The organism is Methylocella sp. (assembly GCA_037200525.1).
GTDB lineage: Bacteria > Pseudomonadota > Alphaproteobacteria > Rhizobiales > Beijerinckiaceae > Methylocapsa.
In genome coordinates this window covers 3,953,829-4,067,869 of record JBBCGG010000001.1, presented here as the reverse complement: position 1 = coordinate 4,067,869, position 114,041 = coordinate 3,953,829, and the positions used below count along the sequence as shown (strand labels likewise).

At 59.9% G+C, this 114,041-nt stretch carries 103 protein-coding genes, 1 tRNA gene and 6 pseudogenes (2 of these 110 cut by a window edge); 44 read left to right on the top strand and 66 right to left on the bottom strand.

Annotated features, from left to right (window positions below):
- Window positions 1-1,367, top strand: partial view of a saccharopine dehydrogenase C-terminal domain-containing protein gene (locus WDN46_19945; GenBank protein MEJ0095589.1) — the 3' portion only. The gene continues 67 nt to the left of window position 1, outside the view; the window shows 1,367 of its 1,434 coding nt (coding positions 68-1,434); its start codon lies off the left edge, out of view; its stop codon occupies window positions 1,365-1,367.
- An 83-nt stretch (window positions 1,368-1,450) separates the two neighbouring features.
- Here the strand turns inward: WDN46_19945 and WDN46_19940 are convergent, their stop codons facing one another.
- From WDN46_19940 to WDN46_19885, 12 genes are all read right to left on the bottom strand, one after another.
- Window positions 1,451-4,954, bottom strand: coding sequence for an indolepyruvate ferredoxin oxidoreductase family protein (locus WDN46_19940; protein ID MEJ0095588.1), 3,504 nt, complete (start codon window positions 4,952-4,954; stop codon window positions 1,451-1,453).
- 211 nt (window positions 4,955-5,165) lie between these two features.
- Window positions 5,166-6,296, bottom strand: a complete 1,131-nt coding sequence (gene pqqE, locus WDN46_19935) for a pyrroloquinoline quinone biosynthesis protein PqqE (GenBank protein ID MEJ0095587.1) — start codon at window positions 6,294-6,296, stop codon at window positions 5,166-5,168.
- A complete protein-coding gene (gene pqqD, locus WDN46_19930; GenBank protein ID MEJ0095586.1) occupies window positions 6,293-6,577 on the bottom strand; it encodes a pyrroloquinoline quinone biosynthesis peptide chaperone PqqD in 285 nt (94 codons plus the stop codon). The genes pqqE and pqqD overlap by 4 nt, the downstream gene beginning before the upstream one ends.
- A complete protein-coding gene (gene pqqC, locus WDN46_19925; protein MEJ0095585.1) occupies window positions 6,574-7,341 on the bottom strand; it encodes a pyrroloquinoline-quinone synthase PqqC in 768 nt (255 codons plus the stop codon). Before pqqC ends, pqqD begins: the two co-directional genes overlap by 4 nt.
- Complete coding sequence (pqqB, locus tag WDN46_19920) at window positions 7,338-8,237, bottom strand: pyrroloquinoline quinone biosynthesis protein PqqB (protein MEJ0095584.1); 900 nt, start codon at window positions 8,235-8,237, stop codon at window positions 7,338-7,340. Before pqqB ends, pqqC begins: the two co-directional genes overlap by 4 nt.
- Window positions 8,238-8,580: 343 nt before the next feature.
- The gene (gene leuD, locus WDN46_19915) at window positions 8,581-9,186 is read right to left on the bottom strand and encodes a 3-isopropylmalate dehydratase small subunit (protein MEJ0095583.1); all 606 of its coding nucleotides are present in this window, start codon (window positions 9,184-9,186) and stop codon (window positions 8,581-8,583) included.
- A gap of 271 nt (window positions 9,187-9,457) precedes the next feature.
- Window positions 9,458-9,736, bottom strand: a complete 279-nt coding sequence (locus tag WDN46_19910; protein MEJ0095582.1) for a hypothetical protein — start codon at window positions 9,734-9,736, stop codon at window positions 9,458-9,460.
- 204 nt (window positions 9,737-9,940) lie between these two features.
- Window positions 9,941-10,621 carry a S24 family peptidase gene (locus tag WDN46_19905; protein ID MEJ0095581.1) on the bottom strand — a complete coding sequence of 227 codons (681 nt, stop codon included), beginning with the start codon at window positions 10,619-10,621 and terminating at the stop codon, window positions 9,941-9,943.
- Window positions 10,622-10,729: 108 nt separating this feature from the next.
- The gene (locus WDN46_19900; GenBank protein ID MEJ0095580.1) at window positions 10,730-11,149 is read right to left on the bottom strand and encodes a metallopeptidase family protein; all 420 of its coding nucleotides are present in this window, start codon (window positions 11,147-11,149) and stop codon (window positions 10,730-10,732) included.
- Between the two features lie 27 nt (window positions 11,150-11,176).
- Entirely contained in the window at window positions 11,177-11,776 is a 600-nt protein-coding gene (locus WDN46_19895; protein ID MEJ0095579.1) for a Smr/MutS family protein, read from the bottom strand.
- Window positions 11,773-12,840, bottom strand: coding sequence for an MltA domain-containing protein (locus WDN46_19890; protein MEJ0095578.1), 1,068 nt, complete (start codon window positions 12,838-12,840; stop codon window positions 11,773-11,775). The genes WDN46_19895 and WDN46_19890 overlap by 4 nt, the downstream gene beginning before the upstream one ends.
- Window positions 12,841-12,855: 15 nt before the next feature.
- A complete protein-coding gene (locus WDN46_19885; GenBank protein MEJ0095577.1) occupies window positions 12,856-13,578 on the bottom strand; it encodes a Tim44/TimA family putative adaptor protein in 723 nt (240 codons plus the stop codon).
- Window positions 13,579-13,719: 141 nt separating this feature from the next.
- Between WDN46_19885 and WDN46_19880 the strand changes: the two genes are divergently transcribed.
- Complete coding sequence (locus tag WDN46_19880; protein ID MEJ0095576.1) at window positions 13,720-14,208, top strand: FxsA family protein; 489 nt, start codon at window positions 13,720-13,722, stop codon at window positions 14,206-14,208.
- A gap of 38 nt (window positions 14,209-14,246) precedes the next feature.
- Here WDN46_19880 and WDN46_19875 read toward each other — a convergent pair whose 3' ends face one another.
- From WDN46_19875 to WDN46_19855, 5 genes are all read right to left on the bottom strand, one after another.
- The gene (locus WDN46_19875; protein MEJ0095575.1) at window positions 14,247-15,014 is read right to left on the bottom strand and encodes a TetR/AcrR family transcriptional regulator; all 768 of its coding nucleotides are present in this window, start codon (window positions 15,012-15,014) and stop codon (window positions 14,247-14,249) included.
- 86 nt (window positions 15,015-15,100) lie between these two features.
- Window positions 15,101-15,526: a hypothetical protein gene (locus tag WDN46_19870; GenBank protein MEJ0095574.1), complete on the bottom strand. Its 426-nt coding sequence runs from the start codon at window positions 15,524-15,526 to the stop codon at window positions 15,101-15,103.
- A gap of 50 nt (window positions 15,527-15,576) precedes the next feature.
- On the bottom strand, window positions 15,577-16,401 hold the full coding sequence (gene proC, locus WDN46_19865; GenBank protein ID MEJ0095573.1) for a pyrroline-5-carboxylate reductase: 825 nt from the start codon (window positions 16,399-16,401) through the stop codon (window positions 15,577-15,579).
- A 1-nt stretch (window position 16,402) separates the two neighbouring features.
- Window positions 16,403-16,903, bottom strand: coding sequence for a YbjN domain-containing protein (locus WDN46_19860; GenBank protein MEJ0095572.1), 501 nt, complete (start codon window positions 16,901-16,903; stop codon window positions 16,403-16,405).
- 287 nt (window positions 16,904-17,190) lie between these two features.
- On the bottom strand, window positions 17,191-17,463 hold the full coding sequence (locus tag WDN46_19855) for an accessory factor UbiK family protein (protein MEJ0095571.1): 273 nt from the start codon (window positions 17,461-17,463) through the stop codon (window positions 17,191-17,193).
- A 238-nt stretch (window positions 17,464-17,701) separates the two neighbouring features.
- On the opposite strand from WDN46_19855, the gene lgt reads away from it, so the two are divergent.
- From lgt to WDN46_19840, 3 genes are read left to right on the top strand one after another with little or no spacing between them, the layout of a single operon-like run.
- Window positions 17,702-18,520 carry a prolipoprotein diacylglyceryl transferase gene (gene lgt, locus WDN46_19850; protein ID MEJ0095570.1) on the top strand — a complete coding sequence of 273 codons (819 nt, stop codon included), beginning with the start codon at window positions 17,702-17,704 and terminating at the stop codon, window positions 18,518-18,520.
- Window positions 18,517-19,608 carry an SAM-dependent methyltransferase gene (locus WDN46_19845; GenBank protein MEJ0095569.1) on the top strand — a complete coding sequence of 364 codons (1,092 nt, stop codon included), beginning with the start codon at window positions 18,517-18,519 and terminating at the stop codon, window positions 19,606-19,608. Before lgt ends, WDN46_19845 begins: the two co-directional genes overlap by 4 nt.
- A complete protein-coding gene (locus WDN46_19840; GenBank protein MEJ0095568.1) occupies window positions 19,605-20,381 on the top strand; it encodes a polyphenol oxidase family protein in 777 nt (258 codons plus the stop codon). The genes WDN46_19845 and WDN46_19840 overlap by 4 nt, the downstream gene beginning before the upstream one ends.
- On the opposite strand, the gene truA is transcribed toward WDN46_19840, so the two are convergent.
- The 3 genes from truA to def form a co-directional block, all read right to left on the bottom strand.
- Window positions 20,378-21,121 carry a tRNA pseudouridine(38-40) synthase TruA gene (gene truA, locus WDN46_19835; GenBank protein ID MEJ0095567.1) on the bottom strand — a complete coding sequence of 248 codons (744 nt, stop codon included), beginning with the start codon at window positions 21,119-21,121 and terminating at the stop codon, window positions 20,378-20,380. The two genes, WDN46_19840 and truA, sit on opposite strands and share 4 nt — an antisense overlap.
- Window positions 21,108-22,067, bottom strand: coding sequence for a methionyl-tRNA formyltransferase (gene fmt / locus WDN46_19830; GenBank protein MEJ0095566.1), 960 nt, complete (start codon window positions 22,065-22,067; stop codon window positions 21,108-21,110). The genes truA and fmt overlap by 14 nt, the downstream gene beginning before the upstream one ends.
- A gap of 98 nt (window positions 22,068-22,165) precedes the next feature.
- A complete protein-coding gene (def, locus tag WDN46_19825) occupies window positions 22,166-22,732 on the bottom strand; it encodes a peptide deformylase (GenBank protein MEJ0095565.1) in 567 nt (188 codons plus the stop codon).
- Window positions 22,733-22,895: 163 nt separating this feature from the next.
- Here def and WDN46_19820 point away from each other — a divergent pair, with 163 nt between their 5' ends.
- Entirely contained in the window at window positions 22,896-23,297 is a 402-nt protein-coding gene (locus WDN46_19820; GenBank protein MEJ0095564.1) for a hypothetical protein, read from the top strand.
- A 25-nt stretch (window positions 23,298-23,322) separates the two neighbouring features.
- Here the strand turns inward: WDN46_19820 and WDN46_19815 are convergent, their stop codons facing one another.
- Together WDN46_19815 and WDN46_19810 are read right to left on the bottom strand one after the other, a co-directional pair.
- Window positions 23,323-24,243, bottom strand: a complete 921-nt coding sequence (locus WDN46_19815; protein MEJ0095563.1) for an NlpC/P60 family protein — start codon at window positions 24,241-24,243, stop codon at window positions 23,323-23,325.
- Entirely contained in the window at window positions 24,233-24,859 is a 627-nt protein-coding gene (locus WDN46_19810; protein ID MEJ0095562.1) for a helix-turn-helix domain-containing protein, read from the bottom strand. The genes WDN46_19815 and WDN46_19810 overlap by 11 nt, the downstream gene beginning before the upstream one ends.
- Before the next feature lie 113 nt (window positions 24,860-24,972).
- Between WDN46_19810 and WDN46_19805 the strand changes: the two genes are divergently transcribed.
- Together WDN46_19805 and WDN46_19800 are read left to right on the top strand one after the other, a co-directional pair.
- Complete coding sequence (locus WDN46_19805) at window positions 24,973-25,545, top strand: hydrolase (protein ID MEJ0095561.1); 573 nt, start codon at window positions 24,973-24,975, stop codon at window positions 25,543-25,545.
- 22 nt (window positions 25,546-25,567) lie between these two features.
- Window positions 25,568-26,671: an AbrB family transcriptional regulator gene (locus tag WDN46_19800; GenBank protein ID MEJ0095560.1), complete on the top strand. Its 1,104-nt coding sequence runs from the start codon at window positions 25,568-25,570 to the stop codon at window positions 26,669-26,671.
- A gap of 230 nt (window positions 26,672-26,901) precedes the next feature.
- Here WDN46_19800 and WDN46_19795 read toward each other — a convergent pair whose 3' ends face one another.
- Complete coding sequence (locus tag WDN46_19795) at window positions 26,902-27,105, bottom strand: hypothetical protein (GenBank protein ID MEJ0095559.1); 204 nt, start codon at window positions 27,103-27,105, stop codon at window positions 26,902-26,904.
- A 35-nt stretch (window positions 27,106-27,140) separates the two neighbouring features.
- Window positions 27,141-30,797, bottom strand: coding sequence for a vitamin B12-dependent ribonucleotide reductase (locus WDN46_19790; GenBank protein MEJ0095558.1), 3,657 nt, complete (start codon window positions 30,795-30,797; stop codon window positions 27,141-27,143).
- 308 nt (window positions 30,798-31,105) lie between these two features.
- Here WDN46_19790 and WDN46_19785 point away from each other — a divergent pair, with 308 nt between their 5' ends.
- From WDN46_19785 to WDN46_19760, 6 genes are all read left to right on the top strand, one after another.
- Window positions 31,106-31,507, top strand: coding sequence for an NADH:ubiquinone oxidoreductase subunit NDUFA12 (locus tag WDN46_19785; protein MEJ0095557.1), 402 nt, complete (start codon window positions 31,106-31,108; stop codon window positions 31,505-31,507).
- A gap of 124 nt (window positions 31,508-31,631) precedes the next feature.
- Window positions 31,632-32,402 carry a DUF2155 domain-containing protein gene (locus WDN46_19780; protein MEJ0095556.1) on the top strand — a complete coding sequence of 257 codons (771 nt, stop codon included), beginning with the start codon at window positions 31,632-31,634 and terminating at the stop codon, window positions 32,400-32,402.
- Window positions 32,403-32,673: 271 nt separating this feature from the next.
- Window positions 32,674-34,215 carry a Do family serine endopeptidase gene (locus WDN46_19775; protein MEJ0095555.1) on the top strand — a complete coding sequence of 514 codons (1,542 nt, stop codon included), beginning with the start codon at window positions 32,674-32,676 and terminating at the stop codon, window positions 34,213-34,215.
- Between the two features lie 129 nt (window positions 34,216-34,344).
- Window positions 34,345-35,028, top strand: a complete 684-nt coding sequence (locus WDN46_19770; GenBank protein ID MEJ0095554.1) for a response regulator transcription factor — start codon at window positions 34,345-34,347, stop codon at window positions 35,026-35,028.
- Window positions 35,012-36,499, top strand: a complete 1,488-nt coding sequence (locus WDN46_19765; GenBank protein ID MEJ0095553.1) for an ATP-binding protein — start codon at window positions 35,012-35,014, stop codon at window positions 36,497-36,499. Before WDN46_19770 ends, WDN46_19765 begins: the two co-directional genes overlap by 17 nt.
- Complete coding sequence (locus WDN46_19760) at window positions 36,477-39,437, top strand: bifunctional [glutamine synthetase] adenylyltransferase/[glutamine synthetase]-adenylyl-L-tyrosine phosphorylase (protein MEJ0095552.1); 2,961 nt, start codon at window positions 36,477-36,479, stop codon at window positions 39,435-39,437. Before WDN46_19765 ends, WDN46_19760 begins: the two co-directional genes overlap by 23 nt.
- On the opposite strand, the gene WDN46_19755 is transcribed toward WDN46_19760, so the two are convergent.
- The 3 genes and pseudogenes from WDN46_19755 to pepN all read right to left on the bottom strand — a co-directional run bounded on the left by WDN46_19755 (window position 39,423) and on the right by pepN (window position 45,308).
- On the bottom strand, window positions 39,423-41,657 hold the full coding sequence (locus WDN46_19755) for an ATP-binding protein (protein ID MEJ0095551.1): 2,235 nt from the start codon (window positions 41,655-41,657) through the stop codon (window positions 39,423-39,425). The genes WDN46_19760 and WDN46_19755 overlap by 15 nt on opposite strands.
- A 293-nt stretch (window positions 41,658-41,950) precedes the next feature.
- Window positions 41,951-42,624, bottom strand: a pseudogene (locus tag WDN46_19750) (O-methyltransferase).
- 29 nt (window positions 42,625-42,653) lie between these two features.
- Window positions 42,654-45,308, bottom strand: a complete 2,655-nt coding sequence (gene pepN, locus WDN46_19745) for an aminopeptidase N (protein ID MEJ0095550.1) — start codon at window positions 45,306-45,308, stop codon at window positions 42,654-42,656.
- Between the two features lie 1,063 nt (window positions 45,309-46,371).
- Between pepN and WDN46_19740 the strand changes: the two genes are divergently transcribed.
- Together WDN46_19740 and WDN46_19735 are read left to right on the top strand one after the other, a co-directional pair.
- A complete protein-coding gene (locus WDN46_19740) occupies window positions 46,372-46,923 on the top strand; it encodes an SRPBCC family protein (GenBank protein MEJ0095549.1) in 552 nt (183 codons plus the stop codon).
- Window positions 46,924-46,931: 8 nt separating this feature from the next.
- Window positions 46,932-47,882: a cytochrome D1 domain-containing protein gene (locus WDN46_19735; protein MEJ0095548.1), complete on the top strand. Its 951-nt coding sequence runs from the start codon at window positions 46,932-46,934 to the stop codon at window positions 47,880-47,882.
- 29 nt (window positions 47,883-47,911) lie between these two features.
- Here WDN46_19735 and WDN46_19730 read toward each other — a convergent pair whose 3' ends face one another.
- On the bottom strand, window positions 47,912-49,216 hold the full coding sequence (locus WDN46_19730; protein MEJ0095547.1) for an MFS transporter: 1,305 nt from the start codon (window positions 49,214-49,216) through the stop codon (window positions 47,912-47,914).
- A 2-nt stretch (window positions 49,217-49,218) separates the two neighbouring features.
- Complete coding sequence (locus WDN46_19725) at window positions 49,219-50,598, bottom strand: cation diffusion facilitator family transporter (GenBank protein MEJ0095546.1); 1,380 nt, start codon at window positions 50,596-50,598, stop codon at window positions 49,219-49,221.
- 172 nt (window positions 50,599-50,770) lie between these two features.
- On the opposite strand from WDN46_19725, the gene WDN46_19720 reads away from it, so the two are divergent.
- Together WDN46_19720 and otsB are read left to right on the top strand one after the other, a co-directional pair.
- Window positions 50,771-51,211 carry a VOC family protein gene (locus tag WDN46_19720; GenBank protein MEJ0095545.1) on the top strand — a complete coding sequence of 147 codons (441 nt, stop codon included), beginning with the start codon at window positions 50,771-50,773 and terminating at the stop codon, window positions 51,209-51,211.
- A gap of 2 nt (window positions 51,212-51,213) precedes the next feature.
- On the top strand, window positions 51,214-51,963 hold the full coding sequence (gene otsB / locus WDN46_19715) for a trehalose-phosphatase (GenBank protein MEJ0095544.1): 750 nt from the start codon (window positions 51,214-51,216) through the stop codon (window positions 51,961-51,963).
- Here otsB and WDN46_19710 read toward each other — a convergent pair.
- Window positions 51,960-53,933 (bottom strand): elongation factor G, encoded by a 1,974-nt coding sequence (locus tag WDN46_19710; GenBank protein ID MEJ0095543.1) that lies wholly within the window; start codon window positions 53,931-53,933, stop codon window positions 51,960-51,962. The two genes, otsB and WDN46_19710, sit on opposite strands and share 4 nt — an antisense overlap.
- A gap of 137 nt (window positions 53,934-54,070) precedes the next feature.
- A complete protein-coding gene (scpA, locus tag WDN46_19705; protein MEJ0095542.1) occupies window positions 54,071-56,224 on the bottom strand; it encodes a methylmalonyl-CoA mutase in 2,154 nt (717 codons plus the stop codon).
- 210 nt (window positions 56,225-56,434) lie between these two features.
- Between scpA and WDN46_19700 the strand changes: the two genes are divergently transcribed.
- Window positions 56,435-56,701: a hypothetical protein gene (locus WDN46_19700; protein ID MEJ0095541.1), complete on the top strand. Its 267-nt coding sequence runs from the start codon at window positions 56,435-56,437 to the stop codon at window positions 56,699-56,701.
- A gap of 430 nt (window positions 56,702-57,131) precedes the next feature.
- On the opposite strand, the gene WDN46_19695 is transcribed toward WDN46_19700, so the two are convergent.
- The 5 genes and pseudogenes from WDN46_19695 to WDN46_19675 form a co-directional block, all read right to left on the bottom strand.
- The gene (locus WDN46_19695; GenBank protein ID MEJ0095540.1) at window positions 57,132-57,665 is read right to left on the bottom strand and encodes an SOS response-associated peptidase; all 534 of its coding nucleotides are present in this window, start codon (window positions 57,663-57,665) and stop codon (window positions 57,132-57,134) included.
- Window positions 57,662-58,285, bottom strand: a complete 624-nt coding sequence (locus WDN46_19690) for an IS5 family transposase (protein MEJ0095539.1) — start codon at window positions 58,283-58,285, stop codon at window positions 57,662-57,664. Before WDN46_19690 ends, WDN46_19695 begins: the two co-directional genes overlap by 4 nt.
- Window positions 58,252-58,389, bottom strand: a pseudogene (locus tag WDN46_19685) (transposase). The gene WDN46_19690 and the pseudogene WDN46_19685 overlap by 34 nt, the downstream one beginning before the upstream one ends.
- 78 nt (window positions 58,390-58,467) lie before the next feature.
- A complete protein-coding gene (locus WDN46_19680) occupies window positions 58,468-58,749 on the bottom strand; it encodes an SOS response-associated peptidase family protein (GenBank protein MEJ0095538.1) in 282 nt (93 codons plus the stop codon).
- A gap of 442 nt (window positions 58,750-59,191) precedes the next feature.
- A complete protein-coding gene (locus WDN46_19675; GenBank protein ID MEJ0095537.1) occupies window positions 59,192-60,427 on the bottom strand; it encodes a polysaccharide biosynthesis/export family protein in 1,236 nt (411 codons plus the stop codon).
- A 459-nt stretch (window positions 60,428-60,886) separates the two neighbouring features.
- Here WDN46_19675 and WDN46_19670 point away from each other — a divergent pair.
- Window positions 60,887-61,653, top strand: a pseudogene (locus tag WDN46_19670) (IS5 family transposase).
- 62 nt (window positions 61,654-61,715) lie between these two features.
- Here the strand turns inward: WDN46_19670 and WDN46_19665 are convergent.
- The gene (locus WDN46_19665; protein MEJ0095536.1) at window positions 61,716-62,306 is read right to left on the bottom strand and encodes a TetR/AcrR family transcriptional regulator; all 591 of its coding nucleotides are present in this window, start codon (window positions 62,304-62,306) and stop codon (window positions 61,716-61,718) included.
- A gap of 433 nt (window positions 62,307-62,739) precedes the next feature.
- The gene (locus WDN46_19660; GenBank protein ID MEJ0095535.1) at window positions 62,740-62,865 is read right to left on the bottom strand and encodes a hypothetical protein; all 126 of its coding nucleotides are present in this window, start codon (window positions 62,863-62,865) and stop codon (window positions 62,740-62,742) included.
- On the opposite strand from WDN46_19660, the pseudogene WDN46_19655 reads away from it, so the two are divergent.
- The 4 genes and pseudogenes from WDN46_19655 (at window position 62,839) to WDN46_19640 (ending at window position 65,385) form a co-directional block, all read left to right on the top strand.
- Window positions 62,839-63,174: pseudogene (locus WDN46_19655) on the top strand (autoinducer binding domain-containing protein). The gene WDN46_19660 and the pseudogene WDN46_19655 overlap by 27 nt on opposite strands.
- Before the next feature lie 18 nt (window positions 63,175-63,192).
- On the top strand, window positions 63,193-63,471 hold the full coding sequence (locus tag WDN46_19650) for a helix-turn-helix transcriptional regulator (protein ID MEJ0095534.1): 279 nt from the start codon (window positions 63,193-63,195) through the stop codon (window positions 63,469-63,471).
- A gap of 251 nt (window positions 63,472-63,722) precedes the next feature.
- Entirely contained in the window at window positions 63,723-64,457 is a 735-nt protein-coding gene (locus WDN46_19645) for an autoinducer binding domain-containing protein (GenBank protein ID MEJ0095533.1), read from the top strand.
- Between the two features lie 307 nt (window positions 64,458-64,764).
- Window positions 64,765-65,385: an acyl-homoserine-lactone synthase gene (locus WDN46_19640; GenBank protein MEJ0095532.1), complete on the top strand. Its 621-nt coding sequence runs from the start codon at window positions 64,765-64,767 to the stop codon at window positions 65,383-65,385.
- 439 nt (window positions 65,386-65,824) lie between these two features.
- Here WDN46_19640 and ppk2 read toward each other — a convergent pair whose 3' ends face one another.
- On the bottom strand, window positions 65,825-66,640 hold the full coding sequence (ppk2, locus tag WDN46_19635) for a polyphosphate kinase 2 (GenBank protein ID MEJ0095531.1): 816 nt from the start codon (window positions 66,638-66,640) through the stop codon (window positions 65,825-65,827).
- A 9-nt stretch (window positions 66,641-66,649) separates the two neighbouring features.
- Window positions 66,650-67,126, bottom strand: coding sequence for a hypothetical protein (locus tag WDN46_19630; GenBank protein ID MEJ0095530.1), 477 nt, complete (start codon window positions 67,124-67,126; stop codon window positions 66,650-66,652).
- Between the two features lie 665 nt (window positions 67,127-67,791).
- Between WDN46_19630 and WDN46_19625 the strand changes: the two genes are divergently transcribed.
- A complete protein-coding gene (locus WDN46_19625) occupies window positions 67,792-68,868 on the top strand; it encodes a site-specific integrase (protein MEJ0095529.1) in 1,077 nt (358 codons plus the stop codon).
- Entirely contained in the window at window positions 68,828-69,277 is a 450-nt protein-coding gene (locus WDN46_19620; protein ID MEJ0095528.1) for a hypothetical protein, read from the top strand. The genes WDN46_19625 and WDN46_19620 overlap by 41 nt, the downstream gene beginning before the upstream one ends.
- A gap of 970 nt (window positions 69,278-70,247) precedes the next feature.
- On the opposite strand, the gene WDN46_19615 is transcribed toward WDN46_19620, so the two are convergent.
- A complete protein-coding gene (locus WDN46_19615; GenBank protein ID MEJ0095527.1) occupies window positions 70,248-70,577 on the bottom strand; it encodes a hypothetical protein in 330 nt (109 codons plus the stop codon).
- A 336-nt stretch (window positions 70,578-70,913) separates the two neighbouring features.
- Complete coding sequence (locus WDN46_19610; GenBank protein MEJ0095526.1) at window positions 70,914-71,630, bottom strand: Pr6Pr family membrane protein; 717 nt, start codon at window positions 71,628-71,630, stop codon at window positions 70,914-70,916.
- A 584-nt stretch (window positions 71,631-72,214) separates the two neighbouring features.
- On the opposite strand from WDN46_19610, the gene WDN46_19605 reads away from it, so the two are divergent.
- A protein-coding gene (locus WDN46_19605; GenBank protein MEJ0095525.1) for an IS3 family transposase occupies window positions 72,215-73,383 on the top strand; the annotation gives its coding sequence in 2 pieces (ribosomal slippage) (window positions 72,215-72,479 and window positions 72,479-73,383; 1,170 coding nt in all).
- A 404-nt stretch (window positions 73,384-73,787) separates the two neighbouring features.
- On the opposite strand, the gene WDN46_19600 is transcribed toward WDN46_19605, so the two are convergent.
- Together WDN46_19600 and WDN46_19595 are read right to left on the bottom strand one after the other, a co-directional pair.
- A complete protein-coding gene (locus WDN46_19600) occupies window positions 73,788-74,159 on the bottom strand; it encodes a hypothetical protein (GenBank protein MEJ0095524.1) in 372 nt (123 codons plus the stop codon).
- Between the two features lie 2 nt (window positions 74,160-74,161).
- The gene (locus WDN46_19595; protein MEJ0095523.1) at window positions 74,162-74,683 is read right to left on the bottom strand and encodes a hypothetical protein; all 522 of its coding nucleotides are present in this window, start codon (window positions 74,681-74,683) and stop codon (window positions 74,162-74,164) included.
- A 46-nt stretch (window positions 74,684-74,729) separates the two neighbouring features.
- Here WDN46_19595 and WDN46_19590 point away from each other — a divergent pair, with 46 nt between their 5' ends.
- Window positions 74,730-74,918 (top strand): hypothetical protein, encoded by a 189-nt coding sequence (locus tag WDN46_19590; GenBank protein ID MEJ0095522.1) that lies wholly within the window; start codon window positions 74,730-74,732, stop codon window positions 74,916-74,918.
- A gap of 113 nt (window positions 74,919-75,031) precedes the next feature.
- On the opposite strand, the gene WDN46_19585 is transcribed toward WDN46_19590, so the two are convergent.
- The 16 genes and pseudogenes from WDN46_19585 to WDN46_19510 form a co-directional block, all read right to left on the bottom strand.
- Window positions 75,032-76,642, bottom strand: coding sequence for a carboxylesterase family protein (locus WDN46_19585; protein MEJ0095521.1), 1,611 nt, complete (start codon window positions 76,640-76,642; stop codon window positions 75,032-75,034).
- A 1,440-nt stretch (window positions 76,643-78,082) separates the two neighbouring features.
- A complete protein-coding gene (locus tag WDN46_19580; protein ID MEJ0095520.1) occupies window positions 78,083-78,706 on the bottom strand; it encodes an IS5 family transposase in 624 nt (207 codons plus the stop codon).
- Window positions 78,673-78,810 (bottom strand): annotated as a pseudogene (locus WDN46_19575) (transposase). The gene WDN46_19580 and the pseudogene WDN46_19575 overlap by 34 nt, the downstream one beginning before the upstream one ends.
- A 496-nt stretch (window positions 78,811-79,306) precedes the next feature.
- Window positions 79,307-80,020, bottom strand: coding sequence for a hypothetical protein (locus WDN46_19570; GenBank protein ID MEJ0095519.1), 714 nt, complete (start codon window positions 80,018-80,020; stop codon window positions 79,307-79,309).
- 40 nt (window positions 80,021-80,060) lie between these two features.
- Window positions 80,061-80,555, bottom strand: a complete 495-nt coding sequence (locus WDN46_19565; protein ID MEJ0095518.1) for a hypothetical protein — start codon at window positions 80,553-80,555, stop codon at window positions 80,061-80,063.
- Complete coding sequence (locus WDN46_19560) at window positions 80,552-81,253, bottom strand: hypothetical protein (protein MEJ0095517.1); 702 nt, start codon at window positions 81,251-81,253, stop codon at window positions 80,552-80,554. Before WDN46_19560 ends, WDN46_19565 begins: the two co-directional genes overlap by 4 nt.
- Window positions 81,254-81,575: 322 nt before the next feature.
- On the bottom strand, window positions 81,576-81,908 hold the full coding sequence (locus WDN46_19555) for a hypothetical protein (protein ID MEJ0095516.1): 333 nt from the start codon (window positions 81,906-81,908) through the stop codon (window positions 81,576-81,578).
- Window positions 81,909-82,179: 271 nt separating this feature from the next.
- Window positions 82,180-82,545, bottom strand: a complete 366-nt coding sequence (locus WDN46_19550; protein ID MEJ0095515.1) for a hypothetical protein — start codon at window positions 82,543-82,545, stop codon at window positions 82,180-82,182.
- Between the two features lie 346 nt (window positions 82,546-82,891).
- Window positions 82,892-83,563, bottom strand: coding sequence for a recombinase family protein (locus tag WDN46_19545; GenBank protein ID MEJ0095514.1), 672 nt, complete (start codon window positions 83,561-83,563; stop codon window positions 82,892-82,894).
- A gap of 724 nt (window positions 83,564-84,287) precedes the next feature.
- Window positions 84,288-84,626, bottom strand: a complete 339-nt coding sequence (locus tag WDN46_19540) for a hypothetical protein (GenBank protein ID MEJ0095513.1) — start codon at window positions 84,624-84,626, stop codon at window positions 84,288-84,290.
- The gene (locus tag WDN46_19535; protein MEJ0095512.1) at window positions 84,623-85,156 is read right to left on the bottom strand and encodes an HGGxSTG domain-containing protein; all 534 of its coding nucleotides are present in this window, start codon (window positions 85,154-85,156) and stop codon (window positions 84,623-84,625) included. The genes WDN46_19540 and WDN46_19535 overlap by 4 nt, the downstream gene beginning before the upstream one ends.
- Window positions 85,157-85,542: 386 nt before the next feature.
- The gene (locus WDN46_19530) at window positions 85,543-88,407 is read right to left on the bottom strand and encodes a primase-helicase family protein (protein ID MEJ0095511.1); all 2,865 of its coding nucleotides are present in this window, start codon (window positions 88,405-88,407) and stop codon (window positions 85,543-85,545) included.
- Between the two features lie 196 nt (window positions 88,408-88,603).
- Window positions 88,604-89,014, bottom strand: a complete 411-nt coding sequence (locus WDN46_19525) for a hypothetical protein (protein MEJ0095510.1) — start codon at window positions 89,012-89,014, stop codon at window positions 88,604-88,606.
- 49 nt (window positions 89,015-89,063) lie between these two features.
- Window positions 89,064-89,282 (bottom strand): helix-turn-helix domain-containing protein, encoded by a 219-nt coding sequence (locus WDN46_19520; protein MEJ0095509.1) that lies wholly within the window; start codon window positions 89,280-89,282, stop codon window positions 89,064-89,066.
- A gap of 139 nt (window positions 89,283-89,421) precedes the next feature.
- Window positions 89,422-89,766, bottom strand: a complete 345-nt coding sequence (locus WDN46_19515) for a hypothetical protein (GenBank protein MEJ0095508.1) — start codon at window positions 89,764-89,766, stop codon at window positions 89,422-89,424.
- Window positions 89,767-90,011: 245 nt separating this feature from the next.
- A tRNA-Glu gene (locus tag WDN46_19510) sits at window positions 90,012-90,087 on the bottom strand.
- 216 nt (window positions 90,088-90,303) lie between these two features.
- Here WDN46_19510 and WDN46_19505 point away from each other — a divergent pair.
- Window positions 90,304-91,614 carry a cytochrome P450 gene (locus WDN46_19505; protein MEJ0095507.1) on the top strand — a complete coding sequence of 437 codons (1,311 nt, stop codon included), beginning with the start codon at window positions 90,304-90,306 and terminating at the stop codon, window positions 91,612-91,614.
- Between the two features lie 28 nt (window positions 91,615-91,642).
- Here the strand turns inward: WDN46_19505 and thpR are convergent, their stop codons facing one another.
- Window positions 91,643-92,179: an RNA 2',3'-cyclic phosphodiesterase gene (gene thpR, locus WDN46_19500; GenBank protein ID MEJ0095506.1), complete on the bottom strand. Its 537-nt coding sequence runs from the start codon at window positions 92,177-92,179 to the stop codon at window positions 91,643-91,645.
- A 116-nt stretch (window positions 92,180-92,295) separates the two neighbouring features.
- Window positions 92,296-93,042: an arylesterase gene (locus WDN46_19495; GenBank protein MEJ0095505.1), complete on the bottom strand. Its 747-nt coding sequence runs from the start codon at window positions 93,040-93,042 to the stop codon at window positions 92,296-92,298.
- 2 nt (window positions 93,043-93,044) lie between these two features.
- On the opposite strand from WDN46_19495, the gene WDN46_19490 reads away from it, so the two are divergent.
- The 6 genes and pseudogenes from WDN46_19490 (at window position 93,045) to WDN46_19465 (ending at window position 98,669) form a co-directional block, all read left to right on the top strand.
- Window positions 93,045-93,740, top strand: a complete 696-nt coding sequence (locus tag WDN46_19490; GenBank protein MEJ0095504.1) for an ABC transporter ATP-binding protein — start codon at window positions 93,045-93,047, stop codon at window positions 93,738-93,740.
- A 125-nt stretch (window positions 93,741-93,865) separates the two neighbouring features.
- Window positions 93,866-94,289, top strand: a pseudogene (locus WDN46_19485) (YeeE/YedE thiosulfate transporter family protein).
- Entirely contained in the window at window positions 94,286-94,750 is a 465-nt protein-coding gene (locus WDN46_19480; protein MEJ0095503.1) for a YeeE/YedE family protein, read from the top strand. Before WDN46_19485 ends, WDN46_19480 begins: the two are co-directional and overlap by 4 nt.
- Window positions 94,751-94,762: 12 nt before the next feature.
- Window positions 94,763-95,095, top strand: a complete 333-nt coding sequence (locus WDN46_19475) for a cupin domain-containing protein (protein MEJ0095502.1) — start codon at window positions 94,763-94,765, stop codon at window positions 95,093-95,095.
- A 40-nt stretch (window positions 95,096-95,135) separates the two neighbouring features.
- Window positions 95,136-97,748, top strand: a complete 2,613-nt coding sequence (locus tag WDN46_19470) for an FtsX-like permease family protein (protein ID MEJ0095501.1) — start codon at window positions 95,136-95,138, stop codon at window positions 97,746-97,748.
- A 135-nt stretch (window positions 97,749-97,883) separates the two neighbouring features.
- Entirely contained in the window at window positions 97,884-98,669 is a 786-nt protein-coding gene (locus WDN46_19465) for a Bax inhibitor-1/YccA family protein (GenBank protein ID MEJ0095500.1), read from the top strand.
- 75 nt (window positions 98,670-98,744) lie between these two features.
- Here the strand turns inward: WDN46_19465 and WDN46_19460 are convergent, their stop codons facing one another.
- Window positions 98,745-99,041: a DUF2794 domain-containing protein gene (locus tag WDN46_19460; GenBank protein ID MEJ0095499.1), complete on the bottom strand. Its 297-nt coding sequence runs from the start codon at window positions 99,039-99,041 to the stop codon at window positions 98,745-98,747.
- 369 nt (window positions 99,042-99,410) lie between these two features.
- Here WDN46_19460 and htpG point away from each other — a divergent pair, with 369 nt between their 5' ends.
- From htpG to msrB, 6 genes are all read left to right on the top strand, one after another.
- Window positions 99,411-101,354, top strand: coding sequence for a molecular chaperone HtpG (gene htpG / locus WDN46_19455; GenBank protein ID MEJ0095498.1), 1,944 nt, complete (start codon window positions 99,411-99,413; stop codon window positions 101,352-101,354).
- Window positions 101,326-102,240: a peptide chain release factor N(5)-glutamine methyltransferase gene (gene prmC, locus WDN46_19450; protein ID MEJ0095497.1), complete on the top strand. Its 915-nt coding sequence runs from the start codon at window positions 101,326-101,328 to the stop codon at window positions 102,238-102,240. Before htpG ends, prmC begins: the two co-directional genes overlap by 29 nt.
- 436 nt (window positions 102,241-102,676) lie before the next feature.
- Window positions 102,677-103,690: a DUF4167 domain-containing protein gene (locus WDN46_19445; GenBank protein ID MEJ0095496.1), complete on the top strand. Its 1,014-nt coding sequence runs from the start codon at window positions 102,677-102,679 to the stop codon at window positions 103,688-103,690.
- A 722-nt stretch (window positions 103,691-104,412) separates the two neighbouring features.
- Window positions 104,413-107,007, top strand: coding sequence for an ATP-dependent chaperone ClpB (gene clpB, locus WDN46_19440; protein ID MEJ0095495.1), 2,595 nt, complete (start codon window positions 104,413-104,415; stop codon window positions 107,005-107,007).
- Window positions 107,008-107,245: 238 nt separating this feature from the next.
- Window positions 107,246-109,711 (top strand): DNA topoisomerase (ATP-hydrolyzing) subunit B, encoded by a 2,466-nt coding sequence (gyrB, locus tag WDN46_19435; protein ID MEJ0095494.1) that lies wholly within the window; start codon window positions 107,246-107,248, stop codon window positions 109,709-109,711.
- A 32-nt stretch (window positions 109,712-109,743) separates the two neighbouring features.
- The gene (gene msrB, locus WDN46_19430; protein ID MEJ0095493.1) at window positions 109,744-110,148 is read left to right on the top strand and encodes a peptide-methionine (R)-S-oxide reductase MsrB; all 405 of its coding nucleotides are present in this window, start codon (window positions 109,744-109,746) and stop codon (window positions 110,146-110,148) included.
- 163 nt (window positions 110,149-110,311) lie between these two features.
- Here the strand turns inward: msrB and WDN46_19425 are convergent, their stop codons facing one another.
- On the bottom strand, window positions 110,312-110,527 hold the full coding sequence (locus tag WDN46_19425; GenBank protein ID MEJ0095492.1) for a hypothetical protein: 216 nt from the start codon (window positions 110,525-110,527) through the stop codon (window positions 110,312-110,314).
- 235 nt (window positions 110,528-110,762) lie between these two features.
- Between WDN46_19425 and WDN46_19420 the strand changes: the two genes are divergently transcribed.
- Complete coding sequence (locus tag WDN46_19420; protein ID MEJ0095491.1) at window positions 110,763-111,461, top strand: dienelactone hydrolase family protein; 699 nt, start codon at window positions 110,763-110,765, stop codon at window positions 111,459-111,461.
- Here the strand turns inward: WDN46_19420 and WDN46_19415 are convergent.
- Window positions 111,421-112,200: a methyltransferase domain-containing protein gene (locus tag WDN46_19415; GenBank protein MEJ0095490.1), complete on the bottom strand. Its 780-nt coding sequence runs from the start codon at window positions 112,198-112,200 to the stop codon at window positions 111,421-111,423. The genes WDN46_19420 and WDN46_19415 overlap by 41 nt on opposite strands.
- 161 nt (window positions 112,201-112,361) lie before the next feature.
- On the opposite strand from WDN46_19415, the gene gloB reads away from it, so the two are divergent.
- On the top strand, window positions 112,362-113,132 hold the full coding sequence (gene gloB, locus WDN46_19410; protein MEJ0095489.1) for a hydroxyacylglutathione hydrolase: 771 nt from the start codon (window positions 112,362-112,364) through the stop codon (window positions 113,130-113,132).
- Between the two features lie 36 nt (window positions 113,133-113,168).
- Window positions 113,169-113,555 carry a cupin domain-containing protein gene (locus WDN46_19405; protein ID MEJ0095488.1) on the top strand — a complete coding sequence of 129 codons (387 nt, stop codon included), beginning with the start codon at window positions 113,169-113,171 and terminating at the stop codon, window positions 113,553-113,555.
- A gap of 89 nt (window positions 113,556-113,644) precedes the next feature.
- Here WDN46_19405 and phaR read toward each other — a convergent pair whose 3' ends face one another.
- Window positions 113,645-114,041: the 3' portion of a polyhydroxyalkanoate synthesis repressor PhaR gene (phaR, locus tag WDN46_19400; protein MEJ0095487.1), read on the bottom strand. 191 nt of this gene lie beyond the right edge of the window; only the last 397 of its 588 coding nucleotides appear in the window; its start codon lies beyond the right edge, outside the window — the gene reads right to left on this strand; its stop codon occupies window positions 113,645-113,647.

The following is a 114,041-nucleotide window of genomic DNA, read 5'->3' as shown; positions in this document are numbered from 1 at the left end:
GGCGCGGGATATTGCCGCTCATCGAGCGCCACTTCACGTTCGATAAATCACGCGTCACCGTCATCGATCCTGACGACAAAAATCGCCGCCTTCTCGACGAGCGCGGCATCACCTTCATCCAAAAACCCGTCACGCGGGAGAATTTTGTCGACTTTCTGACGCCTTTACTCACGGAAGGCGAAGGCCAGGCGTTTGTCGTCAATTTGTCTGTCGACGTGTCGTCCGTCGCAATCATGGGCCTCTGCCATGAACTCGGCGCGCTTTACATCGACACTGTCGCTGAACCTTGGCTGGGGTTTTACACCGACGCTCGGCTGAGCATATCCCAACGCTCAAACTATGCGCTGCGCGAGGCCGTGCTCGACCTCCGCCGCGCCGTTGGGCCCGGGCCGACGGCAATTTCATGCTGCGGGGCTAACCCAGGCATGGTGTCCTGGTTCGTCAAACAGGCGCTGCTGAACGTCGCCACCGATTGCGGCATAGATCCGGGCGCGCCGTCGTCGCGGGCCGATTGGGGACGACTCGCGCAAAAGGTCGGAGTCAAAGGCATCCATATCGCGGAACGCGATAGTCAGCGCGCTCGCTCGCCGAAGCCGGCAGGCGTTTTCGTCAATACATGGTCTGTCGAGGGGTTCATTTCAGAAGGCTTGCAGCCCGCCGAACTCGGTTGGGGAACGCATGAAAAGCAATTGCCGCCAGAAGGCAAACGGCATCCGTTCGGACCCGATTGCGCGATCTATCTGATGCGGGCTGGCGCCGGCACGCGCGTGCGCACGTGGACTCCGTCGGGGCGGGCGCAGCACGCCTGGCTGGTCACCCATAATGAAGCGATCTCGATCGCCGATTATTTCACCGTGCGCGAGTCCGGGGAGGTCGTCTATCGGCCGACCTGCCATTACGCCTACCGCCCAGCCGATGACGCAATCCTCTCGCTCGACGAAATGGCGGGCGCGCAATGGCAAGAGCAGAAGGCTTGGCACATCCTTGGCGAGGAGGACATTCTCGACGGCATGGATGAGCTCGGCGTGCTGCTCTATGGCCACGCCAAGAACGCCTATTGGTACGGCTCGCAACTCTCCATCGAAGAGACGCGGCGGCTCGCGCCTTACCAGAACGCGACGGGGATGCAGGTGACGTCCGCCGTCGTCGCCGCCATGGTCTGGGCGCTGGAAAATCCGACAGCCGGCATCGTCGACGCCGACGAAATCGATTTCCGCCGATGCCTCGAGCTGCAGCGTCCCTATCTTGGGCCGCTCATTGGACAATATACGGGTTGGACGCCGCTAAAAGGCCGCGGCATTCTGTTCCCTGAGGATATCGATGTGGAAAGCCCGTGGCAGTTCAAGAATGTGATCGTAAGGTCCTAGGCGGCGGCGAGCGATCTTGCCTGTCAATGGACTGATTCCATTGACAGGCGGAGACGCCCTCTGAGGAATTCTGCTTCGTCCGCCTATTCCGCTGCGAGCTTTATCGGCCGCCCATCGTGCCGGAACTGCTCAAGCAACGCTTGTTCTTCCGCCTTCGCCGCCTCAAGGCTCCGCAGCTTTACATGGCCAAAGCCGCGGATTTTCTCCGGGATCGCCGCAAGCGCTACAGCCAGCGCATGATTGCCGGGCGACAAATTGTCCAGAATCTCGCCCAGCAAAGCCTCATAATCCGTGATGAGTTTGCGCTCGAGACGCCGCTCCTTCGCATAGCCAAAAACATCAAGCGGAGTGCCGCGTAAAAACCTCAGCCGCGCGAGCGCCTTGAAGACCGGCATCACCCATGGGCCAAAGCTCGTCTTGATCGCTTCGCCTTTGGCGTTCTTGCGGCCAAGAAGGGGCGGGGCGAGATGAAACTCGAATTTGAGATCGCCTTCGAACGCGGCCGCGATCTGTTTCGCGAAGGATCCATCCGTATAGAGCCGAGCGACCTCATACTCATCCTTGATCGCCATCAGCTTGAATAGAGCCCGCGCAACCGCGTGAATGAGCTCATCGGCTCCAGGCGTCCTCGCCTTCTCGATCTCGCCGGTGCGCCGGATGAGGCTGAGATAGCGGCGCGCATAGGCGGCGTTCTGGTAATCGGTCAAAAAGGCGGTGCGCCTTGCAATCGCCTCGTCGAGCGTCCGCGCTTGCTTTGGCGCTATGGCGTCGGGGCGCAACGACTGGATAACGGCAGAAACGGCGGCGGGGTTGGCGGCGGCGCGGCGGCCCCATAAAAACGCCAGCTTATTCATCGCGACCGCTTCGCCGTTGAGTTCTATCGCCCGCAAGAGCGACGCCTCCCCAAGGGGCACGAAGCCTTGCTGCCAGGCATGGCCGAGCATAAACATATTGGCCGCAATCGAGTTGCCGAGCAGGGCTGTCGCCGTAGCCGTCGCGTCGACGAAGCGAAGACCATCGCCAGCCGCGCGCGATATCGCGCGTTTGATCCGCTCATCGGGCAATGTGAAATCAGCGTCGCGGGTGAACTCGCCGGGATAGATTTCAGCAATGTTCACGAGGACGCCGGTCTCGCCTTTGCGGATCGCCGCAAGAACTTGCTGCGAGCCTGAGACGACGAGATCGCAACCAAGAACCAGATCGGCCTCGCCGGCGGCGACGCGAATCGCATGAATGTCTTCGGGCTTTGCCGCGAGCTTGACGTGGCTGAAGACCGCGCCGCCTTTTTGCGCAAGGCCCGCCATATCGATCGATCCGCAGCCCTTGCCTTCGATATGCGCCGCCATGCCGAGAATGGCGCCGATGGTCACGACTCCTGTGCCGCCGACGCCAGTGATCAGAACGCCATATGGCCGCGCGCCGAGCTTGGCGATCTGCGGCTGCGGAGGAGCCGGGAAATCAAACGCAATCTGCGCCGCGGCTTTTTTCGGCTTGGCTCCGTGCACGGTCACGAAGGAGGGACAAAATCCGTCGACGCAGGAAAAATCCTTGTTGCAGCTCGATTGGTCGATCACCCGCTTGCGGCCGAATTCCGTGTCGAGCGGCTGGATTGAAACGCAATTGGACGCGACGCCGCAATCGCCGCAGCCTTCGCAAATCAATTCATTGATGATGACGCGCTTGTCCGGATCAGGGAAATCGCCGCGCTTGCGCCGGCGGCGCTTTTCGGCGGCGCAGGTCTGATCATAGATCAGCGCAGTGACCCCAGGCACGGCGGCGAGCTCGCGCTGAACTTCCTCGAGTTCATGACGGTCATGAATGGCTATGCCCGCAGGCCATTGCAGCTCGGGCGAATATTTGTTCGGCTCGTCGGTCACGACTACGACGCGGCTGACATTCTCGGCGGCGACCTGACGCGCGATCCGATCGACGGACAGGCCGCCTTCGAGCCGTTGGCCGCCGGTCATGGCGATCGCGTCGTTGAACAAGATCTTGTAGGTGATATCGACGCCCGCCGTGACGGCGAACCGCAAGGCCAGGACGCCGGAATGATTGTAAGTGCCATCGCCTAGATTCTGGAAAATATGCGGGCGCTTCGAGAAAGGCGCCTCGCCGACCCAATTGGCGCCCTCGCCGCCCATCTGGGTGAAGCCCTCGGTGGCGCGATCCATCGACTGCGCCATGTAGTGGCAGCCGATGCCCGCATTGGCGCGCATGCCGTCCGGCACTTTTGTCGAGGAATTGTGCGGACAGCCGGAGCAGAAATAAGGAGAACGGACGGCAAGCGTCTCGCCGCCGCTGAGCATGGCTTGAGCCCGTTCCAGCCTTTGCACGCGGCGCTCGAGCCTGTCGCTGTGATTAAAGCGCAGCAGGCGCCGCCCGATCGCTATCGCGATGTCATTGGCGTCGAGAGCGCCGGTGACGGGGAACAGCCAGCGGCCGGATTCATCCTTTTTTCCGATGCAGACCGGCTGATTCGGCGAACCATACAGCTCTTCCCGCACCTGCGTTTCGATGAGCGATCGCTTTTCCTCGACGACGATGATGAGATCGAGCCCTTGCGCGAAGTCCCGCAAGCCGACCGGCTCGATCGGCCAGACGCAACCGATCTTGAGCAGCCGCAGACCCAGCGCATTGGCCTCCACCTCGTCGAGTTCAAGGTCCTCCATCGCCTGCCGCACGTCGAGATAGGATTTTCCCGCCGCGATCACGCCGATTTTGGCGTTTGGGCCGCCGGAGGTGATGACCCTATTCAGGCGATTGGCGCGCAACCAGGCGAGCATGGCGTCGCGCTTGAAATTATGCAGGCGCTTTTCCTGCTCGAGGATTTTGTCGCTTCGGCGAATGTTGAGGCCGCCTGGCGGCATCGCGAAATCCGTCGGCGTCACAGGACGCACGCGATCCAGCGAACCGTCGATCGAGCCGGTCGATTCGACCGTATCCTTGAGGCATTTGAGGCCGACCCATGCGCCGGTAAAGCGGCTCATCGCATAGCCGTAAAGTCCGTAATCGATGATTTCCTGCACGCCCGCCGGCGAGAGAATCGGCATCATTACGTCGACGAATGTAAATTCGGATTGATGCGCGGTGGTCGACGATTCGGCGGTGTGGTCATCGCCCATCAACGCCAACACGCCGCCATATTGCGACGAGCCCGCCAGATTCACGTGGCGGAAAACATCGCCGCTGCGGTCAACGCCCGGACCCTTGCCGTACCAAAGCGCGAAAACGCCGTCGAATTGGCCCTCGCCGCGCATTTCGGCCTGTTGCGCCCCCCACACCGCGGTGGCGGCCAGATCCTCATTGAGGCCAGGCTGGAACAGAATGTCATTCTGCTGAAAAACAGTCTCGGCGCGAATGAAATTATGATCGAGGCCGCCGAGCGGCGAACCTGGGTAGCCTGAGATAAATCCAGCAGTTTTAAGCCCGGCGCGCCGGTCGAGCTCCTTTTGCATGAGCAAAAGACGAACAACAGCCTGCGGCCCCGAGACGAAGATCCGCTGTTTGGTCAGGTCATATTTGTCGGCGAGGGACGTGGATTTAAGGTCCTCGACGAGGTCGAGCGGGCTTTTCACCGCGTTCGCCATCGCTTGTGTCTCCTGCCGGACGCGAACCCAGCCGTAAAAACCTGGATTGGCCAGCGTAAGCCTGGAAGGCGCTGTTGCATCGATTCTAGAGCATGATTCCGAAAAGGCGGAGCGTTTTCAGATCAAATCATGTGTTCAAACATTACGCTCTAGCGGGTTTTCCCCCGCGGATGCAACTTCCCCGCCGCCGGACCTTTGCGCCGCGGCAAATCTATTGCGCCGGCTCCGGCGTTTTGACAGCCCGGTACACATAGGCCGATTCAACGTTCGCTTCTTCTTCCTTGGCGTGGCGCCCACCCGCCGCGATTTCAGACACAAGGTGATGATTAGGCGACAAATGGCAAACCGGGTCGGTCGCCCGGGCGTCGCCGGTAAGGGCCAAGGCCTGGCAACGGCAGCCGCCGAAGTCGATTTCTTTGCGCGGGCAGGAACGGCAGGGCTCCTGCATCCAGTCCGTACCGCGGAAGGCGTTAAACGCCGGCGAGCGGAACCAGATATCCTCGATTGAATGATCGCGCACATTCCAGAATTCCAGTTCCGGAATGGTTTCCGCCGCATGGCAGGGGAGGGCCTTGCCCGAGGGCGTGATATTCAAAGTGCGTTTGGCCCAGCCGCCCATGCAGGCTTTGGGGTAACGGGCATGATAATCGGGGATCACATGGTCGATCACGATGACGCCGGCATAGGTGTTGCGCAGCGCCTCGACCTCAGCGATCGCAGCCGCGGCTTGCGCCTCCGTGGGCATCAGGGCGGCGCGATTGACGAGGCCCCAGCCATAATATTGCGTGTGCGCGATTTCGACGCGCCGAGCGCCGAGCATGACGGCAAGTTCGACCATTTTGCCGGCGCGCGCGACATTGGCGCGGTGAATGACGGCGTTGACGGTGAGCGGCAGGCCGGCCGCCGTGATCCATGCCGCGACCGATTGCTTGCGCGCAAAAGCCCCTTGATAGCCGGCGATGCGATCTGCGGATATCGCCTCGGAATCTTGGATCGACAGCTGGGCATGGTCGAGCCCGGCGGCGGCCAAGGCCTTGACGCGATCCTCGTTCAGGCCGATGCCCGAGGTAATCAGATTGGTGTAAAGGCCGATCGCCGCGCAATGGGCGACGATTTCGACGAGATCGCGCCGCGCCGCCGGTTCGCCGCCGGACAAATGCGCGTGCAGAACGCCGAGCGCCGCAGCCTCCGAAAAAACCTTTTTCCACGTCGCGGTGTCGAGCTCGTCCGAGCGCGCCTCGAGCTCCAGCGGATTTGAGCAATAGGGGCAGCCCAGCGGACAGCGGTGCGTCAACTCGGCGAGTAGGCCGACGGGGGTGGGAGTCTTGACCGGTGCGTTCATAGATCCACCATGCGTTTGGCGGCAAGATCCGCGAGCAGCGCGCGCACATCCGTATCGATCCTGGCGCGGTCAGCCGAGTAAGTCGCCGCCAGATCATCAACGATGGCCTCGATCGTCGCGACTCCGTCGCAGCGTTGCAGGATGGCGACAGCTATGGGATCGACCTTCACCACCCGTTCGGGCGCGAGCAACAACCATTCGCCGCGCGTATCGTCATGTTTCAGTCGGACGCCGCGGGGCAAGCGCGGCGCGGCGCCAACCAGCTGCCCGGACTGGCTCATGCTGCAACTCCATGAGCCTTCGCCACGGTCCCCGGAGCCCAGGCGCCGGGCGGGAGGGCTTTGTCGACATAGGCGCTCCACAGCGCATCGAGCTGCGCCCAAAGCACGGAGCATTTGAATTCGAGGGCCTTGATGACGAGATCCTGCTCGGCGCGGGTCTCCGCATGATTTTTCACATAGTCGAGGGCGAAATCGGCGTCGCGCTTGGCCTGTGGCGGCCGCGCGGAAAAATAAGCAAGCGTGTCTTTGCTGACGAAATCATAATGCGCCAGCATGCCTGACACGCGCTCGCTGATGATGCCGGGGGAAAACAACTCGGTCAGCGAAGACGCGATCGCCTCGGTAAGTGTGCGGGTCCGGCAGAATTCGATGTAGGCTTCGACCGCGAACCGCGTGCCGGGAAGAATGCCCTCCGTCGAAATCACATAATCGCGTGAGAATCCGAGGCTATCGGTCAGCTTGAGCCAGCGCTCGATGCCGCCGTCGCCTTCGCGCAGGCCATCATGATCCTCAATGCGCTTACGCCATTGCCGACGATCTTCGGCGTTGGCGATGCGGGTCAACACCGTCGCATCTTTGATCGGAATCATCGCCTGATAATAATAGCGATTGAGCGCCCAGGCCTGCACTTCTTCGTAGGTGCAGGCTCCGCTATGCAGACGGTGATGAAAGCGATGCAAATTATGGTAGCGCTCGGCTCCGACTTGGCGCAACTTCGCCTCGAGTTCATCGCTGGTGAGTTTTTGCGCTGAAAGCCCGCTCATAACACTACCTCCATGCCATCATAAGCGACGTCCCACCCGGCCTTTTCGACGCTTGCGCGTTCTTTGGAATCCTCAATCAAAACCGGATTTGTATTGTTGATATGGACATAGATTTTTTTGGCGATTCCGCTAGAGGCGAAACGCGCCAGAGACCCGTTTTCACCGCTCATCGCGACATGACCCATGCGGAATGCCGTTTTCGACGACAGACCGAGCGCGACCATCTCATCATCCGTGAAGGTCGTGCCATCGAAGAATAAGAGATTCGCGTCGCGCAAACGTTTTAAAACGCGCTCATTTATTTCGGCGCAGCCGGGAATATAGAAGAAGGCCTTGGCCCCGTCGCTGATTTCAAGACCGACCGTAGTCTCGCTTTCGGCGCCGACATCGACCTTGTCGCCCTCGAGATAAAGCGGGATTTTGCCGGGAACGGCGAATGCGGTGACTTTCAACCCGATGCCGACATCGATAGTAGATTCAAGCTCAACCGGCGCTGTGCGCACGAGCGTTTTATTCAGGACGCCAAATACGCTCGATCCGTTAACTTCGGCCAAAGTCGTATGGCTGCCGAAAAGCGTAAATCCCTGCTGCTCGCGCAAAATTAGAAGGCCAGCCAGATGATCTATGTCGCCGTTGGTCACAAATACAGCGGAGATCGGAGACTGTCGGCTCGCTCCGCGGGGATGGAGCGCAGGAGAAGAGATAATTTGTTGCCGAAGATCGGGCGATGCATTCAAAAGCAGCCAGCGCTCGCCATCGGCGCTCACTGCTAAACTTGATTGGCTACGCTGCCTGACGCGCTTATCCCCACTCCAAGCTAGCTGGCAAACGGGACAGTTACAGTTCCATTGCGGGAACCCACCGCCCGCCGCCGAGCCAAGAACGAGTATGCGCAAGGCGCGAGCCAATCAACGGTTTAGAGAAGCCTTAGCTTCAGATCTCAGCGGAAGCGTAGCTGGTGACTTCCATGCCGACGCAAACTTCGGTGATGACGGGGGTTGTCCAAGCCATATTAATCTCCTTAAAGCGGCGATGAGCCGGGCTGATGTTTCCTACCTTAGAACAGGTCGTAGCCCGTCCGGTATCTCATATAACATCGCGCATATCGTTTCGCCATCAATTTTTTTGCGGCATCTCTGCGAGAAATGTGAGTAAGCAATTGATTTGCAACGAGTAAAGGAGGGCTGCGAATGCATAATGTTAGATTCGATGGAAACCATAGTCGTTCCCGATTGAACGTTACAGCCAGGGACGTTGAGCGGCTGCGCGTTCTTCGTAGGTTGCGATCTGTCCATCTTTTTCAATGGTCAAGCCGATGTCGTCGAGTCCGTTCATAAGGCAGTGTTTGCGAAACGCATCGATCTCGAATTTGATGAGCCCGCCGTCAGGTCCGCGAATTTCCTGCTGCTCCAGATTAATAGACAGAGTGGCGTTCGCGCCGCGATCAGCGTCGTCCATGAGTTTGGCGAGATCTTCGGGAGACACGACGATTGGCAGAATTCCGTTCTTGAAGCAGTTATTGTAGAAAATATCAGCAAAGCTCGTCGAAATGACGCAACGGATCCCGAAATCGAGCAATGCCCACGGCGCATGCTCACGCGACGAGCCGCAGCCGAAATTATCTTCTGCGACGAGAATCTGAGCTTTGCGGTAGGCGTGTTTGTTCAACACGAAATCGGGATTCTCCGAACCGTCCTCAAGATAACGCATTTCCGCGAACAGCCCGCTGCCGAGGCCCGTGCGCTTGATTGTCTTCAGATATTGCTTCGGGATGATCATGTCGGTGTCGACATTGGTGATTTTCAATGGTGCGGCGACGCCGGTCAGCGAAGAGAATTTTTCCATGATCGATCCCAATTGCGTAAAAATGGACGCCTTCGTCTCAAACTCATCCTCATATGGGATTGAACCAGCATAGCGGCGAGTTCGGGCTTTGAGGCGTTCTGCGTGGCGGCCCTTCTCCTTGGAGACGGGCCTTATGGACCGGTGAAGGGAGCCGCCGTCGGTTGTTGGGAAGGTTACTAGCAACGCGCCGATCTGGAAGCAAATCCGTTGCTGCTGGAGCCAAGCGATTGCGTTGTGCGGCTTGCTCCAGTTGCCAGAGGCGCAGGCGCAATCAAGCATAGACGGATGCAGCTTCCCGGCGAACCAATTCCAGGAGTTCCGTCAGGCGTGAAAGCTGCGCAGATTCCGCCAGGGTAGAAAGCTCGCATGTCATTGTCGCGATATAGTCAGCGGACGACTTAGCGAGCGCGGCAAGTTCTGCGGACATTTCCGCCACATATTCAGCAGTCTCGGATGCGCTCGCTCCAATGCTGTTATTTTTGGCATTGAAATCATCCGCAACGCTTTTCGCAAAGCTGGCTGCTTTTCGGTTTGTACGCTCTTTAGCCATCGCGCTCATCCTGTTTCCACAAAGTAACGGTCATCGAACACTGCGGGCGTTCGCGCTGGGTCTTGCGGTTGCGAACGCACGCTGCCGATGACGTACTGTACATAATGCACAGAATGTTGCAACACGAAATGTACAGAATCATAAAAAATTACGTTGGGTGCAATTTGGCGGCGCCCGAGCGGATTCTGATGTCCGCCGCGGGCCTTAACGGAAGCGATCACTCGTCGTTCCCAGCGGCTTTTTCCGAGGCGCCCGCTCCAGCAAATTCCATTCGCCCGCGCGTATATTGCCGAACACTTTGCATGCCCACTCGATCTGAATGTTCAAGATTGGGCTGGCGTTATGGCTCACGAGGTCGAAACGATCCTTGGCGACCCGGCGGATCGTCTTTAGATAGCGCCGTCCATCGGTCAGCCGCACTGCGGCTTCCCATCCGTCCGCTTCGCTTCGCGTTTGCGCGACCTTCCAGCAGATGACGATATCGCCCGGATCATAGCGCGGCCACATGCTATCGCCGACAATTTCGAACGCCACGGCCCCATCGGGGACGGCGTAGGGGATTTCAATTTCCGCGAACCCTTCCGGGGGCTCCTGCTCAAAATCCGCGTCGATCACTGCGCCGGCGCCGATGCGGCCGACAAGGCGAACGATATTTTTGGGTACTGGCCGCGCTTCGGCCTCGCCCTCGCCAGTGAGAAGCCACGCGGCGCTCGTTTCGAACGCGGCGGCGTAGCGCTCGGCGATTGCAAGCCGCAAGCCGCGCTCGCCATTCTCATGGCTGCGATAGGTATTCTCATTCCATGCGAAAGCGCGCGCCGCGTCGGTCGCATTTTCAAAACCAGCCTTCTGCCGGGCGGTCTGCAATCGTTCGTGGGGCTGTTCCATCAGGCAATTCTAACAAAACGTGTTGTACGTTTCTACCCTGATGTTGTGAGTTTCTACTTTATCAATGCGCATTCGCCCTCTGCGCCATTGATTAGGCCCCGCCCCGACTCACCTTGCGCGTTCTTCGATCGCCGCCATATCGTCGTCGGATAGTCCAAAATGGTGCCCGATCTCATGCACGAGAACGTGGGTGACGATGTCGCCGAGCGCATTGTCCTCATCGGCCCAGAAATCCAGGATGGGACGCCGGTAAAGCCAGACCATATTGGGAAATTGCCCTGTCGCCATTGAGGCTTCGCCGTGCGCGAGACCGCGGCCGCGAAAGAGGCCAAGCAGTTCGAATTCGCTCTCGCAATTCATCTCCTTCAGCGTCGCATCGTCGGGAAAATCTTCAACGCGGATGATGACGCCCTCGCAAAGCTGGCGGAAATCTTCCGGCAGTCCGGCGAAAGCCGAATTGGCCATCCGATCGAAATCGCCGAGCGATGGCGCGATGACGTTGGTCCAGTCGAAGGGCGGGGAGGTCATGATGAAACCCTTAGGTCGAGTGCTTCTCTATCCGTGAGTGGCCCGATCGCGTCGTTTGATCCGCACATAAAGCGCCCCAGCGCCGCCGTGCGATCGCGAAGCCTCCTCGAAGCCGAGCACGATGGAATGATATTCGGGGCCGCGCAGCCATTGCGGCACCTGCCGCCGCAAAACGCCGGCAGTCCCACCCTCCGAGAGGCTTTGGCCGCCCTTGCCGGTGACGACGAGGGCGACCTTAGCGCCGTCGCGCTGCGCCGACGCCAGAAATTGACGCAGGGCCGCAAAGGCTTCCTGCCGCCGCATTCCATGCAAGTCGATCACGGCGTCAGGCGCGGCGCGCCCGCGCGACAGCCTTTGCCGCAGCCTGCGCTCCAATGGCGCGAGGGGAGGAGCTTTTGGCCGTTCCACGAGAGCCGGTTTTTGCGGCGGGGGTTTTTCCGGTTGAGCAGCCGTCTTAGGCTCGGGCTGCTTGATCGGAACCGGAGTTTCCTTTGGCGTCGGTATCTGCGGCACAGTGCTGGACGGGCGCGCCGCAATGGTTTTAGTGACCGTGAGCCAGAGCTCAATCTCCTCCGCGCTCAGGCGGCGGAGACGTCCCCTGCCGAAAGCCGGGATGCTTTCCCTCACGGATCCAGCCCTTCTTCGCGGGGTAGAAAAACAATGAAATCGCCTCTGTGCCGAACGACGCCAGCGCGCGCGCCGGCGTCGTCGCCCGAGCCAAAGAAGATATCGGCGCGCGCTGCTCCGACAATAGCAGAGCCGGTATCCTGCGCAATCATCAGGCGGCGCAAGGGCGTCGGACTTTTGCTGCGCCAGGGCAGCGCGGCGTCGATCCAAACCGGCGTCCCATAGGCGTAAAGAGCGCGGTCGATGGCGATCGATCGCAAAGGCGTGAGGCTGAGGCCGGCGCCGCCGACTGGCCCCGCCTCTGGTTCGAGCGAAGCGTCGAGCGCGAAGAAAACATAGGACTTGTTGCGTTGCATCAGCGCCGCTCCGGCCTCGCCGGGCTTCTGGCCGTGCGAGCGAACCCAATGTTTGAGCGTTGCGAGCGACATTTCGGCGGCGTCGATTTCTCCGCTTTCGATCAAAATGCGCCCGATTGACGTATAGCTCTGGCCATTGCGTCCGGAGTAGACGAGACGCAAAAGCCGGCCGTCAGCAAGGCGCACCCGGGCGGAGCCTTGCACCTGAATAAGGAAAACCTCGACTGGATCGCGCAGCCAGACGATCGGCGCCGCCTGGGACTCGATCGCTCCGGCTTCTATCGCGGCGCGGTCGGGATAGGGAGTGCGTGACGTCAGATCTTTTGGGCGCGAGAGAATGGGCGCGATGAAGTCGGCAGTTCGCGTCAGCGATCCCTCGACGATCGGCTCGTAATAGCCGGTGAAGAAGCCCTCGCTCTCGCCGGCCGGGGTGCAGATTGTCCGAAAAGGTCGAAAATGCGTCTCGAAAAAACGCCGCGCCTCCGCGCGCGAGAGGTTTCGCGCCAAAGCGCTGCGGCAAATCGCCTTGAAGGCGGCTGATGGCGCAATCGCCTGGCGCAGCGGCGAGCGGTCTGCGAGGATGGGAGCGCAAGAGCGCTGAAAAACCGCGAAGGCCTCGGCATGATCATCTTCCGCAAAGCCTGCCAGCTCTCCGAACGACAATTTCGCCAAAGGCCGCGGCGTTGCCTCGATCGATGCTTCAGTCATCACCCGGACTTGCGATCAATGCCCCGGACCGGTCGAGACGACCTTCCAATTTGGATCGCGCGATGCGGTGTCTCGCGCAAAGGTCCAGGTGTCGTTGATTTCGATCACCTTGTCGGCGCTGCCGTCGATGACCGCTCCGTCTCTGTCGCGCGTCGCGCTAATCAGTTGGGCGGAGAAACGCAGAGTGATCTCGGCGATGCGGCCGCGTAATTCGGCGTCGGCGACCGAGGCGTTGTCGATGGCGACAAAGGTGGTCTCGACCTTTTCGCCGCGCTTTTCACGCTCAGCGAGCGCCGCTGCGAAGCTATCGAAAACATCCTTGGCCAGGAGGTTTTGCAACACCTGCCGATCTCCGTCGGCGAAGCTGGTTACGATAATTTCATAAGCCGATTTGGCCCCGGTGAGGAAAGGTTGAATGGCGAAGGACGAATCAGCCGCCGCAATGGCGTCGAGTCCTGCCGAAGCTTTGGAGCCCGGCTCAGCATAGGGCTTCCATCGCTCAGATGGGCTCACTCCGCTGCTCGGCGCGGCATTTGCGGCCGTCGCCGCGCCGGGCATGGGTATGACATTGTTGTCCGGTTCTCCGAGGCGCGGCCGGGCGTCGCCGCCCGCCACAAACGGGTTTCTCGGCGGCTTTTCCGCGCCGGTGCGCGTGCCAAGAATGGCGCGCAGCTTCCAGACCACAAAAGCGGCCAGAAGCGCGAAAATAATGGTCGTCAAATCAAAAGAATCTTGCATCGCTGTCTTGATGCCTCGGTTTCGGCGACGACATGTTGCGCCGCGCCTCCATGCTTATCATATATTTGTATCTGGGGAGAGAATCGGCTGGAGTCCAGAATGGATAACAGCCTCTTGCTTCCGCTCCTTCGAAGGTCACGCATGCGTCTGCCCGCTCGGCTTCCGCTTTTTATCGCCCTCTGGTTCGTCTCGGAATTCGTTGCCTTTGCCTTGGTCGTTCATGCGATCGGCTTTGGCGGCGCCGTGCTGCTTTCTCTTCTAACCAGCTTCGCCGGCGCGGCTATGTTGCGGCGTCTTGGGCTTTCCACCGCCATGCGCCTGCGTCGGGCTCTGGCTAGCCGCTCGCATGAGGAGGCAGGGTTGTCGCGAGAGGCGGCGGTCGACGGCGCGCTTTTCGGGATTGGGGCGATCTTGTTGATTCTGCCTGGTTTCGTCTCTGATTTTGTTGGCCTCGCCCTTGCCGCGCCTTCGATCAGGTTTTGGGTCGGCGATAGGCTCCAGATCGGCAAGACCAGCCGTGGGCGGAAGGGCGGCCGCGCTGGACCGACCTTGGTTGAGCTCGATCCACGCGAGTGGTCGCGGCTGGATCACCCAGGCTCAAGGCCGGGGCCGACCAATTTTGGTCCCTGAGGGCGCATTAGCGGGTTTGCCTCCCTCGCGATAAGGGATCAGCTTCGCGCCGAAGAGTCCGTCTCTTCCGCGGCGTCGCTGTGCCGACCGCGATCTTTGTCAGTATTATCGCGACGCCGCTCGAACAGAGAGCGCGCCAGCGAAAACAAAGGCGAAGCCAGTCTGTTGAAATCCTCCGCTCGTGCGACAAATCGTCCGCCGCGCGTCAATTCGCGATCGAGCGCCGCCATGGTCGAGGACAGCCCCGCATCGTCATCGCGGAACCAGACCGGGAGAATTCGCGCCCAGGCCAAAGCCAAGCCCTGGAGCTTCACGACCCCGACCGCGCCCTCCGACTCAATGCCCGCCGCCTCAAGCATGAAACGCATCGAGTTGACGGTGAGTTGGTTGATCGCGGCGGCGGCGAGCGGATCGCGGAGCGTCCAGTCTGCGATGCTTTCGACGCCAAGCTTATAAGGCGCCAGCGCATCGAGCCGCCGCATCAGCACGTCAAATAAGCGCTCTTTGGCCGGTTCGCCGACGAGATCGTCGCCCACCGCGTCAAGAACTTTCTTGTCGATATTTCGGAAGAAGCTGGCGAGAACGGCGCCTTTTGAGGGAAAGAGGTCCCGAAAGGTCGAGAGCGAGACATTGGCTCTCGTCGCTACGTCGGAAATTGTGATGTCGTCCCAATTGCGTTCGCCCGCCAGCTCGAGCAACGCCTCGACGATCGCGTTTTTGGGATCTTTCGGTTTTGAGGCGAAATCTGTGGCGTCGGGTTTATGTCCGGCCGCGGCCTTATCGATGCCTTCGTGTTTTTGAACCATCGTCGCCTCCCAGCGGTGTTGGTCTTTACTGTAATCAGTGTGAGAGGCGATACCAAGGACCGACCGCTCCGAATTTCGCAAGCAAACTATTCGGAGGACAGCGCCTTGTGAACCTCGTTGCAGGATTGATTGACGGGAACCCATCTGCCGCTTCGCAGATTCAATCGGCAGCCGCCGCTATTCGTCGAAATCAGGCTTGCGATAAAAGCGGGAGCCAGCAAGACGGAGCCATAATTATTCGGAAATGAGACGAGTCCATTCTGCTCGAGATGCTTGGTGATGGCCGAACATTTTTGGAAGGCTTTGATTTCTACTCCATCCGTCAGCAATACGCTGCAACGCGTCGGACTGGCGTCCAGAAACACTTGGATGTCGGATAGCCTCGCATAGTTGAAAGCTCCCGCGGCGTTTGACGGCAGAGCGAGAAACGCATCCTCCGCGCGCAGGCGCGTCGGCGTCAATCCGAGGGCGAGGACCGCGGCGGTCAAACCAACCAAACCGGAAGCGCGCATGACGCCATCCTTGGCTTCTTCGCTTTGGGACGCAATCCGGCAGCGCATGTTTATCCCGATAGCGCCTCCGCGCGGCGTCGCGCGGCTTGGGCGGCGCGTTCGATCAGCGGCGCGAGGCCGTCCCGGGCCATCAGCACCTCGAGGGCGGCGGCGGTAGTGCCACCCCGCGAGGTTACGCTTTCGCGCAGTTCCGAAGGCGCATTGTCGCCGCTTTTGAACAGGAGCTCCCCGGTGCCCTCTACCGTGGCGCGCGCCAGTCTTGCGGCGACATCGGCGGGAAGCCCCAACGCAGCTCCAGCCTCCGCCAAACATTCGGTCAGATAAAAAACATAGGCTGGACCGGAGCCGGAGATCGCCGTCACTGCGTCGATCAGCCGCTCGTCCGCCAGCCATTCGAATCGGCCGGTCGCCGCGAACAGCGTCTCGGCCATGGCGCGCTGCGCCAGCGTCACCGCCTCGTTGGCGACAAGTCCGGCCATGCCGCGACCAACCGCTGCGGGAAGATTAGGCATCGCCCGAATGATCGCTCCCGCGCGCGGCAGGCGGCCGGCGATATTGGCTATGGTTTTGCCGGCAAGTATGGAGATCGCCAGGGTTTGCGGGCCAGCCAGCGACGCGAGAGTTGTCGCCTCGTCGAGCATCTGCGGTTTGATGGCGAGAACCAGAACCTGCGGCGGCTGCGCTGGCGCGTTCAGCGCAAAGCCTTTCTCGGCCGCAAGCCTCACGATGTTTTGAGCGGGTTGCGGATCGATGACGCAGATACGGCGTGGGTCAAAATCCCGATCGAGCCAAGCCTGTAACATCGCCCCGCCCATTTTGCCCGCCCCGGCGAGGACCAGGGAGGCGGGGAAGCGATCTTCGTTTGGCCCGCTCACGCTATGCTTCGCCTTTGGTCTCGAGCATGATCGTCTCGATCGCCTCGCGGCCGCTCTTGCCGGCCCAGACCACGAATTGAAACGCCTGATAGTAACGCTCGCAAGCGCGGACCGCGCTGGTCAAGACGGTTTGGCATTGCTGGCCGTTGAGCTCCGCGCCGCCCGAAAGGACGATCGAATGGCGAAACATAATCACCCCGTCGTTCGGCCAGATATCGAAATGCCCCAACCATAATTGTTCGTTGATGAGGGAGATCAGCGCAATGACCTCGGCTTTTCGCGCGGAAGGCGCCTTTAGATCGAAGGCGCAGGCGACATGCAGCGCCTCAAGATCTTCGAGCCAAGTGAAAGCAATATTGTAGTCCGTCCAACTGCCGGCGACGGCGATCGAGATCTCATCTTCCTCGTCGCGGTCGAACGGCCATTGGTTGTGCGCGGCCAGCCTCTCTATGAGGTCAACAGGATGCTCCGCGCGAAGAGCTTCGAATTGCAAAAGCGACATCCCAGGGCCCTTCGGATAATGCGGACTCGAAACGTTTCCATTTCAAGGCGCGCGACAGCGTAACGCGGCGATGCGTATTCCAAACATCGATCGACTCGCGCCGCGCTTCAGGCGCCGACTCAAAATGCCGTTCGATCTCCGAATCCGAAGGAATCACAACGTGGCATCCCTATGCAACTGGCTGCAGCTAGGTTGTCCCCTGCCTTGCAAGCTTCTCGACAGCGCGCGAGCAGTTTCGCAAAAGAAACATTCACGCTGTTGAGCAGGGGTTTGTTGAAACCGAGCGCTTATTCGCGCTCGCGGGCGGTCTTGCTCTTTTTCGCGAGTTCGGCTTCTAAAGCCGCCAATCGCTCGCTCAATCTTTCGTTTTCTTCGCGGGCCTTTGCGGCCATTTGCTTGACGGCTTCGAACTCGTCGCGGGTCACGACGTCCATCGTCGCGAGCAGACGTTCGAGCTGGCTCTTCATCGCCGTCTCGGCTTCGCGGCGAACTCCTTGCGCCATCTCCGACGCGTCGGTCATGAGCCGCGTGAAATCTTCGAAAACTTTGTTCTGCGCCATGTCTTGCCTCCAAAATTGCGCGCCCCTAACGTGACGAGCGCCTGAAACGAGAGCGGCCATGCTCCCTATGTGGTTGTTTTAATGCAGGATCTCGTTGGAAAAGCCGACACCTCCCACGCCCGCTCTAACATAGTTTACCGAGCCTGACATGGGTTCGTTACCGATTTGGCGCAATATCGCCGGGTGACTTGACGCGGCTGCGCTCTCGTCGCATCACGCCGCAATGCTGGGAGCTTAGATGCTGAGCCTTATTGCCTATCCAAGCATCGATCCGGTTTTGATCGCGATCGGTCCTTTTCCGATCCGCTGGTATGCGCTTGCGTATATCGCTGGGCTCGTGCTCGGCTGGGCTTATGCGCAATTTCTCGTCCGGCGTCCTGCTCTGTGGGGCTCTGGACCACGGCCTGACGCCACATGCATCGACGATCTTCTCGTTTATGCCGCGATTGGCGTCATCCTCGGCGGGCGGCTTGGTTATGTGCTGTTCTACAATCCGGCGTTTTATCTCGCCCATCCGCTGCAGATCCCGGCGGTGTGGGAGGGCGGGATGTCGTTTCACGGCGGCTTCGCGGGAACGGCGATCGCCGTCTATATTCTCGCCAAGCGTCGGGGCATTCCGGTGCTTCGCCTCGGAGACGTTGTTTGCGCCGCGGTTCCGATCGGGATTTTTCTTGGCCGCATCGCTAATTTCATCAAGCCGGAGCTCTGGGGCCGGACGAGCGATGTCGCCTGGGCGATGGTCTTTCCTGGCGCGGGGCCGCTGCCGCGCCATCCAAGCCAGCTCTATGAGGCGGGCCTTGAGGGCCTTGTTCTATTCCTGATTCTTTTTGTCGCAGTGCGTCTTGGCGCGCTGCGGCGTCCTGGCCTCGTCACCGGCATTTTTGGCCTTGGCTATGGGACGGCGCGAATCATTTGCGAGTTCTTCCGTGAACCTGATCCGCAACTTGGCTTTCTGTTCGGAGGAGCGACCATGGGAATGCTGCTCTCGCTGCCCTTGATCGCAGCCGGCGTCTTTTTCATTCTGCGCGCGATGCGCCGTCCGCTGGCGCTCGCATGACCGCGCTTGAATCCATCATTCGCGAGATGATCCTCGAGAATGGGCCGATGAGTCTCGAAACCTATATGACGCTGGCGCTGAGTCATCCGGTGTACGGCTACTATCGGTCGAAAGCGCCGCTTGGCGCGCAGGGCGATTTCATCACCGCGCCGGAAATCAGCCAGATGTTCGGCGAACTGATTGGTCTTTGGTGCGTCGAGGTTTGGCGCCTGATGGGTGAGCCAAAAACCTTCCATCTCGTCGAATTAGGACCCGGTCGGGGCAGCCTGATGGCGGATGCGCTGAGGGCCGCCAGAGTCGCGCCGCATTTCCTGAACGCGGTGGAGCTGCACCTTGTCGAGATCAGCGCGCCGCTGCGGGAAACTCAGCGCCAGGCGCTTGCCGGGTCTGGGATAGAGCCGCATTGGTGCGAGACCATCGCTGAAGTTCCTCCGGGCGCAGCTATTTTTATCGCCAACGAGTTCTTCGACGCTTTGCCTGTGCGCCATTATGTGCGCAACTCCGTCGGCTGGCGCGAAAGGCTGGTTGGGCTCGATGAGGCGGGCCGCCTCACCTTTGGTCTCGCGGCTGAACATGAAGAGAGCATCGCGGCGAAGGGCGAGCCGCAGGATATTCTCGAGGTCGATGTCGGCGCCTCGCGCATAATGACGCGGCTCGCTGCGCGCATCGTTTCGCAAAGCGGCGCTCTCCTCGCATTTGACTACGGCTATGCGGAGCCCGCGCGCGGCGAAACCTTGCAGGCGGTGAGGCGCCATCAATTCGTCGATCCGCTACAGGATCCGGGCGAGGCGGATCTGACCGCTCATGTCAATTTCACCAGCCTCGCGCGCGCGGCGAGGGCGGTCGGCGCCAATGTCCATGGCCCCCTTAAGCAAGGACAGTTTCTGTCCCGCCTTGGCATTTTCGATCGCGCGGCGATCTTGCAGCGCGGCGCTGACCCGCGGCAAAGCGCCGAAATCGATGCGGCGGCGCAGCGCCTTGCGGGCGGGTTCGACAGACCGACCGACATGGCGCAGCTATTTAAGGTTTTGGTCGTTACGCCGCGAGAATTTGATGCGCCGCCCGGCTTTGAGGAGGAGCCGGCGTGAGCGAGGATTCAGCGACCGCGATTTCCGCGCCTCTGCTTGATGCGCCCGGCGTGTCGCATGGGTTTTTCACGCGGCAGGGCGGCGTCTCGACCGGGGTTTATGCGACGCTCAACGGCGGCGTCGGGTCGAAGGACGATCCGCAAGCCGTTGCGGAGAATCGACGCAGGATGGCGGCGCATTTGCGCATCGACCCGGCGCAATTGCTTGTGCCCTATCAGATTCATTCGGCCGGCGCCGTCATCGCGACGGGGCCTTTCGTCGAGCGCCCGCGTTGCGACGCGCTGGTCAGCGCAACCCCCGGCGTCGCCCTCGCCGTCACCGGCGCCGATTGCGGCATGATTCTTTTCGCCGACCCGAAGGCGCGAGTCATAGGCGCGGCGCACGCTGGATGGAAGGGCGCATTGACCGGCGTGCTCGAGGCGACGCTCGCCGCAATGGAAACGTTGGGCGCCGACAGAGCGTCGACGCTCGCGGCGCTCGGCCCGACGATCTCGCAGCAAAGCTACGAAGTTGGTCCTGAGTTTTTTGAGCGCTTCGTCGCGGCCTCGAAAACTTACGCCAAATTCTTCGCGCCTTCGCCGAGAGATGGCCATTTCATGTTCGATCTGCCGGGCTTCATCGGTCTGCGCTTGCGCCAAGCCCGGGTCGGCGGCTTCACGGACCTCGGCCTCGACACTTACGGAGATCCAGAGCGGTTCTTTTCCTATCGCCGATCGGTGCATAAAAAAGAGCCTGACTATGGTCGCCAGATTTCCGCGATCGCGCTCGTCTAATCGTCGTAATCGACCTGCATAAAATAGAGCCCATCCGGCGGAGCCACCATGCCGCAGCGGCGTCTGTCGCGCGCCTCAAATGCGGCCACCATGTCTTGGACGCTCCATCTGCCCGAACCGACATGCTCCAGCGAGCCGACCATTGACCGCACTTGCGAGTGCAGAAACGAGCGGGCGGCGGCGCGGATATGAATTTGTTCGCCGCTCCGCGTTATGTCGAGTTGATCGAGGGTGCGGAGCGGGCTCTCCGCCTGGCACTCCGAGTCGCGAAAAGTCGAGAAATCATGTCTGCCAAGAAGCTTTTGCGCCGCCTCCTGCATGGCCCCCGCATCAAGGTCCCGTTTGACCAGCCAGCTCAGGCCCCTCTCAAAAGTCAAAGGCGCGCGGCGGTTGACGATTTTGTAGAGATAGTGTCGTCGCACCGCCGAGAAGCGCGCGTCGAAGGCCTCGCTGACCTGTTCCGCCGCCAAAATAGCGACAGGCTGCGGCCGCAAATAGGAGTTCAATGCGTCGCGCAACACATCCCCGCGCCATTCTTTCGTGAGATCGGCATGAGCGACCTGGCCCTTGGCGTGGACGCCGGCGTCGGTCCGTCCGGCGCCGCGGATTCTTATGTCCTCGCCGCAAAAGGCCGCGATCGCGGTCTCGATCACTTCCTGCACGGCGATGCCGTTCGTCTGCCTTTGCCAGCCGACATAGGGCGCGCCGTCATATTCAATGAGCAGCTTATAACGCGGCATCGGATTTTTCGGGCGATCCGAGCAAGGTTCCGGCAGGCAAAGCCGCGCCGCGCAAGAAATCCTCGGCCTTCATGGGAGCCTTGCCGGAGCGCTGAAGCTCGGTAATCTGGACAGCACTTTCGCCGCAAGCGATGGTCAGCGCATCGTCAATAACGCGGCCCGGATCGCCAACTGCGTCTACGACGACGTGAGCACGCAGAATTTTGATGCGCTCACGGCCTTTGCCGAGATCGGCCTCGAAGAAAGCGCCCGGAAAAGGCGCGAGTCCGCGGATCAAATTATGCGTCTCGATCGCCGATTTCGTCCAGTCGATCCGCGCCTCGGCCTTGTCGATCTTACGCGCATAAATGACGCCCTCCTCCCCTTGCGGGGTGAAGGACAGGCTGCCGCGCTCCAGCGCCGCCAGCGCGCGCAACATCAGATCGGCTCCGATCCGCGCCAGCCGATCATGAATCTCGCCGGCATTGGCCTCCGGTCCGATTTCTATCCGTTCGGCCAATGCGACGGGGCCGGTATCAAGACCTTCCTCCATGCGCATGATCATTACGCCGGTATGAGCGTCGCCGGCCATGATCGCGCGCTGGATGGGGGCCGCGCCGCGCCAGCGCGGCAGAAGGGAGGCGTGCAGATTGAGGCAGCCGCGGGCGGGAATAGCCAGAATCTCCTTTGGCAGGATCAGACCATAGGCGACGACCACCACGACCTCGGGCTCAAAGCTGCGCAATGCGGCGGCGGCCTGCTCGGATCGCAGCGTCGCCGGCGTCAAAACCTCGATGTTGAAGCGCTGCGCCGCCGCATGAACGGGGGAGGGGCTCAATTCGAGCCCGCGCCGGCCTCCCGGTTTTGGCGCGCGCGTATAGACCGCAACCACCTCGTGACCCTGGGCGATGATTTCAGTCAGCGTCGGAACGGAAAACTCCGGCGTTCCCATAAAAACGATGCGCAAATGTCTGGCCCGGCGTGTTGTGGAGTGGATGCTGTTTGGAGGCCGTTCCCGAACCAAGCGCTCTTCTCAGCGCGAGGCTGCGTCGAGGCTGCGTCTTATCAGATTCCGCTGTTGGCTGCGGCGCCGGCGTTGCCTTTGCGCTCCGCGTCGTCGAGCTTGGCCGCCTTGCTGAACTTCTTGATGATCCGCGCCCGTTTCAGCCGAGAAATATGATCGATGAACAACACGCCATCCAAATGGTCAATTTCATGTTGCAGGCAGGTCGCCAGAATGTCGCCGGCCTCGATTTCCTGACGGCGGCCTTCGCGGTCGAGGTAGCCGACCTTTACGCGCGCCGGCCGCTCAACCTCCTCATAATATTCGGGGATCGACAGGCAGCCCTCCTCATAGACCGAGAGCTCCTCGGAAGCCCACAGAATCTCCGGATTGGCGAAGCACATCGGCTCGGCCGCAACTGAATCGTCCTGGCGCTTGGCGACATCAAGTACGATCACCCGCTTGTCGACGCCGATTTGCGGTGCCGCAAGACCGATGCCGGGCGCGTCATACATGGTCTCAAGCATGTCATCCATCAGCGCGCGAACGCTGTCGTCGACAGCGAGAACAGGCTTGGCGACAATACGCAGGCGAGGATCGGGCAGGATAATGATGGGGCGCAGAGACATGAATCAGAAATAATGCGAGGCCGGGCGAAAATCAATTTCGGTTTTGAGCGGGAACGGCGGCCAAATACAGGCCATGCGGCTGTCTTTTCCGAAAATGCCTCTTAAAGAGCGGGGAAAATGAGCGCAATATAAAGAGATTCCCAAGTCGATGGGGGTAACAAACATGAAAATTGTTCTATCGCTCGCCCTTGCGTCCGCCTGCCTAGCTACCGCTTCTTTCGTGACAAGCCAGCAGGCGAAATGTCAGACAGGCGGCATTATCTCGATCAGGGATGTATTCCGCCTGAATTATGATGGCTCGCTTGAGCTGTTCAATGAAACGACGCCAGAATCCGCGGCCGCCTCTTTTGCAGCGCCGCTGTCGGCGGAGGATAGCGAGATATGTGAGTCGCTATCCTACACAATGGTCATTGCGCCCTCCCTTGAGAAGGGTTCCTCAATCGACCCCTGGCAAGTCGCGATTACCCCGCGAGGAGCCGTGGAGGTTAAAGGCTTGAATAACGTTCCTCCGGAGGAGTGGCGCTTCTTTAATGCTTTAGCTGAGCGGACCAAATGCCTTGACTGACCCGCTGCGCAGCAGCGGCAGAGGTTCATAACCGCCTGATCGATGTAATCGCCGCGCTGGTGTTGGCGAGTATTCTGTCGCTCGCCAAAGCCAAAGGTTCGCTCGCGACCAGCATGTGATGCGCATTGGCGTGCAGCAATGTCGCCTCGTCGCGCATGACGCCGACATGGCCGCGCCAGAAGACGAGATCGCCACGCCGGAGGCCGCTCAGATCCCCGCGCAAGGGAACCGGCGCGCCGAGCGCCATTTCCTGCAGATCGGTGTCGCGCGGGGATTTGACCCCTGCAGCGTCGAGGGAAATCTGGACGAGGCCCGAGCAATCGACGCCAAGACTCGACTTGCCGCCCCACAGATATGGCGCGTGCAATAGCCGTTCGGCGACGGCGACAAAATCAGTCTCCGGCTCACCTAAAGCGGCGAGATGATCGGCGAAGACAAAACCTCCGTCGGCGAGGCGGACAAAGGCCTCGCTTGCGGCGGCGACGCTGACCACGGCCCCGAGCGGCAAAGCGTCGACGACCGGCAGCTTCATGTTCGGCCCCGGATAAATGAAGCTCCGATTGGTTCTGACTCGGTGGGTCGGCGGGGAGCCAACTTCGCCTAGCGCGGTGATCGGGAGATAGCCGACATAGCCGTCGCGCTCCAGCTGAATCCAGCCCCAGCCTTCGTTATCTTCATAGAGAATCGCCGTCTCGCCGAACAACGCCTGCGTATCGATCGAGGCGTCATAGGCAGGTTCGGGGCGCAGATCGACGAGGCCAACGCGAATTGCGACGCGCCGGCCTTCGACATAATCGGCAGCCTCGACTTGGCCGCGCAAATGCGCGGCGGCAAGATCCGGCCGGGCGGGGGTCAGGCGACGATCGAGTTTGGTCATTTCCGAGGGGCGCTGCCAGAGTTGTTGGTTTGAACGATAGTCGATGGCCGGAGCCGCGTCAGCGGGCATCCGCACTAAGCCGTTGCGTTAGATAGAAGCGCGTCATGTCGCGCAACTCCGTCAGAGCGCTCCGTCTCAAATCAGGATCTTTCTCGGCGGCCAGCGCGGCGGCGGCTTTCATCGTCTGCAAAAGGATCGCGCTCATGCCGAGGATTCTGTCTGCTCGCAGCTGCGAATCGCGGGCGCTCAGGATGCGGGCGATTCCCTGTCGCGTCATGGCGCGGAATTCTTCGCGCTGGGGGGATGCGTCTCCTCGCCGATCGAGCAGGGCGACAGCCGCGGCTCTTTCCATCGTATGTTCGATCGTCAGGTCGAGCAGCGCATCCGCCAGCGCGGCGGCCGTAAGCTTTCGCGCCCGCTCCTCGATTCCTTGCAGGGCGGTGTCCATGATCTCGCGGTAATGCGCGAGCACGGCGTCCGCCAATGCTTCCTTGTTCGGAAAGAACTGATAGAGCGACCCGATCGCCGTCTCGCCGCGCGCCGCAATCTCGGTCATCGTCGCGGCGTCATAGCCTTTTTCGGCGAATATCTCGGCTCCCGCCCGCATCAGCGCGGCGACCCGCAATTTTCCCCGGAGCCGCTGCGGTTCGCGGGCGGCAAGAGAAGTTGACTTTTGCGAGGTCATCCTCGTATATCCTATTCGTGAGGCTATCCTCATATAGTAGCGGGCGAAGGGATGATCCACCCCTAAGACGCCGCTTCAAGGCTGCGCCTCGCTTTCTTCAAAAGGCAATAGCAATGACCGATCTTGATCCGCGCACAACCGCTCTTGTTCTCATTGACCTCCAGAAAGGCATTGTCGACATGCCGTTTGAGCCCCGATCCGGCGCGCAGATTCTACAAACTTCCATCGGTCTCGCGCAGCGATTCCGCGCCGCCGGTGCGCCTGTCGTGCTGGTCAATGTCGCGTGGTCCGCCGATTTCGGGGATGCGCTCCGCCAGCCTGTCGACCAGCCGACGCCGCGTCCGACAAATGGGCTGCCGGCGGGCTGGAGCGATCTGGCGGATGGGCTCCCGGAGCCAACCGACATCCGCGTAACGAAGCGGCAATGGGGCGCCTTCTATGGAACCGATCTTGAGCTCCAGCTCCGCCGCCGCGGCGTAAAGACCATCGTCCTTGGCGGCGTCGCCACCAATTTCGGCGTCGAATCGACCGCACGCCAAGCCTGGGAGCATGGATATAATCTCGTGATCGCGGAGGATGCGACGGCGAGCCGTTCTTCCGCGATGCATGATTTCGCCATCACCGCGATCCTGCCGCGAATCGCGATTTTGGCTCAGTCGGCGGATATCGCCTTCGCCAAAAGCTGACCCAAACCGGAGCGCGACGCATTTGCCAGACCTTTCCGGCTTCTCTTTCCCCTCGCGGCTGTCTCCCATCGCGCGTTGGGCTTTGCTGATCGTCGGATCTCTGCTCTTGGCCGCTTTGCTCAGGATGGCGGGCCTGCCGGCGGCGCTGCTGCTTGGCCCGATGATCGCCGCCATTCTGCTCGCCGTCGCCGGCGGGATCGTTCGCATTCCTCGTCCGGCCTATTTCGCCTCTCAGGCGATCATCGGCTGCCTCGTCGCCCGCGCCATCACCCCGGCGATTCTCGTCTCCTTCGCCAAGGATTGGCCGCTCTTTCTTGGCGTCGTGTTCGCTGTGATCGTCGCGAGCAATCTGCTCGGCGCGTTGATGAGCCGGTTGCGCGTGTTGCCGGGCACGACCGCGATCTGGGGAGCCTCGCCGGGGGCCGCAAGCGCGATGGTGCTGATGGCCGAGGCCTATGGCGCCGACGCCCGGTTGGTCGCCTTCATGCAATATCTGCGCGTGGTGTTTGTTGCGGCGGCCGCCTCCCTCGTCGCGCGTTTTTGGGTGCACGCGTCCGGCGCTCCAATGCCTGCGGCCGACTGGTTTGCGCCGATCGAATGGCCCTCCTTCGCCATGACTCTGGCGTTAGCCGGAATTGGCGCGTTTGTCGGTCACCGGTTGCGAATCCCTGCGGGGCCGCTACTCGCGCCGATGGTCGTGGGCGCCGCGCTCCATGCGACAGGGCTGCTGACGATCGAGCTGCCGCAATGGCTGCTCGGCGCGAGCTACGCGGTGGTTGGCTGGCACATTGGCCTTGGCTTCACGCTGCCCATCTTGCGCCATGCGTTGCGCGCCCTGCCGCAAGTCGTGGCGTCGATTCTCGCCTTGATCGCAGTTGGCGGCGGCCTTGCGTGGCTGCTGACGGAATTCGCCGGCATTGATCCGCTGACGGCCTATCTCGCCACCAGCCCAGGCGGGATGGACTCTGTTGCGATCATCGCGGCCTCGAGCAAGGTCGACGTTTCTTTCGTCATCGCGCTGCAGACGGTGCGCTTCGTGTTCGTGCTCATCCTAGGGCCGCCGCTGGCGCGGTTGCTGGCAGACCGGTCGAGTGGGCGCGCGCTGGAGAAAGAGGCGACGCGTTGAGGCCCAGGCTATTGACGCCCAATCGCCCGCGCCTGCGCAAAATCACAATGATCGCATGGCGGCAGAAAAGCGTCTCTGGGTTTTGAACTCAAGCACCGAAGACCGCCTGCGGCGGCGCGCTTAGGCGCATCCTTGACTTCAAAATCCAAAGGCGCAGGGGTCGGCAGTGCGATGAATGAGAAGAAGCGGCCGGGGTTCGGCCGTTTCTTCTCCTGTCAAATCTCTTTATCTCAATGCTTTGGACTAAGAAGATCATGAAGGGAGTCAGCCCCTTCATTTTTTAAGACAGTGCCCAGTTTGGCGTCCGACCTATATCCCTTAGCGAAGTCAGGACCGTATTCTTCGCGAAGCGTCCGAACAAGCGTGTTGCTATTCTTGCGCCGGATCTCTCCTGTTTGGTCGCGATGCCGATTGTCTAACCCTGGCTGTTTCATGCAAAATCCTCCTAGGTATTAACCGTCGCGCGTCGTTAGCTACACCCCGTCGTAGCCCCGCAGGTGTCGCACTTGAGGCACGTCCCATTGCGCACCAGCGTAAAATTTCCGCATTCGCTGCAGGCTTCGCCCGTATAGCCTTTCATCCGCGCTTGGGTGCGCTTTTCGGCTATGGCGGCGCCTTCCGCTGGCGTCGCCCAGCTGAGCTGGCCGAGTTGCGCCTCCACGTCTTGCGCGAGATTTTCCTTCAGCGCGGTCGCGCCCTTGGTGCCACCTTGCACCAGCATCAGCTTGTCGCTTTTCGAGCGCACGAAGCCGCTCGACACGAATTTTGCCGTTGACGCGGGCATCGGGCCTTGCTGCTGGCGTCCCTGCGTCTCGCCTTTGCCCAAGGCGTCAGGACCGAAGTCGGTTGGATCGATGTGCGCGAGATCGTTGCGGCCGAGATAGGAGATCGCCAACTCGCGGAAGATGTAATCGAGGATCGAGGTCGCGTTCTTGATCGCGTCATTGCCCTGCACGAATCCCGCAGGCTCAAAGCGCGTGAAGGTGAAGGCGTCGACATATTCCTCGAGCGGCACGCCATATTGCAGCCCGACCGAAATCGCGATGGCGAAATTATTCATCAACGAGCGGAAGGCGGCGCCTTCCTTGTGCATGTCGATGAAGATTTCGCCGAGGCGGCCGTCGACATATTCGCCCGTGCGCAAATAGACCTTGTGGCCACCGACCACCGCCTTCTGGGTATAGCCCTTGCGTCGGTCAGGCAGGCGCTCGCGCTCCCGGAGGCGCTCGATCCGCTCGACGACGCGCTCGACGATTTTTTCGGCGACGGCGCTTGCGCGCGCGGGCGCATTGGAGGCGATGAGAACTTCGACGGCTTCATCCGCCTCGTCGTCATCGTCCTCGATCAATTGGCTGTTCAAAGGCTGCGACAATTTCGAGCCGTCGCGATAGAGCGCATTGGCTTTGAGCCCGAGCCGCCAGGAGAGCATATAGGCCTCCTTGCAATCCTCGACCTTCGCGTCATTGGCCATGTTGATCGTCTTCGAGATCGCGCCCGAAATGAACGGCTGCGCCGCCGCCAGCATTCTGATGTGGCTCTCGACCGACAAATAGCGCTTGCCGGTGCGCCCGCACGGGCTCGCGCAATCGAACACGGCATAATGTTCGAGTTTGAGATGCGGCGCGCCTTCGACGGTCATGGCCCCGCAGACATAGACGTTGGCGGCGTCGATTTCCGCGCGGGAGAAGCCAAGATGCGTCAAAAGATCAAAGTTCTGGTCTTCGAGTTTTTCCGCCGGAATTTTCAAATTGGCGGCGAGAAACTCGGCTCCGAGAGTCCATTTGTTGAAGACGAATTTGATGTCGAAGGCGCCGGCCAAAGTCGCCTCCAGCTCCGCGAGCTTGGCTTCCGTGAAGCCTTTGGCGGCGAGGCTCGCGTGGTTGATCGCAGGCGCGTCCCGCAGCGAGGCGTGGCCGACGGCATAGGCGACGATCTCGTCGATTTGCGGCTCTGGATAGCCGAGCGCGCGAAGACCTTCAGGGACGGCGCGGTTGATGATCTTGAAATAGCCGCCGCCGGCGAGCTTCTTGAATTTGACGAGAGCGAAATCAGGCTCGATGCCTGTGGTGTCGCAATCCATCACCAGTCCGATCGTGCCGGTCGGCGCGACGACGCTGACTTGCGCATTGCGATAGCCATGCTGTTCGCCGAGCGCGACGGCGCGCGCCCAGGCGGCGCGGGAATGATCGCCGAGCGCTTTCACGGGCAGCGCCGCATGATCAAGCGGAACGGGAGCGATCGACAGGGCCTCATAGCCGAAGGCCTCGCCATCGGCCGCGCGCTTGTGATTGCGCATCACGCGCAACATAGCGTCGGCGTTGTCGGCATAGCCCGCGAACGCTCCGAGTTCGCCGGCCATTTCGGCGGAAGTCGCATAGGAGACGCCGGTCAGGATCGCGGAGAACGCGCCGCAGATGGCGCGGCCTTGCTCGCTGTCGTAAGCGATGCCGGACGACATCAAGAGGCCGCCGATATTGGCGTAGCCAAGACCCAAGGTGCGATATCTGTAGGAATTCTCGGCGATCTCTTTTGAGGGAAATTGCGCCATCATTACCGAGATCTCGAGCACGATGGTCCACAGCCGGACGGCATGTTCGTAAGCCTCGATGTCGAGGTCGCCCGTTCCGGGATCGCGGAACTGCAGCAGGTTCAGCGAGGCGAGGTTACACGCCGTATCGTCGAGGAACATATATTCGGAGCAGGGGTTCGACGCGACGATCGGGCCTGCGGCCGGGCAGGTGTGCCAATCATTGATCGTCGTGTGATATTGCAAGCCCGGATCGGCCGAAGCCCAGGCCGCATGGCCGATCTTATCCCACAATGCGCGGGCCTTGATGGTCTTATGCACTTTGCCGTCGAGCCGGCGAATCAGGCTCCAATCGGCGTCCTCCTCGACCGCGCGCAGAAAAGCATCGGTGACGCGGACGGAATTGTTGGAGTTTTGGCCGGAAACGGTGAGATAGGCTTCCTTGTCCCAATCGGTGGTGAAGGTCTCGAAGTCGATGTCGGTCTGACCCTGCCGGGCCATCTGGATCGTCTTCTTGATGCTGGCGTCCGGCACGAAAGCGCGGCGGGCGAGCTTGATCTCCTTTTTCAGCGCCGGATTCTTTTCCGGGTTGAAGCAATCATCGCCGGGGCCTTCGCAATTGACGCAGGCGCGGAGAATCGCCTTCAGCGCTTTTTTCATGACCTTGGAGCCGGTGACGAGAGCCGCGACCTTGTGCTCCTCCTTCACCTTCCATTCGATGTAATCCTCGACATCGGGATGATCGGCGTCGACGACGACCATCTTCGCCGCGCGCCGGGTGGTGCCGCCGGATTTGATCGCGCCGGCGGCGCGGTCGCCGATTTTCAGGAATGACATCAGGCCCGATGATTTGCCGCCGCCCGAAAGCTTCTCGTTCTCGCCGCGGAGCTTCGAGAAATTCGAGCCGGTGCCGGAGCCATATTTGAATAGGCGCGCCTCGCGCACCCAAAGGTCCATGATGCCGCCCTCGTTGACGAGGTCGTCGGCGACGGACTGAATGAAACAGGCATGCGGCTGCGGATGCTCATAAGCCGACAGCGATTTGACGAGTTCTTCCGTCTCCGGATCGACGTAATAGTGACCCTGGCTCGGCCCGTCGATGCCATAGGCCCAATGCAGGCCGGTGTTGAACCATTGCGGCGAATTGGGCGCGGCGATCTGCTTTGCCAGCATGAACCTCAATTCGTCGAAAAAGGCTTGCGCGTCGGTCTCGGAATCAAAATAACCGCCTTTCCAGCCCCAATAGGTCCATGTCCCGGCGAGCCGGTCGAACACCTGCTTGGAGGAGATCTCGGAAATATAGCGTTCGGCCTTGGGCAGGCTTGCGAGGGCCGCCTCGTCGGGGGCGGAGCGCCACAGGAAAGAGGGGACCGCATTTTCCTCGATGCGCTTCAACTGGGCTGGCACGCCGGCCTTGCGGAAATATTTTTGCGCCAGAACGTCGGCGGCGACTTGGCTCCAGGCGGTCGGCACTTCGACGCCTTCAAGGGCGAACACGACCGACCCGTCGGGGTTGCGAATCTCGCTTTTGGTCAAGCGGAATTCGATCTCCGCATAGGGGGATTGGCCCTCTTTAGTGTAGCGCCGCGCAATATGCATTTTCGTGCCCCCGAGAACTCGTTTCACACTATATATAGCGTTTGATCGATTAAGATGCCGTAAATGTCGTACATCTTTTCCAATCCCACAACGAAGAAATTGACCCTTTCCCCGCTAATTCGGGCTTGTGGAGAACTTTCATTTGCGTCATCCGAATCGGCGCGCCTCGGTAAGGCGAATCGCCGCCGGGCGAGGAATCCGCGGATCGCGCCCATCGCCGCGGATCGTCAGGCTGGACAGCGCGCCCGGCGCCAGCCATAAAGACGCCTGCTTGTGACAAGATCAGCAAAGCTCAAGGCTTCCAGCCGATGAAACTGCTCTCCATGATTTTTACCTGGTGGAACGGCCAGACGCTCAACACCTGGGTTCACACTTTGTTGCACGGCAAACTCGTCGGCAAAGACGAGTTCGGCAACACCTACTACCGCACGGCGAAGGTTGATCCCGCGCTAGGCTTTGAGCGGCGCTGGGTAATCTACGCAGGCGTGAGCGAGGGGTCGATGACGCCGCCCGGCTGGTATGGCTGGCTGCACCACACCGTAGATATTCCGCCGACTGAGGAAAACTATACCCGGCGGCCATGGCAATTGCCGCATCTGCCCAATTTGACGGGCACGCCGGAAGCTTGGCGGCCGCCGGGCTCCACTTTGCGCGCCAATGCGCGGCCGAGGGCGACCGGCGATTACGACGCCTGGACGCCGGAAGGCTGAAAGTTTGGTTTTGGCCATAAACCGTTCCTTAAGACCTTCTAGGCTCCGGCAGCCGGGATCGACGGCTTGGCGCATCGCCAGCGAGTCGCGCGCGGCCTTGGCTAGGGGGCTGGGCGTTGCCTCCATGATCGCGAATTTGGCCTTGATTCCGCTGCGGCGCTTCTCGTTTCCGCGGCGGTTGTCCGCGCGCTCGATTCTCTCCGCCGGCGTCCTCGTTTGTTCGAGCCTCGCCGCCCTGCAAAGCGCCCATGCCGACAAGATCAAGCATCCGATCGCGGTGTTTTCCGGACTGGACAAAATCACCGGGCGAATCATCTCGTTCGAAGTGGCGATGGACGAGACCGTTCAGTTCGGGACGCTGCAAATCACCGAGCGGGCTTGTTATACCCGCCCGGCCACCGAGGCCCCGCAGACGACGACCTTCGTCGAGGTCGACGAGGTCGATGCGCAGAATGATTACAAGCGGATTTTTTCCGGCTGGATGTTCGCCTCGAGTCCAGGTCTGCATGCAATCGAGCATCCGGTTTATGATATCTGGCTGACCGATTGCAAAGGCGGCGGCGAGACAATCGCAAATCCCGATGTGACCGCGACCGAGCCCACCCCTCCGCCGCCGGAAAACGCCAAGCCTTTGCCGGCTAAGCCTCCGTCGAAGCCGCGCCGCGTGCAACCGCAGGCTCCGCAGCCGCCGTCCGATGATTTTGGCGAGGAGCCCTCGCCGCAAAATAACGCGCCGATTGAGGTCGGGCCGCCCCCAGGCTTCAACGGGCCGAGAACGCGCGGGCCCGCCGCTGACCCATCAGATCCCGTTCCTCCCGGCCTCGTTCCAGATGGACGCCGCGCGCCATCGCAGCGTTACGCCCCCGCTTCTCCGCCAGCGGACGGCGGATTCTAGCCAGAGAATCCGAAGCCGCCTTCAGCCCGCGATCCGCTGACGGGCAGCTAGCGCTGCGATCCCTGCAACATTGCATGGAAGCTCGCGGCGCCCGTCTCGCCGTCCCCCGCGTTTGCGCTCGGGCAGATGAGCGAGACCTCAGCGCGAACCTTACCTAAAATTCATGCCGCCGACATCGCGAGGTAAGCTCGGCTCCCCCATGTTCATAATCACCTGCTCGGTTCAACCGCCGCAGCCAAACAAGAAATTTTCGCAATGGAGAATTCAATCAATGGCGATTTCCTTGCTTCCCCGACCTGAACAGACAGGGGTTCCGCAACCCGCGCCTCGGCGGCATATTCGTGCAGCGCTGCTCGGAGCCGTAGCGACCGTCGCCTTGACCGGCGCGCTTGCCAATAGTTTCATTTCGCCGCAACCGGCGATAGCACAGTCCTCGCAGGCTCCGGCTGTATCGCCGGTGTCATTTGCTGATGTCGTCGATCATGTGCGCGACGCAGTGGTCTCGGTCAAGGTGAAGATCACCGAGACGGCCGACGCAGGCGATAGCGATGAAGAGGAAGGCCCGCATTTCGCTCCGGGCGATCCGCTCGAGCGCTTTTTCAAGCGGTTCGGCGAACAGGGCGGCGCGCAGCAGTTCGGTCATCAAGGCAAGCCGCACTCATCCCAGGCGCAGGGTTCGGGGTTCATCATTTCCTCTGATGGCTATGTCGTGACCAATAATCACGTCGTCGAGAACGCAACCGACGTCGCCTTGACCACGGATGAAGGCAAAACGCTGCATGCGACTGTCGTCGGCACCGACAAGAAGACCGACCTCGCTCTGCTGAAAATCAAAGAGTCCGGCTCCTATCCGCACGTCAATTTCTCCAACGCCGTTCCTCGCGTCGGCGATTGGGTCATCGCCGTCGGCAATCCCTTCGGCTTGGGCGGAACGGTGACGGCTGGCATTGTCTCGGCGCGCGGCCGCGACATCGGCGCCGGCCCTTACGACGACTTCCTACAGATCGACGCGCCGGTTAACCGCGGCAACTCGGGCGGCCCGACCTTCAATACGCAGGGCGATGTCGTCGGCGTCAACACCGCGATCTTCTCGCCGTCCGGCGGCAGCGTTGGCATCGGCTTCGCCATTCCGTCGGAAACGGCGCAGACGATCATCGCCACGCTCAAGGATAAGGGCGCAGTGGCGCGCGGCTGGATCGGCGTTCAGATTCAGCCTGTGACCGACGAAATTGCCGACAGCCTCGGCCTGAAATCGAACAAGGGCGCTCTCGTCGCAGAAGCTCAGCCGAATTCTCCCGCGCTGGCTGCCGGCATCAAATCCGGCGATGTGATCCTTGGCGTTGACGGCGAGCGGATCGACGGACCGCGCGACCTCGCCAAAAAGGTTGCGGCGCTCGGACCGGGCAAGAAAGCCGATCTGATGTATTGGCATGATGGGTCGGAGAAAACCGTCTCCGTGAAGCTTGGCTCGTTGCCGGATGACAAGCAGGCCTCGCTCAAGCCGAACGCCGCCACGGCGAATGCCGCGCTGACCGGTCTTGGCCTGAAACTCGCCCCCGCATCCTCAGTTCAGGGCGCAGGCAGCGAAGGCGTGGTGGTCTCCGATATCGACCCGGACGGCGTAGCCGCTCAGAAGGGTCTGCGCGTCGGCGACGTCATCCTTGAGGCTGGCGGACACTCTGTCAGCTCACCTGCGGACATCTCGTCCGTGCTGACCGACGCCAAGAAGGATGGCCGCAAGGCCGTGCTGCTTCGCGTCAAAGGCAGCGAAGGCACGCGCTTCGTCGCTATCGCCCCGAATCCAGCTTCCTAAGCCTCGACCGAAGAGGCTTGCGAGCCGCCGCCAGGTAGCCCCCCGCCGCGGCGCCGGCTCCAGGATACGACAGGCCGGGAGGAGACTCCCGGCCTGCTGCTTTTCCGGGGAATCGGTATTATGTCATTCATGCGCATTCTTATTGTCGAAGATGATTCGGAAGCGGCCAATTACATGGCCAAGGCATTTCGCGAGGCCGGACACGTCGCTGACCACGTCGGCGACGGGCTTGAGGGGTACGCTCGAGCGCGCGAGGAAGGCTACGACGTCCTCGTCATCGATCGCATGTTGCCGAAGTTGGACGGGCTTTCGCTCATCGGCGGCCTTCGCGCGCAGAAAATCGAGACCCCGGCGCTGATTCTCTCGGCGCTTGGGCAGGTTGATGACCGCGTTAAAGGCCTGCGCGCTGGAGGCGACGACTATCTCGCCAAACCTTACGCATTTTCTGAGCTTCTCGCCCGCGTCGAGGTTCTTGCAAGGCGCAAGCGGCCGGGGACCGGCGAGGAAACATTCTATCGCATCAATGGCCTCGAGCTAGACCGTCTGGCCCATAAGCTCACCCGCGACGGCAAGGAAATCCAGTTGCAGCCGCGCGAATTCCGCCTGCTGGAATATTTGATGAAACATGCGGGGCAGGTGGTGACGCGAACCATGCTCCTTGAAAACGTCTGGGACTACCACTTCGATCCGCAAACCAATGTCATCGACGTTCACATTTCGCGGCTACGCAGCAAGATCGACAAAGGCTTCGATCCGCCGCTTCTGCAGACCATAAGGGGCGCGGGATACATGATCCGTGACGGCTCTCGCTAAGCTTTTCCGCACGACAGTTTTCAAGGTATCGCTCGCCTATTTGGTGATTTCGGCGATCGGCGCGGGCATGGTTCTCAGCAGCGTCGGCGACAATGTGAAAATGCTGATCGACCAGCAGATCGGGCAGACGGTCGACGCCGACATCGCCGGACTATCCGAACAATATTCGCAAGGCGGCATCCGCCATCTTGTCCAGAGCATCAAAAACCGCGCTCAACGGCCGGGCGCCGATCTCTATCTTCTCACCACTCCCGCGGGCGAGCCGATCGCCGGCAATATCGCCAATTTGCCGGAAGGCGTCCTGAATCATCCGGGCCTTGTCGAGACCACATATCAGCCTGCAGGCGACGCGGCTGCGAAAGACCGCCGGGCGTTAGCTCGCATTTTCGCCTTGCCGGGCGGCTTTCGCCTTGTCGTCGGACACGATCTTGAGGAAGGCGAAAGCTTGCGCCAGATTCTCGGCGGCGCCCTGCTCAAGTCGCTGTTCTGGCTTGTGGTAATCGGAACCCTCGGCGGACTCTGGGTCGCGCAGCGCGTGCTGAAGCGGGTCGACGCCATTAACGCCAACGCCCGCACGATCGTCGCCGGCGATCTGTCCGGCCGCTTGCCCCTGGCCGGAACCGGCGACGAACTCGACCGTCTCGTGCAAAACCTCAACGCCATGCTGGAGCGCATCTCCGAACTCATGGCGGGACTGAAGCAGGTTTCCGACAATATAGCGCATGATCTCAAGACGCCGCTGACGCGCCTTCGCGGCCGCGCGGAGCAGGCGCTGCAATTCGCCAAGACGCCGGAGGAATATCGCTGCGCGCTCGAAAAAGTCATCGAGGAATCCGACCGGCTGATCCAGATTTTCGACGCCCTCCTCAACATTGCAAGAGCGGAGGCTGGGGCAGGCCGCGAGGGCATGACCGATTTCGACGCCGGCTCGGTCACGCGCGACGTTGGAGAACTCTACGAGCCGGCGGCGGAGGAGCGCGGGTTTAGTCTCAACATCAATGTCGAGCCTGACCTGATCATTCATGGCAGCCGCGAGCTTGTCGGTCAGGCGCTCTCCAATCTCGTCGACAACGCTTTGAAATATGGCGGCGAGGCGGACGAGCAGAAGCCGCAGCCTGCCACGGGCGACTCTAAGATTTGGGGAAAAAGCGTGGATTTATCGGCGCGGCGGTGCGGACCCGCGATCGAGATCATGGTCGCCGATCATGGTCCGGGGATTCCCGTCGAAGATCGCGCGCGTGTGCTCGACCGGTTCGTGCGGCTTGAAAACTCGCGCTCGCGTCCCGGCTCCGGTCTTGGCCTATCGCTTGCCGCGGCGGTGGCGCATTTGCATAATGGCGACTTGCGGATTGAGGATAATGCGCCCGGCCTTCGCGTCGTCCTTAAACTCCCGGCGACGCCCCTGTCCCGCGAGATGGCGCAAATCGATGCGGCGCAACCGGTGGCGCATGAAAAAGAGAGAGCCGATTAACGAGCTCGGCGGAGCAAACCTGCCGCTTTACCGGCGTCTCCGCGATGCGCCTCGCCTCGCCGACGCTCATCGAGCGGAATCGCGCCTCGCTGATTTTCTCGGATCGCCGGACGCTTTGGGCCTGAAGGAGCTTGTTGAGGAGCCCGGCGTAGAACCTCTCCTCGCGGCTCTCGCCGATCATTCGCCATTCCTCTGGCGCCTCGCCGCCGCCGATCCGGCTCGCCTCGCGCTATGTCTCGCCAGCCCTCCGCAGGCGCGGCTCGATGATTGCCTCGCAACTTTGGACGCGACCTGCGATCAGTCGGTGGATGAGGCCGTCATCATGCGCGCGCTGCGGTTGGCGCGACAGGAGACCGCTTTGCTCATAGCGCTCGCCGATCTTGGCGGCGTTTTCGATGTTGTCGAAACAACCGCAGCCCTGTCGCGCGCCGCCGATGGCTTTATCCGCGCAGCCATGCGTTTCCTGCTGCGCGAGGCTCAGCGCGCCGGGAGGCTGAAGCTTGCAGATCTCGAAAAGCCCGAGACAGACTCTGGCGTCGTCATTCTCGCGCTCGGCAAACTCGGAGCCTTCGAGCTCAATTATTCGAGCGATGTCGATCTCGCTGTGTTCTTTGATCCGGATAGCGCCGCGATTACAGGCGTCATGGACCCCGCTACCTTATTTGTCCGTCTGACCCAACGTCTGGTGAAGCTGCTGCAGGAACGCACGGGCGACGGCTATGTCCTGCGCGTCGATTTGCGATTGCGGCCCGATCCAGGTTCAACGGCTGTCGCGGTCGCGCTTCCCGCCGCCTATGCCTATTACGAGATTCTGGGGCAGAACTGGGAGCGAGCCGCCTACATCAAAGCGCGTCCCGTCGCGGGCGATCGCGCGCTTGGCGTCGTGTTTCTGGAAACTCTCACGCCCTTCATCTGGCGCAAATATTTCGATTACGCCGCCATCGCCGACATTCATGCGATGAAGCGCCAGATCCATGCCGTGCGCGGACATGCCGAGATTACGGTCGCCGGCCACGACGTCAAACTCGGTCGCGGTGGCATCCGCGAGATCGAGTTCTTCGTACAGACCCAGCAATTGATCTTTGGCGGCAAAAGGCCAAACCTCCGCGGCTCCCGCACTCTAGATATGCTGGACGAACTCGGCCGCGACGGATGGGTGACTGAGCAGGCGGTGAAGGATCTTGGCGCCGCTTATGTGTTCTTGCGCGAGATCGAGCACCGGTTGCAGATGATCGCGGACGAGCAGACGCAACGCTTGCCGCAAGACCCCGAAGCGCTGCAGCGTTTCTCCCGCTTTTGCGGCTTTGCCCGGCAAAAAGATTTTGAGGCTGAACTCATCGCTCACATGAGCCGCGTATCGCATCACTACGCGCGGCTGTTCGAGCATTCGCCCGCGCTCGACGCCGCCACGGGAAGTCTCGTTTTCACCGGCGTCGGCGACGATCCCGAAACGCTGGAGACGTTGTCTCGGCTCGGTTTCAAGCAGGCCTCGGTCGCCGCGGAGACGATCCGCGGCTGGCATTTCGGGCGCCGACCGGCGGTGCGCACCGCGCACGCGCGCGAAGTCCTGACTGAATTGGTGCCCGGCCTGCTTCAGGCTTTCGCCAGCTCCGGCGATCCCGACACGGCGCTGGCGGGATTCGATAGGGCATTGGCTCGCATGCCGGGAGCGGTCGAGCTCTTCTCTCTGCTGAAATCCAATCCTCAGATGTGCGAGCTGTTCGCCGATATTTTGGGCGGCGCCCCCCGGCTTGCGCGCATGGTGATCACGCATCCGCATCTTCTCGACGCGACGATTGACCCGCGCATTCTCAAGACTGCGGTAGATGAGGCGGGATTTAAGGAACGCGCCGACCGGATTTTACAAAAATCAACGGGAACCGAGGAGTTCCTCGACGCGATACGCGATTTCGCCAAGGAAGAGCTTTTTCCGATTGGCTTGAAGCTCTTGTCGGGAACGATCCGTCCGGCCGAGGCGGCGCACGCCTATTCCGCGCTGGCGTCGAGCATCGTCGAGGCGGCGCTCGCCTTCGTCGAGCGCGTCTTTGCTGAAGAGCATGGGCGCGTCCCCGGCGGTCGCTGCATCGTCCTTGCGCTTGGCAAGCTCGGCTCGCGCGAAATGACGGCGGCCTCCGATCTCGATCTGATCCTCATTTATAGCTTTGATCGCGAACATCCCGACTCTGACGGCCCGCGCTCCCTTCACGCCGTGCAATATTACACGCGCATCGCACAGCGCCTCGTCTCGGCCTTGACGGTCGCTACAAAGCGCGGGTCGCTGTATGACGTTGATCTGCGGCTGCGTCCATCCGGAGGCAAAGGCCCGGTCGCAACGCAGCTCGATAGCTTCATCGATTATCAAAATAATGAGGCCGAGACCTGGGAGCATCTGGCCTTGACGCGGGCGCGGGTCATCGCCGGCGACGCGGAGCTTGCCGCGCGGACCAGCCAAGCCATCCGCACCCTGTTGATGCGCAAGCGCCCCAATAAAGCCCTGTCGCGCGCAGTCTGCGAAATGCGCGATCTTATCGCCAACGTCAAAGGGGACAAGGACCCTTGGGATCTGAAGCTTGCGGCGGGGGGGCTGATATGCATCGAGTTCCTGGCGCAATATCTTCTGCTGCGTCGCGCCCATGCGCATCCCGCGCTGATCAGCGTTTCGACATTCACGGTCATCGAGACCGCCGCCGAGCTCGGCCTGATCGCCGCCGACGATGCGCGCGTGCTTTTGGACGCGCATCGCCTGATGACCGATGTGACGCAGATGCTGCGCCTAACCTTGGACCCTGGCGGCAATCCGCGCGAGGCCAGCGAGGCCGTCCAGCGACGCCTCGCCAATGCTGCGGAATTGCCGAGCGTCAGCGCGCTGGAAAGCGATCTCAACGAAATGCGCCAAAAGGTGCGCGCGATTTTCCGTCGTGTTCTAACCCCGGACTGAGGCGCGCAATTTTTGCGGCGGCGGCGAGGCCCGGCGCGGCGCGGCCGTCGCCAGCAAAAGCTTCTGTCGCGGCGCATCGCGCGATTGCGGCAGATGTACAAGGACGATCGTTCCGGTCCCGACGGTCGAGCGGATGCGCATCGAGCCGCCATGAAGATCGACCAGCGATCGCGCGATCGCGAGACCTAGCCCCGAGCCTTTCATGCCATTGTCGAGCGCTCCGTCCAATTGTTCGAACGGCCGACCGAGCCGCGCGAGCGGCTCCGAAGCGATGCCCATTCCGGTATCTTCGACATAGACGTTGAGAGCGCCCTGCACGATGCGCGTGCGCACGCTGACGCGTCCCTGCTCCGGCGTAAATTTGACTGCGTTGCGAAGCAGAATCGTGAGGATTTTCTGCAAAGCGTCGCGATCGCCATGGATCCGCTTGCCGGGCAGGGCTTCGGCGACGAGAGTGATTTCCTTCTTTCTGGCGATGGTCTCGATCGCCGCGACCGCGCCGCTGACCGCGGAGTCGATTTCGAAGTCGCTCTTTTGCAGCCGCACCCGGCCGGCTTCGAGACGCGACATGTCGAGAACATCGGAAATCACGCCAAGCAGATATTCGCCGCTCTGTTTAATGTCGCTGGAGTAATCGACATATTTTTTCGATCCGAGCGGGCCGAAGGTCTCCTGCTGCATCACCTCGGAGAAGCCTATGATGGCGTTGAGCGGCGTGCGCAACTCGTGGCTCATATTGGCGAGGAATTCGGACTTCGCCCGGTTCGCCGTCTCGGCCTCGGCCTTTTGCTCGAGATATCTTTCGGCGAGGTCGGCAAGTTGCTGCGCTTGCAATTCAAGAGTCTGGCGCGATTTGCGCAGGTCCGCCACGGTCGCCATCAGGCGACGCTCGCTGTCCATCAATTGTTCTTCATGACGCTTCAAGGTGGTGATGTCGGTGCCAACTGAAACATAGCCGCCGTCCTTGGTGCGCCGTTCGTTGATCTGCAGCCAGCGTCCATCGGCGAGGCGCGCCTCATAAGTGCGCGCTCCGGCCTGCGGGCGCTCGCCAAGCGTCGTTTGCGCTTGTATCAGCGGCGGAGTTCCTTTCTCCATCACCTGCACATAGGGCGTTCCCGCGCTGACCGCTTCGCTCGTCAGATTGTGGAATTTCTGGAACTTGGAATTGCACATGACGAGCTGGTTGTCGGCGTCCCAAAGAACAAAGGCCTCCGACACGGATTCGATTGCGTCACGCAGGCGCATGTCGGCGGTCGCGGTGCGCTCGGCGAGCGCCTTCTGTTCGGTGATGTCGACGGCGATGCCGACGAGATGAGGCGCAACGCCGGGCCGATCCCGCACAAGCTCGGCGCGCGCTCGCAACCAGATCCACTCGCCTTTGACATTCTGCATGCGGAAAGCGTGATCGACGGAATCGGCCTTTGAAGCCGTTAGCATTTCGGCGATCGCCGCGAGGTCGCCATCTTGCGGATGAACCAGCGCATTGATGTCGCCGAAGGAAAGGAATTGCCCCATCGGCGACATGCCGAGGATTTCATACATGGAATCCGACCAGTAGATTCTTCCGCGCGCGAGATCCCAGTCCCAAAGTCCGCATCGCCCTCGGCTCAATGCCGTGTCGATGCGATCGCGAACCCGCTTGCAAATGCGGTCCGCATCGCGCGCGCGGGAGGCCTGCCAAAAATAGGCGAGCGCTAGCGCAACCAGAACGAGGATTGTGCAGATGCTAAGGACAGCGGTGCGAAACGCAGTGGCGCGCCATTCGGCCAGAACCGAGGCCATCGGATAGATAAGGGCGATCTGGCCGAGGGGAGGGGCCAGAGTGCGCACTGTCGCCAGAGCGTCCGTGCCGTCCGCGAGGTTAATGCGCAGGACGCCGGCTTTTTCGGCGAAAATCGTCAGAGGTTGGGCGGATCCAAGATAGTCGGCAAGAGCGCCGCTGGCGCCGAGGGCGGCTGGAGCCGTCGCGATGATATCGCCAGCAAGATTAGTCGCCAGCGCCTGCTGTCCGCGAGCCAAGGCGCGAGAGGGGACAGCCAAAGCCAGAGCTGCGTCGAGATCGCGCGACGCAGCTTGTTTCAAAGCGGCTGGGAGATCGTCGGCGACTACCGCCGCGACGAGCTCAAGGTCGGACAGTGCGTCAGAGAGCGCATGATCATAGGAGTCGCGCGCCATGACCGTAATCATCGCAATTAGCGCGCTAATAAACAACGCAACCATTGCGGGAACGCCGCGTCGCACCCAAACTTCAAATCGTGATAGGCCAAGAGACGCGGAGTGCGCTGTCGTAGAGTCAAGCGCCGGCGTTCCGGCAAATATACGCGCTGCGTCTGCACGTGCAGAAGCATGCGCCGCGTTTGCACGCGCCATAGGGGCCCCCTCGAAACCGACCGGAGTGATGTGCCGCACCTCTCCGAGTCGCGAATCATGAGACTCCGACTTCGCGTTTTTGTCCAGAAAATTAATTAAAAATGTATGTAAATTTTGGCGCCAAACGAAGCGGTGCGGCGACGCTACTCGTCGGCGGTGACGAGAACGATTGCAAAGCCATCATAGCCTTTGACGCCGACGGTTTGGATTGCCGTAGCGCTGACGCGAGGCTCGGCGGCTACCAGTTCGTTGAATCGCCGCACGCCCTGGACATCGGGATCAGCGCTATCGGGGTCGATGACGGCGCCCTTCCGCACGACATTGTCGACGATGATCAGGCTGCCGCGTCGCGACAGTTTTAGGGCGGAGGCGAAATAGGCGGGGATGCTTTTTTTGTCGGCGTCGATGAAGATGAGGTCGAAGGTCCGCGTTCCTCTACCTCAAGTTGTGGCAGCGTATTCTGCGCTCTGCCAAGTCGCAGTTCGATTTTGTCAGCGAGGCCAGCGCGCAGAAAATTGGAGCGAGCGACTTCGGCGTGCTTAGGATCGGCCTCCAAGGTGATCAGTCGGCCGTCGGGGGGAAGCGCGCGGGCCAGCCAGATGGTGCTGTAGCCGCCGAGAGTTCCAATTTCGAGGATGTTTCGCGCGCCTTGGATGCGCGCCAGAAGTTGCAGCAATTTGCCCTGGTTGGGCGCTACATTGATCGTCGGCAGGCCCGCCGCGGCGCTGGCCTCCAACGCCGCGTCGAGCGCGGCGTCGCTTGGCGCAAGCATGTCGGCGAAATAGCTATCGACCTTTGTCCAGAGCTGTTCGGTCATCAATTTTCCTTTGGCTTATCGGAATAACTTCAGCCGATCGAGCGCTCGACGATGTCTTTCACATCGGGAGAAAGACCCTCTTGCGCAGCGACGCGGCGCAACGCGGCTTGCGCACGCTCGCGGCGTTTGGCTTCAAGCGAACGCCAGCTCTTGAACGCTGCGAGAAGCCGCGCCGCGACCTGCGGATTCTTTCGATCGAGCTCGACGACAATGTCTGCGATGAAATCATAGCCGCCGCCATCGCTTGCATTGAACTGCGTCTGATTTCCGGCGGCGAAGGCGCCAATAAGCGAGCGCACGCGGTTTGGATTTCCGAACGAAAAAGCGTCATGCATCATCAATCCCTTGATCCGGCCAAGCGTTTCGGATTCGGGAATAGTAGCCTGCAGCGCGAACCATTTGTCGATAACCAGCGGCTCGCCTTCATGGGCGCTATAGAACGCTTCAAGGGCGCTTTCGCGTGCGACGCCCGGAGTTTGCGCCAGCGCGCTCAGCGCGGCGATTTCGTCCGTCATCGTATCGGCGCTTTCGAACTGCCGCCTGGCGAGAATTGCTCCCTCCACTGGATCGCCAGCGCAAAGGAGATCGAGCGCGACATTGCGCAAAGCGCGCCGTCCAGCCGCAGCCGCATCGGGTGAATAGGGCCCATTCTCCGCCAATCGCGCATAAGACGCGAGCAAAGCCTCTTTGAGGCTTTGACCGATGGAGCGCCGCAGAGACTCGCGCGCAATGTGGATCGCATCGGGATCGACATTCTCGCCGATCTCGCGCGCGATGTCGGCTTCGCTTGGCAGGGCGATCATCTGCGCTGCGAAGGCGGGATCGGCGCTGTCCTTGATGACGATGGCAAGCGCGTCGATAAAGCCGCGATCGCGGTATGGCTCGCCGCCCGCTCGGATGGCCTCGACCGAACGAAGCAGCAGGCGCGTGGCGTATGTCTGCGCCGCCTGCCAGCGGTTGAAAGAATCGCTGTCATGCGCGATGAGCGTGATGAGATCGGCTTCGCTCGCCGCATATTCCAGCCGCACGGGCGCCGAAAAACCTCGAAGCAAAGACGGCACCGGGCGGCTTGGCACATCGTGGAAGATGATCTTCCGGCGCGGCGTTGCGAGCTCGAACACGCCGCGGGAAATTTCGCTGGGGGTGGCGCCGTCCTTATCGGAAACGCGCAACGTCAAATCGCCTCCGTTGGCTAGCAGGCCGAGCGCGACCGGAATGACGAAAGGTTCCTTGCGATCCTGTCCAGGCGTCGGCTTGGAGGATTGCGTCAATTCGAGCGTGAAGGTGCGAGCAGCGGCGTCATAGTCGGCGGTGACTTTGACGAGCGGCGTCCCCGATTGATTATACCAGCGCGAGAATTGCGTCAGATCCCGCCGCGCGGTCTCAGCGAAGGAGGCGATGAAATCCTCGATCGTCGCTGCGGTCCCATCATATCTGTCAAAATAAAGATCCATGCCGTTGGCGAAGGCCTCATCGCCGATCAGCACTTTCAACATGCGGATGATTTCGGCGCCCTTCTCGTAGATCGTCGCCGTGTAGAAATTATTGATCTCGTGATAGACGTCGGGCCGCACATTATGCGCGAGCGGGCCGGCGTCCTCAGGAAATTGCGCCGCCCGCAATGCGCGCACATCGCCGATGCGATGCACCGCGCGAGAGCGCATATCCGATGAAAACTCATGATCGCGGAAGACCGTCAGGCCTTCCTTCAGGCAAAGCTGGAACCAGTCGCGGCAGGTGATCCGGTTGCCGGTCCAATTGTGGAAATATTCATGTGCGATCACAGCTTCGATATGGGCGTAATCGGCATCGGTCGCGGTCGCCGGCGAGGCCAGGACATATTTGTCGTTAAAGATATTGAGCCCCTTGTTCTCCATTGCGCCCATGTTGAAATCGGAGACGGCGACGATGTTGAAAACGTCGAGATCATATTCGCGTCCGAATGCGGTCTCGTCCCAGGCCATCGAGCGCTTCAACGCGTCCATTGCATAGGCGGCTTGAGCCTCCTTGCCATGTTCGACGTGAATGCCGAGCGCGACCCTGCGTCCGGATTGCGTGATAAATTCATCGTGAATGGAGCCGAGGTCGCCGCCGACGAGCGCAAAGAGATAGGAGGGTTTTGGAAACGGATCATGCCAGACCGCGAAATGGCGCCGGCCGCCTTCAAGTTCGCCTTCGTCGATTTTATTGCCGTTGGATAGCAGAAGAGGCGCTTCGGATCGGTCCGCTTCAATTCTCACCGTATAGACGCTGAGCACGTCGGGCCGGTCGAGAAAATAGGTGATGCGGCGAAATCCTTCCGGTTCGCATTGCGTGCAATAGGCCGAGCCCGAACGGAACAGCCCCATGAGGCGGGTATTTGCCGAGGGATCGATTTCGGTCTCGATTTCCAGCGTGAAGGGGACTTGCGGTGGCGCAGCCAGCGTCAGGTGGTTTGCCGTCACGAGCCCTGACGCGGGATCGAGAGTCTCGCCGTCCAGCGTAATTTTTTTGGCGACGAGGCCGTCGCCGTCGAGAATGAGCGGCGCTCCCAGGCATCCTCGCGGGCTTGGGCGAATGCCGAGGCGCGCTATCACTCGAGTCGCGGTGGCATGGAGCTTCACCTCGAGATCGACCTTATCGATCAGATAATCCGGCGTCCGGTAGTCTCTCAGGCGAACGGGTTCGGCATTGTCGGTGCGCATCAAAACCTCAATCACGGGCGGCTGGGGCGAAGGCTCGCAGGGAGCGTTAAGCCGATCATATGGCGTTGGTCGGCGAGGCGTCAAAGTTGGCGCGAGAAGCTGGGCCTCCAGGGTTCGGTCTGAGGCTTGAACCCGAGCGTCAGGACGAGCGATGCCCATAGCCATAGAGCGAAAACAGCTCCACTTGGGCCGGCAAAAAAAGCGCCAGCAGGGGGGCGTGACGCTCGGCAGATTACACCCGCAACAAATTTTCGCTTCGCTGACATCGCCAGGTAACACGCCCGCTCCAAAAGTCACTTTTGGCCGGGGGTGTCCTGTTTCTCCCTCGGTCAAAAAGCGCGGGACCCCATGCCCGCGGGAGCCGGACCGTTTCGCCACCCCCTTATAATACCCCCAGGTTGATTAAGGCCCAACGATCGTGATCTGGTAGTGCAAACTGCCCCCGCCGCGTTTTCACTAGCCGGCGGGGGTTCTTGTTGAGGCGGCTCCGTTCTCAAACTGGCCGGCGGCGCAGGGTTAATGGCGGAGCGACGCCATCGGCGCGGATTGAGCTGCGCCATTCGCCGCGCTTCGTCGCCACACTCCTCCGCATGCTCGCCCGATGTCTTGTGCCTTTAGCGGTCTGGGACGGCTTTTGCTCTACAGGCTTCGACTCCCGCTGAGAAATCAGAGAACGCCATTCCTGAGCCTTTTCTCGCGCTTGTGCTGACGTCACCGTAGCAGACGAGCCAAATCAACCCTCGCGTTGACGACTGTCGAGCTTGAACATAAAAGTCCATGCCGTCCTTGCCGACGACGGCGAGATAGAAGTTTCCGCCATTCGCGCGCCGTCCCGGTTTGGTCAGCCGAGGGGGCCGTTAATCGTTTTGATTGCGTCGCCATTGCGTTCCTCATTCCTCGCAGAAGACGCTGGCTTTGCAAAGAATAAGAACCGACAACGGCGCATGTAATCGAGATATGCGCATGGAATCAAAGGCTAAAATGACTGCGGGCGCAAGTTAAGGGATAACTGATCCTATAAGATTAGGGTGTCGGGAAAAAAGTCAAAAGGAAAGTCAAGGTTATGGCTGCAAGCGTTTTTAGATCTATTCTGATCGGAGCCGCCCTGGTTCCAGCTCTAGCCGGCGCCGCATGGGCGCACGGGCCGACTCGCCAGAAAACAACCCAAACGGTCGAGATCAATGCGCCGCCCGCGAAGGTTTGGGCCATTATTGGCAATTTCCAAGATGTGAGCTGGCACCCTGGCGTCAAGGCCACGACAGGCGAAGGCGGCAATATGCCGGACGTTGCAAAGCGACATCTGGATCTCGGCGGCGGCGCGAGCGTCGACGAGGAGCTGACCAAATATGACGCCAATAAATTCACCTACTCCTATTACATGCCGAAAGTCGACGTGAAGGTTCTGCCGGTCAATAATTATTCTTCCACCATCGACGTATTGCCGGGCCCCGACGGCAAGACGAGCACGGTTGAATGGCGCGGCGCCTTCTATCGCGGCTATCCCAATAATGATCCGCCGCCGGAGCTTAGCGACGAAGCCGCCGTCAAAGCTGTCGACGCCCTCTACAGAAGCGGTCTTGACGCTTTGAAGAAGAAGATTGAGGCGACAAACTAGCGTTTTCGATGGGAAAACACGCAAGCGTCTTCGCCGCGTTGGGATTGGCGCTTTGCTGCGTCCCGGCGCTGGCGGACGAGGCCTTCATTACCGAGCAGAGCGGCGATGGCGTCAGCGTGCTCGACCTGGCGACGCAAAAGATCGCGGCGCATATTCCGGTCGGCGGCAAGCCGGCCGGAATCGCCATGGCGCGCGATGGTCGCACCGCCTTCGTCACCAGCACCGAGGGCAAATTCGTCTCCGTGATTGATGCTGTTTCGCGGAAAATTTCGGCGAAGATCATGATGCCCGACACGCCGCTCGGAATCGCCGTCGATCCGGCGGCGCGGTTTCTCTATGTCGCCGGTTTTTATCTGCCGCGGCTCTATAAAATCGATGTCGCGGCGGGCGCAATCGTCGCCGATCTTACGGTCGGCGCATCTCCCTCCGGCGTCGCCGTCACGCCGGACGGCGCCTTGATCGTGACGGCCGATCGCGACGCCGATCAAATCTCGATCATCGATGCGGCGAGTTTTTCGGTGCGGGCGACAGTCAAGGTGGGCGAGCATCCTTTCGGCGTCACCATCGACCCCGATGGCCGGCTGGTCTATGCGGCGAATGTCGATAGCAATGACGTGTCGGTGGTCGATCTTCAAACGCAAAAGCTGATCGGGACCGTGCTGGTTGGCAAGCGGCCCTATGTCGTCGCATTGGCCAATGGGCGCGGCTTCGCCACCGACCAATATGGGGGAGCCGTTTCGGTCTTCGATCTCGCGACGCTAAAGCCTTTGCAGCGAATCTCGGTCGGCGAATATCCCGAGGGGATCGAGGCCAGCGGCGATGGAAAGACGATTTATGTCGTCAACTGGTTTTCAAACGACGTCTGGGCGATCGCCGCCGATACGCTTGATGTGACGGCTAAAATGCCGGTTGGCGATGGCCCTCGCGCGTTCGGGACATTTTTGCGCAAGACGCCTTAGGAGCAGCGGCGCGGATCAAAGCCGAACCGTCAGTTCCGCGACACGAACCTTCGCACGTAATAAGATGCGCCTAAGGTTAAGACGCCGAGCGCCGCGAGCAGAACGGGTTCGGTCAGGCCGACGCTTTTGCTTTGCAGCGTCGCCGTCACGATCACGCCGAGAACGATAAAAATCGAATTCAGTATATTGACGCCGCCAATCACCCTGGCTCGCCATTCCTTGGCGGCGTCGGCTTGAATCGCCGTGAATAATGGCACCACGAACAGTCCGCCGGCGCAGGCGAGGCCGACAACGTCAAAGGCGATGCGGATGCCGATGGCCGAGCTGAAAAAGGCGCCGAGAGCAACCTCCGCGCGCGCCGTCGGAAGGCTCCATGTCGAAACGCCGAGGTCGATCAGAAACGCCGCCATGCCGATGCCGGCGAGCGGAACCGGGCGCAGCAGGATGCGGCCTTTGGCGATCACCGCCGCCGCGAGCGAGCCAATCCCGATGCCAAGGGCGAAGAGCGCGCTGATTGCGGTCTCGACCGCGATCCCGCCGCCCGTCTTGTTGCGTATGATAACAGGCGTGAGCGAAAGCGCCACCGCTCCGGTCATCCAGAACCAGGACACCGCAAGGCTACGGCTCCAAAGCTGGCGGTCGCGCTTGATCTCAAGCAGCAACGCGCGCGTCGAGGCGAAGATATTTGGGTTGAGGCGCAAGTTTGGGGCCGCGCGCGTTGTCGGGGGAATGAACAGGCTCGCGGCCCAGCAGGCGAGGGCGATCAGCATCAACTGAAGCACGGTCCCTTCGGGCGCGCGGCCCATCGCAGACAGGCCTCCCGCGATCAATCCCAGCAGAATGGCGACGAAGGTCGCCGCCTCGACCAAGGCATTGCCGGCAATGAGTTCTTCGCTTTTGAGGAGATCGGGCAGGATGCCGTATTTCAATGGGCCAAAGAGCGCGCCGATCACGCCAAGCCCGAACAGCGCCGCATAGAGCAGGGGCAGCGAAGCCTGCCAGAGCCCGATCGCAGCTACGACCTGGACAAGGATTTCGGAAAATTTCAGCGCCCTGGCGAGGCGTCCTTTGTCCTGCGCATCCGCCATCTCGCCCCCCAATCCCGAGAGCAGCAGAGACGGCGCCATGAAGATTCCGACAGCGAGCGTGATGAGCGCGCCAGCCTCGCTTTCGCCGAGCCGGAACAGGATCAGCATAGCCAGCATGTTGCGCACAAAATTATCGTTGAACACAGAAAAGAACTGGCACCAGAACAAAGGCGCGAAGCGCTTGCTGCGCAGCAAGCCGGCGAGCATAGGAAGGGCCGCGCCAGCGGCGGCGGGCGGGCGGCTCACGATCATCCGCGCAGAGGCTCCGCGTGACCGACGATGCGAATAATGTTGCTGAAATCGGCGCGCATCTTGCGCTCCAGCGCATCGACGTGCTCATGCACTTGGTCGACGCTGAGCGCAGGATCAACGCGGCAATGATAGTTGACGACAAGACCAGCGGGCGTTTGGCGCACCCTCACATTGTGGATGTCGTAGAGGGCGCCGGCGTCGTACATCCTCTTCGCCAAAGCGGCTGTTATGTCCGCGCGCGTCGTCGGATCGACGTCCTGACCGAGCAATTGGCGCGGCTCCAGCGGCTCGATATGGCTTTCGACCTCAATATCGGGGCCAAGCTCCTGGCCGATCTCGGCCTCGAGCCCGGTGACGATCTCATGGGCTTGGGCGTGCGGCATGCGGCCGTCGAGTTCGACATCGAAGCTAACCGATGTCCGCCCGTCGATGTCCTGCATGGTGACGTGATGAACCGGCACATGGCGCTTGGCCGCGATCAACAAAATCCGTTCAAGAATGGTTTCGTTATCGAGCGCCACCGGCCGCGTTGAGATCGTGACGTTGACCTCGGGATGCTGCGCTGCAATCGCCGTCGCCACATTGCGCTTGATCACGGCGACCTTTTCGAGCGGTAAGGTTCGGGCGACCGTGATCGCGAGATCGCCCATGACCTCGGCCCCCGCCGGCCGCAGCCGCAAGGCCTCGACCTTGATGACGCCTGGAGCCGATTGCGCAATGGGCAAGATTTTTTCGGTGAGGCCTTTGGGCGCAGCGTCCATCAATGTGTCGATCGTGCGCCGCCCGATCTGATAGCCCGCAATCGCGATAAAGGCTGCGACTCCAACGGCGGCGGCGACATCGCCTTGCGGATAGCCGTAATGCGCTGCGATGAGACCGGCGATGGCCAGCAAGGAGCTTACGATGTCGCTGGAAAAATGCATGGCGTCGGCCGCGAGAGCCTCGCTTTGCGTTTGCTTGGCGATTCGCTTGAGCGTGCGCCAGCGGAAGAGATCGACGATGATGGAGATGAACAGAATAGCGAAGATGAGGTAATTTGCTTCGACGTGAACATTATGGCTGGCGAGGCGCCTGACCGCCTCGACGAGGATGAACGCGGCGAGCGCGAACAGAAATCCCGTTTCGATCAACGCCGCCAGAGTTTCGACTTTGGCGTGGCCGTATTGATGCTCTTCGTCCGCCGGTTTATTCGCGATCCGGATCGCGAAATAGGTAAGAGCCGTCGTCGCGACATCGGCGAGGTTGTGGCCGGCCTCGGACAGCACCGCCAGCGACCCGGAACTCAAGCCGGCGACCAGTTTGGCGATGGTCATGGCGGAGCTGACCGCGATCGAGCCGAGGGCCGCCCTTTCCTTGCGCTGCTGATGGTCGTTCATCGCCTCGTCCCGTTTCGCCGCCGCATTTTTCCGCTCAATTATCTGTGAAGCGTGAACTTGCCGCGCCAGAGGTTCGTGGGGCGGGACGCGCATCTTTTGTGCTATATCGATGCCCCATCCAGATCCAGCCGCAAATCATGTCGCGGCGCGAACCCGATCAAGGGAGTCCAACATGGAATTTCTGCATACGATGGTCCGTATCGCGGACCTCGACAAATCACTTGAATTCTACACCAAGAAACTGGGCCTTGTTGAGGTGCGGCGCGTTGAAAACGAAGCCGGTCGCTTTACCCTGATCTTTCTCGCCGCCCCCGGAGACGTCGCTCGCGCCAAAGACTCCAAATCGCCGCTCGTCGAATTGACCTATAATTGGGACAGCGAGGCCTATGGCAGCGGCCGCAATTTCGGCCATCTGGCTTACGCCGTCGATGATATTTATGCGACCTGCGACAGCTTGATGAAGGCGGGCGTCACCATCAACCGGCCCCCGCGCGACGGCTATATGGCATTCATTCGCTCGCCCGACAACATCTCGATCGAGCTGCTGCAAAAAGGCGAACCCAAGCAAAAGCAGGAACCCTGGGCCTCCATGCCCAACACAGGGGTATGGTAGGTTTGGCTACTCCTCCCTATGCGATGCCGGCCGGCGGATTGGCAAGGCTGGCGCCGCCCTCGACCTCCGCCTATTTCCTCGACGTCGACGGCACGCTGCTTGAGATCAGGCCACAGCCCGGCGACGTTGTCAGCGACGAGTTTTTGCGCGCGCTGTTGACGAAGGTCCGCGCCGCCGCCGATGGCGCGCTGGCTCTCGTCAGCGGCCGCAAAATCGACGATCTCGACCGTATTTTCGCGCCGATTGTTTTGCCGGCGGCGGGCTTGCACGGGGCCGAGATTCGATTTGCGGATGGCTCGCGCATCGCGGCCGAAGACGGCGTCATGGATGCCGCGCGGCCAAAATTACGCGAATTTGCGGCAGCCCACCCTGGCCTCATATTGGAGGACAAGGGCGCCACGCTGGCGCTGCATTTCCGGCAGAGGCCGGAGCTGGAGGCAAAGGTTTTGGCGGCGCTGCAACCTTTTGCGGAAAATCCCGACCTTGCGGTTCAGCCGGGGAAGATGGTCGCGGAGCTGAAGCAGGTCGCGCACACCAAGGCGACCGCCATCGCCGCCTTGCTGGCGAGCCCGCCATTCATCGGACGCAGGCCCGTTTTCATCGGCGACGATCTGACTGACGAAGGCGGGTTCGCATTCGTCAATGAGCGGGGCGGCATCTCGGCGCGGATCGGAGCGCCGCAGGCTGCGACGGAGGCGCGCTTTTGGCTGAGCGATCCTGCGCAATTGCGCAAGGAGCTTGAAGAGCTTTAGCGAGCCGCTCGACCGTCGGGCTTGATATGCGTCTCCGCCAAATGATCGAACCGGCGGCGATAGCTGCCAAGCCCCATTGTCTCCGAACGCAGCTCGATGATGAAGTCATGCAGTTCCGCCGCAGGCGTTAGCGCCTCGATGTCGTCCCATTCGAGGCCGCCCGGCTGCGCCATATAGCCGAGAATCTGGCCGCGGCGTCCGCTGAGCAGACGTTGCGCCGCGGCGGTGAAGGCATTGGGCACGCTCACCGTCACGTGGTCGATCGGCTCAAGCAGAATCGGCTCGGCCTTCGCGAGAGCCTCGGTGATGGCCATTCGGGTTGCGCTTTTGAACGCCATATCCGAACTGTCGACGGCGTGGAACGTGCCGTCGACGAGCGTCACCCCGACATCAACGACCGGATAGCCAAACGGGCCTTTTTGCATCGCCTCCTCGGCGGCTTCGCTCACGGCCGGAATATATTGCCTTGGCACCGCGCCGCCGACAATCTTGTCGACGAAGAGAAAGCCCTCGCCCCGGCCGCGCGGCTCGATCTCAAGTTTGACGTCGGCGAACTGGCCGTGCCCTCCCGTTTGGCGCTTTAGCCGGGAATGCTGGGAGATCGGCCGCTTGATCGTCTCCTTATAGGGGATCTTGGGCGGACGCACCGTAACCGATATATTGTAGATCGCGGCAAGGCGTTCGAGCGCCACATTGAGATGAATCTCGCCTTGGCCCTTCAGCAGCGTATCGCCGGTTTCGAGATCATGCTCGACGGATAGCGAGGGGTCATCCTCGACAAGCTTGTGCAATGCGGAGGAGAGCTTGACGTCGTCTTTCCGCTCTTTTGTCGCTATGGCCAGCGCATAGACCGGCGCCGGCGGTTCCGGGAAGACCAGGGTTTCAGTTGCGCGGCCAGCGCACAGCGTCCGTCCCGTCGCCACTCCGTCAAGCCGACCCAAGGCGACCAGCTCCCCCGCATCGGCTTGTTGGGCTCTGATGGTCTCAAGGCCGACAAAGCGCTGGATGCCGCTGACGCGGACGCCGTCCAAAGTTGCGCCGTCGGTCAAGACGCCGCGCCAGATGCGGCCAAAGGAGAGCTTGCCGGCTTGAACGGTCTTGAACAGTTGAACCAGCGGCTGGTCGCCTGTCGCAACGCCGCGCCGATCAGCGGTCACATGGCAGCAAGGCGCATCATGCCGCAAAGCTTTCCAGAGGCGCAAAACGCCATCCCCCCGGCTCGCCGCGCCGAGCAGAACTTCGACGATCGCCCCTTTTGCCTGATCCTTGCGCAATTCCTGGTAGATCTCATCCGACGTCAGCGCCACATCCTCGAGGATTTTCTCCATGAAGGCGTCGTCCTGGTCCGCGAGCACCTCGGTCAGTCCGGTCAGAGCCTCCTGCTCGGATTCGCGCATATTTGACGGCAGCTCGATCCGCTCAGCGCTTTCCGTCGCGCCGTAGCGGTAGGCGCGCTCGCTTACGACATCGACGCAGCCAATGACGGCGTCGCCTTCGCGGATAGGAATCTGTCGCGCCAGAAGCGGCAATTTTGAATGAGGCTGAAGCGCTGCGACGATGTCGCGGACGGATCCGTCGAAGGTGTCGATCTTGTTGACGAAGATGAGATGCGGAATCTCGTAGTTTTCGAGCGATTTCATCAACAGCGGCAAACTGGAGATGCGATCGCCGGAAGGCTCGCAAACGACGACGGCGAGATCGACCGCCATCAGCGCGCTAATGGTCTCAAACGCAAATTCGACCGATCCGGGACAATCTAGAATCGACCAGCGATCGCCGAGGAATGTGCAATGACCAAGCCGCAACTCGGTGGTGCGGCCGCGAGCGCGAACATCGCCTGGCCGCCTCACCGGCGAGCCAGCGACAGCCATCAGCGCATCGAACAAAGTCGACTTGCCGCTTCCATAGGGGCCGATAAGAGCAATTGAGCGGGGTCCCGCCGCGGAGCCTTGTGGAGAAGGTCCTGTCATGCTGGCGCTCCTTCATCCATTGTCGGCGGGCCGTCGCGCAACTGATGGAGATAGAACTAGCGGGCATTTTGAGACGATCCCGCCATTTGTCAATTTGCAGAGGGGCGGGCGGCTGACGCCCGCTAGCCCTGCTGGCGTCAAGTTCCCGCCAGTTGCCTTTGGCGGTAGCCAAGATGTCCGTTCAACACATCGAGCAGCCGCGCGGCGGCTGCCGGGATCGCCGTTCCAGTCGGAAATATAGCCTCGGCTCCGGCGTCAAATAGCGCCGAAAAATCTTGCGGCGGGATCACGCCGCCAACAACGATCAGGATGTCGCCGCGTCCCTCGCGCTCTAGCGCTGCGCGCAGTTGCGGCGTCAGCGCCAAATGCCCCGCGGCGAGCGAAGACAGGCCGATCGCGTGAACATTCAGCCTCACGGCCTGACGAGCGACCTCTTCCGGCGTCGCGAACAGAGGCCCGATATCGACGTCGAAGCCCAAGTCTGCGAGCGCCGAGGCGATGACCTTTTGGCCGCGGTCATGGCCGTCCTGGCCGATTTTCGCGACGAGAATATGCGGGCTGCGGCCTTCATTCTCCGTGAATGCCGCAACCAGGTTTTTCACCTCTGCAATCGCCGGCGCGTCCTTGCCGGCCTCGCGCGCATAGACGCCCGAGGCGAGCGCGCTCTTTGCGCTGTGGCGGCCAAAAGCCTTTTCGAGCGCGAAAGAGATTTCGCCAACGCTCGCTCGCGTCCTCGCGGCCTCCACCGCAAGCTCCAGAAGATTGGCGCCCGTCTTTGCGCCTTCCGTCAGAGCATCAAGTTTTTCTGCGAGTTTCGCGCCATCGCGCCCGGCTCTTAGACGTTCGAGCTTCTCGATCTGGCGCGCGCGCACTTCGCTGGTTATGACTTGCAGGATGTTGATGTCATCCTCACGCTCCAGCCTGTAGCGATTGACCCCGATCACCGCTTGCGCGCCGCTGTCGATCCGCGCCTGCGTCCGCGCGGCGGCTTCTTCAATGCGCAATTTGGGAATGCCTGCCTCGATCGCCTTCACCATGCCGCCGATCGCCTCGACCTCGGCGATATGAGCCATGGCCTTGGTTGCGAGATCTGCGGTGAGGCGCTCGACATAATAGGAGCCGCCCCAAGGGTCGATGATCCGCGTCGTTCCGCTTTCCTGCTGCAGAAAGAGCTGAGTGTTGCGGGCGATGCGGGCCGAAAAATCGGTCGGCAGCGCCAGCGCTTCGTCCAGCGCGTTAGTGTGCAGCGATTGCGCATGCCCTTGCGTCGCCGCCATCGCTTCGATCTGAGTGCGGACGATATTGTTGAAGGCGTCTTGTGCGGTCAGCGACCAGCCGGAGGTCTGCGCATGGGTGCGCAACGCGAGGGATTTTTCATTGGCTGGATTGAAGCTTTTGACGAGTTGCGCCCAGAGCAGGCGCGCGGCGCGGAATTTTGCGATCTCCATGAAGAAATTCATCGAGACGCCGAAGAAAAATGAGAGGCGGGGCGCAAATTCATCGATGCCAAGGCCAGCTTTCAGCCCCGCCCGGATATAATCGACGCCGTCCGCCAGCGTATAAGCGAGCTCAAGATCGGCGGAAGCTCCCGCCTCCTGCATGTGATAGCCGGAAATCGAGATCGAATTGAACTTTGGCATGTGTTTCGCTGTATAGGCGAAAATATCCGATGTAATGCGCAGCGATGGCTCTGGCGGATAGATATAGGTGTTGCGCACCATGAACTCTTTGAGAATATCGTTCTGAATTGTGCCGGTGAGCTTGGAGCAGGGGACGCCCTGTTCTTCAGCGGCGACTATAAACAACGCGAGAATTGGCAGAACCGCGCCGTTCATCGTCATCGAGACTGACATTTTGTCGAGGGGAATGCCCGCAAAAAGCGTGCGCATATCGAGAATCGAATCGATTGCGACTCCCGCCATGCCAACGTCGGCGGCGACGCGCGGATGATCGGAATCATAGCCGCGATGGGTAGGCAGATCGAAGGCGACGGAGAGGCCCATTTGTCCGGCGGCGAGATTGCGTCGATAGAAGGCGTTGGTCTCTTCTGGCGTCGAAAAGCCTGCATATTGGCGGATGGTCCAGGGCTGTTCGACATACATCGTCGGGTAGGGGCCGCGCAGATAGGGCGGCAAGCCGGGGAACGTATCCAGCCAATTCAGCCCCTCAAGGTCTTCGGCGCTGTAGACCGGCTTGACCGCGGCGGTCAGCCAATTTTTCCCGGCAACCGTCGTAGGTTCGGGCGCCGCCGGGCCGAAGGCGAGTTCGGAAAAATCGGGGATGCGGCTCAAAGGCTCCTCCCGACGACAAGCGAGGCAGCGACCGAGCGAACTATAGGATGCAATTTTTCAACTCGCCACCGTTCCCGTCATAGCCATCAGAAAATGTCTTCGCGACCGCAAAAATTCCGCCCGAAAAGATTTGGCATCGCTTGTTTTTCTTGTCGAAGGCGCGGCATGTTAAGCAGGAGATTGGATACTGGAGCGGTGGGATTCATGCTCATGAAGAGATTGCGCCTCTTGGCGTTGGGTGCGGCGGTGGCGGTCGGGGGCCACGCTGCAAGTGGCGAACCGTTGTTTTCCTCGACGCCATCGTTAATCCAAAGCGGCAGTCGCGACGCGCCCACGGCGCAGGAAGCTGGCAAGGCCACGGCGCCGGTTCTCGGACGCTATGGCTCCGAAACAATTTCACGCCAGGTCATAGATGAGCAGCACGCGACAACAATTTGCGGCGCTCTGCGAAACGTCAGCGGCGTGACGTGCAGATAGGTTTGACGGCTCACAAAGGGGTCACTGCCATCCGACTCGATTGATCGAGAAAATGAATGTCGGGGAACGCCTCCGCCAGGAAGGCCGCTGACAATTCCCAGTTCGTCCCCAGGTCATGGCCCAAAATGGGCTGCGTCGTAGGTCCGGTAGCCGTCTGGGCCGCCACGGGCGCGGGGCGGCAATGGCCACAAGGGAACCCATGGCGATCAGGCTCGCACAACGAGATTTGATTCTCATGCTTCCCCCGTCCCCATACTGGGCTTGGAGTGCGCCCGAAGCGCCGCTATAAAGACGTCAACGGGGAAAGTGCGTTCCTTCACGACTTCGACAATGCGCTTGCCTTGAGGCGGTTATTGCTTCGGTTCGCTATCATAGGGCTGGCAAGGCGTGTGAGCGCCCGTCGCGCAGCGGCCCTTAATCTGCTCCATGATCAAAACAAACTTCCCTGCGCCGGTTTCGACAAATCCGGCTCCTCGTCCTTCATCGGGACGGCGCTCCCGATCGAATCCAGTGGCCCGATTGGCTTTTGCACCTCTGGCGAATCGTTGCCGGCCTTGTTTATCGCAGAGCTGATCTCGAAAAACTCCAAAGCCTCGTTTTCGGGCGGCTGCAGCAGACCGAAGGCTAGGTCCGTGGTGGTCTCGTCTGGATCGAACCAGACATCGAATGACGCCGGCTCAATGATCGCGGGAAGGCGATCGTGAATGCACGCGGTTGCGCCATTGGCCGCCGTGGTGATGATGCAGGCGGTGTCCAACTCCTCGCCATTGGGGCCTGTCCAGGTTTCCCAAAGGCCGGCGAGAGCCAGCGGCTCCCCGTCGCGGCGGCGAAAGAGATACGGTTGGACGGCCGCTTTTGCTGCGGTTTGGCTTTTCGGCTCGCGCCGCCATTCGTAAAAAGCATCGGCGATGAAAAGGCAGCGGCGGCGTCTAAAGGCGGCCCGGAAGCTAGGCTCAGGACTCATTGATTGAGATAGAAGAGGACGGCGGCTGCGATGCAGATGGCGGAGAAGAAGGTGTGGGCGCATCGATCATAGCGGGTTGCGATGCGCCGCCAGTCCTTGAGCTTGGCGAACATGTTCTCGATTTTGTGACGCTGGCGGTAGAGCGTCTTGTCATAGGCAATGGGAAGCTTGCGGCTTCTGGTTGGCGGGATGCAGGGCTCGACGCCCCTGGCCTTCAGCGCGGCGCGGAACCAGTTGCTGTCGTAGCCCCTGTCGGCGATCAACATTGAAGCGGGCGGTAAAGCCTTGAGCATCAGCCGCGCGCCCTTGTGGTCGCTCATCTGGCCCTCCGAGAGCAACATGACGAGGGGCTTGCCGGCGCCGTCGCAAACGACGTGGAGCTTCGAGTTCAGTCCGCCTTTCGTGCGCCCGATACGGCGGGGAAGAGCCCCTTTTTGAGCAGGCTCGCCGCTGTGCGATGCGCCTTCAGATGCGTGGCGTCGATCATGATGCGCTCGGGCTTTGGACCTTCGCCAGCGAGCGCGGCGAATATGCGGTCGAAGACGCCGAGCCGGCTCCAGCGGATGAAGCGATTGTAAAGCGTCTTGTGCGGCCCGTAATCCTTGGGCGCATCTTTCCATTGCAGGCCGTTGCGGATCACATAGACGATTCCGCTGACCACCCGACGGTCGTCAACCCGCGGAACGCCATGCGACAGAGGAAAATGCGGCGCAAGCCGCGCCATCTGCCGCTCGCCCAACAAAAACAAATCACTCATCCCAGCCTCCCCATGCGGAGACCAGGAATCACATCTCAGGCAAATTTAATAGGTCCTGAGCCTAGCTTTGATCGCGAGCGTTTCGCTGCGCGCGTTAACGATGAGCGGAAATTGCTTCGGCTCCTTGACGAATTGCGGCGTAAATCCCCAACGGACAAGATCGAAATGGCGCCTCGCCTCCCGCGTCGAATTAAGCCTCGCGCGAACAATCGGGACTGGCTCCGTCGGCGCGACATTGTATCTCGGCGGAAAATTGGGCCGCTCGACATAGCGGAAAAAACGCCGCACCGCGTCCGGCGGTAGGGTGATGGCGTAACGCCCGCACATGAAGGCTTTCCCGTTGGCGCTAGAGCATGACCGCTTGAGCCTGGATCGGACCCCGCCCATAATCCCTGGTTTCAACGGATGACCCAGTCCAGAAAGCCTACAATTTTTCTAGGATCATGTTCTAGGTTCGGGATCCAATCGTTTTTTTTGCGGGCGACTAATGTGTTGAGCGGGAGCGGCTGGTGCAAACCTTTTTGCCGAAATCAAATGCGCCCTATGGCGAACCTAGCCGACGCTCCGGCCCGAGCCGAAATCGCTTCCAAGGTCTATTCGATCGAGGGGGCGCGATGTTTTGTTCATGAAGCGCAGCGACAACTCTTCTCGTCGTTCGAAAAGCAAGCTGAGCGGCGAAAATTTAGAATGCGAATCGCGCTGAGCACGCTTCGCATTCAGATCCAAGGAGCGCCGGACTATCCTGTCAGAGGCGTCCCTTTGGGGTCGCTTATTGACCGGTGACCACCGCACCGGCCAACACGTGGCCATGCACCGCGGCCGAAGCAGTCGGCACTCCCACAATTCCGGTCGTCACGCCATTCGCCGCAGTCGTCACGGTGGTCACGAAGTTGAAGAACTTCGAAGCGTCCACGGAAGCCGCATTTGGCACGAAAATGACATCGCCGTTGCGCATCTGCATCCTTGTAGCGAGGAAATATCCGCCGGGATCACGAAAGCTGACCGTGAAAATGACCGGAACGAGATCTCCGCTAAAGCGAGTCACATCAGCGCCAAGCAGTTTTGCAACTTCTTTCGGCTCTCTCCGATATAGAAAGACATTGCCGGGATCCGCGGCGGCATCGTTCAAGCCCCCAGCCTTTGCGACGCCCTCGGCGAGGTTGATGCGCCAAGCGTCGAAAGTAAATTCTCCTTGCGAACCAGCAAGGGTCGGCTGCCCGCCAGCGCCGAATACGATGAACTTCTGCTGTTCCTGATAAACGTAGATCCGATCGCCCGGCTGGATATAAATATTATTCGCCGGATCCATCACAAGATTCTCGAACGGCACCGTGGCGCGACGCCCTTCGCGCTCGAGCATAACCCAGGTTGCGTAGCCTTGGTCCTTAATGCCGCCCGCCCGCGTGATCGCGTCAAGAACGCGGTCGCCCGCTCCGCTGGCCGGAACTGCAAACCGAAGCGGCGTGTTGACTTCGCCGACGACGCTGATGAGCGAGGTCCGCTGCTGCGACAGAGAGACGATGACTTGCGGTTCGATCGCGCGATTCTTGATCTTCTCTACGATCTCGTTCTGAACCTGAACATTGGTGCGGCCTGCAGCCCGAATCGTTCCCGCGAAAGGAATGCTGATGTTGCCGTTGTCGTCGACGGCCTGATCCGGCAGCGTTACGAAATTGCCCGGACGCGCGCCAGCGTCGAGCGGGATGAACAAACCGCCAGCCGTCGCCTCAAAGATTGTGGTGGAGACGATATCTCCGATGCCGAACTTGATATTTGCGGATGGGCGGCGATCGATAAAAGCTCCGGCGAGGCCTTTTGGCTCATAGGCTTGGAGCACGTCGATCGTCTCGGGCGTGACCTTGACCAAGGCATAAGGGATGGTCTCAGATTTCTGACTGAGCACATCAACCGACGTTGGGCCGTCGATCGGAAAAAACGAACACCCCCCGGCGCTCAACAGAGCCATGGCAAAAAAGGCAATACTGCCCGACCGAGAAGCCACCATGAACGTTATCCTTCTTCCCCTTATCCCGAGAGATATCCTGTGGGCCGCGCAAGAGCTAGAAGAACTTGCCGAAGTTTCGTTGGGTAAAGGCACTATCGAGGAGGCAGTTACATATTTAACACAGCGCTCATGGGGTCTCCGAATCTGGAGGTGAGCTATCCGTGATGTTTTGGGGGGCGCCAGCCAAAATCGGACTTTAATCTTGCGGAGGCCCAAGGCCGCACGCGAGCAAAGTCAAGCATGGCTTGAGCTGAATGCCGACAGATGGAGGCTGAGTCGCACTAATTTCAGCCGGGCACTGCGGCGGCCATTTGATTCGCGCTTGGAGGGCAAATCTTTGACGCGCGGGAGGCTCAAAGCGGATGAGCTAGATTAGGCCGTTGTGACGAATTCGGCGTTTGGGGGATTCTCGCGAGGATCTTTCCATGATTCAAGGCTGATTTTTGGAGATCAGCCTTGATGATTCGGGATGTCGATGCGCTGCGAGACGATCAATGGGAGCGGCTTTGTGATCTTGTGCCAGGCGGAAGAGCCGGCCAGCGCGGGCCGCGCTGCGACAATCGACGCTTCGTCGACGCGCTGTTATGGATGGCCCGCTCGGGCGGCCGCTGGCGCGATCTGCCCGAACGCTTCGGCGACCATCAGGCGGTGAAACGCCGCTACTATCGCTGGATCGAGCGCGGCGCCTTGGACGGATTTCTTGAGGCATTCACCGCCGAGGCCGATCTCGAATGGCTGATGATCGACTCAACAATCGTGCGCGCCCATCAGCACGCGGCCGGCGCAAGGATCGCCAAAGGGGGGCGGATGCCCATGGCCTGGGCCGCTCTCGCGGTGGTTTGAGCACCAAAATCCACGCCGCGACAGACGCGCTCGGCAACCCCGTTCGGCTCCTTCTCGGACCTGGGCAGCGCAACGACATCACAAAAGCGCACGCCCTGATCGAAGGCTTTGCGGCCGATGCGATCATCGCCGATAAAGGTTATGACGCCAATCACTTGCGCAAGGCTGTTCTTATGCGTGAGGCTGAGCCGGTGATCCCATCAAAATCCAATCGCCGCGCGCCGCTCCCCTACGACAAGGCGCTCTACAAGGAGCGCAATCTCGTCGAGCGTTTCTTCAATAAACTGAAGCAGTTCCGGCGCGTCGCAACCCGATACGACAAGCTCCTCGCAAACTACCGAGGCTTCGTATTGCTCGCCGCTATTGCTATCATGCTCAGGTAATTCGTCACTACTGCCTAGGCTACGCGCCGCGGCGGACAAGTCGCCTTGGCTCCAATTGATCTTCATTTCAGCGCGATGAGACAGAAATCAAGCATTTGGTCGATGGTCGGCTCAGGATCTTGAGCGCATTCCACCATGAGGCGCGGATGGCAGAATCGGATGCACGCGCTGCGCACCAGAATCGCTGAGAGCTCGGCGTCGCCGGCTCGAAACTCCTTGTCGGCGATCCCTTGAGCAATAATTTGCGTTATAATCGTGTTTATTTTTTCGAGATGTTCGCGGATGATCGGCCAATTCTCATTAAAGGCCGTTTCAACCAATTCGTGCAATTTCCGGTTGGACATGAATCGCTGGGCGTTCATCCTCTCGATGGCTGCGATGGCGTTGCGCAGTTTTGTGCCAGCGGGCCCCGACGACTTTGCGACTCCGTCAACCGCGACCTCGACTTCGTAAAGTAGCCGGCGAGCAACCGCTTCATTGATTTCGGCTTTGGCCGAGAAAAATCGATAGACGTTAGCGGGCGACATATGTAATTCGCGGGCGATATCGGCGACCGTCGTTTTCTGAAAACCAATCTGTCCAAACAGCCGCTCCGCCACCTCGATAATGCCGAAGTGAGTGTCGTTTTCCCCATTTTCACTGATAATTTTCATTCTACCGCTATCCAAAAATGACAGGGAAGGTCATACTGCGCTTTGGTCGCTAATGCTTCACCCATATGAGTATGTTTTACCGCTTCTATAAAGTTGAAACTCAATCCAGTCTCGCAGTTTGCGCGTCGCCTCTTAATAGATCAATTGCGTTCTGGTCTTCTTCAGCCGCGTGAGTCGCTCCGTTAAGCAATTACTGCAGATTTGATGGCGATCCCATCCAAAAGGTCAAGCGAATCATATAGAGTTGTATAATAGATGTATAGAGCCGGGCCTCGGATCTCGTTTCCTGCGCCCCCTCCGTTGATACTATCTTTATTGCTGCTTGGGCTTGGCGTTAAGGGCGTGGTCGCCTCCTGATTGTACGGAAATGGGTTGTCTTTTTTTGCTGGCATTTTTCCTGCCGCCGCGTACTAAATAGGCATTGGCGAAAGGGTCAGATGAGATGGTAAATCTCGACGATATGGATATTGGAACGCTGCTTCGGCTTGAGGCCGACCTCTCCGATCAAACCCTCGACGAATTCCTCGAGTTTATTCGGCGACACTATGGTCTTGCTCACGTTTCCTACCAATGTCCCACTTTTCCCGGCTGCTCCCTGGCTAGCCCGTTTATACTCCCGACGGTTGGCGGCGCTTGGTTCGAGTATTACAAGGAATTCATCGACCCGCTATTCAATATTGGGGCGCGCTCGGTGCTTCCAGTTGATTGGGCGCGACTACCCAAGCGCAAAAGGAACGTTTTGCCCATATTTGGAGCTAAAGAGGCTTATCCCGAACGACAGGGCCTCACGATTCCCGTTCGGGGGCCGACAAACGACGTTTGGGCGCTTTTCAGCGTTACGTCAAATGAAAGCGATATTGATTGGGCAAGACGCCGTTATCAGCTCGTGAAAGACCTTGTGCGTCTCGCCAATTATGTCCATCAACGAGCCTGCCAGCTACATGCTGAAAAAAATTCGTCCGACGATTTCGACGTCATCACCGACCAAGAAGTCGAAGCGCTCGAATTGTGCTCAGAAGAAAAAAACCTGTCGGAAATGGCAATTCTAATGCGCGTTTCAGCAGAGACCGTTAAGGCGCGCATCGATACGGCTCGATTCAAACTGCGGGCGCTCAATCGCGTCCACGCCGTATCCAAAGCGCTTCAAGCCGGCCTGATCCGTTAATGCGGCGAAATGACATCTGTGAATTGTTAACAGTATAGTTGACGACATCGGAAATACTGTGACGCCCTAGGCTCAAAAAGCCATCGGGGAGTTTCAGAATATTTGAGAGCTAGACTTTATGCAGAAGATAATTGCATAATTAAATATTGGTCCTATTTTCAACTAAGAAAATTGGGGTTAGCCTACCGCTCCGGCGAAGGCTTAAGGGCCTGTTCGATCAAGTTTTAGGCCCGCGGGACGGAGAGGTTTCAATGGCGAGTCTCGATGACGTCGATATTCGGACGATGCTGCAACTGGAAGCAGATCTCTCGGATCGAACTCTCGACGGATTCATTGATTTTATTCGTCAGCGCTACGAACTCACCAACATCACCTATCTGTGTCCCTCGTTCCGTGGACGAAGTATTGCGAATCCGTTTCTCGCCATGACTTATACGGAAGATTGGGCGGACCATTACAGAGCCGAAGGTTACGCGGCCATTGATCCCGTATTCAATCTCGGCGCACGCTCCGTGTTGCCGATGGATTGGGCGAGGCTTCCGCGGGTCGAAAAGAAGGTGCAGCGGTTATTCGCCGAAGCGAAAGATGCCGGCGTCGGCCATCAGGGGCTGACAATTCCTGTGCGTGGTCCGACAAACGGCCTATGGGCTTTATTTATCGCCACTTCGAACGAAACCGACAACGCTTGGGCGATGCGCCGGTACGAACTCGTTAAAGACCTTGTGCATGTGGCACATTATGTCCACCAGCGCGCGTACGGTTTGCATGCTGAGGATGTGCAGGTCGACCTTAACGCTATCACCAAGAGGGAGATAGAAGCGCTTGAATGGTCGGCCGAAGGAAAGACTTTGGCCGATATTGCAATTTTGATGCGGATTTCCCAGGAAACGGTGAAGGCCCATCTCGATTCAGCGCGCTTCAAGCTTCAGGCTCTCAATCGCGTCCACGCCGTCACCAAGGCGATTCGGGCTGGTTTGATCCAGTGACCGATATTTCGCCAGAAAATGATAAATATCAATAATTGTTATTGATCATGCGGCGGTTCGGTGCTATTCCCTTGTTTGTCGAAAATAATTTGGCGTGATCGCGTCGAGGGATCCGGCGCCAAACTACGCGAGGATTCGCCGGGTTTTAGGCGCGGTTTTCCGCGCGTCGCATCCGAGCAAGCCGTTCGGGGCGCAGAGAACCATTTAAAATGGGGCGAACGGCGGAGCCGCGCTATCCCCGATTGAGGGGATATCATTAAAGTTTGCTACGTACGAAATTAGGGCACCCCACAAAAGGAGGCCCTAGATGTTAGAAATTGTTCACGGCTACGAAAGATCTGAACGACCCGAACTTTTCAAATCGATGTTTCGCCATCGCAAGTCGGTGTTCATTGATCAGAAGCAATGGGAGCTTCAACCCACCGAAGAAGAGTTCGAAATAGACGAGTTTGATCGCGACGACGCCGTCTATATTTGCAGCCTTCTGCCTGACGGCTCCCTTGCCGGCTCGGTGAGAATGCTCAGCACGACGACCGATCATATGGCGGTCAGCGCTTTCAAGGATATGTTCCCCGGGTTGACCGTTCGTTCTCCGACGATCTGGGAAGGCACCCGCTTCGTCGTGCCATACGATCGCCGCCTTCAGCCAAACGGCGCATCGCGCGCAGCGTGCGAAGTGCTTCTTGGAATCTGCCTTTTTGGACTTGAATACGGCATCTCGCAGATGACCGCGATTTATGAGGCGCCGATGGCGCGCACCTTCAAGAAGTGTGGCATTTCTCACCTCATTCTCGGCCGTCATCGGAGCCCAGAACACGGATCATTGCATTTTGGCCTGTGGGACATCTCCCCTGAGCTTGAGGCTTCGGTCCGAAAAGCTACGGGGCTGCACGATGTACCGCACCCAGTCGCAGTGGCGGCGGAATAACCGGCCGGCGAGGCTTTCTCTTGATGAATTTGAAACGGTTGAGATTGACGCCGCGCGGTCGTCAGACCGCGTGGCCTAGAACCGGACGCGATAATGCGTGATCGCGAAAAGGCGCAGACCTTTCGTTTGAATCACATCGGCCGAAGCAAAAACAAACAGAACGAAGGCATCATCAATTCAATCAAGCTCTGATTATCGTCAGATGAAGTTCGCTGCGTAAGGCCTGTTTGGTTCTTTTGGCGGAAGCATTTTGACGGACGAGAGGATTTCGTCGGCAGATTTGGTCCTCGTGTAGCGTTCGGGGATCTCGTTGCAGCGCTGGGCGACATGTGGGCCTCCAATTTGGTTGGCCAGTGTGAACGCGGCGCTGCAATTGCCTTTCGACATTAAAACTGGCCGCGCGACCCGTAATGACCGCGTGGCCTGGTCGAATCTCTGCTCAGAACGTCTCCGGCACCCATTTGAACGGATATTTCGGCTCTTCATATCCCTCGGGACGCTGGCGATCCGGTAGTTTGATTTCCTTTTGCGGAAGATCCTCATAGGGGATGCGGTTCAGCACATCCTTGATGATGTTGAGGCGCGTCCGCTTCTTATCGTCTGAGTGGGCGAGGAACCACGGCGCCCAAGGGGTGTCGGTCGCGAGGAGCATGTCATCGCGCGCTCTCGAATAATCAAACCAGCGGCCATAGGATTTGAGATCCATATCGGAGAGTTTCCAAATTTTTCTGCCGTCCGAGATGCGAGCTGCGAGACGTTTTGTTTGCTCTTTCTCGCTGACCTCCAGCCAGTACTTAAGGAGGATGACCCCCGATTGCACGATTGCTTTCTCGACGCCGGGCGTGATGGCCAAAAATTGATCGACCTGATCCTTCGGCGTAAATTCCATGACCCGCTCGACGCCTGCCCGATTGTACCAACTGCGGTCGAAGATCACGACTTCCGAGGCCGCCGGCAAGTGGGGAAGATAACGTTGGATATACATCTGGGATTTTTCGCGCTCGGTCGGCGCGGGTAGAGCGATAACCTTAAACGTGCGTGGGCTCACGCGTTCAGTCATCGCTTTGATCACGCCGCCCTTACCCGCGCCGTCGCGTCCTTCAAAAACGATGCAGATTTTCTTGCCTTCACGCTTAACCCATTCTTGAAGCTTGACCATCTCGACTGACAGCGTCGCCAACTCGCGCTCATATTCCTTGCGTTTCAACTTGCCGCCGCGCTCGTCCGGCTCGATGTCCTTCTCGCCTATCGTCATGGCTCGCCTTCATTCCCAAGCGAGAAAGATGCCGATGTCTCCGGGGAATCCACTCGGCCAATCGACAACCAAAGCCTTCAGCCTATAGCCCAAAGGCTGCAGTTTCTCTCTCCAGACTTCGTAAAACTGACGCGGCGCTCCAACCAAAGTGTCGGGCCACTCTTCTTCGGAGTTGTTGATGGCGCGCCCGTGATCAGTGCAAAGTTCGGAGGGGAATCTGATGACCAGCATCTCGCCTTCGCCGCGCTCCGCGGCAAGTCGCAGGCGATTCATAAAAGCGTGAACCCTGTCGGGCGTGATGTCGATTGGCTGCAATAGCTTTTCGATCAAATCTTTCTTGGCCTTCGCCGCCCCTTCGACAGCGGCGTAAGATTGCGAGGCCTTGGCGGATTCGACTTCAACGACATAGGCTTTGAGGTCAGTCACCGATATGAAGGCCTCATCGCCCCAACCGTGCGGCGAAGCCGAAGTTTCCTTCTCGCTCATGATCAAACTCGCGATAGGGGGCCGGAACCGTCCGAGTCTAATCCCCCGCCCGGTCCGCATCAATAGCTCATTGCGTATCTAAGTCCTTCAGTCCGAAAGCTGCGCGGTTTTCAGGATCAGGCTCTGGATGAATCGGCCTGATCCGTGTGGAAAACGGCATCTGTTCCGGAGCGGCTTTTCGGTATATTTTCCGTATAGACGGTCAGATTAGCCGCGCTTATGCGCTAACTACCTGATCTTGCTGGCGCTCCCTAGGGAAATCGAACCCCTGTTTTCGCCGTGAGAGGGCGATTACTGCCATCGGATGCTCCCGTGTGATACCGTATTAACCCATTGCAAGATAATGGATTTGTGTCACACTGTCCAGGTTCGTATCAGGTTGTTTGGTACAAAACATAGCAACGATTTTTGCAACGATTCTTTGAGGTCATCGCTTGGCCCGCCAAAGCGCTTTCAGCAGTCGTGCCAGCCGGTGCGCCCTGCCTGCTTCCGACGCCCCACAATGGGAGGTGATCAGCCCAGGTCTTCGCCTTGGGTATCGTCGCGGGCGCGGGACGCAAGGGCGCGGCGGAACATGGCTTGCCGCCGGCCGCGGCGCTGACGGCGATAGAAAGCAAGTTAAGCTTGGGCGAGCGGATGACCTTCTGCCAGCAGATGGAAAGCGCGTGCTTTCCTGCGAACAGGCAAAAGACGCGGCGCGCCTCTGGCTTAAGAAATTGCGCGCTGGCGGTCCGACTGCCGCCGGACTGACCGTCGCCGGCGTCCTCGATCAATATTTCGACGCTCGAGCCGCCTCCGGCATGAAGTCGATCTATGACGCCAAGTCGCGCGCCGGCGTGCACATCCTGCCAAAGCTTGGGAAGTCGCTTGTCGCCGAGCTTACCGTCGATCAGGTGCGAAAGTGGCGCGACAGCATGGTTGCGGCGCCAAAGACGCTTCGTACCGGCAAATTCGCGACGAAAACCAACACTCGCACGGTTGATCTTTCGGACCCTGAGACCGCACGCCGACGGCGCGACACTGCGAACCGGACGCTTACAACTCTGAAGGCAGCTCTCAATTGGGCGTTCGATCACAGGCTAGTCGATGACGACAGCGCGTGGCGCCTCGTCAAACCATACCGAAGCACGACCTCGTCCCGTATTCGGTTTCTGACCTCGGCTGAACAGCAAGTCCTTGTCGACAACGCGGAGGGCGAATTGCGCGATCTGATCGCCGCGGCCCTCATGACTGGAGCGCGTTTTGGGGAGCTTGCGCGGCTATCTGTCCGCGACTTCGACCCCGTCAACGCATCGGTCTTTATCGCCGAGAGCAAGAGCGGCAAGGCGCGTCATATCCCGCTGACGGCCGGGTGCGTCGCGCTTTTCACTCGGCTTTCGGCCGACAGAGACAGGACAGACCCTTTGCTTCGTCACGTTGACGGCAGATGGAAGCCCGCAGCCTACCATCGAGAGTTTAAGGCGGCCGTCGCGCGAGCCGAACTCAATGACATAACGCTTCACGAACTGCGCCACTCATACGCCAGCACAATGGTCAGGGCCGGCGCGCCGCTGATTGTCGTGGCGGAGGCACTCGGCCATTCCGGCACCCGGATGGTTGAGATGCACTACGCGCACCTCGCGCCGTCCTATGTCGCCGATACGATCCGGCGCACCGCTCCAGACCTCACAGAGAACGCCAATGAAAAATCCAAACAGGGTAATGAAATTACAGTCCAAGGCGGCGGCCGCAGCGCTGGTTAATGGGTTGCGTGAATTAAAGTGGATGAAATGCCCCGCGCTCCTCGTCTCCATGCTCGCGACTGCGGCCTGCGTCTCGCCTGGCGGCGGCGGCACCGAGGCGAACTTCATTGATCCTTCCACTGGTTCGCTGTCGGTGCGTCGCGCGGCTCTGAAGGCTGTAGATGTTGTCGATAGCGCGCCTCTGGGAGCGCGAGACCTCGGCGGCGTGTCCGCCCGGCGTTGCCATCGATACTTCACGGAGGCAGAACCCTCGGCCTCGAGCCTGATACCGGATTTGCAGATAGCCGCTTACGGGCAAGGCGCAGACGTCATCCGCGTTCTTGGCGTCGAAAAGAAGACAGGACTGCTGGCCGACTGTTGGTATGTCCTAGAAGGGCGTGCTGAAATGTATTCCCTTCAGAAGCCCTAACCTCCATTGGTAATGGAGAGGTCGACAGTTCAATCCTGTCTCGCAGCACCATTGAAATCAACGAGTTAGGCGACAAATACTTGCCTGTTCCACGGCGCGGTTAACACGTGGGGAGCACCAAAGGACCCCGCCTGATAGCGGGTGACCAACAGGCGTCCACAACCGGAAACGAACTGCGGGCACGCTCACATAGTTCAGGGTATCACAGATCAAATCATCGAACACTTCGGGCGGTTGGCGGTTATGTCAAACGACCTGGGAGGAAAAGATGAATTTCACCGCGACGCTGTGTTCAGCCATGCTTGCGTTCGCACCGATCGCTCTCGCGCGAGGCAATGATACAAATCGAACTGGGCAAACCATGGATGAAGGTGGTCAAAAGGGCGACTATCACCCAGCTACTGGCTCCAAAGAGTCCGGAGGAGCCGGAAACGCCGAGGTTCAAGACGGGCTGCCTTCGCCTAACAGACTCGGCCACGGTAGCTCATCTGGTGATTCGAAAGGCCAGGACCAATAAGCCGATCGTGAGTAATCGACTGCGCGTCGCTGAACGTTACCGCCAGCCGCACGCCCTTTCGGCCAGTGCGAATCGCGCATCTGTAGCTGCCCCGTTCTAGCGGCAGGAGCCGGCGGGGTGGCGGAGTTGTCGAGCGACAAGGGGAACCATGAAAAATTGGGTATACAGCTGGGGGTGACGATTAAATCGTCGATCGTTCCTACGTTTTGGTCGGCCTCGTTCACGACGGCGCTGCCAACAACCTTAGAAGTCCTATATCCGGTCGCCAGGGATGTAGGGTCAACTCGCATCAAAGTCATCGTTTGTGCGCTGGCATCTTTAACATGGCTCGGTTCTTGCTTTCCCAATGTCAGGAAGCTCCTGGTCAAAGACCGCGTTGCGGTTCCTTCCCCGTTTCTTCAACTAATAGCCCGGCTCAGCGCCGGGCTTTTTTTGATCACCGCGCGACTGCATTTATTCCGCAGGGGTGGCGTGGGGAGAGGCTGCATCCGAACTACTTTCGCCGCGGCGGCCTGTGAATCTAGCGAATAAAGCGGTTTTCGATTCAACAGGCTGTTCGTCCTGGCCGTTGCCAGCGATTCTCTGTTCCATCTTTTCAGCGCAGAAGGCCAAGAGCAGGGACAGGACGCCTGCGCCAATCCAAACCGGATCTAACCATGGGATCGGATCGTCCCGCCTCGAGCACAATACAAAGAGCCACAGCGCCGTGGCAACGCTAAAACCGTAAAAGAATATCGAGGCGATCCTTAAGCCTATAATCCATGTCTTCATTTTGGCCTCCACAAGCCAGTTACCGCCTTCCGCAGCGCCAAGAATCGATATGCAATTATCATACAATATGACAGATTGCCGCGGGCGTGAAAAGCAGCGCCCTAGTTCCTGGGTGCATGCAAAAGCGAATATTTATTTTACTTTGGGAGTCTGATTTGTTCAGTACGGCCTATACCTCGCCTGCAGAACAACCATGTACTGGTCTAGTTCAGCTGAGTGCGGCGCTAGTCCGTATTGGCGACGCCTACGCCGACCCCCATAGTTTATGGCTAGGACTATGACAGTCGCATGACAATAAAGACGATAAAGGGCTGTGAAACCTTATATCGCGGAAGAGTGATCGGTCTCTCACGATTCGGAGATTCTGCCTCGCTCGCCCTGGCGTCGACTTTGCCATTCGCCCAACGCTTGATCGATCGCAACGAGGATAAAACCGATTGCGAGAAACGCCGCAAAGAAAGCGAGCGCATCGGTAAAAAATTCCCCATATCCGTGTTTGATGATTTCTTGGATGCGCCGAAGATAAACGCCGAAGATCTCACCGCGGACCATCGTATAGGCAAAAAAGAGAAGCGGATAAATTAGCCACAGCGCGGGATCGAGCATCGACAGATTCCCTTTGGGCGCGAATATCAACCAATATACCAGGTAGAGAATCGGAATCACCCCGTGGAAAACCCGGTCGACGAGTTGCAGGCCTGGTGCGTCGGACCGAAGCAGCACCTCAAAAACTACGCCGACGACGGCGACATAAACGACCAGCGCCGCTTGCACGCTTGGCCTCAACAGCAAAGACTTGGTCCGAGGCCGTATAAACGCGATGGTCGCGACCAGCGCCACGAGCGTAGTGGTTTGGATCGAGAAACGACTGAACTGATCGACAAGCTGCGTCGCTATCGAAGCATGTTCCGACAAAGCGTCCTCGGTGCTCTGAGCGACTTGAGCGCCAAGACCCAGCCACGCGATGACGGCAAGGGCGCCTGCGTAAATCCGGTGAAGCGTGGACGAAAGCGTTATTACGGGTGTCTCCCATGAGCGTAAAGCTGACCTCCGTGAAGCACCCATGCGATCTTCATCAGATCTCTGAACTCTTCACGATTGATCGGCGACTCATGTCTCAACGGTTAAAGACACTGGCCAACCACCTTAATGTTCCCCTCATAAACCAATCAGAATACAGTTTTATTTCTAACCAGCGAAATTTTAAGACGTCCGTAACGTTATAGTGTACATAGGATGCAAATCCGGTAGCTTCTGTCTGGCTGCTCCCGCCGCGTCTCTTCGCGCTGGGCGGGGATCTCATCTTCTTTGGCGATCCGTGAGATGGTCCGCGGCTCATTACACCCGCAACAACCTTCAAATCGTCACGTAACAAGCGGCATGTAAGTTATCGACATGACCGATTTTGGCCGGCGAAGCTTCAGCAGGTCTTGCCTGGCCAAAAGACGCGGGGCCCCATGCCCGCGTGGGGAGCCGGACCGTTTCGCCACCCCCTTGAAGTTTTGATGAGAATATCTCCAAGGTCCAACGATCGTGATCCGGTAGCTTGGCTACCCCCGCCGTCCCTAAAATCCCCGGCGGGTGGTCTGCCCCCTGAAAAGTGATCCTCCGTGAAGTATGGGCTTATGAGCCTGATGGAGGACTGCGCAATGCCGAGGAAAAGACAGAAGGCGGAAGAGATCGTCGCGAAGCTACGGCAAGTCGAAGTGCTTAGCGCGCAAGGGCGACCGGTCGCGGAGGCGATCCGCTCGATAGGGGTGACGGAAGTTACATACTATCGATGGCGGTCGGAATACGGCGGCCTGAAGGGCGATCAGGTGAAGCGGCTGAAGGAGCTGGAGGCGGAGAATACGCGGCTCCGTCGAGCGGTGTCCGATTTGACGCTTGAGAAGCTGATCCTGAAAGAGGCTGCCTCGGGAAACTTCTGAGCTCCGCGCGTCGTCGCGCCTGCGTGGAGCATGTGATCGCCGAACATGGCGTTTCCGAGCGGTTCGCTTGCCGGGTTCTCGGTCAGCATCGCTCCACGCAGCGCAAGGTTCCGACCAAGCCCGATGACGAAGCGGCATTGATCGCCGACATCACGGCGCTCGCCATCCAGTACGGCCGCTATGGCTACCGCCGCATCACGGCGATGTTGTGGGAGCGAGGCTGGAAGGTCAACGTCAAACGGGTCGAGCGGATCTGGCGACGCGAGGGGCTGAAAGTTCCGGCCAGACAACCCAAGCGCGGGCGTCTCTGGCTCAATGACGGCTCGTGCGTCCGGCTGCGCCCGCAATGCCCCAACCACGTCTGGTCCTATGACTTCGTCGAGGACCGCACTCATGATGGCAGGAAATATCGCATGCTGAATATCATCGACGAATTTACCCGCGAATGCATCGCGATCAGGATTAACCGGCAGCTGAAGGCAGCGGACGTCATCGACGTTCTCTCGGACCTCTTCATCTTGCGAGGGGTTCCGATCCACATTCGTTCCGACAACGGCCCGGAGTTCATCGCCAAGGCGTTGCGTGACTGGATTGCCGCCGTCGGCGCGAAGACCGCCTACATCATGCCGGGCAGTCCCTGGGAGAACGGCTATTGCGAGAGCTTCAACTCGAAGCTGCGCGACGAGCTTTTGAATGGTGAAATCTTCTACACTCTCAAGGAGGCGAAGGTCGTCATTGAGCGATGGCGACGCCACTACAACACCGTGCGCCCGCACTCATCGCTGGGCTACAAGCCGCCAGCCCCGAAGACCCTGCAATGGCCGGCTTCGCAATCCGGACCAGCTTCGCCCGCCACGCCAGCAATAGCGCCAGGGCCGACAATGCACTAACATTCAAACTGGATCACCCCATGGGGGCAGGCCACGGGGGTTCTCGCCTTGAAGATTTCAACTCTTCAGAAGCTAAAAGGATGTATGCATGCAAAAATTGTCGCGGATTTTTGCTATACTGGCTGTTGTCTTTGCAGGGGGTGGATTAGCTATTTTCGCCGCTTTACACTTCCCGAGGGTGGTGCTGGCTGCGAGCGGCCAATAGAGGAAGATCTTATACTTCCAACTCCGTCGAAGCGGGTACCTGATGGCTTCACTCGTGCCTCGCCCCGCAGCCGCTGCCTTACCGCCAGCTGCCCGTCCTTTCGAGGTCGATCCGAGAGGCCAAGACCAATAAGTCGATGACGACCGAAATCCGAACGCGCGCCCATAACGTGCGGTGAAGCGGCAGACAAATTCAGTGCTCAAAGGGCGACGATATCGCGGATGAGAGAACGTGCGATTGCAGTCTGTGTGTCATCGTCATCGTCGTCCAATGTCAGCCAGCCCATTTCGCAAAAGAGAGCGCGGGCCTTTATTTTCAAGCCGGCGGCGGTGGTTGCTCGAATAAGGGCGATTTTCCTCACAATCGGAGTGTCGGGAAACTCGTAATCATCGGGGTAGTCATCCGGCGTTTTATTAAATTCGTCGAGTATCGCACGCGCTGCATCGTGGCGCGCACCGAGTTCAAGCAGTTCAGCGTCGGCGCCAACCGCTAAAGTCGCCAAACCATCGGCTGCGAGCGCGGTAACCGGAATATCGGCAGGCACCGTATGGCGGGATGAATTGTGAGCCATGGTCAGGCCTCCATGTCGCGCAGCGATTCAAGGAGTGCCGCCACGAAATCATCGCTGGCGCCAGATGCGATGGCATCGACGGAGAGGTGGTCAGCCTTGAGTCTTGCTTCCTCGAGAGTTTTGCAGCGGTAGGCGCACAATGCTAAAAGCGCGGCTTGCTCAGCATCGCTTGCGGCCTGCGTCGCCGCTTCGGCATCTTCAAGGCCCGAAGATTTCCGCGCGTCTAAATCTGCCGCCGCGATCGCCTCGATGGTGTGGCGAGCCTCTCTCTTGATGGCTTTCAGAGTGGAATTAAGCTGCTTCAGCCGCGTCGGAGAGGCATAGCGGTCTAGCTCGGGAATCTCTATCATGCGGCCATATAAATGAGCGCTCCAATCGGCGTCTTTGATGCTTTCTTCTACGCTCTTTGTGAGCCGATTAACGGGCCGGATCGCGTGATATTGAGTGAGACATTTGTCGCGCAAGTCGTGTGAGGCGTTATAAGCGGCATATGCAGCGCTATAATTATCAATCAAGCGCAGCAATTCTGGTGATATGGGGGCATGCTGAAACGAAGCGCTGGCGCCAGTCGTGGCCAGTGAGGCGCCATCAGCGGTAGCGGCGTCGATTATATGGTTTGGCCGGACGAAGCTTGCCGGGGCTACCGTCCGCGCCGACGAGCGGCACTTCACTTACGTAACGTTTGAAGAAGCGGTTAAGGGTTTCATTACGGTGATGCCGCATGACCCAAGCTGTCCAACCTATCCCTGGGTCGCGTAGCGTAAGTCGACAAGTTGGCGACATGCAAGGAATGGCCAAGTTGGCCACTCCCAAAGGTTTACGGTGTGAGACTAAGGAAGAGCGGACGTCCGGGCCACAGCGTGTCAAGAGCGCTATGGGAGCGGGATAGGCTGTTTGCTGATGATTGGCTGCCAGAATCGACACTTGTGATCAGTTGTGACCGTCTGTTCCGATTCCGATCGAGGCAGTGGAGGTATGAATGATTGGATCGCATCAAAAGGCCGTGTGCCCACCCAGGGTCGTACGCCGGGGCCAGTCGGGTCGCCATGAATCGCGAAATTCGTCCAATAGCTGACCATCGATGTCGCGAGGGTTTGCTCCGGGGCGGACAATGCTGAAGGAGCTGTGCGATTGCCGGGCTGAGTGAACCTATCGAACAGAAACGGAAGTTCACTGGCATGGGTCGCGCCGTAAGGAAAGCTCACCGGCGGAAGTAGCAGCTGTGGCGCGTTCTCGTCGTTAAATTCATAGGCGAAGACTTTGACGAATTCCGATGCCAATCGGCCGGCCCGGATAGTGTTGCAGGAGAAGATCGCATCGGTCTCGATCGTCGCTAGGGCGAGGTCCGCGCTAGGGAAGGCGGAGAGCGGGTACTCGGCAAGAACGTCGTTGGCTACGCTTCCAAATGTGTCCGCGATAACCGTCGGGTATTGCGATGCTGTCAACGGGCCCGCAACTAAGTCAAACCCTGTGGCGACGAACAGTCGACCCTCGTCATGATTTGAACCGATCAGCAGAGGCACCCGGTTGAAGATGCCGTCACGCAGCCCAACATCGATTGACCGGGGCAAGATCGTGCCGTCCACGATAGTGGTGGCTGTTCCAGGTCCTTGGTTGGCAAGCAATTGTGAAACTGAGAGGCTACGCAGACATGCACTTGTTTGGTCAGGGCAACCAGCCTGAGCGGCAATGGCAGAGCCTAGGGCCTCGGCCTGCGCGCGCGTCGGCAAGATCAAACCATACGCGCCGCTTTCAACAATGGCCTGGTCGAACAGTCCTGCAGCGGCCGGAGAGACGAGATTGGACAGCACGCTCAACCCTCCGGATGATTCGCCGAAAAGCGTCACGTTGCGCGGGTCGCCACCGAACCCGGCAATATTCTCGCGCACCCAGCGTAGGGCCGCCTGTTGGTCGAGTAGACCATAATTTATAGCCGCGTGCCCCTCCGCATCCAACGCCGGCTGGGCCAGGAAGCCGAGTGCGCCGAGTCGGAAATTGATCGTGACGACAACGACCCCCTGTTCTACAAGCCTTGCCGGATCGAAATCGTCACTTTCACCGGCTACGAATGCGCCACCATGGATCCAGACCATTACAGGCACGCTGTGACGATCCCCTTCTTTTCGCAGCGGCGTAAAAACATTCAGGAAAAGGCAGTCTTCCGTTATGCTTTCAACGCCAAAGGGGGAGGCAAGCTGTGGGCAATGGTTGCCAAAGGCTTGAGCCGCAATCGTCGCCTGAGAAGGGGGCAGCGGCGCGGGCGGACGCCAGCGGAGGTTTCCCACCGGAGGTTGAGCGTAGCGGATGCCGAGGAATTGATTGTCAACCGCGGTCTTCAGGCCTACCACGCGCCCGTGCTCACTGGTCGCGTAGACCTCCTCCGCGTGAGAAACTGTCGTGGTCGCCATCGCGGCAATCACTGCGAACGCCAGCATTTGTATTCGTGTCAGGAATTTTCCAACTTTTGGTTTTTTAGTGCTCATTGCAGAGGCCCAGTTCCGACTACACAATAAAAGAAAACTACGGAACCTGAGCTACCACTTGATGTCAGCGATCCAGCATCAAGGTTACGGCTGTCGCAACTTTCAACAGTTTATCTGTGAGGCGACTAGCCCCCAGGGTTTGCTTCGGTTTTCAATTTCTTGCCAACTTATCCCGAATTCACATCGATTCTGGAAAGTCGCAGTTTTTGCAACTTTCCAAATTCGATTGGCGCCCAATACCTTTCTGCCCAAGTTGGGCAGAAACCCGGACTCGACAAGCTCCACCATTCGGACATAGAACGAAGCGGAAGCGTTGTCGATGAGGCTTGGATGCCGAGGTGAGATCGAAAGTTGAGTTACCCTCAGGCGCCGGACGCCGCAGCAGCTGCGCGAATGCTGGCACGCCGTTATCCGAGCAACCAGCTACTTAAAGCTCGACAGTCCGCTCTCTAAGGCTTCTGACGAGCTGATCACGGCGATTCATAGGCTTGGATTCTTGTTCACTGCCGAGCGCGATTATTTTCACGGCGGCGGAGCGGGATCGACAGAAGGCCAAAAACAACATGAGGCAGAAAAACGGAAGCGGGAGGCTGGGGAGCTTCCTTGAAATCAAACTGACAAGTTGGCGGTTTGAACCAGGGCGCGTTTGCTGCTGCGACAGGAGGACCCCTCGCTCAAAAGAGCGATGCCTTGGTCAGGAGATAACAGATGCAGTGGGTCAGATTTGATGTCGATCTGACTGATCGGTGGAACGAGCCTATCAGGCGTGGAAAGCGCAGATGCCGCCTGATGATCCAATTAGAGAAGATCATCAGATGTTTATCCCCGATCCCGACACCAATCGGAAGATCAGAAAACTCTTCGATAAACCGTTCACTGGGTACCTCGAAGCGACCGGAATCCCGTTTGAGCGGCCATAGGGACCTCCGCCGGCGGGAGGTTTTTCCGTTAGCCACGTGTGGAGGGGATGACCGCCGTACGCTCGGCCACCGCCCCCACTGCTACAAATTTGGCCGTTATATAATGTGGCAATTTCTAGTTGCTATCGTTAGCAGGCCAGGACGGACACTTGCCCTCATCAACGTTCCTGTCACCAACGTTAGGCGCAGAGACATCAAGAGATTCGCAACGATGGGTCCAGCTCGGCCCGGATCCAATGGATTGTCCGATGTGCGGCGCGCACATGGTCGTCATTGAGCGCCGTAACGCCGTTGCAAGAGTCCACAATATTCCATCTTGAGTCCTCACTGAGCTGCGGGGTTGATATTGCGAACTAGATCGCTACCCGACTTTCTCAGGTTGCCGCCAATCGCCTGGGCCGTGTCAGTCGGGCTCGCCACCCCATCGACGTGAATGGTCACATTCTGGCTGGGCGAGTAACTGTTGTTTGGTGGTGTTGTGCCAAGCATTGCTGGCGCCGGATACGCCTAGGCTCAGGACTCATTGATTGAGATAGAAGAGGACGGCGGCTGCGATGCAGATGGCGGAGAAGAAGGTGTGGGCGCATCGATCATAGCGGGTTGCGATGCGCCGCCAGTCCTTGAGCTTGGCGAACATGTTCTCGATTTTGTGACGCTGGCGGTAGAGCGTCTTGTCATAGGCAATGGGAAGCTTGCGGCTTCTGGTTGGCGGGATGCAGGGCTCGACGCCCCTGGCCTTCAGCGCGGCGCGGAACCAGTTGCTGTCGTAGCCCCTGTCGGCGATCAACATTGAAGCGGGCGGTAAAGCCTTGAGCATCAGCCGCGCGCCCTTGTGGTCGCTCATCTGGCCCTCCGAGAGCAACATGACGAGGGGCTTGCCGGCGCCGTCGCAAACGACGTGGAGCTTCGAGTTCAGTCCGCCTTTCGTGCGCCCGATACGGCGGGGAAGAGCCCCTTTTTGAGCAGGCTCGCCGCTGTGCGATGCGCCTTCAGATGCGTGGCGTCGATCATGATGCGCTCGGGCTTTGGACCTTCGCCAGCGAGCGCGGCGAATATGCGGTCGAAGACGCCGAGCCGGCTCCAGCGGATGAAGCGATTGTAAAGCGTCTTGTGCGGCCCGTAATCCTTGGGCGCATCTTTCCATTGCAGGCCGTTGCGGATCACATAGACGATTCCGCTGACCACCCGACGGTCGTCAACCCGCGGAACGCCATGCGACAGAGGAAAATGCGGCGCAAGCCGCGCCATCTGCCGCTCGCCCAACAAAAACAAATCACTCATCCCAGCCTCCCCATGCGGAGACCAGGAATCACATCTCAGGCAAATTTAATAGGTCCTGAGCCTAAGCCTCCAGTCTTGAACATGTCGCGCAATCCGCCGACGTCCAGCCCGAAAGGGTTTTTGCCCTCGGCGGCCAGTGCGCTGCCTATTCCGAAATTTTCCAGCCCCGGAATCGCTCGATAACCGGTGCCAGGTTTCGGTACGCCAGGAGGAAGCGCTCCGGCGCAGGCAACTGCCGTCGGTTTCGCCATGTTGACCCGGATTGGCCGCGCGCCAGCCAAGCCCTGTCGTGAGCCGACGCCGATATTGGCCGCTCCGTGCCATGGTCCCCGCCGCCCTTTGCAGCCTCATCCAGGGCGAGGTCAACCTGCTGCCGCCACGTGCTGCGGTCGGGGGCATTCAGTCCGGTCGCCTTTGTAAAGGCGTCCCCGAGTGCGGGGAGGAAGTGTCGGGAACGCGGCCCTTAAACAATCGAAAATGGATTGGAGGCCGGCGCGGTTGTGTCGGCCGTGCGTGCTGAGCCGAACGGATTAAAGCCGTTCGCAATGCCGCCCGGCGAGAATGGAGGCGTTATGCCGGGGTTAGCGAGCTTCCAGGCCGCGGCGCCCTTTACGCCGAGACTGCCGAGGCCTTCCGCCAGCGAACCGGCCAGATCCCAACCGTCGCCGGCGTGGCTATCTTGATTGAGCTCGAGGCCCAAGACGCTCGTATCGCCTTGCTTGAAATTGTTGATTTGGCCGATCTTCGCGGCGTCCTGTTGCTGGGCCAACGTATCGTTCTGCAGCACATCGCCGAACGATCGCAGCTTAGCGCCGGAAAGAGCCTGCTGATTGGAGTAACCCTGCGTCACAGCGCGCGCCGCCGCCTCATTGGCTTGCGTATTGGCCGAGCCTCCCGGCGCTTCGTTCTCTGGATTGGCCTGCGTTGGCGCGACGTCCTGCACGAACATGTCGCCGAGCGACTTAGCTTTGGCGTCCTGTTGGCCCTGTAGATTGCTATAGAGGCCGAGCGAATGAGAGTTGACGCCCGCCGCCTCTTGATTAAGAGCATTTTGCGCGGCGAGGTTTTGGGAGAGCGAAGCTGCCGTGGCGTCGGCCACCTGTCCAGCGCCGATCGTTTTCGCTGCAGCGCCGGCGCCACTGAGGGCTATTCCTGCAATGGTGACTGGATCGCACATCTAAACCTCTCCCGTGTCGCGGACCGTTGGATTTGCCGAGTCAGTTAATCGTGTTCGGCGCGTCGGCATTCGAAACCCATGCGTATATGTCGAAATCCTGCCCGGCCTTGCCCCATTTTTTGACCGTTGCTTCGCGAGAGAGGCCAAGCGCTTCAATCCAACTATGGATGCCGTGATAGGACGTCATCGATCCGCATTCGATCCGATGCACGCCAGCGGCAACAGCCGGCGCGAAAACCTCGCGTTGGACGTATTCAGTCAGCGGCGCAACGATCGCGGGAAACTCTTCGGTCGCAAAGAAGAGCAGCGAAACGACGTTCGGCCGAAATCCGATGAGGCCACAGATGGCGATCGGCTTGCCGTCGAGCCCAACGGCGAACACGTCGGCGCGCGAGCCGTAGCGCTCTGACAGCAGACGCGCCAGGTCTTCTCGCGTGTTCATGTGCGATACGGCTTCGAGCTCTTCGAAGTCCCGCGCACGCATTTTTAGCGCGACGTCGTAGACGGCTTGAGGCAGATCAATTTCAAGTTTCATTTTATGGCCGCCTTACAATCGTTAAGGCCAAGCGCGTCCATGAGACTTTGCATGAACGGCGATAGCTTCGGAGGGGTTTGTCGCTGCGCCCAAAGGAGCTTCATATCCGGGTATCGGTCGTTCCACTGCCGGCGGTCGAGCTCAGCCTGCGCGGCAGCGAGTTTGAGTTTCGAATTTAGGCGGACCGCCAGCCGCGCATTAATGATGACTTCCAGTTGGGCGCGGAGCACTTTCACGAGCGCCAAACTATGCGGATACGTCGCCTCCGCCATCCGACAAATGCGCTCGTTGGCCGCCAGGTCGTACGCGCTATATTCGTGATAAGCGGGAGCGGCGGGACCTCCGATGAAGTGCGTCCAGCAAAGAACAAGCGCTTTGAGATTGGCGAAGCCGGACTCGAGCGCTGGCTCGTAGCTCTCGTCAAGTTCCGCCGCGACAACTGGCCGTATCCTGCCGAGCAGTTCGATGATTTCTTCGTAATCGGTGTGCTCGCCCACTTTTCGGTCGGAGGCGTCCTGAGGGATGCGCGGCCCCGCTGAATGCTCGATGATCGCGTCGACCGCTTCAGCGAATGCCTCAATCGGCGTCGCGCAGCCTTGGACTGCTTCGAGCTTCGCCTTCGTGAGCCGCTGCCCCTCGTTGAGATTAAGCGCCCGCGTCAGAGCGCGCATGAAGGGGGTGTGCATTGAACTGTCCATTTGCGCCTCTTTCCTGTGGTCGCTCGCGTACTGAGCGTACGTTTAGATAGGCGAAAAGTCAAGCGCAAGGCCCGAGGCAAATAAAAAGCCCGAGCGTGCGCTCAGGCTTGGATGTTCTCCGGCTTGGATGAAGGGGCAGTTTCCAACTTGGCGAAATTTTCTGCGCGCACTCCCAGCGGAATTCGCCGGCCTTGTCGGACCGTGGGCGGAGGGTGGCCTAGCCCTCGCGGCCGCGTGGTGGCGGGCCCAACGCCCACCCGGTCGCTGCGGGCGGGTCTCGATCGTCGGCGAATAAAAACAGAAGGAGCGGAGATGCAGCCGCCTAGGCGTCCAGCAGCCTGATGCCCGCCTGGCCCGCCAAAGTGAAAGCTAAATAGTCTCGCCTTTCGGCAAGCGCTGCCTGCAACGCCTCGTCGATAGAGCCGCCGTAGCCGGTCCACCCCACGCCTAGCGTGTGGTCCCTCAAGTCTACTCGTGGCGTGCGGCCACGATCTATCGTGGCCCTAAAGGCCAAACCGCAGGCAAAAATAATGTCGAACATGGCCACAGAGTCGATTGGGTCGGCGGCGGTTTGCGCCTCAACCATTTGCGAAGCTTTCCCGCGAGGGGTCGCTCGGCCTTTTCGACGGCGCCGCAAGGCGGTGCATTCAGCCATTGCCGTCTTGCACAACGCCCTAAGGCGAAGATTTTCCGAACTCTTCTCGATGCGCCTTAGATCATAGAGCAAATATCCGAGTTCCTCGCGTCTTTTCGAGCGGGCTTCCGAAGCGACGCTGCTGTTGTCAGTTGCTTCTTCCGCTCTTAGCGCAACGAGAGAAGCCCTCGTGTCCCAATAGTATTTCGTAAAAAATGCAGAGTGAGCCATAAGAGGCCTCGATCCGGTTAGATAAAAATAAGCGGTGACGGCGTCCGCACCATTGCCGCCCTCAAGCGGCGAGAGCGCGGCGTTTGTCGATCAACGCGAACTGCGCTCTCCAAGCTTTGTAAGCGCGGCCGTTTTCCGCTGTTCGGCTTTGCATCGCTGCATGATGTTCGGCGTCCAGGCGCTCATGCTCGGCGCGCCCCGCCGCCGCCCCGTCGGTGCCAAACTCGAGAACGAACGTGGCGCCAAAGGCGGCGCGACACAGCTTTGCAAGCCGCGGGTCTGCAATAAGCCCCGGCGGCCCCTCGAACAGATCCCGCAACTCATTACGCACACAGAACCGCGTATGGGAGTCTCCAGCATATGCGGCCTCGCGTATCTCAGCCATCAATGTCCAATAACAGTGCAGTCTGAGTTCTGCCGAAGTCATTTGCGCTCTCCTTGTGCAAGTAGACGCGCAATAATTCTGACCATAATCCTAAAATGTCAATCCATGTTATTTCTAAAAACGGTAATTGTCGGTCAGACTAAACCTACAATCAACCTACATTTTGTCGATAGGACAACCTACGTTATTCACTTAAAAATAATTTATGCTATTGATATGTGTAAGAATTAAAATATGTCGACCAACCTACATTTGCCACCATCGGTCTACGATATCTATAACGAAATTTATTTCCTTGCCGTTGCTCCACCGAGGGTTGGGATGCTGCGCTTTTCATCCTAGTCCGAGCCTTCGGCGACGTTTATGCGCGCCCTTCCGGGCGCCGCGCTTATTGCCTCGCTAGGAGCCGGCTGACCTGCGCCGGGCTCCAAACGAGCTTCCCGCGAGCGGTGGGGATGCCTCGCGCTGTCAGCGCTTTCGCAAGGCCGCCTAACGAAGTCACGCCTGCAGCGCGAAGCTCTGTTATCGTGGGAGCCAGGTCGGCAGCGCGCCCATCCGCAATGGCTTTGAGCGACACAGCTGCAGCTTCTCTGCCGGCATCGTCTATTGGCGCCCCACGGTATCCGCCCAGCTTCGTTCCGCGCGCCTTGGCGGCCGCGAGAGCCACCTTGGTGCGCTCACTGATCATCTTGCGCTCGGCTTGGGCGACCACAGCCATAATACCGATGGTCAATTCGTTGGCCTCAGGCATGTCGGCGGCGACGAACCGAACATCCGCCTTTTGCAGGCCGAGCAAGAAATGGGCGTCACGGCTCAGACGATCCAACTTGGCGATAAGCAGCTTCGCGCCGTAGACGCGACAGGCCTTAATGGCATCGGCCAGCTTTGCGCGGTCATTGTTTTTGCCGCTTTCCACCTCAACGAATTCAGCCGCGATCGACCAATTGCCCCCGTTGAGGAATTGAGCGATGGCCGCTCTCTGCGCTTCAAGACCAAGGCCGCTGGCGCCCTGCTTTTGCGTACTGACACGAAGGTAACTGACGAACGCTCCGCTTGCCATATCAAACCTCTCATTGCTAATTGACAGGTTTGATATGGTCCAACGCCGACTCACCGTCAAGGTCTATTTCCCGTTCGGTTGATTATTCGTGCCTGCAAACTGTGGATCGGTCGGGGCGACTTGCTGCAACATAAGGGCGGGTGGCTCCAACGCAGATCGCTGGTAAGCGTCTCAGTTTGAATTTTATTCGATCAAAGCCTGATGAATAGCAAAAATCGCTTCTTCCCGCGCGTGCCCTTCAAGGAGCATCCGTCCACGCGCCTTTAGATCCGCGTGGCATTGCTTTTTCTCGTTTTTGTGCAGAAGGCACCGAACCCCTCTTCGGTCATTTCAACACCATCCGGGGACGTTATGACCTCTATGGAAGCCGTATCTCGATGACAGGAGACAAGAGCGCGATTAACTTCGTCAACGGTTTGTCCAGCGCGAATTTTGTACCGTTCCCAGCCGTTAACTGTGTGTATCAAGCCTGAAATCCACCACTGCATCCCAGCGCCCCCACTTCCTGCCAATCATACTGCAAAAACCGCTGAATGCCTTGCCATAAGCCGCCCCAGCGTCTATCGGGGCTTGGGTACGTCAGAGCCGTGAAGCCAGCGATAGTCCGCCAAATGCTTGGCTGCGAGTCGCGGATCGGTCTAACACGGCGGCGAGGGCGACCGCCCCCAATGCCATTCGCGGGGTCGCTTCGAACTAAAGCACGCGCGTCCATCGGTCTCTCCCATCAATCAAACGCATCGACCTCATCGTCGCCCACTGCGCCACGCTTGGCACGAGACGCGCTAAGAGAATCGAGCGACCTTTGCGCTCGGCGAACAACTTGATCTAGCTCAGCTGCGGTCAATTCCGACAAAGGCTTGTCATCGGTCGCCGCGTCAGTCTTGTCGAACAAGCCAGCCGCCCTGAAAATTGAAGTGGCTGCGGTCGCGCGCGCCGGCGCCTTTGGATCATTGCAGACGGAACGCAAGGCGGCAAAGGCCTCTTCGGCGCCTTCGCGGCGAATGAGCTGGCGGAGATCGGATAAGGCTTCAGCCGGCGATGCGTTGTACTGTTTCTTGGTCATGGGAATAGCTCTCTCAGTTTGGCGGTGGAAATCGGGACGGGTTTAAAACGGCCAACGGACTCCGCTGAAGGCCCAAGCTCCGCTTCGGTCGTGCGGATAGGCTTTTGCGCCTTCTGCGGCTCCGCCGGCGGCGCTATCAATTCCTGGACCCATTTGGCTTGCTCTCGCGCTTTGCGAGTCCGAATGCGCGGCGCCGCTGGTCCGGGCGTCATGACGCGCTTTGCGAATTGATGATCGTAGCGGGCGCGTTGCTCCGGCGTCATCGCAGCAAGTTTTTCCGCGCGGGCTTGGGCCCGTTTCTTCCGGCGCTTTGCAACATCGCTCTCTTTGCGCATCGCAGCTTCTATCGGCGTCCCCGGCCCCGGATATTGGACCTTGTGCCAGTGCTTTCCCTTGGGCGTCTTTCCGCCATGGAGGCGGCAGCGGCCGTTGGGAAATAAGACGATCTGTTGGCAAGGGGCGCCGTCGCTCCTGCGGCGGGCGCCGCAACGCGCGCCGGAGGCTACCCGCTCGGCGTTGATTTTCTTCATAAGCTCTGAGCAGCGCTTTCGCCAGGCCGGCGAGCGGCTGTGCGCGAGAAGCTGATCCGTCCTACCTGAAAAAGCCACGTGCGCTCCCCACTGCTATTTTAGAGAAAAGAAAACTCGAACTTAATTCAGTGGTCGCCGTCGTGGGACTTGGGCTTTATCCCTTCCGCAACGGCACCCGACTGAGGGCCGTCCAGGCCGTCCAATGCTTTTCGGCTATTTTATTTATATGGATGTCTCTTTCCTATGATCGTCCTCATATCGTTCTAAATAGGAGCCAAAAATGACGATGAAATCGCTTATTATAATATTCCAATATTTCGGTTGGACAGAGTAGACAGACTGGACAGTTTTGATTTCGTTGTCTTTTTTTTCCGTCCACTGCTCGTCTAGAGTATCTGGTCATCGGGCTGGATGTCCGGCCAATCCAACTTGTGGCCGATAAATTTATCGAACTCCGCGCGCCGTTCGTCCAAGCTCCCGAGCCTAAGCGTCCAGAGTCGGGAGCCGTGTGACTGCCTTCCCGTCTCCGCGCCGGGCGCCATTCGTTTTAGTGCTTTCCAAAACGCATCTGGTTTGGCGGCGTACGAAAGGTGTTCATTTTTTGTATATCGGCGGTAGGTGTCGAATAAATCCTGCTTCACTTGTGCCACTGGCCATTTGCCGAGATGGTCGATACGGCCTCGCTCCAGACACTCGCGCCACCAGGCCTGATAGCTTTCCAGCCCCAAGAGAATTTGGTCGCGGTTCGCATCGGTCTTAGGCGCTTGGCGCACATTCACGGAGTTAAGATCGAACGTTCTCAAATGATGCATGAGAGCTCTCAAGCCACCGGCGTCACGCTCAGCTATCATCGCGGCGAAATAACCGTGATCTTGTTTCCTCGCGTCGGCGACGTCGAACACCGCGAAGCGCCTTTCTCCTGGGGTGGCCGGCACCACCCAATCGCTGTTGGACGTCATGAGCATGCGGGCACAGCTTTTGACTTCGAACGAGTCGACGCCCTTTGGCTCAATCCGGACAGTTTCCGCCGTGATCAAGTCTTTGAGCGCGCTTTCGGCTCTTTTGTCCCCGGCCCAAAAGGCTTCTTCAACCAGGACCAGCAGCGCTTTGTCTAAGTGTACGTTGAACCGCCCGGTCAGGTGATCGGGCGTGGAGACCTTGACCCTATACGCCGGCATGAGGGCGCCAATGATCTCGCCGACGATCGATTTGCCGGTGCCTTTGGCCCCCTGAAAGACAGGCACTACGTCCGGTTTTTCCCACGGCTTCTGAACGATGTGCGCGAAGAAACCCACTAGCCAATTAAAAAGGGTCTCGTCGCCACGGCATATATTGTCTTTAAGATGAGCCAAAAATAGCTCACAACTGGCATTGGGATCAGGTTCGATTGGAAATCCGCGCCAAAGGTTAAAAGCCCCTTCGCGCTCTTCACCCGGCGAGAAGACGATCTCCTCGTAGGCCCTGCGTGAAGGGTGTCTTAGCCAAAGGTCCGCAACGCACGTTGGCTTTCCACCGACGAGCACGGTGTCGTTCGCGAACTTGGTGCGGAAGTCGGGAATTTTGAGGTAAGCCACCTTGAAAACCCCGTCACGCCCGCTCGTTTCACGCAGAACCCTCAAGTTGCTGCCGAGCTCAACGAGAGCATGATCTCTGTTCAACCTCTCAACCGCTCGATCAACGTCGTCGAGCACAAGAGCGGGAAGCAAGAATTTCGGATCGGTCAGGTCCTCGGCATAAAGCCAGCCGTCATCGAGCATCCTCCTCACGACGTCCGTTCGTTCGCGTTTTTTGCAATGACTGTGCAAGCAGCTCACGACGAAGCCTTTGGTCTTCGTCCCGCCAGCGTTGGCGGCAAAAGTCGCTGTACCGGGTTCATTGTCGGAATGCTCGTCAGAGAACGGGCATTCTATATGATGCTTTCCCTCCGAGACATGCTCGACAAACACATCAGGCACGCGGGATCTCAGTGCGTCGACGATTTTGAAGCGCGGGCCAAATTCGGCGGCCCATTTCACAAGGTCGATAACTTCGCCCGTTTCTTTATCGCTCCAAAGCGCGTCCCGCCGCGTTCCCTTGCCGCGGGCTTGCTCGGGCGCAGCAATCGGTTTCGTTGCATCCGGAAGCGCCCAAGGGTCCAGGGTCCTACCGTGGATTATGCGCGAGACGGGCTTGGGGCCACCTGGCGGATGCCGCGGCAGAAAAAACAGATGGGACGGGTCGATGCAAGACCGATCGAACTCGAAGCCAAGAGCGGCCGCCGTGTTCCTATAGAGAGCTTCCCACGCCTCATTCGCTTTGTTCTGATCTGGCTTGCCCTCGGTCTTGTAATCCGCTGCTAGCCACGGGCGCGCCAGCAGAAGGGTAACCCGAAACTTCGCGCAAGGTCCGTGTCTGAAATGAACAAAGCCTTCTTCGCCATCGTCAATTCTGACAACTGTGGCGCCCGCACAGACCGCGGAGGCGTAACCCAACAAGCGAAGGAATTCGGGAGCGCCTTCGCCCGGATGTCCCGCGAGAAACTTAGACCAATCCGCTTTCTTGGCTTTATATTCAGTCGTCATGTGCGAGTACGTGGAGGCGATTGCGGCGGCCAAACCGAGCCCGCGGAGACGCTTTTCTATTTCGTCGATTGGCAGTGCTCCAGTGTCGAGATCGAGCATCATAATATCGATGCGTTCCGCGGCGCTTTTCGCCCGCGTCGGACCCCGAAACGTCGCCGGGATCACGCAAGGGCCATCTTTCAAGCCCTCCCTATGCCGGGTGACGAGTTCCAATAGAGCCGTCGGTGAGAGCGTCTTTCGGCTCGCTGCGGAGTTGTCCGTTTTGCTTTTACCGAAGGTTACCTGAACCTCGGCATCATCTATGTCCGGCGCTGGGGGGAGGCAGTCGGTAACCAAGGCATACCCGATGCGGGCACAAAGGTCCTGCGATGGCGTTGCACCGCGGCTGGCGACGGCCTCAAGCTCGGGCAGCCCCGCTTGGAAAGCCCAAGCCAAGCGGCCGGCGTGTCCTTGCTGCAGATATGTGTTTGCCAATTCCTTGAAATCTTTTCGCTGCTCAGGCGTCAGGTCGGCCGGTTCGTCCGCGCGCTGTAAGGACGCGGGTGCGGAGGCCGGATGCACCGGGGCCCTGGTCGCTTTCTCGGCGACGTCGGCACGAACTTTAAGCGGTTTGGCTGGCTCAAGAATCGCGCGAGGCGGCGGCGCGCTTATGATAGGAGTGCTGCGCAGCATCGGCGTTGGCGGCGACATTGTCGCCGCAGGCTGCACGACCCGACTTGCAATCCCCGCTGCATAGGCGCTCGGGCCCCCTAGATCTTCAATCAACGTGCGGCGCATGGCGTCTATATCCGCCGGCAGTGTTTTCTTTTGTGGGAGCGGAGTTGGTTCGATAGGCACGTGAATCTCCAATTTGATCGGCGGCTCGCTCGGCCGCGAACGGCGTCGATCAGACGAAATAGTCGTCCTCGGGCGGCTGCTCTTTGCCTTGAGTTGCGAGGACGTGCCCGGCCTCCCCGATGAAACTTCCACCTGCTTGAGGGTCAACCGACATCGCAGCAAGCTCGTCTTCCTCGATCCATCTGCTGCCGGACCGGCTCGCGAACTGCGCAAGGCTCTCTGCCGAGATCGCCAACCATCCGCCGTACAGCCAGACGCCGCATAACTCGCCGCTCACGGTATGGGCGATGACGTAGCGCTCCGACCAACCGAAGAGCTCAGCGGCGTCGCGGGCGAGGACGCAACCGCGTGAATTGCACGCCTCGCGAACAGCGCTCAATGGTCCAGTCGGAAGAGGCGTGTCCAGGCCCCAGGCGAGGTCAAGCGCCGACATGGCCGGCGTGTGCGGACGGCGGCTCATGACGGGTGCCGATCAGCGTGCGCCACGGCTCCCGAATCGGCAAAGGCGGTCACGATGATGCGCCCGCGCATTTTGCCAGGAACGCGTCCACATCAACTTTTCGGATTAAGGTGCGGCCGCCGATGCGAGTACGCGGGAGCTTCCCGTCTCGTAGCAACCGCCAAACGCCCGCTTTCGAGATGCGGAGGTAAAATGCTGTTTCTTCAACTGCCAAGACGCCGGGCTGCGGAGCCGGCGCGGCTTTATAATGTGCAAAGGCGTGAGTCATGTTTGTTTCTCGCTAGACCGTTTGATTGGTACTGAGCGAGAGTCTAAATGCGATGGACGAGCAAAAAGAGCCGAAAAAAAGGGGGTCTTTATGCTCGCTCACTGGGGACGGATCGGACAGATGCCTCGGCGCCCCCGGATCAGTCCATCTCGAAGAAATGAAGCGAAGCCATCTGCTCTTTGGCCCTGCGATACGCTTTCCGCACTGATGCCCCCTCCATAAGCTTAGGCATTCGACCACGGCCCAAAATCGGCGGGTCTTGCTCGCTGAGTTTTTTTGCCGCGGTCGCCCACACGCCTGCTGGGAGATAGCCCGGAAAATCATCTTCGCTGGAACTGATTCTTAGGCTGTCTACCGCGTACATGATCGCTTCTTCGCGCTGCGGATTACGGCGACGACGCGAGGCAAGCACCTCAGACGCCCTCAAAAGCGCCGCAAGCAGTTTTCCGGTTTCAGTCCGTTTCTCAACCTCGGCCCATACCAAGGCTGGCCGCAAGCCAAATTGGCGGGCGAGCCCCTCGACAGCCGCCTTAAGATCGCGCGGACCAACGATAGGTCTGTGGGACGCAGCGCGGGCGAGTTCCCCCGTCGCTCGCCTGATGTCGGCGCTCAGTGTCGGAGTATCGGCGCTAGTGTTCGGTGGAAGTTTCTTCACGAAGTCACCGCCAACGATTTCTACAACGGTTTTGCAGGGAGCGGGCGGCGATGTGCTTAAGTCGTTGATCTTGCTGGCGCTCCCTAGGGGAATCGAACCCCTGTTTTCGCCGTGAGAGGGCGACGTCCTAGACCGCTAGACGAAGGGAGCCTTCCGCAATCGATTTTGCTTCTATATCGGCGCGGGCGAGGCTGCAAGCTGCATGCGCGATTGGCGTAAACGTTTTAGCTTATTTTGGTGCACGCTTGCGCGGGCCCTCGGGACGAATAGGTTAGTTGCATGACCGATTTTTCATTTGCCTCATCGCCTCATCCTCGCCCGCCTGCGCCAATCCCGCGGGCCGCGCCTCTCGGGCCCCTTGCGACGATGCGGGTTTTGCGGAAAAACCCCATCGAGACTTGGACGAGGGCGCATTTCGAGCTGCCCATTCTCGTTGGCCCGTCCATCCTCGGCACGATCGCTGCGGTTAACGATCCAGCTGCGATTCGCCGGGTTCTACTCGACAACGCCGCCAATTATCGCAAGGACGACCTGCAGAAGCGCCTGCTGGGGGAGGGGCTTCGCGATGGTCTCCTTGTTGTCGAAGGCGAGGATTGGCGGGTGCAAAGGCGCACGCTGGCCCCGCTTTTCACGCCAAAAACCGTGGCGTCTTTTGCTTCCGCCACCACCGCCGCGGCGCAGGATCTCGTCGCGCGCTGGCTGCGCCTGCGCGAGGGGCGAATTTTCGATCTCCAGCCGGAAATGGCGCGGGTGACCTTGGACGTGCTCGGCCGCACGATTTTTTCTGATGGACTAGGGCGCGATCCAACCAAATTCACCGGCGCGCTCAGCCGCTATTTTCGAACGCTCGGCCGGATCGATCCGTTCGATCTGCTCGATTTTCCCGATTGGATGCCGCGCTGGAGCAAGCTGAACAGCAACAAGGCGCTCGAATTCTTCGCGGATGCGGTCGACGCCATCATCGCGAGGCGCAAACGTCTTCTCGCAGCGGACAAAGCCGGAGCGCCGCGCGATATTTTGACCCTGCTGCTGGAAGCCGAGGACCCGGAAACCGGCGTCGGTTTGAGCAGCGTGGAGGTCGGGGCCAATATCGCAACTTTTATCGGCGCGGGTCACGAGACGACGGCCAACGCCCTGATCTGGTCGCTGTTTCTGCTTTCGATGTCGGAGGAATGGCGCTTGCGGCTCGCGGCGGAGGCTGACGCCGTTTTGCCGGGACCCGTGGAGGCATATGCCGATAGGCTGATAGAGACCAAAGCGGTGATCGAAGAAGCGATGCGGCTTTATCCGCCCGTCGCCAGCATGAGCCGGCAGGCGATGGGCCCAGATGATCTCGCCGGCCGGCGCATTCGCAAGGGCGCGCTGGTTATAATATCGCAATGGGTGCTGCACCGCCATCGGCTGCTTTGGGATGAGCCTGGCAGCTTTGATCCGAACCGCTTTATGCCGGGCGCGCGGGAAAAAATCGACCGCTTCGCCTATCTGCCCTTCGGAGCCGGGCCGAGAGTCTGCATCGGCGCGTCTTTCGCTTTGCAGGAGGCGACTATCATCCTCGCTCATATCCTGCGGTCGTTTTCACTGGAAGTTAAGAAGAATTACGAGGTGAGGCCGGTGCAGCACATCACCTTGCGGCCTGAGGGCGGCCTTCCGATGGTTTTGCGCCGCCGGAAGGTTTGATTCGCCTCGCTCGTTCACGTTTTTAGGATCAGGCCCCCAGCGGATAGGCGGCTTCGACGACATAGGGGCCGCCCCCCGTCGAGGCGCGCGAGGAGAACAACACGAAGCGCCGAGCCTCGAAGCGGCGCGAAAAGAAAAATCCTCGCGCAGAGAGATAATCCGCCACGGCGAGGTTTGAGGCCGCGCGCAGCCGCGCCAACGTGACGTGCGGCGTGAATTTGCGCGGCTCCGGCGGTATGCCGATGCGTCGCAGCAGCCGCTCTTGCTGCGCCTGCAGTTCGACGAGGGGCGTCGCCGGTTTGGCTTTGGCGACGATGGCTCTTGGCTTGGCGCCGCCGAAGGAGCTTAACGCCTCGAGCGTTACAGTGAAGGGCTGGCGCCGGATCTGTTCGAGAGAGGAGTGGACATCGTGCGCAGTGGCGTCGTCGATGTCGCCGATGAAGCGCAAGGTTAAGTGGTAGTTTTCGACATCGATCCAGCGGGCGCCGCTAATGCCGCCTCGCATCATGCCGAGGTCCATGGCGAGATCTGAGGGGATCTCAAGGCCCGTGAACAAGCGAGGCATGGTCCCTCCCGGTGATTGGAGTGAAGAACCGAATCATCGCGGCTAATGCCGAGCAACATGCTTTTAGCAAAATTCGCCGCCGAAAAAAATCATATCCGGCGAAAAACGGCTGAACCTCAGTTTCCGCCCCCAGATTTGTGCCCCATCTCCGCCAGAAGGTTGCGGACGCTCGGCAGGATGTTTTGCACGATTGTCTCGACGCCCGCGGCGCTGGGATGCAGGCCATCAGAGAGCGTCAGCTTCGGTTGCCCCGCGACGCCTTCGAGAAAGAATGGATAGAGCGGCGCGTCATATTGCGTGGCGAGGGCTGGAAAGAGGGCGTCAAATTTGGCTTTGTAGTCTTTGCCAAGGCTTGGGCTGGCCAGCATGCCGGCGAATAGAACCTTAATATTGCGGGATTTCAGCTTTTCGAGAATGGCCGCAAGGTTCGCGTTGGTCACATCCGGATCGATTCCGCGCAGCATGTCGTTCGCGCCAAGCTCGAGAATGACTCCGTCGGCGCCCTCCGCGAGCGCCCAATCCAGTCGCGCCAGGCCGTCGGAGGATGTGTCGCCTGACACGCCAGCGTTGACGACCGTTACCTTATAGCCTTCTTTGCGGAGCGCTTGTTCGAGCGCGGCTGGAAAAGCGGCGTCGGCCGGCAACAAATAACCAGCCGAAAGGCTGTCGCCGAAAGCGATCAGCCTCGTCACGTGAGGCGTCTCCGCCGCGAGAGTTTCGGCTTGCAAGAGGACGAAGGCCAAGAGCCCCGCGCCGGCTTGGAGAAAGCCGCGGCGATCCTTATATCCGCTGCGCGCGGGCTGCAGCGTCGCGGGGAGCCTCGCTTGCCTCGAGGCCGTTTTGTGATTGGTTTTGGATGACATTGATGGACGAACCGGCGGTTGAACTCGAAAATGTACATCTGAGCCTCGGACGCGGCCCGGCTCGCGTGCATATTTTGAAAGGCGTGTCGCTAAAGATTGAGCGCGGCGCAACCGTCGGGCTGGTTGGGCCTTCGGGATCGGGCAAATCGACGCTGCTGATGATCATGGCCGGCCTGGAGCGGCCTGATTCCGGCGTCGTCAAAGTGGGTGGGGCCAGCCTCAATGGCCTTGATGAAGACGCGCTGGCGCGGTTTCGCGGCGCGAAGATCGGCATTGTCTTCCAGTCGTTTCATCTCATTCCAACCATGACCGCTTTGGAGAATGTCGCAATTCCGCTTGAGCTTTCTGGCGCTCCCGACGCTTTTCCGCGCGCGGCCGCCGAACTTCAGGCGGTTGGGCTGAAAGATAGGCTGGCTCATTACCCGGCGCAATTGTCGGGCGGCGAACAGCAGCGAGTCGCGCTGGCCCGCGCGCTGGCCCCGAATCCTTCGATCCTCGTCGCCGACGAGCCGACCGGAAACCTCGATGAGAGAACGGGCCAAACCATCATCGAGCTGATGTTTGCTTTGAAGCGCGATCGCGGCGCAACCTTGGTGCTCGTGACCCATGATCTCTCGCTGGCCGCTAAATGCGACCGCCGAATCAAGCTTCGCTCTGGCTCCGTTGAGGAGGAGGCGGCGCTGGCTTTGCCGGCGTAGACCATGCTTTTGACCGGGGCGAAATTTCCGCCTTATTTGTGAAAACCGCCCATTGCCCTAAGCTCGATTGGGCGCGCTGCGAAGGCGCGAGGCGCCCGGAATGCTTAACCTGGACCCTTGGCATCATGTGGCAGACTTATCTGCAATCCCTCGCTGGAGGCGCCCTCATTGGGCTGGCGGCCGCCCTGTTTCTGCTTCTCGATGGTCGCATCGCCGGGGTGAGCGGCATCATCAGCGGCAGTCTGCGCGCGTTTAGCCAGACCTCTTTGCAGAACTGGGCTTTCGTCGCCGGTCTCGTCCTGGGTCCGATCCTTTATCTTCTCCTGTTCGGACATTGGCCGGCCCTGCGCATTGAGGCGAGCCTCTGGGTGCTGGCGCTCGCCGGCCTTCTGGTCGGTTTTTGGCGTGCGGCTTGGCTCGGGCTGCACCAGCGGCCACGGCGTTTGCGGCCTAGCCCGTCTTTCGCTGAGATCGATCGTCGCTGTTGCGACTTTCCTCGCCGCCGGCGTCGCCACTGTCGCCCTGATGAATTTTTTAGGGGTCCCATGAGCGGTTTGCCAAAAATTCTGGTCGGGCTCGCCAGCGGGGCTATCTTCGGTTTCGGGCTGTCGATCTCTGGGATGCTCGATCCGGCGCGCGTGCGCGGGTTTCTGGACGTCGGCGGCCATTTCGACCCAAGCCTTGCTTTCGTTCTGGCCGGCGCGGTTGCGGTCTCCGCCGTTGGATATCTTCTCTCGCGCCGCCTGCCGAGGCCTCTGCTTGGCGGGGAATTTCAAATCCCGTCTCGAAAAACCATCGATCGGCGTCTGGTGTTGGGCGCGGCGATTTTCGGCGTCGGCTGGGGCATGAGTGGGCTCTGTCCCGGCCCGGCGATCGCCTCGCTCGCGCTGGGACTTGTTCCAACCCTTGTTTTCAGCGCCATGATGCTCGCTGGCATCCTCATCTACGATAACTGGAAGGGCGCTCCTCGGCCGGAGCCCTCGCGACAGGACGCGAATGCGCAAATCTGACTGTTTCAAACAATGCTAGGGGTGTCCGGCAATCTGTTCGATATAGGCGCGATCAATCGGCGCGAAGAACAGTTTGCGCCTCTCGTCGAGACGCAAAGCCTCAAGATCGAGCGGATTGTCTCCCACGGTCAGGCCAGCCCGCCCGGATTCTGGTTCGATGAGGAATTTGCCGAATGGGTCGCCGTTTTGGCCGGATCGGCGGTTCTCCGCTTTGCGGACGAAGCCGATGTCAGGGTTCTGGCCGCCGGCGACCATATCTTTATTCCCGCGCGGCGGAAGCACCGCGTCGAATGGACCGACCAAGCCCACGCGACGATCTGGCTCACCGTGCATTTCCCCGCTTGAAAAGCGCAATGTCGAACATGCCCCAATTTAAGGTCTCTCTATGAATGTGCTCGACACCGCGTCCGGCGTGACGGAAGCCGGCATCGAAAGCCGCAAGAGGGGTTGGCGCTGGCCGCTCATTCTTCGCGTCGCTCTGCGCGATTTTCGCGGCGGTCTGCGTGGGTTTGCGATTTTCCTAGGCTGCATCGCCCTTGGCGTCGCGGCGATCACAGGGGTCGGCTCGGTTTCGCGATCGCTGGTTGATGGCCTCGCCCTGCAAGGCCGCGTGATCCTTGGCGGGGATCTCTCGTTCGATCTTGCGCAGCGTGAATTGACGGCTCCCGAGCGGGCGTTTCTGGCCTCGCACGGGCGTCTGTCGGTCGTCGGCATGATGCGCGCCATGGCGCGGAGCGAAGGCGGCGAGGCGGCGCTGGTTGAAATCAAGGCGGTCGATGGCGCTTATCCTTTAGCTGGCGACGTCGGGCTTGATCCGGTCCAGCCGCTTGCCGAGGCGCTTGCGGAAAAGAATGGCGCCTATGGGGTTGCGGCTGATCAGGCTTTGACGGCGCGCCTTGGCGTGAAACCCGGCGATCTCTTCATCATCGGCGATGCGCGTTATCAATTGCGAGCCTTGCTGACGGCTGAACCTGACAAGCTCGCGGGTGGGATCGCGTTCGGGCCGCGCGTGCTGCTGTCGGAGCAAGGGTTGCGCGCGACCGGCTTGCTGCAACCTGGGGCGCTAGCCCGCTGGCTCTATCGCGTCGCTCCGGGGCCTGCCGACGCCGCGCCGGCAAGCCAGGCGGACATCGATAATTTGGCGGCCGAGGCGCAAAAGACTTTCCCCGAGGCCGGTTGGGAAGTTCGCACGCGAAAAAACATATCGCCGCAATTCTCCCGCAGTCTTGATCAATTCACCCAGTTTCTGACTCTCGTCGGCCTGACCTCCCTCATCATCGGCGGCGTTGGGGTTGCAAACGCGATCCGGGCTTATGTCGAGCGCAAGCGGCAAACAATCGCGACGTTGAAATCGCTGGGCGCGACCGGCTCAACAGTCTTCGCCCTGATGCTGACGCAGGTCATGCTCGTCGCCTGCCTTGGCCTCGCCATCGGCGCGATGATAGGGGCGGCTCTGCCGTTCATCGCGGTCTGGAGCTTTGGCGCGCTGATTCCTTTTCCGCTTGTTCCTTCGATTCATCCAGGCGCCATCGGGCAGGGGGCCCTCTACGGCTTTCTGACGGCGCTGGCTTTTTCCCTGGGACCGCTCGGCCACGCTCATGACGTGCCGGTTCAGGCGGTTTTCCGCGAGGAGATCGAGCCCGCAAGGGCAAGGGTGCGGCTGCGTTACATTCTTTTCAGTCTGGCCGCCGCCCTCGGCCTCGTCGCGGCGGTTCTGATCTTGTCCGACGACCGCAAGCTCGCTTTGATCTATCTTGGCGCGACCTTGGCGGCGTTCGTCTTGCTGCGCCTTGTCGCCTTTCTGATCATGGCCGGCGCGCGAAAGATCCCGCATGTGCGGAATGTCGCCTTGCGCCATGCGATCGGAAATATCCATCGGCCGGGCGCGCTGACCCCCTCTGTCGTACTTTCGCTAGGCCTCGGTCTGGCGCTGCTCGTCACCTTGGCCTTGATCGACAGCAATATTCGCGGCGAACTTGAAGCTGGCCTGCCCGGCCAAACGCCGAGCTTCTATTTCCTTGATGTGCAAAAGGCTAAAGCGGACGCTTTCACGCAATTCATCAACGCCCATGAGCCGGATGGCAAACTCGAACTGGTGCCAATATTGCGCGGGCGCATCGTCAAGCTGAATGGCGTCTCGGCTGACTCCGCTAAACCAAGGGACAACGTCGCCTGGGTCTTGCAAGGCGATCGCGGCATTTCTTTCGCGCAAGATCCGCCGCGCGGATCAACCCTCGTCAAAGGCGAATGGTGGCCGAAAGATTACAGCGGGTCGCCGTTGATTTCATTGGAGGCCGAGATCGCGGATGGACTTGGGCTGGCGATCGGCGATGAGATCGCCGTCAATGTCCTTGGCCGCACCGTCACCGGCAAAATCGCCAATACGCGCAAGGTCAATTGGCGGACGTTCGGCCTGAATTTCGTGCTGGTGTTTTCGCCAAACAGTTTTGCAGGCGCGCCTTATAATAGTCTTGCGACGCTGACCTTTCCCGCTGAGAGCGATCCTGATCGCGAGATAGCTTTGCTGCGCGAGACGGCAAAGGCGTTTCCGGCGGTGACGACCATCCGCGTCAAGGACGCGCTTGATGCGGCTCGCGACATCGTCGCGCAACTCGCGGTTGCGGTCAGAAGCGCCTCGAGCGTCGCGCTGCTGGCCTCGATCCTGGTTTTGGGCGGCGCGCTGGCGGCGGGCCAGCAAGCGCGGGTCCATGACGCGGTGATTCTTAAGACGCTGGGGGCGACGCGGGCGCGCCTCCTCGCAGCATTCCTCTATGAATATGGTTTGATCGGGCTCTGCACGGCGATATTCGGCGTTGCGGCGGGAGGGGTCGCCGCGTTTGCGATTGTCCACGCGGTCATGAATCTCGACTTCGTCTGGGTATGGCCGCAGGCTCTTGCGGCGGCCGGCGCGGCTCTCGTCCTCACCATCCTCCTTGGGTTGCTTGGCACATGGCGGATTCTTGGCCGCAAGCCAGCGCCCTATTTGCGTGACCTTTAGCACGGGCAACCTTAAGTATAGTTCATCTTCAGCGCCCTTGTATGGACCGCGCCGCTGAGCCATATTGGTTACGAAGCTGATCTCATAAGGACAGCGGCCGGAGGCGGCTTAGCCTCCACAACACTAGAGGAAATCATGTCCGACTTCGACCGCAACGCAAGCGCCCGCTGGGGTCAGGGCGTCGCACGGGCAGGTCGCGCCGAGATCGACCAGGGCCTGCGCTCCTACATGCTTGGCGTTTATAACAACATGGTGATCGGCCTCGCGCTCACCGGCCTCGTGGCGCTTGGGGTCAACATGCTCGCCGTCGCCGGCGATCATTCGCAGGCGGTCGCCCAGATGGGACGCATCCCGCTTACCGCCTTTGGCGCCGCCCTTTACGGCAGCCCGCTCAGATATCTCGTAATGCTGGCGCCGCTGGCTTTTGTGCTGTTTTTCTCGTTCCGCATTAACCAGATGTCGGCTTCGTCAGCGCGGGCGCTGTTCTTCGCTTTCGCCGCGACGATGGGCTTGTCCCTCTCGTCTATTCTGCTGGTTTATACCGGGACCTCAGTGGCGCGCGCCTTCTTTGTAACCGCGGCGGCCTTCGGCGGCCTCAGCCTTTACGGCTACACCACCAAACGCAGCCTGTCGGCGATGGGCTCGTTCCTGGTGATGGGTCTGATTGGCCTCGTCATCGCCAGCGTCGTCAATTTGTTCGTTCAGAGCACGGCGTTTCAGTTCGGTCTGTCGATCCTCTCGATCCTGATCTTCTCGGGCCTCACCGCCTGGGATACGCAGGCGATCAAGGAGATGTATTACGAGGCTGACGGCTATGAGGTGGCGACCAAGAAATCCGTAAACGGCGCCTTGATGCTGTATCTGGATTTCATCAATATATTCCAGTCGCTGCTGTTCCTAACCGGCTCGCGCAATAACTAAAGATTGCATGGTTCAAAATAATGAAGGCCCCGCACGAGCGGGGCCTTTTTTCGTCGGGCGTCGGTTGGCATTCCCTCAGCCCGAAACAAGCTTCAAGCGCTTGTCGAGGACAGCCATGACGCGGCCGAGTTCATGGCCCCGCTTGAGCACAAGGCCATTGGCGGCAAGGACGCTATAGGCTCCTTGCTTCTTCGCCAGCTTCGGGTTTTTCTCGATCCGATATAAAGCGCATTCGGAGCTGCGCCGATATATCGAGAAAACCGCCTTCTGAGCCATGAAATCAATAGCGTAATCGCGCCATTCGCCTTCGGATACCTTGCGGCCGTAGAGGTTGAAAATCTGGCGCAGCTCGATCCGATCGAAAGATACGATCTCGGCGTTGGCCGCGGCGGCTTGGCCAGTGGGGAGTGGAAATTGGGCGAGGGGGGGAGCGGAGCGGAACTCCCTGACCCTGTCCGGGAGGGCCCCGCTGCGATTATCGTCGGTAGGCTCCAAATCGCTTATGCCTTTTATCGTTGATGGCCTTGCGTTTTTCCATCATCGCCCGCCAAACTGGCTTGGGCAAGCCCCATCCTGACAGTTTTGAGACAGGGCGGAATGAGCATCGGACGCCCTCGCGTCGAGAGGCCTTGAATCTAAATCCTTCACGGGCAATATGAGCGCGGGGGCGACTGCGCCTGGGTTTAAGGCATAGAGGCGCCCGATCAGCGATGAAATGCATCAGGGGAAGATTGTTTGGAAATGTCTGAAGCTGCGGGTCAATCTCAAGCGTTTCAAGCCGATGTCGCAAGGCTGCTGCATCTCATGGTGCATTCGGTCTATTCCGATCGCGACATTTTCCTCCGCGAACTGCTTTCCAATGCGGCCGATGCTTGTGAAAAATTGCGCTACGAAGCGCTTGCCGATCCCTCGCTCGCCAAGGCCCCCTTCAAGATTGCGATCCGCCTCGACAAGGAGGCCGGAATCCTCACGATCGAGGATAATGGAATCGGCATGACGCGCGAGGATCTTGCCGAGTCGCTCGGCACCATCGCAAGGTCCGGTACCCGGGCTTTTCTCGACCGGATCGGCGCAAAGCCCGAACAGGGCGTCGAGAATGAGGGCGATGAAGCGGGCACCTCTGTCGCGACAGGTCCAAAAGTCGATTTGATCGGGCAATTCGGCATCGGCTTCTACTCGGCTTTCATGGTCGCGGATCGGGTCGAAGTGTTTTCGCGGCGCGCCGGGTCGAGCGAGGCCTTCCTCTGGAGTTCGGATGGAAAAGGCGCGTTCTCAATAGCGCCGCTGCAGCTTGATCAGGCTCCCGATCACGGAACTCGCGTGGTCCTGCATCTCAACGAGGGTTCGAAGGAATATCTCGAACCTTACCGCCTCGAACAGATCGTGCGCGAGCATTCAAGCGCGCTGACGGCGCCGATCGCAATCGTCGAATCGCCTGGGGCCGAACCGCGCCAGCTGAGCGATGGCCAGGCGCTGTGGACCAAACCCAAAAGCGCCATCACAACGCAGGATTACACCGAGTTCTATCATAACCTGTCCGGTCAATTCGATGAGCCGGCGCTCACCGTGCATTGGCGCGCGGAAGGGCGTCATGAATATACGGTTCTGGCCTTCATCCCCTCCTTGCGACCGCTCGATCTGTTCGATCCGTCGCGCCAGGGCGGCGCCAAACTTTATGTCCGCCATGTTCTGATTACCGATGACGCCAAGATCCTGCCAAGGTGGCTGCGCTTCGTCCGGCTGCTTGTCGATTCCGCCGATCTTCCGCTGAATGTCTCGCGCGAGATGATCCAGGAAAGTCCGGTCTTTAACGCCATCAAGCAAGGCGTCTCCAATCGCATTTTGCAGGAGCTGACCAAGCTTTCCGAAAACGATCCCGCAAAATTCGCCGAGATCTGGGGACATTTCGGCAGCGTGCTGAAAGAGGGCATCTATGAAGGGCCCGAAAAGCGCGACGCCTTGCTCAATATCTCCCGTTTTGCGACCTCGACTCATCCCGAAGGCGCCCGCGCGCTCAAGGATTATGTCGCCGGAATGCGAGAGAACCAGACCGCCATCTATCATCTCCTCGGCGATGATTTGAAGCGGCTGGCGGCGAGCCCGCAACTCGAGGGGTTTCGCGCTCGCGGCGTCGAAGTTCTGCTGCTGCCCGATCCGGTCGATGCTTTCTGGGTCACTCCCGCAATCGGATTTGACGGGAAGCCTTTCAAGTCGGTGACGCAGGGGGCCGCCGACATCAAATTGATACCGCTTCTCGAGGGCAGCGCGGACGAGGCGGCGGACGAGGCTTCGACGGCTAAACTCGCGACGCTCTTCGCGCTCATGAAACAGGTTCTCGAAAGCGCGGTGGAAGACGTGCGCGCTTCCGATCGATTGGCGCAAAGCCCCGCTTGCCTGATTGCGCCGGATCGCGGGCCGGATCGACGGCTGGAGCAATTGCTCGCCGAGCATGGCCAACTTGGCGCGGCGACAAAGCCCGTGCTCGAGGTCAATCCGAAGCATCCGCTGATCCAGGCGCTGGGCGCTCTCATCGGCGCGTCGGACAAGCAGAAAATCGAGGACATCACTTGGCTGATCTTCGACGAGGCGCGGGTGATGGAAGGCGAACAGCCGTCCAATGCGCCAGATTTCGCAACGCGGCTGACGCGCGTTCTGCTTGAAGCCGCCAGCCGTCCGGCGACGTAAGTCGGTGATTTTGCCCGGCGGGTTGGAGCTTTGCGCCTCGATGCCGCGCGAGAGGGCGCGGCGGGCGGTGGCGCGCGCCTTTAGCGAGGGAGGCATTGAATCCGCCGAACTCGATGCGCGGGTGCTTTTATGCGCGGCGCTTGGAATTGATCACGCGGGCCTCATTCGCGACGCAGACGCCCCGCTCGGCGGCGCGGCCGATGTCTTGCGCCTGATGGCCTCGAGGCGTTTGCGCCGCGAGCCGGTGTCGCGAATCATTGGTTACAAGGAGTTTTGGGGCGAACGTTTCGCCGTGAGTTCCGCAGTGCTCGATCCGCGCCCGGACACCGAAACCTTGATTGAGGCTGCGCTGGATCGTCTGGCTGGCGATCGGGACAAGGCCTTGCGGATTCTTGATCTTGGGGTCGGCTCGGGCGCCGTTCTTGGAGCGCTGTTGCGCTGCCTGCCGCTCGCGTTTGGCGTTGGCGTCGACATTTCGCCGGCGGCCTGCGCCATTGCGCAAAGCAATCTCGCCATGCAGGGGCTGGACGCGCGCGGGCGAATAATTTGTGGGGATTGGACAGCGGCGTTGCGAGGCCGATTCGATCTGATCGTTTCCAACCCGCCCTATATTCCTGGGGATGAAATCGAGAGCCTTGCGCCGGAAGTCAGGGTCTATGATCCGCGCCTTGCCCTCGACGGCGGCGAAGACGGTCTTTCGACCTATCGCGCCATCATCCCCGCCTTGCCGGGTCTTTTGGAGCCGCATGGCGTCGTCGCGCTTGAGTTTGGACTGGGGCAGGGGAAGGCCGTTGCGGCGCTATTGCAGGCCGCCTCGCTGAGTGTTTTCAACTGGGGACTTGACCTCAACGGACGGGAACGTATTATTTTGTCGGAGCTAGCTTGAGCTCAAGCGCGACATTTTGATCACAGCGAAGGTGTGAGAGAGATATTTTCGGAAAAGCTCTTGGCGTTTCAGTTGAAAGCGGCTAGTTTGAGCAGATAAGGATTACCTATTCGCTCCTGTAAAGCTGCGGTTAGCGTCGAGATACACCTACCCGCGCATTATATGCAGTGTGGGGAAAATAGGTGGCCCGCTTCCGGCGATGCTGCGACGCTCGGCGAAACCGAGGTAATGTCCCCCGAAACTCCAAGACTCTGTTGATCCAGGGTCAAGGATCGACGCCACGGAGACCCCGTGAGCATCGCCACCGGCTGGAGAGCCAAATTAATCCGCTCGCGCCTTCGCGTTATTGAAAAAATGGTTCGATAAGAACCGTGAACGAGACGCCGATCAGGCGATGCTCGAGGGTCGCGACTACGATGCCACTCAAGGATCATCGATGAGACCAGGACAGAACAACAAACGCATGCGTGGCCGCCCCAATAATAATCGCAAAGGACCAAACCCTCTTACGCGTTCGTACGAGTCGAGCGGTCCCGACGTTAAAATCCGCGGCACTGCCCATCATATTGGGGAAAAATACCTCCAATTAGCCCGCGACGCGCAGTCGTCCGGCGATCCGGTTACGGCGGAAAGCTATCTCCAGCACGCCGAACATTATTTCCGCCTCATCGCGGTGGCCCAGCAGGCGCAACAACAAAGCGCGGTCGGCTATCAACGCCAGCCCGGCGAACCCATCGCGGAAGAGATCGACGACGGCGACGATTTCACCGGCATTCCAGACCGATTCGCTTCGCCGCCCGAACGTTTCGCTGCGCCCCAACCCGCTTTCGCGCAGCAGCCTCAATCCGGCAATCCGCAGCCAAGTTCGGATCGCGCCTTTTATGGCAACGGCGGCAATGGCAATCCGGAAAAACCGGGATACGAGCGTCAGGATCGCGGCCCGCGTCAGGACCGGCCTTTCCAGGAAAAGCCCTACCAGCAGGACAAGCCCTATCAGGAAAGATCCTACCAGGATCGCCCATATTCCGACCGCAACGGCAATCAAGATCGCAACGCCCAGCAGGATCGGACCGGCTCTGAACGCAATGGGCAGGGGCGAGATCAGGACAATCGTAGCCAGCGCTCTGGCCGCCCGCCGCGGGACTTTCGCAATGACGCCGCCCCGCGCAGCGAGTCGCGCGCGCCGGCTCCGGTCATCGAGGAGGTCGAGCCCAACGGCCTGCCCGCTTTCATTACAGCGCCGGTCCGGGCGCCTTCTGATTCGATCGAATCCGAGGCTCCCGTCGAGGCATTCGCCTCGATCAGCAACGAGCGCTCCGAAGTAGTCGACCGCGAAGCGAATGGCTTCCATTTGCGTCCGCGCCGCCGCCGCCGCAGCAAGGCTGAAATGGCGATCGACCAGGCCGCAAATCATGAGGAAACCAGCGCCAAGGATCCCGTTGGGGACTGATGAGTGTTAGCGCTCGTCACAATTCATTTGGAGGCTTGTTCGTCGCGCAGTAGGATGTTTCCGTTGAAATCAGGGCGGAAACAGGTGATTTATGATCACGAAACTATCTGTCGCTGCGGCCATTATTTTCCTTTCGGCGCTTTCCATTGACGTGCAGGCTATGCCTGTCGCCTCGTTCCATCAGATATCGTCATCTCCCGAGGTGACGATGGCGCGGGGCGGCTGCGGGTTTGGCTGGCATCGCGGTCCTTGGGGCGGCTGTCGGAGAAACTGGGGTTGGGGCTGGGGCCGCCGGTGTTGGTGGCGGGGAACTCCCTGGGGTCCACGCAGGGTCTGTCGCTGGTAATCTGACCCTCTAGTCAGCCGCTGCGCTCTCGTTGAACACAACAGGGCCGGCTTTCTAACGGCGCGATATAGGGCTGACTTTCGTCTTGGGACGAGGTCGGCTCCAAGCGATCCGGGATCGCTTTATCGCATTCTGCAAAGAATATCGCTTCATCGCATTCTGCAAAGAATAAGGCGCTCCCACGCGAAATGAGCCGCACGCCACCCTGGCGGTCTGGCTCGCGGCGCTGCGAATGACGCATGATTCGCAGCGCAAACCCTACCGCGGGCTTTTTTTTTCCCTACATTTGACTGAAGAGGCCGCCGCAAGGGGCCGATTCCGTTTTACTGCGAAATGCGCTGCCGATGGGGGCGATTTCGAAGGGGGAGATAAAGCCATGAATTTTGAGAAATACACTGAAAGAGCGCGGGGGTTTGTCCAGAGCGCACAGTCGCTCGCGGTGCGCGAAGGCAATCAGCAGTTCACGCCCGAGCATGTGTTGAAGGTTCTGCTCGATGACGAGCAAGGCCTCGCCGCGGGGCTCATCGACAAGGCGGGCGGACGCTCGCGCGATGCGCTGATCGCAACCGAACTTGCTCTTGGCAAATTGCCGAAAGTCGAAGGCTCCGGCGCCGGCCAAGTGTATATCACGCCGGCGACCGCGCGGATTTTCGACAACGCTGAAAAGATCGCCGAGAAAGCGGGCGATTCCTACGTGACGGTGGAGCGGCTTCTTCTGGCGCTGGCCATGGATAAGAGTTCCGAGGCTGGCAAAATTATCGAGAAGGCGGGGGTGACGCCGCAAAATCTAAACAAGGCGATTGAAGAATTACGCAAAGGCCGCACTGCGGATAATGCAAGCGCCGAAAACGCCTATGACGCCCTGAAGAAATATACCCGCGATCTGACGGAAGCCGCGCGGACGGGAAAGCTTGATCCTGTCATCGGGCGCGATGAGGAAATCCGTCGCACCATTCAGGTCCTATCCAGACGCACCAAGAATAATCCGGTTCTTATCGGCGAGCCCGGCGTCGGCAAGACGGCTATCGTCGAAGGCCTTGCATTGCGGATCGTCAACGGCGACGTGCCCGAGAGTCTGCGCGACAAGAAATTGCTCGCGCTCGACATGGGCTCGCTCATCGCCGGGGCCAAATATCGCGGCGAATTCGAAGAGCGGCTGAAAGGCATTTTGACCGAGGTCACCGCCGCCGCTGGAGGCATCATCCTCTTCATCGACGAAATGCATACGCTCGTCGGCGCAGGCAAGGCCGATGGCGCGATGGACGCTTCGAACCTGCTGAAGCCTGCGCTCGCGCGCGGCGAGCTTCATTGCGTCGGCGCAACGACGCTCGAAGAATATCGCAAGCACGTCGAGAAAGATGCCGCGCTGGCGCGGCGTTTCCAGCCGGTTTTCGTCTCCGAGCCGACGGTCGCCGATACGATTTCGATTTTGCGCGGCCTCAAGGAAAAATACGAATTGCATCATGGCGTGCGCATCACCGACGCTGCAATCGTCGCGGCGGCGACGCTGTCGCATCGCTATATCGCGGATCGGTTTTTGCCGGACAAAGCGATCGATCTCATCGATGAGGCGAGCGCGCGCTTGCGTATGCAGATCGATTCGAAGCCGGAAGAGCTGGATGAGTTTGATCGCCGAATCATTCAGCTGAAAATCGAGCAGGAGGCTCTGAAGAAAGAGACCGACGCGGCTTCGAAAGAGCGGCTATCCAAGCTTGAGGGCGAATTGGCCGACCTCGAGGAAAAATCCGCGGCGCTCACCACGCGATGGCATGCCGAAAAGGACAAGCTCGGCTCCGAGCAAAAACTCAAAGAGCAGCTTGAGGCGGCCCGCACCGAACTCGTTCAGGCGCAACGCCGGGGCGAATATCAACGCGCCGGAGAGCTGACTTACGGCGTGATCCCAGATCTTGAGCGCAAGCTGACGGAGATCGAGGCGAAGCGCGGCGGCATTCTGGTCGAGGAGGCGGTCACCGCCGAGCATATTGCGCAGGTCGTCTCGCGATGGACGGGAATTCCGGTCGACAAAATGCTCGAGGGCGAACGCGACAAGCTGATCAAAATGGAGGAGGCGCTCGGCAAACGCGTCGTCGGTCAGGCGGAGGCCGTCAAGGCGGTCTCGACTGCGGTGCGGCGCGCGCGGGCGGGACTTCAGGATCCCAATCGCCCGATCGGTTCGTTCATGTTTCTTGGACCGACGGGCGTCGGCAAGACCGAGCTGACTAAGGCCCTCGCCGGCTTCTTGTTTGATGATGAGAATGCGCTGCTGCGCATCGATATGTCGGAATACATGGAGAAACATTCCGTCGCCCGTCTGATCGGCGCGCCTCCCGGCTATGTCGGCTACGAAGAAGGCGGCGCTCTCACTGAGGCGGTGCGCCGCAGGCCCTATCAGGTCGTGCTGTTCGACGAGATCGAAAAGGCGCATCCAGATGTCTTCAACATTCTTTTGCAGGTGTTGGACGACGGCAGGCTCACCGATGGGCAGGGGCGCACGGTCGATTTCCGGAATGTGCTGATCATCATGACCTCTAACCTCGGCGCCGATTTCCTCGTGCTGCAGAAGGATGGCGAGGATTCGAGCGCGGTCCATGCCGAAGTGATGCAGGTGGTGCGGGCGCATTTCCGCCCGGAATTCCTGAATCGCATCGACGAGATCATCCTCTTCCATCGTCTGCGCCGCGAGGATATGGGGGCGATCGTCGAGATTCAGCTCCAGCGCCTGGCGAAGCTGCTTGAGGATCGCAAGATCACGTTGGAATTGACCCCCGAGGCGCGCGCGTGGCTCGCCGAAAAGGGTTATGATCCGGCCTATGGCGCGCGGCCTTTGAAGCGCGTCATTCAGAAGAACGTGCAGGATCCGTTGGCCGAGTTGATCCTTGCCGGCAAAATCCACGACGGCGAGCTGGTTCGCATAGGCGCGGACGAGACGGGGCTCCTGATCGGCGACAAAGCCATCCAAGAAGCGGCGTAAGGCTTCGCCGCGGCCGGCGACTGGACCATTTCGAGACAAAATCGTAATGGTCCAGCGCTGGTTTCATCCGTGCGGCGGACAGTCCGCGATTAAACCAGAATCGAGATGTGGAAAGCTCGTCGGATCGCTGCCGCGAGTGGCGAAAAAGACATTAAAAAACATGACCTTCACAGGTTTCTAGTCTATAAGACAGAAATCTTCGTCAGGCTTTGCCGAGAGCAGAAAGTTCGCTTCACCTATGGCCCAACCCGCCGCCACGCCGCCGGTTTCTCTTCCCGTTGAAACTGAAGCCTATTATGGCGCCGATTCCATCAAAGTGTTGCGTGGTCTTGACGCCGTGCGCAAGCGGCCTGGCATGTACATCGGCGACACCGATGACGGCTCCGGACTCCACCACATGATCTATGAGGTGGTTGATAACGCCATCGATGAGGCGCTGGCGGGACACGCCACAAAGGTGGCGGTGACGCTGAACGCCGACGGCTCGGTGACCGTCCTCGATGACGGGCGCGGCGTTCCGACGGATATCCACAAGGAGGAAGGCGTTTCGGCGGCCGAGGTCATCATGACCCAGCTGCACGCTGGCGGGAAATTCGACCAGAATTCCTACAAAGTGTCGGGCGGCTTGCATGGCGTCGGCGTCTCCGTCGTTAACGCGCTTTCAACCTGGCTGAAACTCAGGATCTGGCGCGACGGCAAAGAGCATTTGATCAATTTTGAAGAGGGCGATGCAACCGCCCCGCTCCAAGTCATCGGACCGGCGCCTACGCATGAAGGAAAGCCCCAGCGCGGCACGGAAGTCACCTTTCTCGCCTCGCCCGCGACCTTCACCATGGTCGACTATGATTTTGCGACGATCGAACACCGGTTGCGAGAGCTCGCCTTCCTGAACTCAGGCGTTCGGATCCAGCTCACCGACGCCCGCGGCCCCGAGGTCAAGACGGAGCAGCTTTATTATGACGGCGGCCTCGAGGCGTTTGTGCGCTATCTCGATCGCGCCAAAAGTCCGCTGCTCGCCAAGCCCATTCTGATCAAGGGCGAGCGCGAGAACATTATCGTCGAGGTCGCTTTGTGGTGGAACGATTCCTACCACGAGAATGTGTTGGTCTTTACCAACAACATCCCGCAGCGCGACGGCGGAACGCATTTGGCTGGCTTCCGCGCGGGGCTGACGCGGCAGGTCACGGGCTATGCCGAGCGCTCGGGTCTCCTCAAGCGCGAGAAGGCCGATCTTACGGGCGATGATAGCCGCGAGGGGCTGACCTGCGTGCTTTCGGTCAAGGTGCCCGACCCAAAATTTTCCTCGCAAACCAAGGAAAAGCTGGTGTCCTCGGAGGTTCGTCCGGCGGTCGAGGGTCTCGTCAATGAGATGCTCGGGTCCTGGTTCGAAGAACATCCGCAAGAGGCGCGCGTCATCGTCGGCAAAGTGGTTGAGGCGGCGCAGGCGCGCGAAGCGGCGCGCAAGGCGCGCGAACTCACCCGCCGCAAAGGCGCGCTCGACGTCGCCAATCTGCCGGGCAAGCTCGCCGACTGCCAGGAGCGCGACCCGGCGAAGGCCGAACTGTTCCTAGTCGAAGGCGACTCAGCGGGCGGCTCCGCGAAGCAGGGCCGCAACCGCGAATACCAGGCGGTGCTGCCATTGCGCGGCAAAATCCTTAATGTGGAGCGCGCGCGATTCGACAAAATGCTGTCAAGCCAGGAGATTGGGACGCTGATCACTGCGCTCGGGACAGGCATCGGCCGCGACGATTTCAACGCTGATAAGCTGCGCTATCACAAGGTCATCATCATGACCGACGCGGATGTCGACGGTTCGCATATCCGTACTTTGCTTCTGACTTTCTTCTTCCGCCAGATGCGCGAACTTATCGAACGCGGCCATCTCTACATAGCGCAGCCCCCCCTCTATAAGGTCAAGCGCGGCGGCTCCGAGCAATATTTGAAAGATGAGCACGCGCGCGAAGATTATCTCATCGGCAACGGCCTTGAGGGAGCTGTGCTGCGCCTCGCCAATGGCGTCGAGCGCGCCGGTCCGGATCTGCGCTCGATCATCGAGGAGGCGCGGATTGTGCGGCATGTGCTGAGCGCCACGCATTCGCGCTATGATCGGACCATTGTGGAGCAGGCGGCGATCGCCGGGGCGCTGAGGCCGATCCGTCCAGACGAGGAGGCGATGGCCGAGGGCTTCGCCACGGCGATCGCTGCGCGTCTCGACGAACTCGCCGACGATATCGAGCGCGGCTGGAGCGGCCGCGTCGAGAATGGCGGCTATATCTTTACCCGCGAGGTGCGCGGCGTTCGCCAGGCCTCGACGCTTGACGCCGGACTGCTGTCCTCGAGCGAGGCGCGCCGCCTCAATGAGCACAGCGCGACTTTGCATGATGTGTTCGCCCGGCCGGCGCAGTTCATCCGGCGCGGGGATGAGGCCCAGGTCTCAGGCTCCGGCGATCTGCTCGACGCCGTGATGGCGGCTGGACAGAAGGGCATTTCGCAAATGCAACGCTACAAAGGCCTTGGCGAAATGAACCCCGAGCAGCTGTGGGAGACGACGCTCGACCGCGAGGCGCGCTCCCTGTTGCAGGTCAAGATCAAGGAAGGCGATGACGCCGACGATATTTTCGTCAAATTGATGGGCGACGTCGTCGAGCCCCGTCGCGAATTCATCCAGGACAACGCGCTGAGCGTCGCCAATCTGGATGTGTGAGGCTCGTTGCGCGAGCAAGGGTGGAGCATAGGATGACGCAGACCAAAGAGTTTCCTGTTACGCACAGCGATGCGGAATGGCGCAGTCTTCTGACGCCGGAACAATATGACATCATGCGCGGCCACGGCACCGAGGCGCCGGGCAGTTGCGCCTTGAATTACGAAAAGCGCGCGGGCGTTTTCGCCTGCGCCGGATGCGGGCAGAAGCTTTTCGCCTCCAAAGGAAAATTCGAGAGCGGCACGGGCTGGCCGAGCTTCAATGATCCGATCGAAGGCGCCGTTGAGACGCAGGAAGATGGCCGCTACGGGATGCGGCGCACGGAGGTGCATTGCAGCCGCTGCGGCAGCCATCTCGGCCATGTCTTTCCGGACGGGCCGCCCCCGACCCATTTGCGCTATTGCATTAATGGCGTTGCGATGGATTTCCTGCCGGAATAACGGCCTTGGACAAGGGCCGAACATTCCGAGCAAGGCGCAAAACGCACGCCTTGAAGGATAGCGAAGCGGTCCTTTTCTTAAATGGCGTCTCTTTCGCAGCTAGGTCTGTTCACCGTCCGTGGGCCTTTGAGCGCTAATGAAGGGGAGGATTGCGTTCAACGCCTCACGGAATATAAACCGCCTCGATCACCTTGAGCTGCTCGCCCAAGGGGTCGGCTTCGAGGCGGACCACTTCGGCCATCAGTTTGTCGCGAAATTTATAGGCCCTGCGCCAGCCATCTTCGTTGGTCGGCGGCCAGGGCGTGAAGCTTTTTTTGTCGACCATCAAGGCTTCGCAGCGCAAGCGCGGACCAGTGATGTTGCGGGCGATGATATACATGGGAGCCCTCTCAACGCGTCCTGAGTTTCGGCCGCCCGGCGCGGGAGCCTCAAGGGCTAGCGAAATCAGGATTATTCGCGTTAGCCGCGAGCTGCTAACTTAATCCCGCCGGAGCGGCCGGTAAACGTGAATCTGCGCGGGCGGCGTCGGGCGGTTCCATTCGAGGCGAAAATGCTTCAAATGGCTGGGCCGGGCAGGCTTTTCGCGCAAAATATCCAACCAGCGGACACACCAAATGGCGGCTTTGATTGACGGCCCGCGCCTCGCGCCGAAATCGCGCAACGCGAAACAACTCATCGTGTTTTTGCATGGTTATGGCGCCGACGGCTCGGATCTGATCGCCATCGCCAAGCAATGGCAGGCATTTATGCCTGATGCGGCCTTTGTATCGCCAAATGCGCCAGAGCCCTGCAGCCAAGCGCCGAGCGGGCGGCAATGGTTTCCCTTGACGATGCGCGACCCCAATGAGCGCTGGATCGGCGTCAACAAGGCGGCTCCGGGCCTTGACGCGTTTCTTGACGCCGAGCTTCAGCGTCATGGGCTCGACGAGTCGAAATTGGCTCTAGTTGGCTTCAGCCAGGGGACGATGGTTGCGTTGCATGTCGGGCTTCGGCGCAAGCGCGCCCTGGCGGCGATCGTCGGCTATTCGGGCGCGGTGGTCGGGCCGGAGCATTTGAGCCAAGCAACGGCCCACACGCCTGCCGGCAAAGCGCCCCCGATTCTGCTGATTCATGGCAGCGAGGACCCCGTCATTCCGACGGAGGCGCTGTTTCTCTCGGCCGAGGATCTGGCCAAGGCCGACATCCCCACCCAATGGCATCTGTCCATGGGGCTTGGGCATGGCATCGACGGCGCCGGACTGATGCACGGCGGTTTATTTCTTGCCCAATGCTTCAAGTTGAAGCTCGATCGTGACGCCAAGGTGAGGATCTAGAAATCGGCGCAACGCCGATGGTTTCGGGGGCGAGCGCAGGTTGGAATTGCGGCAGCGCGCGCTGCGCGCGGCGCACGCCCACCGGACGATAAAGCTGTTTGGTCGCCTCGACAATGAGGACGCCCGCGCCGGGAAGCCCGAAGAAACCGCCGATCCGCTCGAAGGCGATCCCCAACTGCAACATGGCCCAGTGCTTGAATGGCGGCACATAGAGCGCCTCGGTCCAATGGGTGGGAGAAAACAGCGTTTCCCGCATCAGTTCGCGCAATTGACTGCGGGAAAAGGGCTGGCCATGGCCGAATGGCGTTCGATCGAGCCGCGCCCAAAGACCCGCCCGGCTTGGGGCGATGACGAGAACGCGGCCGCCCGGCGTTAAAATTCGCCAGATTTCGGCAAGGAGGTCGCGCGGATGCTCGGCAATTTCGAGCCCGTGAATGAGAATCACCCTGTCGATCGAGGAATCCGGCAAAGGCATCGTCGTCGTCTCGACGAGCGCTGAGGCCGACTGACCGGACGAGGGCCAGTTCACGACGCCTTGCTCCGCCGGCATGAACGCAAGCACGCGCACAGCCTCCTCGCGGAAAACGCCGAGATAGGGCGTTGCATAGCCAACGCCAAGGATCGAATAGCCGGTGCAATTGGAAAAGCGGTCGCGCACGATTCGGCCGATAAGGCGCCGCGCCACTTCGCCCGGAGGCGAGCCGTAAAAGGTGCGAAGGTCGACGACATCGAGCGACATTGCGCATTCTTTGCAATTAGAACTTTGCTTTGCAATTAGAACCTTGTCGATCGGCCCCCGGAGTCCGGGCGGCCTTTCTCGGGCAAGGCGGAAGAAGATGCCGGACGGTTTGACCCCCTTCTGCGGCGAGGCTAGTTTCGCCTGACGTTAAGGAGTGGATCATGGCCGCCCATATTTATCAATTCATCTGCCTCAAGGATAATTTTGGGGTTCTCATCCATGATCCTCAAACGCGCTCGACAGCCTCGATCGACGCGCCGGAAGCGGGGCCGATTCTGTCGGCCCTCGAAGGCCGGGGCTGGAAACTAACCGATATTTTGATCACGCATCACCACTCCGATCATGTCCAGGGCGTTGCTGGGCTCAAGGCGAAGTTTCCGGGGGCTCGCGTGACCGGCCCGCGCAAGGAGGCGTCTAAAATCGGCGGCCTCGATCATGAGGTCGGCGAGGGCGACAGAGTCAGGGTCGGCGCGCTCGAGGCGGCGGTGATCGAGGTCCCGGGCCACACCGGCGGTCACATCGCCTATTGGTTCGAAGATGAAGACATCGCCTTTGTCGGCGACACTTTGTTCGCCATGGGCTGCGGGCGCCCATTTGAGGAGCCGCCGCAGGTTTTATTTCATTCTTTGATGAAGCTGGCTGCGCTGCCAGGCGAGACGCAGGTTTATTGCGGCCATGAATATACGCTCGCCAATGCCCATTTCGCGCTGACCGTCGATCCCGGCAATGTAATTTTACGCGAGCGGGCCGAGGACGTTGCGAAATTGCGCGCGGAGGGGAAATTCACTCTTCCAACGACCATTTTGATAGAACTCGCTACCAATCCATTCCTGCGCGCCGATGAACCCGAAGTTAAGGCTGCGGTGGGCATGAGCGGCGCCGATCCAGCCGCGGTCTTCGCCGAATTGCGCGAGCGCAAGAACCGCGCATAGGACGACTTCCGGATCCCCAACAAGAGCAGAAACACGATGCTTGCGAGCAAACGAATTAGCAGCGCTCCCGACACTATCGCGCCGGACGGATCCGAGGTGCGCATCTTATGCGGAACGGCGCGCGGGGGCATGGCGATGTTCTCGCTACCGCCAAAAGCCGTGTCAAAGGCAATTGTCCATAGGACGATTGACGAAGTCTGGTACTTCGTTTCCGGCCATGGGCGCATGTGGAGGAAGCTGGACGATCAGGAAGTTGTAGAGGACGTTGGGCCAGGCTGCTCCATTGCGATCCCAGTTGGCGCTCGGTTCCAGTTTCGGTCCGATAGCCTTGAGCCTCTTGTCGTGGTTGCGACCACGATGCCCCCTTGGCCGGGCATGGAAGAAGCGGTTTTCGTTCAGGGAGTGTGGGAGGCGACAGTCTGAACCGCGACTTGAAATGAAATGAAAAGGCGTCACGCCTGTAATGAAAAGGGCGTAACGCTTGCCAAGAGGGCGGAGCAAGTCGGCAGCGCTTATTCCTTGGACGCTATTCCATCGATCCGCTTTTGCAATTCCTCGAGCTGACGCTTCATTTCCTCGATGTCGCTCTTTGCTGTCGGTTCGGGCGACGCTTCGGGCGCTGGCGGCGCGAGCGGCGGAACGAAGGGGTTGAACATGGACAGCGCCTGATTGAACAGCGCCATGTTCTTGCGGGCCTGCTCCTCCAGCGAACCAAAACCCGGCCCGACCGCCTGGCCGCCGAAGCCGCCGGCGACCTTATCGCGGAACTTGCCTTGTTCGCTGGTCAGCTTGTCGATCGAAAATTCGAGATAGCTGGGGACGAGCATTTGCATGCTGTCGCCATAGAATCGGATGAGCTGGCGCAGAAAAGCGATAGGCAGCAGGCTTTGGCCGCCCTTGCCTTCCTGT

What these genes read in the sequence shown, in the direction of transcription:
- WDN46_19790 (MEJ0095558.1), bottom strand. Translation starts at nt 30,797, where the DNA reads ATGCATATTGCGCGGCGCTACACTAAAGAGGGCCAATCCCCCTATGCG.
- pepN (MEJ0095550.1), bottom strand. Translation starts at nt 45,308, where the DNA reads ATGCGCACCGACAATGCCGAACCCGTTCGCCTGAGAGACTACCGGACG.
- WDN46_19415 (MEJ0095490.1), bottom strand. Translation starts at nt 112,200, where the DNA reads ATGTCGCTCGATGTCGTCGACCTTCGCACCTTTTACGGCTCGCCTCCG.
- WDN46_19700 (MEJ0095541.1), top strand. Translation starts at nt 56,435, where the DNA reads ATGAAGAGATTGCGCCTCTTGGCGTTGGGTGCGGCGGTGGCGGTCGGG.
- gloB (MEJ0095489.1), top strand. Translation starts at nt 112,362, where the DNA reads ATGGCCGCCCATATTTATCAATTCATCTGCCTCAAGGATAATTTTGGG.
- WDN46_19525 (MEJ0095510.1), bottom strand. Translation starts at nt 89,014, where the DNA reads ATGAGCCGCCGTCCGCACACGCCGGCCATGTCGGCGCTTGACCTCGCC.
- WDN46_19810 (MEJ0095562.1), bottom strand. Translation starts at nt 24,859, where the DNA reads ATGACCTCGCAAAAGTCAACTTCTCTTGCCGCCCGCGAACCGCAGCGG.
- ppk2 (MEJ0095531.1), bottom strand. Translation starts at nt 66,640, where the DNA reads ATGACGATAGGCGAGAAGGACATCGAGCCGGACGAGCGCGGCGGCAAG.
- WDN46_19630 (MEJ0095530.1), bottom strand. Translation starts at nt 67,126, where the DNA reads ATGAGCGAGAAGGAAACTTCGGCTTCGCCGCACGGTTGGGGCGATGAG.
- WDN46_19470 (MEJ0095501.1), top strand. Translation starts at nt 95,136, where the DNA reads ATGAATGTGCTCGACACCGCGTCCGGCGTGACGGAAGCCGGCATCGAA.
- htpG (MEJ0095498.1), top strand. Translation starts at nt 99,411, where the DNA reads ATGTCTGAAGCTGCGGGTCAATCTCAAGCGTTTCAAGCCGATGTCGCA.
- WDN46_19425 (MEJ0095492.1), bottom strand. Translation starts at nt 110,527, where the DNA reads ATGTATATCATCGCCCGCAACATCACTGGTCCGCGCTTGCGCTGCGAA.
- def (MEJ0095565.1), bottom strand. Translation starts at nt 22,732, where the DNA reads ATGTCTCTGCGCCCCATCATTATCCTGCCCGATCCTCGCCTGCGTATT.
- WDN46_19885 (MEJ0095577.1), bottom strand. Translation starts at nt 13,578, where the DNA reads ATGCAAGATTCTTTTGATTTGACGACCATTATTTTCGCGCTTCTGGCC.
- WDN46_19645 (MEJ0095533.1), top strand. Translation starts at nt 63,723, where the DNA reads ATGGCGAGTCTCGATGACGTCGATATTCGGACGATGCTGCAACTGGAA.
- WDN46_19620 (MEJ0095528.1), top strand. Translation starts at nt 68,828, where the DNA reads ATGAAATTACAGTCCAAGGCGGCGGCCGCAGCGCTGGTTAATGGGTTG.
- WDN46_19940 (MEJ0095588.1), bottom strand. Translation starts at nt 4,954, where the DNA reads ATGGCGAACGCGGTGAAAAGCCCGCTCGACCTCGTCGAGGACCTTAAA.
- WDN46_19690 (MEJ0095539.1), bottom strand. Translation starts at nt 58,285, where the DNA reads ATGGAAAGATGCGCCCAAGGATTACGGGCCGCACAAGACGCTTTACAA.
- WDN46_19665 (MEJ0095536.1), bottom strand. Translation starts at nt 62,306, where the DNA reads ATGAAAATTATCAGTGAAAATGGGGAAAACGACACTCACTTCGGCATT.
- lgt (MEJ0095570.1), top strand. Translation starts at nt 17,702, where the DNA reads ATGCTGAGCCTTATTGCCTATCCAAGCATCGATCCGGTTTTGATCGCG.
- WDN46_19720 (MEJ0095545.1), top strand. Translation starts at nt 50,771, where the DNA reads ATGGAATTTCTGCATACGATGGTCCGTATCGCGGACCTCGACAAATCA.
- msrB (MEJ0095493.1), top strand. Translation starts at nt 109,744, where the DNA reads ATGACGCAGACCAAAGAGTTTCCTGTTACGCACAGCGATGCGGAATGG.
- WDN46_19520 (MEJ0095509.1), bottom strand. Translation starts at nt 89,282, where the DNA reads ATGACTCACGCCTTTGCACATTATAAAGCCGCGCCGGCTCCGCAGCCC.
- WDN46_19580 (MEJ0095520.1), bottom strand. Translation starts at nt 78,706, where the DNA reads ATGGAAAGATGCGCCCAAGGATTACGGGCCGCACAAGACGCTTTACAA.
- WDN46_19875 (MEJ0095575.1), bottom strand. Translation starts at nt 15,014, where the DNA reads ATGGTTCAAAAACACGAAGGCATCGATAAGGCCGCGGCCGGACATAAA.
- WDN46_19475 (MEJ0095502.1), top strand. Translation starts at nt 94,763, where the DNA reads ATGCTAGGGGTGTCCGGCAATCTGTTCGATATAGGCGCGATCAATCGG.
- WDN46_19610 (MEJ0095526.1), bottom strand. Translation starts at nt 71,630, where the DNA reads ATGGGTGCTTCACGGAGGTCAGCTTTACGCTCATGGGAGACACCCGTA.
- WDN46_19535 (MEJ0095512.1), bottom strand. Translation starts at nt 85,156, where the DNA reads ATGAAGAAAATCAACGCCGAGCGGGTAGCCTCCGGCGCGCGTTGCGGC.
- WDN46_19695 (MEJ0095540.1), bottom strand. Translation starts at nt 57,665, where the DNA reads ATGAGTCCTGAGCCTAGCTTCCGGGCCGCCTTTAGACGCCGCCGCTGC.
- WDN46_19495 (MEJ0095505.1), bottom strand. Translation starts at nt 93,042, where the DNA reads ATGTCATCCAAAACCAATCACAAAACGGCCTCGAGGCAAGCGAGGCTC.
- WDN46_19710 (MEJ0095543.1), bottom strand. Translation starts at nt 53,933, where the DNA reads ATGACAGGACCTTCTCCACAAGGCTCCGCGGCGGGACCCCGCTCAATT.
- WDN46_19675 (MEJ0095537.1), bottom strand. Translation starts at nt 60,427, where the DNA reads ATGGTGGCTTCTCGGTCGGGCAGTATTGCCTTTTTTGCCATGGCTCTG.
- WDN46_19570 (MEJ0095519.1), bottom strand. Translation starts at nt 80,020, where the DNA reads ATGTGCGATCCAGTCACCATTGCAGGAATAGCCCTCAGTGGCGCCGGC.
- WDN46_19805 (MEJ0095561.1), top strand. Translation starts at nt 24,973, where the DNA reads ATGACCGATCTTGATCCGCGCACAACCGCTCTTGTTCTCATTGACCTC.
- WDN46_19600 (MEJ0095524.1), bottom strand. Translation starts at nt 74,159, where the DNA reads ATGGCTCACAATTCATCCCGCCATACGGTGCCTGCCGATATTCCGGTT.
- WDN46_19505 (MEJ0095507.1), top strand. Translation starts at nt 90,304, where the DNA reads ATGCGGGTTTTGCGGAAAAACCCCATCGAGACTTGGACGAGGGCGCAT.
- WDN46_19735 (MEJ0095548.1), top strand. Translation starts at nt 46,932, where the DNA reads ATGGGAAAACACGCAAGCGTCTTCGCCGCGTTGGGATTGGCGCTTTGC.
- WDN46_19530 (MEJ0095511.1), bottom strand. Translation starts at nt 88,407, where the DNA reads ATGTCGCCGCCAACGCCGATGCTGCGCAGCACTCCTATCATAAGCGCG.
- WDN46_19815 (MEJ0095563.1), bottom strand. Translation starts at nt 24,243, where the DNA reads ATGCCCGCTGACGCGGCTCCGGCCATCGACTATCGTTCAAACCAACAA.
- WDN46_19465 (MEJ0095500.1), top strand. Translation starts at nt 97,884, where the DNA reads ATGTCCGACTTCGACCGCAACGCAAGCGCCCGCTGGGGTCAGGGCGTC.
- WDN46_19540 (MEJ0095513.1), bottom strand. Translation starts at nt 84,626, where the DNA reads ATGACCAAGAAACAGTACAACGCATCGCCGGCTGAAGCCTTATCCGAT.
- WDN46_19890 (MEJ0095578.1), bottom strand. Translation starts at nt 12,840, where the DNA reads ATGACTGAAGCATCGATCGAGGCAACGCCGCGGCCTTTGGCGAAATTG.
- WDN46_19405 (MEJ0095488.1), top strand. Translation starts at nt 113,169, where the DNA reads ATGCTTGCGAGCAAACGAATTAGCAGCGCTCCCGACACTATCGCGCCG.
- WDN46_19870 (MEJ0095574.1), bottom strand. Translation starts at nt 15,526, where the DNA reads ATGCGCGCTTCCGGTTTGGTTGGTTTGACCGCCGCGGTCCTCGCCCTC.
- WDN46_19795 (MEJ0095559.1), bottom strand. Translation starts at nt 27,105, where the DNA reads ATGAAACAGCCAGGGTTAGACAATCGGCATCGCGACCAAACAGGAGAG.
- WDN46_19585 (MEJ0095521.1), bottom strand. Translation starts at nt 76,642, where the DNA reads ATGAGCACTAAAAAACCAAAAGTTGGAAAATTCCTGACACGAATACAA.
- leuD (MEJ0095583.1), bottom strand. Translation starts at nt 9,186, where the DNA reads ATGGAAAAATTCTCTTCGCTGACCGGCGTCGCCGCACCATTGAAAATC.
- gyrB (MEJ0095494.1), top strand. Translation starts at nt 107,246, where the DNA reads ATGGCCCAACCCGCCGCCACGCCGCCGGTTTCTCTTCCCGTTGAAACT.
- truA (MEJ0095567.1), bottom strand. Translation starts at nt 21,121, where the DNA reads ATGCCGCGTTATAAGCTGCTCATTGAATATGACGGCGCGCCCTATGTC.
- WDN46_19565 (MEJ0095518.1), bottom strand. Translation starts at nt 80,555, where the DNA reads ATGAAACTTGAAATTGATCTGCCTCAAGCCGTCTACGACGTCGCGCTA.
- WDN46_19910 (MEJ0095582.1), bottom strand. Translation starts at nt 9,736, where the DNA reads ATGGCTAAAGAGCGTACAAACCGAAAAGCAGCCAGCTTTGCGAAAAGC.
- WDN46_19845 (MEJ0095569.1), top strand. Translation starts at nt 18,517, where the DNA reads ATGACCGCGCTTGAATCCATCATTCGCGAGATGATCCTCGAGAATGGG.
- WDN46_19775 (MEJ0095555.1), top strand. Translation starts at nt 32,674, where the DNA reads ATGGCGATTTCCTTGCTTCCCCGACCTGAACAGACAGGGGTTCCGCAA.
- WDN46_19740 (MEJ0095549.1), top strand. Translation starts at nt 46,372, where the DNA reads ATGGCTGCAAGCGTTTTTAGATCTATTCTGATCGGAGCCGCCCTGGTT.
- thpR (MEJ0095506.1), bottom strand. Translation starts at nt 92,179, where the DNA reads ATGCCTCGCTTGTTCACGGGCCTTGAGATCCCCTCAGATCTCGCCATG.
- WDN46_19420 (MEJ0095491.1), top strand. Translation starts at nt 110,763, where the DNA reads ATGGCGGCTTTGATTGACGGCCCGCGCCTCGCGCCGAAATCGCGCAAC.
- WDN46_19905 (MEJ0095581.1), bottom strand. Translation starts at nt 10,621, where the DNA reads ATGGAACAGCCCCACGAACGATTGCAGACCGCCCGGCAGAAGGCTGGT.
- WDN46_19490 (MEJ0095504.1), top strand. Translation starts at nt 93,045, where the DNA reads ATGGACGAACCGGCGGTTGAACTCGAAAATGTACATCTGAGCCTCGGA.
- pqqE (MEJ0095587.1), bottom strand. Translation starts at nt 6,296, where the DNA reads ATGAACGCACCGGTCAAGACTCCCACCCCCGTCGGCCTACTCGCCGAG.
- pqqD (MEJ0095586.1), bottom strand. Translation starts at nt 6,577, where the DNA reads ATGAGCCAGTCCGGGCAGCTGGTTGGCGCCGCGCCGCGCTTGCCCCGC.
- WDN46_19770 (MEJ0095554.1), top strand. Translation starts at nt 34,345, where the DNA reads ATGCGCATTCTTATTGTCGAAGATGATTCGGAAGCGGCCAATTACATG.
- WDN46_19445 (MEJ0095496.1), top strand. Translation starts at nt 102,677, where the DNA reads ATGAGACCAGGACAGAACAACAAACGCATGCGTGGCCGCCCCAATAAT.
- WDN46_19760 (MEJ0095552.1), top strand. Translation starts at nt 36,477, where the DNA reads ATGAAAAAGAGAGAGCCGATTAACGAGCTCGGCGGAGCAAACCTGCCG.
- clpB (MEJ0095495.1), top strand. Translation starts at nt 104,413, where the DNA reads ATGAATTTTGAGAAATACACTGAAAGAGCGCGGGGGTTTGTCCAGAGC.
- WDN46_19755 (MEJ0095551.1), bottom strand. Translation starts at nt 41,657, where the DNA reads ATGGTTGCGTTGTTTATTAGCGCGCTAATTGCGATGATTACGGTCATG.
- WDN46_19820 (MEJ0095564.1), top strand. Translation starts at nt 22,896, where the DNA reads ATGAAAATTGTTCTATCGCTCGCCCTTGCGTCCGCCTGCCTAGCTACC.
- WDN46_19555 (MEJ0095516.1), bottom strand. Translation starts at nt 81,908, where the DNA reads ATGGCTGAATGCACCGCCTTGCGGCGCCGTCGAAAAGGCCGAGCGACC.
- WDN46_19855 (MEJ0095571.1), bottom strand. Translation starts at nt 17,463, where the DNA reads ATGGCGCAGAACAAAGTTTTCGAAGATTTCACGCGGCTCATGACCGAC.
- WDN46_19680 (MEJ0095538.1), bottom strand. Translation starts at nt 58,749, where the DNA reads ATGTGCGGGCGTTACGCCATCACCCTACCGCCGGACGCGGTGCGGCGT.
- WDN46_19780 (MEJ0095556.1), top strand. Translation starts at nt 31,632, where the DNA reads ATGATCGCGAATTTGGCCTTGATTCCGCTGCGGCGCTTCTCGTTTCCG.
- WDN46_19545 (MEJ0095514.1), bottom strand. Translation starts at nt 83,563, where the DNA reads ATGGCAAGCGGAGCGTTCGTCAGTTACCTTCGTGTCAGTACGCAAAAG.
- WDN46_19880 (MEJ0095576.1), top strand. Translation starts at nt 13,720, where the DNA reads ATGCGTCTGCCCGCTCGGCTTCCGCTTTTTATCGCCCTCTGGTTCGTC.
- WDN46_19860 (MEJ0095572.1), bottom strand. Translation starts at nt 16,903, where the DNA reads ATGTCGCTTTTGCAATTCGAAGCTCTTCGCGCGGAGCATCCTGTTGAC.
- WDN46_19725 (MEJ0095546.1), bottom strand. Translation starts at nt 50,598, where the DNA reads ATGAACGACCATCAGCAGCGCAAGGAAAGGGCGGCCCTCGGCTCGATC.
- pqqC (MEJ0095585.1), bottom strand. Translation starts at nt 7,341, where the DNA reads ATGAGCGGGCTTTCAGCGCAAAAACTCACCAGCGATGAACTCGAGGCG.
- WDN46_19560 (MEJ0095517.1), bottom strand. Translation starts at nt 81,253, where the DNA reads ATGGACAGTTCAATGCACACCCCCTTCATGCGCGCTCTGACGCGGGCG.
- WDN46_19640 (MEJ0095532.1), top strand. Translation starts at nt 64,765, where the DNA reads ATGTTAGAAATTGTTCACGGCTACGAAAGATCTGAACGACCCGAACTT.
- WDN46_19785 (MEJ0095557.1), top strand. Translation starts at nt 31,106, where the DNA reads ATGAAACTGCTCTCCATGATTTTTACCTGGTGGAACGGCCAGACGCTC.
- WDN46_19550 (MEJ0095515.1), bottom strand. Translation starts at nt 82,545, where the DNA reads ATGACTTCGGCAGAACTCAGACTGCACTGTTATTGGACATTGATGGCT.
- WDN46_19480 (MEJ0095503.1), top strand. Translation starts at nt 94,286, where the DNA reads ATGAGCGGTTTGCCAAAAATTCTGGTCGGGCTCGCCAGCGGGGCTATC.
- WDN46_19900 (MEJ0095580.1), bottom strand. Translation starts at nt 11,149, where the DNA reads ATGACCTCCCCGCCCTTCGACTGGACCAACGTCATCGCGCCATCGCTC.